Annotated in this window: 89 protein-coding genes, 3 tRNA genes and 3 pseudogenes (1 of these 95 running past the window's edge); 57 read left to right on the top strand and 38 right to left on the bottom strand. The window is 71.4% G+C overall.

Annotated features, from left to right (window positions below):
• Positions 1-43: 43 nt before the first annotated feature.
• Complete coding sequence (locus IG94_RS0121200; RefSeq protein ID WP_031039154.1) at positions 44-640, bottom strand: histidine phosphatase family protein; 597 nt, start codon at positions 638-640, stop codon at positions 44-46.
• A gap of 204 nt (positions 641-844) precedes the next feature.
• Between IG94_RS0121200 and IG94_RS0121195 the strand changes: the two genes are divergently transcribed.
• The 4 genes and pseudogenes from IG94_RS0121195 (at position 845) to IG94_RS38765 (ending at position 6067) form a co-directional block, all read left to right on the top strand.
• A complete protein-coding gene (locus IG94_RS0121195) occupies positions 845-1834 on the top strand; it encodes a phosphatase PAP2 family protein (RefSeq protein ID WP_031039151.1) in 990 nt (329 codons plus the stop codon).
• Complete coding sequence (locus tag IG94_RS0121190; protein WP_052410785.1) at positions 1731-3008, top strand: hypothetical protein; 1278 nt, start codon at positions 1731-1733, stop codon at positions 3006-3008. Before IG94_RS0121195 ends, IG94_RS0121190 begins: the two co-directional genes overlap by 104 nt.
• Entirely contained in the window at positions 2999-4663 is a 1665-nt protein-coding gene (locus IG94_RS0121185; RefSeq protein WP_031039147.1) for a hypothetical protein, read from the top strand. The genes IG94_RS0121190 and IG94_RS0121185 overlap by 10 nt, the downstream gene beginning before the upstream one ends.
• A pseudogene (locus tag IG94_RS38765) lies at positions 4660-6067 on the top strand (AAA domain-containing protein). Before IG94_RS0121185 ends, IG94_RS38765 begins: the two are co-directional and overlap by 4 nt.
• 238 nt (positions 6068-6305) lie before the next feature.
• Here IG94_RS38765 and IG94_RS0121175 read toward each other — a convergent pair.
• Positions 6306-6905: a TetR/AcrR family transcriptional regulator gene (locus IG94_RS0121175; RefSeq protein ID WP_031039145.1), complete on the bottom strand. Its 600-nt coding sequence runs from the start codon at positions 6903-6905 to the stop codon at positions 6306-6308.
• A gap of 116 nt (positions 6906-7021) precedes the next feature.
• Here IG94_RS0121175 and IG94_RS0121170 point away from each other — a divergent pair, with 116 nt between their 5' ends.
• Positions 7022-7876 carry an NAD(P)H-binding protein gene (locus IG94_RS0121170; RefSeq protein WP_031039143.1) on the top strand — a complete coding sequence of 285 codons (855 nt, stop codon included), beginning with the start codon at positions 7022-7024 and terminating at the stop codon, positions 7874-7876.
• A 161-nt stretch (positions 7877-8037) separates the two neighbouring features.
• Here the strand turns inward: IG94_RS0121170 and IG94_RS0121165 are convergent, their stop codons facing one another.
• The gene (locus tag IG94_RS0121165; protein WP_031039141.1) at positions 8038-9024 is read right to left on the bottom strand and encodes a helix-turn-helix transcriptional regulator; all 987 of its coding nucleotides are present in this window, start codon (positions 9022-9024) and stop codon (positions 8038-8040) included.
• A gap of 111 nt (positions 9025-9135) precedes the next feature.
• Here IG94_RS0121165 and IG94_RS0121160 point away from each other — a divergent pair, with 111 nt between their 5' ends.
• Positions 9136-9501 carry a VOC family protein gene (locus tag IG94_RS0121160; protein WP_031039138.1) on the top strand — a complete coding sequence of 122 codons (366 nt, stop codon included), beginning with the start codon at positions 9136-9138 and terminating at the stop codon, positions 9499-9501.
• Between the two features lie 14 nt (positions 9502-9515).
• Here the strand turns inward: IG94_RS0121160 and IG94_RS0121155 are convergent, their stop codons facing one another.
• Both IG94_RS0121155 and IG94_RS0121150 read right to left on the bottom strand, forming a co-directional pair.
• Entirely contained in the window at positions 9516-9995 is a 480-nt protein-coding gene (locus IG94_RS0121155; protein ID WP_031039136.1) for a flavodoxin family protein, read from the bottom strand.
• A gap of 232 nt (positions 9996-10227) precedes the next feature.
• Positions 10228-10782, bottom strand: a complete 555-nt coding sequence (locus IG94_RS0121150; RefSeq protein ID WP_031039134.1) for a cysteine hydrolase family protein — start codon at positions 10780-10782, stop codon at positions 10228-10230.
• 144 nt (positions 10783-10926) lie between these two features.
• On the opposite strand from IG94_RS0121150, the gene IG94_RS0121145 reads away from it, so the two are divergent.
• Positions 10927-11490: a dihydrofolate reductase family protein gene (locus IG94_RS0121145; protein ID WP_031039132.1), complete on the top strand. Its 564-nt coding sequence runs from the start codon at positions 10927-10929 to the stop codon at positions 11488-11490.
• 8 nt (positions 11491-11498) lie between these two features.
• Here IG94_RS0121145 and IG94_RS43605 read toward each other — a convergent pair.
• Positions 11499-11630 (bottom strand): annotated as a pseudogene (locus IG94_RS43605) (ATP-binding protein); the annotation flags it as partial.
• Here IG94_RS43605 and IG94_RS43600 point away from each other — a divergent pair.
• From IG94_RS43600 to IG94_RS0121125, 4 genes are all read left to right on the top strand, one after another.
• Positions 11599-11763, top strand: coding sequence for a Scr1 family TA system antitoxin-like transcriptional regulator (locus IG94_RS43600; RefSeq protein WP_372459465.1), 165 nt, complete (start codon positions 11599-11601; stop codon positions 11761-11763). The pseudogene IG94_RS43605 and the gene IG94_RS43600 sit on opposite strands and share 32 nt — an antisense overlap.
• Before the next feature lie 8 nt (positions 11764-11771).
• Positions 11772-11957, top strand: a complete 186-nt coding sequence (locus IG94_RS0121135) for a DUF397 domain-containing protein (RefSeq protein WP_031039127.1) — start codon at positions 11772-11774, stop codon at positions 11955-11957.
• An 11-nt stretch (positions 11958-11968) separates the two neighbouring features.
• On the top strand, positions 11969-12610 hold the full coding sequence (locus tag IG94_RS0121130; protein WP_031039124.1) for a nucleotidyltransferase domain-containing protein: 642 nt from the start codon (positions 11969-11971) through the stop codon (positions 12608-12610).
• A gap of 124 nt (positions 12611-12734) precedes the next feature.
• Complete coding sequence (locus IG94_RS0121125; protein WP_031039122.1) at positions 12735-13832, top strand: LLM class flavin-dependent oxidoreductase; 1098 nt, start codon at positions 12735-12737, stop codon at positions 13830-13832.
• On the opposite strand, the gene IG94_RS0121120 is transcribed toward IG94_RS0121125, so the two are convergent.
• Positions 13811-15790, bottom strand: coding sequence for a putative bifunctional diguanylate cyclase/phosphodiesterase (locus tag IG94_RS0121120; protein WP_031039120.1), 1980 nt, complete (start codon positions 15788-15790; stop codon positions 13811-13813). The genes IG94_RS0121125 and IG94_RS0121120 overlap by 22 nt on opposite strands.
• 331 nt (positions 15791-16121) lie before the next feature.
• Between IG94_RS0121120 and IG94_RS0121115 the strand changes: the two genes are divergently transcribed.
• Positions 16122-17453, top strand: coding sequence for a M6 family metalloprotease domain-containing protein (locus tag IG94_RS0121115; protein WP_031039118.1), 1332 nt, complete (start codon positions 16122-16124; stop codon positions 17451-17453).
• Between the two features lie 531 nt (positions 17454-17984).
• Here IG94_RS0121115 and IG94_RS0121110 read toward each other — a convergent pair.
• The 6 genes from IG94_RS0121110 to IG94_RS0121085 form a co-directional block, all read right to left on the bottom strand.
• A tRNA-Lys gene (locus IG94_RS0121110) sits at positions 17985-18058 on the bottom strand.
• A complete protein-coding gene (locus tag IG94_RS39965) occupies positions 18049-18657 on the bottom strand; it encodes a bifunctional DNA primase/polymerase (RefSeq protein WP_031039116.1) in 609 nt (202 codons plus the stop codon). The genes IG94_RS0121110 and IG94_RS39965 overlap by 10 nt, the downstream gene beginning before the upstream one ends.
• A gap of 124 nt (positions 18658-18781) precedes the next feature.
• Positions 18782-19129, bottom strand: a complete 348-nt coding sequence (locus tag IG94_RS0121100) for a hypothetical protein (RefSeq protein ID WP_031039113.1) — start codon at positions 19127-19129, stop codon at positions 18782-18784.
• Positions 19130-19308: 179 nt separating this feature from the next.
• Positions 19309-20853 carry a pectate lyase family protein gene (locus tag IG94_RS0121095; RefSeq protein WP_031039109.1) on the bottom strand — a complete coding sequence of 515 codons (1545 nt, stop codon included), beginning with the start codon at positions 20851-20853 and terminating at the stop codon, positions 19309-19311.
• 504 nt (positions 20854-21357) lie between these two features.
• Positions 21358-22089, bottom strand: a complete 732-nt coding sequence (locus IG94_RS0121090; RefSeq protein WP_031039106.1) for a maleate cis-trans isomerase family protein — start codon at positions 22087-22089, stop codon at positions 21358-21360.
• Positions 22086-22955 carry a maleate cis-trans isomerase family protein gene (locus IG94_RS0121085; RefSeq protein ID WP_031039103.1) on the bottom strand — a complete coding sequence of 290 codons (870 nt, stop codon included), beginning with the start codon at positions 22953-22955 and terminating at the stop codon, positions 22086-22088. Before IG94_RS0121085 ends, IG94_RS0121090 begins: the two co-directional genes overlap by 4 nt.
• 210 nt (positions 22956-23165) lie before the next feature.
• Between IG94_RS0121085 and IG94_RS0121080 the strand changes: the two genes are divergently transcribed.
• Both IG94_RS0121080 and IG94_RS0121075 read left to right on the top strand, forming a co-directional pair.
• Positions 23166-24113: a D-2-hydroxyacid dehydrogenase gene (locus IG94_RS0121080; protein ID WP_031039100.1), complete on the top strand. Its 948-nt coding sequence runs from the start codon at positions 23166-23168 to the stop codon at positions 24111-24113.
• Between the two features lie 214 nt (positions 24114-24327).
• The gene (locus tag IG94_RS0121075) at positions 24328-25719 is read left to right on the top strand and encodes an amidase (RefSeq protein WP_031039097.1); all 1392 of its coding nucleotides are present in this window, start codon (positions 24328-24330) and stop codon (positions 25717-25719) included.
• Positions 25720-25879: 160 nt separating this feature from the next.
• Here the strand turns inward: IG94_RS0121075 and IG94_RS0121070 are convergent, their stop codons facing one another.
• On the bottom strand, positions 25880-26374 hold the full coding sequence (locus IG94_RS0121070; protein WP_031039093.1) for a DUF3830 family protein: 495 nt from the start codon (positions 26372-26374) through the stop codon (positions 25880-25882).
• 117 nt (positions 26375-26491) lie between these two features.
• On the opposite strand from IG94_RS0121070, the gene ehuB reads away from it, so the two are divergent.
• From ehuB to IG94_RS0121040, 6 genes are all read left to right on the top strand, one after another.
• A complete protein-coding gene (gene ehuB / locus IG94_RS0121065; protein WP_078892375.1) occupies positions 26492-27421 on the top strand; it encodes an ectoine/hydroxyectoine ABC transporter substrate-binding protein EhuB in 930 nt (309 codons plus the stop codon).
• Positions 27418-28119 (top strand): ectoine/hydroxyectoine ABC transporter permease subunit EhuC, encoded by a 702-nt coding sequence (gene ehuC, locus IG94_RS0121060; RefSeq protein ID WP_031039086.1) that lies wholly within the window; start codon positions 27418-27420, stop codon positions 28117-28119. The genes ehuB and ehuC overlap by 4 nt, the downstream gene beginning before the upstream one ends.
• Positions 28116-28766, top strand: coding sequence for an ectoine/hydroxyectoine ABC transporter permease subunit EhuD (gene ehuD / locus IG94_RS0121055; protein ID WP_031039081.1), 651 nt, complete (start codon positions 28116-28118; stop codon positions 28764-28766). Before ehuC ends, ehuD begins: the two co-directional genes overlap by 4 nt.
• Positions 28756-29541: an ectoine/hydroxyectoine ABC transporter ATP-binding protein EhuA gene (gene ehuA, locus IG94_RS0121050; protein WP_031039077.1), complete on the top strand. Its 786-nt coding sequence runs from the start codon at positions 28756-28758 to the stop codon at positions 29539-29541. The genes ehuD and ehuA overlap by 11 nt, the downstream gene beginning before the upstream one ends.
• A 283-nt stretch (positions 29542-29824) precedes the next feature.
• On the top strand, positions 29825-30583 hold the full coding sequence (locus tag IG94_RS0121045; protein ID WP_031039075.1) for an IclR family transcriptional regulator: 759 nt from the start codon (positions 29825-29827) through the stop codon (positions 30581-30583).
• Positions 30584-30673: 90 nt separating this feature from the next.
• Positions 30674-30747 (top strand) — tRNA-Lys (locus IG94_RS0121040).
• Between the two features lie 96 nt (positions 30748-30843).
• On the opposite strand, the gene IG94_RS0121035 is transcribed toward IG94_RS0121040, so the two are convergent.
• From IG94_RS0121035 to IG94_RS0121025, 3 genes are all read right to left on the bottom strand, one after another.
• Positions 30844-31449 carry a lytic polysaccharide monooxygenase auxiliary activity family 9 protein gene (locus IG94_RS0121035; protein ID WP_031039070.1) on the bottom strand — a complete coding sequence of 202 codons (606 nt, stop codon included), beginning with the start codon at positions 31447-31449 and terminating at the stop codon, positions 30844-30846.
• A gap of 131 nt (positions 31450-31580) precedes the next feature.
• Positions 31581-32819 carry an SPFH domain-containing protein gene (locus tag IG94_RS0121030; RefSeq protein WP_224326385.1) on the bottom strand — a complete coding sequence of 413 codons (1239 nt, stop codon included), beginning with the start codon at positions 32817-32819 and terminating at the stop codon, positions 31581-31583.
• 59 nt (positions 32820-32878) lie between these two features.
• A complete protein-coding gene (locus IG94_RS0121025; RefSeq protein WP_031039064.1) occupies positions 32879-33952 on the bottom strand; it encodes a peptidoglycan-binding protein in 1074 nt (357 codons plus the stop codon).
• A 195-nt stretch (positions 33953-34147) separates the two neighbouring features.
• Between IG94_RS0121025 and IG94_RS0121020 the strand changes: the two genes are divergently transcribed.
• The 3 genes from IG94_RS0121020 to glxA all read left to right on the top strand — a co-directional run bounded on the left by IG94_RS0121020 (position 34148) and on the right by glxA (position 38485).
• Positions 34148-34221 (top strand) — tRNA-Lys (locus tag IG94_RS0121020).
• Between the two features lie 308 nt (positions 34222-34529).
• Complete coding sequence (locus IG94_RS0121015) at positions 34530-36551, top strand: glycosyltransferase family 2 protein (RefSeq protein ID WP_031039061.1); 2022 nt, start codon at positions 34530-34532, stop codon at positions 36549-36551.
• Complete coding sequence (gene glxA, locus IG94_RS0121010; protein ID WP_031039057.1) at positions 36548-38485, top strand: radical copper oxidase GlxA; 1938 nt, start codon at positions 36548-36550, stop codon at positions 38483-38485. The genes IG94_RS0121015 and glxA overlap by 4 nt, the downstream gene beginning before the upstream one ends.
• Before the next feature lie 22 nt (positions 38486-38507).
• Here the strand turns inward: glxA and IG94_RS0121005 are convergent, their stop codons facing one another.
• The 3 genes from IG94_RS0121005 to IG94_RS0120995 all read right to left on the bottom strand — a co-directional run bounded on the left by IG94_RS0121005 (position 38508) and on the right by IG94_RS0120995 (position 40937).
• Complete coding sequence (locus tag IG94_RS0121005; protein WP_031039054.1) at positions 38508-39539, bottom strand: glycoside hydrolase family 6 protein; 1032 nt, start codon at positions 39537-39539, stop codon at positions 38508-38510.
• 91 nt (positions 39540-39630) lie between these two features.
• Positions 39631-40362, bottom strand: coding sequence for a class F sortase (locus IG94_RS0121000; protein WP_078892374.1), 732 nt, complete (start codon positions 40360-40362; stop codon positions 39631-39633).
• Between the two features lie 2 nt (positions 40363-40364).
• On the bottom strand, positions 40365-40937 hold the full coding sequence (locus tag IG94_RS0120995) for a hypothetical protein (protein ID WP_031039049.1): 573 nt from the start codon (positions 40935-40937) through the stop codon (positions 40365-40367).
• 220 nt (positions 40938-41157) lie between these two features.
• On the opposite strand from IG94_RS0120995, the gene IG94_RS0120990 reads away from it, so the two are divergent.
• A complete protein-coding gene (locus IG94_RS0120990) occupies positions 41158-41937 on the top strand; it encodes an HAD-IIA family hydrolase (protein ID WP_031039047.1) in 780 nt (259 codons plus the stop codon).
• 65 nt (positions 41938-42002) lie between these two features.
• Here the strand turns inward: IG94_RS0120990 and IG94_RS40655 are convergent.
• Positions 42003-42461: pseudogene (locus tag IG94_RS40655) on the bottom strand (GntR family transcriptional regulator); the annotation flags it as partial.
• 111 nt (positions 42462-42572) lie between these two features.
• Here IG94_RS40655 and IG94_RS0120975 point away from each other — a divergent pair.
• The 3 genes from IG94_RS0120975 to IG94_RS0120965 all read left to right on the top strand — a co-directional run bounded on the left by IG94_RS0120975 (position 42573) and on the right by IG94_RS0120965 (position 45148).
• The gene (locus tag IG94_RS0120975; protein WP_031039042.1) at positions 42573-43655 is read left to right on the top strand and encodes a Gfo/Idh/MocA family oxidoreductase; all 1083 of its coding nucleotides are present in this window, start codon (positions 42573-42575) and stop codon (positions 43653-43655) included.
• Positions 43652-44128, top strand: a complete 477-nt coding sequence (locus IG94_RS0120970; RefSeq protein ID WP_031039039.1) for a heme-degrading domain-containing protein — start codon at positions 43652-43654, stop codon at positions 44126-44128. Before IG94_RS0120975 ends, IG94_RS0120970 begins: the two co-directional genes overlap by 4 nt.
• Positions 44129-44275: 147 nt before the next feature.
• A complete protein-coding gene (locus IG94_RS0120965; protein WP_031039036.1) occupies positions 44276-45148 on the top strand; it encodes an LLM class F420-dependent oxidoreductase in 873 nt (290 codons plus the stop codon).
• 122 nt (positions 45149-45270) lie between these two features.
• Here the strand turns inward: IG94_RS0120965 and IG94_RS0120960 are convergent, their stop codons facing one another.
• The gene (locus IG94_RS0120960) at positions 45271-46128 is read right to left on the bottom strand and encodes a fumarylacetoacetate hydrolase family protein (RefSeq protein ID WP_031039034.1); all 858 of its coding nucleotides are present in this window, start codon (positions 46126-46128) and stop codon (positions 45271-45273) included.
• A 250-nt stretch (positions 46129-46378) separates the two neighbouring features.
• On the opposite strand from IG94_RS0120960, the gene IG94_RS0120955 reads away from it, so the two are divergent.
• From IG94_RS0120955 to IG94_RS0120940, 4 genes are all read left to right on the top strand, one after another.
• Entirely contained in the window at positions 46379-47398 is a 1020-nt protein-coding gene (locus tag IG94_RS0120955) for an SEC-C domain-containing protein (protein WP_031039030.1), read from the top strand.
• Positions 47399-47576: 178 nt separating this feature from the next.
• The gene (locus IG94_RS0120950; RefSeq protein WP_031039027.1) at positions 47577-48032 is read left to right on the top strand and encodes an SRPBCC family protein; all 456 of its coding nucleotides are present in this window, start codon (positions 47577-47579) and stop codon (positions 48030-48032) included.
• Between the two features lie 68 nt (positions 48033-48100).
• Positions 48101-48679, top strand: coding sequence for a TetR/AcrR family transcriptional regulator (locus IG94_RS0120945; protein WP_031039022.1), 579 nt, complete (start codon positions 48101-48103; stop codon positions 48677-48679).
• Positions 48680-48762: 83 nt separating this feature from the next.
• Positions 48763-49557 (top strand): SDR family oxidoreductase, encoded by a 795-nt coding sequence (locus IG94_RS0120940; protein WP_052410784.1) that lies wholly within the window; start codon positions 48763-48765, stop codon positions 49555-49557.
• Between the two features lie 32 nt (positions 49558-49589).
• Here the strand turns inward: IG94_RS0120940 and IG94_RS0120935 are convergent, their stop codons facing one another.
• Positions 49590-49844 carry a hypothetical protein gene (locus tag IG94_RS0120935; protein WP_031039017.1) on the bottom strand — a complete coding sequence of 85 codons (255 nt, stop codon included), beginning with the start codon at positions 49842-49844 and terminating at the stop codon, positions 49590-49592.
• A gap of 169 nt (positions 49845-50013) precedes the next feature.
• On the opposite strand from IG94_RS0120935, the gene IG94_RS42610 reads away from it, so the two are divergent.
• From IG94_RS42610 to IG94_RS0120915, 5 genes are all read left to right on the top strand, one after another.
• Positions 50014-50154, top strand: coding sequence for a hypothetical protein (locus tag IG94_RS42610; protein ID WP_157852287.1), 141 nt, complete (start codon positions 50014-50016; stop codon positions 50152-50154).
• Complete coding sequence (locus IG94_RS43590) at positions 50151-50531, top strand: hypothetical protein (protein ID WP_224326387.1); 381 nt, start codon at positions 50151-50153, stop codon at positions 50529-50531. The genes IG94_RS42610 and IG94_RS43590 overlap by 4 nt, the downstream gene beginning before the upstream one ends.
• 57 nt (positions 50532-50588) lie before the next feature.
• Positions 50589-51455: a hypothetical protein gene (locus IG94_RS38760; RefSeq protein ID WP_224326389.1), complete on the top strand. Its 867-nt coding sequence runs from the start codon at positions 50589-50591 to the stop codon at positions 51453-51455.
• 136 nt (positions 51456-51591) lie between these two features.
• Positions 51592-52191 (top strand): hypothetical protein, encoded by a 600-nt coding sequence (locus IG94_RS0120920; RefSeq protein ID WP_031039015.1) that lies wholly within the window; start codon positions 51592-51594, stop codon positions 52189-52191.
• 289 nt (positions 52192-52480) lie between these two features.
• Positions 52481-53182, top strand: coding sequence for a hypothetical protein (locus IG94_RS0120915; RefSeq protein WP_031039012.1), 702 nt, complete (start codon positions 52481-52483; stop codon positions 53180-53182).
• Between the two features lie 41 nt (positions 53183-53223).
• On the opposite strand, the gene IG94_RS0120910 is transcribed toward IG94_RS0120915, so the two are convergent.
• A complete protein-coding gene (locus IG94_RS0120910; RefSeq protein ID WP_224326390.1) occupies positions 53224-53802 on the bottom strand; it encodes a hypothetical protein in 579 nt (192 codons plus the stop codon).
• A gap of 256 nt (positions 53803-54058) precedes the next feature.
• Here IG94_RS0120910 and IG94_RS40650 point away from each other — a divergent pair, with 256 nt between their 5' ends.
• Positions 54059-55408 (top strand): DNA cytosine methyltransferase, encoded by a 1350-nt coding sequence (locus tag IG94_RS40650; protein WP_078892373.1) that lies wholly within the window; start codon positions 54059-54061, stop codon positions 55406-55408.
• Here the strand turns inward: IG94_RS40650 and IG94_RS40645 are convergent.
• From IG94_RS40645 to IG94_RS0120890, 4 genes are read right to left on the bottom strand one after another with little or no spacing between them, the layout of a single operon-like run.
• A complete protein-coding gene (locus IG94_RS40645; protein ID WP_078892379.1) occupies positions 55334-55801 on the bottom strand; it encodes a very short patch repair endonuclease in 468 nt (155 codons plus the stop codon). The genes IG94_RS40650 and IG94_RS40645 overlap by 75 nt on opposite strands.
• Before the next feature lie 44 nt (positions 55802-55845).
• The gene (locus IG94_RS0120900) at positions 55846-57663 is read right to left on the bottom strand and encodes a DEAD/DEAH box helicase (protein ID WP_031039003.1); all 1818 of its coding nucleotides are present in this window, start codon (positions 57661-57663) and stop codon (positions 55846-55848) included.
• Positions 57660-59078, bottom strand: coding sequence for a hypothetical protein (locus tag IG94_RS0120895; protein ID WP_031039000.1), 1419 nt, complete (start codon positions 59076-59078; stop codon positions 57660-57662). The genes IG94_RS0120900 and IG94_RS0120895 overlap by 4 nt, the downstream gene beginning before the upstream one ends.
• 20 nt (positions 59079-59098) lie before the next feature.
• Positions 59099-59803, bottom strand: coding sequence for a hypothetical protein (locus tag IG94_RS0120890; protein ID WP_031038996.1), 705 nt, complete (start codon positions 59801-59803; stop codon positions 59099-59101).
• 317 nt (positions 59804-60120) lie between these two features.
• Between IG94_RS0120890 and IG94_RS42605 the strand changes: the two genes are divergently transcribed.
• Positions 60121-61086, top strand: a complete 966-nt coding sequence (locus IG94_RS42605) for a hypothetical protein (RefSeq protein ID WP_157852285.1) — start codon at positions 60121-60123, stop codon at positions 61084-61086.
• Between the two features lie 153 nt (positions 61087-61239).
• On the opposite strand, the gene IG94_RS0120880 is transcribed toward IG94_RS42605, so the two are convergent.
• Positions 61240-61872 carry an ATP-binding protein gene (locus IG94_RS0120880; RefSeq protein ID WP_043484176.1) on the bottom strand — a complete coding sequence of 211 codons (633 nt, stop codon included), beginning with the start codon at positions 61870-61872 and terminating at the stop codon, positions 61240-61242.
• A 217-nt stretch (positions 61873-62089) separates the two neighbouring features.
• Between IG94_RS0120880 and IG94_RS0120875 the strand changes: the two genes are divergently transcribed.
• The 3 genes from IG94_RS0120875 to IG94_RS0120870 are packed head-to-tail and all read left to right on the top strand — an operon-like array spanning position 62090 to position 63428.
• A complete protein-coding gene (locus tag IG94_RS0120875; RefSeq protein ID WP_031038987.1) occupies positions 62090-62935 on the top strand; it encodes a helix-turn-helix domain-containing protein in 846 nt (281 codons plus the stop codon).
• A complete protein-coding gene (locus tag IG94_RS40640) occupies positions 62936-63151 on the top strand; it encodes a DUF397 domain-containing protein (protein ID WP_078892372.1) in 216 nt (71 codons plus the stop codon).
• Between the two features lie 25 nt (positions 63152-63176).
• Positions 63177-63428: a DUF6247 family protein gene (locus IG94_RS0120870; protein WP_031038984.1), complete on the top strand. Its 252-nt coding sequence runs from the start codon at positions 63177-63179 to the stop codon at positions 63426-63428.
• A gap of 28 nt (positions 63429-63456) precedes the next feature.
• On the opposite strand, the gene IG94_RS0120865 is transcribed toward IG94_RS0120870, so the two are convergent.
• Both IG94_RS0120865 and IG94_RS0120860 read right to left on the bottom strand, forming a co-directional pair.
• Entirely contained in the window at positions 63457-63831 is a 375-nt protein-coding gene (locus tag IG94_RS0120865) for a TIR domain-containing protein (protein WP_169752379.1), read from the bottom strand.
• 177 nt (positions 63832-64008) lie between these two features.
• Positions 64009-64584 carry a TetR/AcrR family transcriptional regulator gene (locus tag IG94_RS0120860; protein WP_043484173.1) on the bottom strand — a complete coding sequence of 192 codons (576 nt, stop codon included), beginning with the start codon at positions 64582-64584 and terminating at the stop codon, positions 64009-64011.
• A gap of 63 nt (positions 64585-64647) precedes the next feature.
• On the opposite strand from IG94_RS0120860, the gene IG94_RS0120855 reads away from it, so the two are divergent.
• Together IG94_RS0120855 and IG94_RS0120850 are read left to right on the top strand one after the other, a co-directional pair.
• Positions 64648-65619, top strand: coding sequence for an SDR family NAD(P)-dependent oxidoreductase (locus IG94_RS0120855; RefSeq protein ID WP_031038974.1), 972 nt, complete (start codon positions 64648-64650; stop codon positions 65617-65619).
• A gap of 356 nt (positions 65620-65975) precedes the next feature.
• Positions 65976-67013, top strand: coding sequence for an inositol polyphosphate kinase family protein (locus IG94_RS0120850; protein WP_031038971.1), 1038 nt, complete (start codon positions 65976-65978; stop codon positions 67011-67013).
• A gap of 351 nt (positions 67014-67364) precedes the next feature.
• Here IG94_RS0120850 and IG94_RS0120845 read toward each other — a convergent pair whose 3' ends face one another.
• The gene (locus tag IG94_RS0120845) at positions 67365-67964 is read right to left on the bottom strand and encodes a TetR/AcrR family transcriptional regulator (RefSeq protein ID WP_031038968.1); all 600 of its coding nucleotides are present in this window, start codon (positions 67962-67964) and stop codon (positions 67365-67367) included.
• 62 nt (positions 67965-68026) lie between these two features.
• Here IG94_RS0120845 and IG94_RS0120840 point away from each other — a divergent pair, with 62 nt between their 5' ends.
• From IG94_RS0120840 to IG94_RS0120830, 3 genes are all read left to right on the top strand, one after another.
• The gene (locus IG94_RS0120840; protein WP_248783082.1) at positions 68027-69124 is read left to right on the top strand and encodes a zinc-binding dehydrogenase; all 1098 of its coding nucleotides are present in this window, start codon (positions 68027-68029) and stop codon (positions 69122-69124) included.
• A complete protein-coding gene (locus IG94_RS0120835) occupies positions 69121-69723 on the top strand; it encodes an NADPH-dependent F420 reductase (protein WP_031038962.1) in 603 nt (200 codons plus the stop codon). The genes IG94_RS0120840 and IG94_RS0120835 overlap by 4 nt, the downstream gene beginning before the upstream one ends.
• 104 nt (positions 69724-69827) lie before the next feature.
• Positions 69828-70940 carry an alkene reductase gene (locus IG94_RS0120830; protein WP_031038960.1) on the top strand — a complete coding sequence of 371 codons (1113 nt, stop codon included), beginning with the start codon at positions 69828-69830 and terminating at the stop codon, positions 70938-70940.
• Here IG94_RS0120830 and IG94_RS0120825 read toward each other — a convergent pair.
• Entirely contained in the window at positions 70929-71897 is a 969-nt protein-coding gene (locus tag IG94_RS0120825; protein WP_031038958.1) for a helix-turn-helix transcriptional regulator, read from the bottom strand. The two genes, IG94_RS0120830 and IG94_RS0120825, sit on opposite strands and share 12 nt — an antisense overlap.
• A gap of 186 nt (positions 71898-72083) precedes the next feature.
• Here IG94_RS0120825 and IG94_RS0120820 point away from each other — a divergent pair, with 186 nt between their 5' ends.
• Positions 72084-72776, top strand: a complete 693-nt coding sequence (locus IG94_RS0120820; protein ID WP_031038953.1) for an SDR family oxidoreductase — start codon at positions 72084-72086, stop codon at positions 72774-72776.
• A gap of 443 nt (positions 72777-73219) precedes the next feature.
• Here the strand turns inward: IG94_RS0120820 and IG94_RS0120810 are convergent, their stop codons facing one another.
• A complete protein-coding gene (locus tag IG94_RS0120810) occupies positions 73220-74032 on the bottom strand; it encodes a CPBP family intramembrane glutamic endopeptidase (RefSeq protein WP_031038949.1) in 813 nt (270 codons plus the stop codon).
• Between the two features lie 100 nt (positions 74033-74132).
• Positions 74133-74783: a dihydrofolate reductase family protein gene (locus IG94_RS0120805; RefSeq protein ID WP_031038947.1), complete on the bottom strand. Its 651-nt coding sequence runs from the start codon at positions 74781-74783 to the stop codon at positions 74133-74135.
• Between the two features lie 178 nt (positions 74784-74961).
• Between IG94_RS0120805 and IG94_RS0120800 the strand changes: the two genes are divergently transcribed.
• A complete protein-coding gene (locus IG94_RS0120800; protein WP_031038944.1) occupies positions 74962-75174 on the top strand; it encodes a hypothetical protein in 213 nt (70 codons plus the stop codon).
• Positions 75175-75279: 105 nt separating this feature from the next.
• Here IG94_RS0120800 and IG94_RS0120795 read toward each other — a convergent pair whose 3' ends face one another.
• Positions 75280-76344, bottom strand: coding sequence for a WxL protein peptidoglycan domain-containing protein (locus tag IG94_RS0120795; RefSeq protein WP_031038942.1), 1065 nt, complete (start codon positions 76342-76344; stop codon positions 75280-75282).
• 92 nt (positions 76345-76436) lie between these two features.
• Positions 76437-78410 carry a purple acid phosphatase family protein gene (locus IG94_RS0120790; protein ID WP_031038939.1) on the bottom strand — a complete coding sequence of 658 codons (1974 nt, stop codon included), beginning with the start codon at positions 78408-78410 and terminating at the stop codon, positions 76437-76439.
• A gap of 309 nt (positions 78411-78719) precedes the next feature.
• Here IG94_RS0120790 and IG94_RS0120785 point away from each other — a divergent pair, with 309 nt between their 5' ends.
• Complete coding sequence (locus IG94_RS0120785; protein ID WP_031038936.1) at positions 78720-79394, top strand: type 1 periplasmic-binding domain-containing protein; 675 nt, start codon at positions 78720-78722, stop codon at positions 79392-79394.
• A 221-nt stretch (positions 79395-79615) separates the two neighbouring features.
• Positions 79616-81214 (top strand): hypothetical protein, encoded by a 1599-nt coding sequence (locus tag IG94_RS0120780; RefSeq protein WP_031038933.1) that lies wholly within the window; start codon positions 79616-79618, stop codon positions 81212-81214.
• A 43-nt stretch (positions 81215-81257) separates the two neighbouring features.
• On the opposite strand, the gene IG94_RS0120775 is transcribed toward IG94_RS0120780, so the two are convergent.
• Positions 81258-82139 (bottom strand): NmrA family NAD(P)-binding protein, encoded by an 882-nt coding sequence (locus tag IG94_RS0120775; protein WP_031038930.1) that lies wholly within the window; start codon positions 82137-82139, stop codon positions 81258-81260.
• Positions 82140-82275: 136 nt separating this feature from the next.
• Here IG94_RS0120775 and IG94_RS0120770 point away from each other — a divergent pair, with 136 nt between their 5' ends.
• The 7 genes from IG94_RS0120770 to IG94_RS0120740 form a co-directional block, all read left to right on the top strand.
• Complete coding sequence (locus tag IG94_RS0120770) at positions 82276-82968, top strand: TetR/AcrR family transcriptional regulator (protein WP_031038927.1); 693 nt, start codon at positions 82276-82278, stop codon at positions 82966-82968.
• A gap of 551 nt (positions 82969-83519) precedes the next feature.
• On the top strand, positions 83520-85277 hold the full coding sequence (locus IG94_RS0120765; protein WP_031038924.1) for an ATP-binding protein: 1758 nt from the start codon (positions 83520-83522) through the stop codon (positions 85275-85277).
• A gap of 2 nt (positions 85278-85279) precedes the next feature.
• The gene (locus IG94_RS0120760) at positions 85280-85702 is read left to right on the top strand and encodes a roadblock/LC7 domain-containing protein (protein ID WP_031038921.1); all 423 of its coding nucleotides are present in this window, start codon (positions 85280-85282) and stop codon (positions 85700-85702) included.
• Positions 85699-86052, top strand: coding sequence for a DUF742 domain-containing protein (locus IG94_RS0120755; RefSeq protein WP_031038918.1), 354 nt, complete (start codon positions 85699-85701; stop codon positions 86050-86052). Before IG94_RS0120760 ends, IG94_RS0120755 begins: the two co-directional genes overlap by 4 nt.
• The gene (locus IG94_RS0120750) at positions 86030-86659 is read left to right on the top strand and encodes a GTP-binding protein (protein WP_031038914.1); all 630 of its coding nucleotides are present in this window, start codon (positions 86030-86032) and stop codon (positions 86657-86659) included. Before IG94_RS0120755 ends, IG94_RS0120750 begins: the two co-directional genes overlap by 23 nt.
• Complete coding sequence (locus IG94_RS0120745; protein ID WP_031038910.1) at positions 86656-87888, top strand: cytochrome P450; 1233 nt, start codon at positions 86656-86658, stop codon at positions 87886-87888. The genes IG94_RS0120750 and IG94_RS0120745 overlap by 4 nt, the downstream gene beginning before the upstream one ends.
• 116 nt (positions 87889-88004) lie before the next feature.
• Positions 88005-89098: the 5' portion of a cytochrome P450 family protein gene (locus IG94_RS0120740; protein WP_078892370.1), read on the top strand. 202 nt of this gene lie beyond the right edge of the window; the window shows 1094 of its 1296 coding nt (coding positions 1-1094); its start codon is at positions 88005-88007; its stop codon lies off the right edge, out of view.

Below are 89098 nucleotides of genomic sequence, written 5' to 3'. Positions count from 1 at the left end.
CCCGGGGCACCCCGAAACCCGCCCCCGCCAGGGCACCGCCCCGTCACCCCACCAGATGCCCCACATCGTTCCAGCTCTCCACCGCCGGCTCCCCGTACGCCCACCCCAGCACGGACAGCGACGTCGGGTTCAGCCGGATCCGCGCCCCGAACGACACCGGCAGCCCCAGCCACCGCGCCCCGATCGCCCGCAGAATGTGCCCGTGGGCGAAGACGAGCACGTCCCGCTCCGCCTCCCGCGCCCACGCGACCACCTCGTCCGCGCGCGCGGTGACGTCCGCCACGCCCTCCCCCTCCGGCACACCGTCCCGCCAGATCAGCCACCCGGGCCGGACGGCCTGGATCTGGTCCGGCGTCATGCCCTCGTACGCCCCGTAGTCCCACTCCATCAGCGTGTCCCACGCGCGGGCGCGCTCGCCGAAGCCCGCCAGCTCGCAGGTCTCGGCGGCCCGCACCAGCGGGCTGGTCCGCACCTCGACGCCGTCGAGGCCGTCCAGCGGCGCGCGGTGCAGCCGCTCGCCGAGCAGCTTGGCGCCGCGCCGGCCCTCCTCCAGGAGCGGTACGTCGGTCCTGCCGGTGTGTCTGCCGGACAGCGACCACTCCGTCTGTCCGTGCCGGGCCAGCAGGATGCGCGGTGCCATGAAGAGGCCTTTCCGGGAGATATGTCTGAGGGGACGCCTCCATCATTCCGTACCGTCCGTGCGGGCAACCCGGGGGGCGCGGCCGGCGTCTATCCGGTCCGAGGGCGCTTCGCGGAGCGGAGGCGGGGAGGCCGTAGAGTGGCTCGCCCGTGTCCGTACAGGCGCGCGAGTCAACGAGCAACGAGAAGGGGGAGGGCGATCGGATTGCCGCACACCGAGACACCGGGCACCGAGGCGGCCCCGAAGACTCGGCTGCGCTGGTGGACCGAGCTGCCGCTCATCCTCCTCGTGTACGCCTGCTACTCCGCCGGGCGGCTGCTGGTGCGGGGCGACGTCTCCGACGCGGTCGACCACGGCCTGGCCATCCTGGACATCGAGAAGGCCCTCTTCCTCAACGCCGAGCACCCGCTCAACCGCCTGTTCACCAGCGAGCCCTGGATCGGCGTGCCGGCGGACTTCTGGTACGCGTCGCTGCACTACCTGGTCACCCCGGCTCTCCTGATCTGGATCTTCCGCTCCCGCGCGGTGCACTACCGGGCCGCCCGGACCTGGCTGATGACGTCCACGTTCATCGGCCTCATCGGCTTCACGCTCCTGCCGACCTGCCCGCCCCGGCTGCTGGACGCCGGTCACGGCTTCGTCGACACGATGGCCCAGTACAGCTCGTATGGCTGGTGGGGCGGCGAGGCGAGCGCGCCGCGCGGCATGGGCGGGATGACCAACCAGTACGCGGCGATGCCGAGCCTGCACGTGGGCTGGGCACTGTGGTGCGGGGTGATGCTGTGGCGGTACGGCGGCACGCGCACGACGAAGGTGGCCGCCGTCGTCTACCCGCTGGTCACCACGATCGTGGTGATGGGCACGGCCAACCACTACTTCCTCGACGCGGTCGCCGGAGCCGCCGTGATGGGCGCCGGGCTGCTGCTGACGCCGTACGTGATGCGGGTCGCGGACCGGGCCCGGGCGCGGCTCGTGGCCCGTTTCGCACCGGCCGCCGGTGCCGCCCCGGCCACCGTCGCCACCGCTGCCACGTCCGCCCCGGGCGGCGCGGGTTCCCCGATTGTCAGTGGCAGATGCCAGACTTCCACGGGTGAGCGATTCCCACGGCAGCGAGAGCAGCGGTTCGGTCCAGGAGACGAGCCGGACCCCGCCCCCTCGGACGCGGGGGACGAGACTCCGGCACCGGCTCGCTGAGCTGCGCGGTCCCGACGTACCGGCCAAGGCGCTGGACGCCCGCGCCCTGGCCGCCCTCGCCGCCAACCCCGGCTGCCGCCGCCGCGCGATCCTCGACGGCGCCGGGGTGGACAAGGCGGCGCTCGCGTCCGCGCTGGGCTCGCCGTCGGCCTTCGGGCAGTCGCAGTTCGCCCTCGTACGGGGCAACGCCTTCGAGGCACGGGTCAAGGCGGACGGCGGTGCCGAGCTGCTGCGGCTGGTGCACGAGAAGCTGGACCGGGGTGCCGAGCCGCCCGCCGACGCCCGGGTGCCCGACCTGTCCGCGACCGGCCCCGAGGGCCGCACGGCCCGGACGGCGCTGGCCCTGCGCGAGGCCGCCGGCGCCCCCGGCACCTGGACGCTGCTCGACCATCCGATGCTCGCCCTGGACGTCGCCGGTTCCCCCGCCTTCCTGGAACCGGACGCCGTGGTGGTGCATCCGGACGGCAGCTGGACGGTCGTCGAGATCAAGTCCTTCCCGATGCTGGACGGTTCCGCCGACGCGGCGAAGGTCGGTGCCGCCGCGCGGCAGGCCGCGGTCTACGTGCTGGCCCTGGAGCGGGTGGCCGCCCGCCTTGACCCCGCCCCGCGCGTGCGCCACCGGGTTCTGCTCGTCTGCCCGAAGGACTTCTCCAACCTGCCGACCGCGTCCGCCGTCGACGTGCGCAAGCAGCGCGCGGTCACCGACCGCCAGCTGGCCCGGCTGACCCGCGTCGAGGACATCGCCGACGCGCTCCCGGAGGGCGTCTGCTTCTCGCCGGGACTGCCGGCTGAGGAGCTGACGGCGGCGGTCGAGGCGGTCCCGGCGACGTACGCGCCGGAGTGCCTGTCCGCCTGCGAGCTGGCCTTCCACTGCCGCGCCCGGTCCCTGGCGGACGGGGCCGTGACCAGCCTGGGCCGCCCGGTCCGGGCGGAGCTGGGCGGGCTGTCGACGGTCGAGGACGTACTGGCCGCGGCCCGTGGGGAGTACGGCGACCCGGACGACCCGGCGGTGGCCGCGCTCCGCAGGGCGGCCCGCCTGCGCACGGAGGCCATGGCCACGACGGGCGCCGGGACCACCCTCGCCGGAACCGCCGAAGGGGCCCGTACCGGTGCCGCCGAAGGGGCCCGTACCGGTGCCACCGGAGTCAGCGAGGTGCGGCCCGGATGTCGCTGATCACCACGCTCGCCCGCCTGGAGGCCGTCCGCTCGGGACATGCCCAGCCCGCCGCCACCGTCCGGCACCGGCACCTGTCCGACCGCCCGCTGGTCTTCGTGCCGCTGATCACCGCCGGTGAGGCCGGTGCGCCGCTCGGCGCGCTGGTGGGCACCGACCGCGACGCGCCGCACCTGCTGGCCGTGCCGCAGCCCCGCGACCGCGATCTGCGCTTCGCGTTCCTGGCCGAGCTGGCCGGCATCGTGCTGCCGCACGTCGAGGCGTACGCCGACAGCGTCGAGGCCGCCGAGCGCAGCGAGACCGACCCGGAGACGGGCAAGCGGGTCAAGGTCGAGGTCGACCTGTGCGCGGACGCCGCGCAGCTGGTCGTGCCGAGCCGTGCCGGCATCGACTTCGTCCGGCTGCTGGGCCGCTCCATGCGCTTTCGGCGTACGGCGGAACAGGACCCGGAGACGCCGCATCCCGCGCCCCCGCGGGTGCCGCTGCTCGGCCGCTGGCTGACCCATTACGGCGAGCGGGCCCGGGTCCCCGGCTCGTCCCTCCTCCTGGCCATGACCGACCTGCTGGGCCGCCACTGGGCGAGCGGGCAGTCCACGCTGGAGGACCAGCACCTGGGCGCCCTGCTGGCGTGGATCGCCCCGGACGGCGGGCATGGGGACGAGGGGTACCGGGACGACGGTCCGGGCGGCGGGGCGCCGACCGGCGCGCAGGCCGCGCGCCGCGCGGAGCTGGCCCGCGACGCCGCCGGCCAGCTGCTCTGCCCGCCCGCGGGCCCGGCGACCGACCCGGCCTTCGACAACAAGCTGCTCGCTCCCGCCATCGAGCGCTACGACCGGGCCCGCACCGCGCTGGCCGCCGCCGAGGACGGCCTGGAGGCCGACGACCGGCTCGGCGCGCTCACCGCCGCCGAGCGGGAGATCCGCGCCCTGGTCGAGAGCCGCACGCGCCCCACCTGGGACGCGGTGTGGCGGGGCCTGGACCTGCTGCGCGCACTGCCCGCCGGGGCGCATGTCGACGAGCGCTGGACCCGCGACCGCTGGTCGTTCACCTCGCACCGCGACCGCATCCTGGCGGGCGAGCCCCCGCAGCCGCGCCGCGACGACGCGGTGACGGCGGCGAACAAGCTGGCGACGCGCGAGCGCGAGCAGGCCCGCCTGGAGGCGCAGGAGGCGCTGGACGATCCGCTGGTGATGGCCGGGCGGCGGCTGTCCGGGGAGGCGTTCGCCGGTGAGGTGGTCGACGTGGTGATGGCGTACAGCGAGAGCAGGCGCCCCAGCCCCCGCCCGCTGGTCACCGTCCGCACGGACGACCGCCCGCACCTGGCCGAGCGCGCGAAGGTCTACCGCGCGCTGAACGGCAAACCGCAGACGGCCGAGTACGTCGGCCCGGCGCTCTCGTCCCCGGACGGCGACCCCGACGACGGAACAGTGCTCCTGCGGATCACGGACAAGATGGGCCGCGGCAAGGAGCCGGAGCCCGGGTCGGTGCCGGAGAAGGGCGATCTGCTCTGCTTCACCCTCTTCGAGCACGAGCAGCGGGGCGGCGCGAAGCTGCCCGACCCGGAGCAGACGCCGTGGACGCACGGCGGCCCGCCCGGTGAGACGGCCGCCGCGGCGGAGGCCGCCGACGCGCAGACCGAGGAGGACGTCCTGTGACCGCCGAGACCGTCGCCGCGACCGACGCACCCGCTGCCCCGGCGCCGGCGACCTTCGACCCGGGTGCCGAGGCGGCCCGCGCCACCGCTGCGATCCTCCACGACACGCTGCACGGCACGGAGCGCGGCGTCGTCGTGGACTCCCCGCCCGGCGCCGGGAAGTCCACGCTCGTGGTGCGGGCGGCACTGGAGCTGGCGGAGGCAGGCCGGCCCCTGATGGTGGTCGCGCAGACCAACGCCCAGGTGGACGACCTGGTCCTGCGCCTGGCCGAGAAGAACCCGGACCTCCCGGTGGGCCGCCTGCACAGCAGCGACACGGACCCGTACGACAAGGCGCTCGACGCGCTGGCGAACGTACGCAAGTCGGCGAAGGCCGGCGATCTCGCCGCGCAGACGGTGGTGCTGTCCACGGCGGCGAAGTGGGCGCACGTGAGGGTGGACGAGCCGTGGCGGCACGCGATCGTCGACGAGGCGTACCAGATGCGCTCGGACTCGCTCCTCGCGGTCGCCGGGCTCTTCGAGCGCGCGCTGTTCGTGGGCGACCCGGGCCAGCTGGACCCGTTCGCGACGGTGGGCGGCGAGCAGTGGGCGGGCCTGGCCTACGACCCGTCGTCCTCCGCCGTGACGACCCTCCTCGCCCACAACCCCGACCTCCCCCAGCACCGCCTCCCGGTCTCCTGGCGTCTCCCGGCGTCGGCGGCGCGCCTGGTCTCGGACGCGTTCTATCCGTACACGCCGTTCCGCAGCGGCACGGACCACGGCGACCGGGCCCTGGCCTTCGCGGCGCCGTCGGACGGCTCGGGCCCCGACCAGGTGCTCGACGAGGCCGCTGCCTCGGGCTGGGGCCTGCTGGAGCTGCCCGCCCGGCACACCCCGCGCACCGACCCGGAGGCGGTGGGGGCGGTGGCGGCGGTGGTCCGGCGCCTCCTGGACCGCGAGGGCACGACCACCTCCGAACGCTCGCCGTCCCCCACTCCCCTGACCGCCGCCCGCATCGCCGTCGGCACGGCCCACCGCGACCAGGCGGCGGCGGTCCGCGCGGCGCTGGCCGACCTCGGCGTGAGCGACGTGACGGTGGACACGGCGAACCGGCTCCAGGGCCGGGAGTACGACGTCACGGTCGTCCTCCACCCGCTCTCCGGCCGCCCCGACGCCACCGCCTTCCACCTGGAGACCGGCCGCCTGTGCGTCCTCGCCTCCCGGCACCGCCACGCGTGCATCGTGGTCTGCCGCGAGGGGGTGGACGCCCTCCTGGACGACTACCCGTCCACGGAACCGGTCCAGCTGGGGGACGGAGTCCGGCACGCCGCCGCAGGCGGCCAATGAGCACAGCCCGGACGGCTGGGAGGCCAACCACGCGGTACTGGCGCACCTCGCGGAGCACCGGGTGGCCTGGCACCCCTGACCGACCCCACCGCCGCCCGCCCGGAGGGCCCCGACTGCCACGCCCCCACCCGCCGGACGGAGTCCGGCACGCCGCCGCAGGCGGCCAATGAGCACAGCCCGGACGGCTGGGAGGCCAACCACGCGGTACTGGCACATCTCGCGGAGCACCGGGTGGCCTGGCACCCCTGACATAGCACCGCGTCACCTGGCAGCCCTGACCGACCCCCGGCGTCCACCCGGGCAGCCACGGCGGGCCGTCAGGGAGTCTCCTGCGCCCGCATGCCGTCGAGCAGGTAGGCGGTGCGGCGGTCGTACTCCTCCCGCCGCGGGCGGGTCCCGTGTTTGAGGACGAGCGCGCTGTCGTGGAGCAGCGCGTGGAGGTCCTCGGCCGTGAACTCCGGCCGCAGCGCGCCGGAGGCCCGGCCCGCTGCGACGAGTTCCTCGTTGGCCTCGCCCCCGACCCGGCAGATCTCCATGAGGGTCTGCGCGTCGGGGTAGGTCTGCAGCATGGTGTCGACGGTGGCCGGCTGACGGTACTGCAGGTCGCGGATCGCGGTGACGTAGTACGCCAGCCGTTCCCATACGTCGTCGACGGCGCGGGTGCGGTCGATGATGGCGTGGATCTCCGTGGCGACGACCTCGGAGATGACGGCCTCGATGAGTCCGATCCGGCCGCCGAACCGGTTGAAGATCGTGGCCTTGCTCACCCCCGCCGCCCTGGCGACCTCCTCCAGCGGCACGGACAGGCCGCGGCCCTGGAAGGCGCCGATCGCAGCCCTGCGGATCTGCTCGGCATTGCGTTTGGCGTCGGCGCGCAGCCGAGGCTCCGCGGACGCCGCTCCGGCTGTACCGGCCATCATCCAGCTCCCTCTCACGCTGTCGCCCTTTAACTTGACTAGCAGGGTCACTTTACCTACGGTCACAGTCGAGAGCGAAACTGACCCATGTGGTCAACTTACGGAAAGGCCATGCCATGATCGTCGTCACCGGCGCCACCGGCGGGCTCGGCGGTGCCACCGTCGAGCACCTCCTCACCCGCGTGCCCGCCGACCGGATCGCCGTCAGCGTCCGCGACCCCGCGAAGGCGCGCCATCTCGCCGACCGTGGTGTCCGGGTACGGCAGGGCTCCTACGAGGAGCCGGCCGCGCTGCGCGAGTCGTTCGCCGACGCCGAGCAGGTGCTGGTGGTGTCCGGCAACGACCCGGCTGCCGACATGGTCGGCCTGCACCGCAACGCCGTAGAGGCCGCCGTCGGGGCCGGCGCCCGGCGGATCGTGTACACCAGCCAGCAGGGCGCCGTCCCGGGCAACCCGTACCTGCCGTCGGAGTTCCACATCGCCACCGAAGCGATCCTCGCCGCGTCCGGGACCGCCTGGACCGCACTGCGCAACGGCGCCTACGGCCCCCTCGACCAGGTGCTCGGCCACTGGCGGCCGACGGGTGAGATCGTCCAGCCCGAGGACGGCCCCGTACCGTACACCGATCGCGACGACATCGCGGAGGCCACCGCCGCCCTCCTCACCGGTGACCGAGCCATCGACGGCCCCGTCACCCTCGCCGCGCCGGACGCCGTCACCTTCGACGACCTCGCCAAGATCGCCTCCGACCTCACCGGCCGTACCGTCAGGCGGGTCGTCGTGGACGACGAGCAGTGGGTCGCCGACCAGGTCGCGAGCGGCGTCCCGGAGCCGACGGCCCGGCTCCTCCTCTCCTGGCACCAGGCCGGCCGCGCCGGCTACTTCGCGCAGACCGGCCCCCTGCTGGCCGAACTCCTCGGCCGCGAACCCCGCAGCGCCGCCGCCCGGCTCGCGGCCCAGGTCGCCGCCTGAGGCGCCGAGCCGCCGGGCGCGCCCAGGCGCCGCCCCCGGCTCCGAAACGCCGTCGGGGGCGACGGCCCCCGCCGTGCCTCCCGCGACCCGGTAGGAACGCACGCATGGAACAGCCCAACAAGGCCACGGCCTGCTCCGCACTCACTCGATCGCATGACCCGTCACTCGGCGGCTCCGTCGCCACGGGCCGAGTGCGTACGGGCGATCCCGGCCGCCAGCCGCCGGACCAGCCGGCGGGCCGCCTCCGGTCCGACGACCTCGATGTGATCGCCGAACTGCAGCAACTGCCGTACCCCGTCGAGTTGGCCGTACGACACGGTGATTTCGACACGCCCGTCGTCCTCCCGGCCGCCCGCCGTCCTGAGCCGGGCGCCCAGGATCCGCCGGGCGAGGTCGAGACTGCCCGCGTCAAGACGCGCCGTGACCACGACTCGCTCGGCGCCCTCCAGTTCCTCGCCCAGCTCCCGTGCCGTACCGGCGAGGTCGGCGCCGGGCCGCAGCCGCCGGTCTGCGTCGAGCACGGACCAGTGCTGCAGCCGGGCGAGCGCGAACATGCGGGGCCGCCCGTCGCGGTCGGCCACGAGGTACCACCGCCCGCCCCGCTGCACCAGCCCGTACGGATCGACCACGGCCTCCTGCCCGCCCGCGGCACCACTGCGCCGATAGCCGATCCGCAGCCGCCTCCCCGTCCGCAGGTCCCGGACCAGAGCCGCGACGTCGGGCAGGGGCGCGTCGTCCTCGAACCAGGGCCGGTTGTCGATCGCGACCACGTCGGCCAGTGCCAGCCGCGCATCGTCCCGGACGGGCGACGGCCGCCTGCGCGGCGTGAGCTTGCGCAACGCCGACCGGGCGGCGGCCTCGCCGCCGAGCTGCCGGGCGCGGTCGAGGTCGAGCCCGACCGCGCGCAGCAGATCCGCCTCGCCGGTCGTCAGCTTCGACAGGTCGGCCTGGTCACCGGGGAGCAGGCTGATGCCGCCGTACTTACCGCGCTCGGTGAAGACGGGAATGCCCGCGTCGACAAGTGCCCGCACATCGCGCAGCACCGTCCGCGTCGACACTCCCAACTCCCGGGCCAGTTCCTCCCCAGTGGTCCGCCGACGCGCCTGCAGAGCCGCGAGTAGCTCGATCAACCGCTGCGGCCGACTCATACGACAGCTTCCTCACCAGAACCGGACAACCGATGTCAGGTTCTCACGCAAGGCTGGCACTCGAGCCGGAACCAACCGGCCCACCCGTCCCTCGGAAGGACCGATGCCCCCATGTCCGCACCCAACCTCTTCCTCGTCTACGTCACCGACGTCGAGCGCGCCACCGCCTTCTACTCCGACCTGTTCGACATCGAACCGGTCGTGACCACCCCGCGCTACGTCCCCTTCGAAGTCGCCCCCGGCGTGCTCTTCGCTCTCTGGAGCGGCCGGGCGGACCGGCTCGCCCCGGACACACCACGCACCTCGGAGGTCGGTCTGATGGTCCCGGGCCCCTCGGCGGCCGTCGACGAGCGCTACGAGGCGTGGACTGCCAAGGGCGTCACCGTGGTCGAGGAACCGCACGACGAGGTCTTCGGCCGCACCTTCGTCGTCGCGGACCCGGACGGCAACCTGATCCGGGTCTCACCGGTCGACTAGTACTGCTAGTACTGCTAGTACTGCGACGGCGCTTGCGCCCGCAGCCGCCCGGCGTAGGCACGCGCTGCCGACAGGTCGGCTCCGTCCGGGCGGTTCTTGTGGATCCCGCCCACCAGCCGGAACGGCCCCCAGGTGTCGAAGGCCCGGCACGAGAAGCTCCCAGCCACCGAGTACCCCCTGCCGTCCAGGAGCCGCACCAGGGGACGGGTGAAGTGCACCGCCCCGAACTCCGGCAGGCCGCTCGTCGCGAACACGAACGCCCGGCTGCCCCGGCCCTGGCCCGCGGGCAGGGCCTCGGCGAAGCCGGTCAGGCCGCGGTGGAGCCTGCCGTAGAAGACGCCCGAGCCGAATCCCACCAGATCGGCGGCGGCAAGATCCTCCCGGTCGGCCTCCCCGGGGGCCACGACCCGCGCGCCCAGCTCCTCGGCCATGGCATCGGCGACACGGCGCGTATTGCCGTGCGCCACGGAGGCGCACACGATAACGGTCCTCATCCTGACGGTCCCTTCTCCCGGCCGGGCGCGCCCGGCCGGCGCGCCCGGTGACCACTGTGGTCACACAGCGAGGACCGAGCAGCATCGCCCGATGTGACACCCCGCACCGGAGTCAGGCCCGCGTGGCCGGCCCCCTCCCCCCAGCTCCAACCATTACCGCTCCAAGTTCACCCGCCCACAACCACACCGCCGACCAACCTGGCCACCAGCCACCGGGGGGACCGTTGCAGTACTAGGGGGCGAAGTTCACCGCCTCCGTGGTGACCGTCTCCGCGCGGCGCCCGGGCGCACCCTGCCATCGCCAGTAGAGGTTGGTGTGCGCGACGACCTGCGCCGGCGCCGGTGCGCCGAACTGCGTCAGGTCCTCCGTCGTGTGCGCGTCGCCGACGAGCGTCACGTCGTACCCGCGCACGAAGGCACCGTGCAGGGTCGAGCGGACGCACATGTCGGTCTGCGCGCCGGTCACGACCACCCGGCCCACCCCGCGCTCGGCGAGCACGTCTTCCAGCGCGGTGTCCTCGAAGGAGTCGCCGTAGCTCTTGTGCACGAGCGGTTCGTCATCCCGGCGGACCAGCTCGGGCACGTACTGCCAGGCCTCGGTCTCGGGTACGAGTTCGTCGTCCGCGTGCTGCACCCAGACCACGGGCACGTCCGCCGCCCGGGCCTTCCCGACGAGGGTGTCGATGTTCGCGATCACGCCGTCGCGGTCGTGGGCGCCCGCGAGCACGCCGTTCTGTACGTCGATGACGAGCAGTGCGGTACGGGGCCGGTCGGGGAGGGTCGTCATGGCGGGCTCTCTTCCTCTTCGCGGAGTCGCGGAGTGCTGGAACCGATCTCGCCGTCACCGTAGACGGACCCACTGACATCGACGCGGGCGCTGCGCCGGCCGTCCGGCGGCCGTACGGTCGAACCGACACCGGGAGGTCCTGTGATGCGCAAGGTGATCTACTCCATGAACGTCTCCCTCGACGGCTACATCGTCGGGCCGGACGGCACGTTCGACTGGTCGGAGCCGGACGAGGAGGTCTTCCGCCACTTCACCGACGAGCTGCGGCAGACGGACGTCCACCTGATGGGACGGCGGCTGTACGAGACGATGCTGTACTGGGAGACGGCGGACCAGGACCCGTCGCTGGACGAGCCGGGTCGTGAGTGGACCGCGCTGTGGAAGGCGCTCCCGAAGGTGGTGTTCTCCACGACCCTGTCGGCGGTCGAGGGCAACGCCCGTCTCGCCTCGGGCGGCCTGGCAGCGGAGATCGAGCGGTTGCGGGCGGAGCCCGGCGGGGGCGAGATCGCGATCGGCGGCGCGACGCTCGCCGCGGAGGCCGCCGCGTCGGACCTGATCGACGAGTACCGCGCCATGGTCCTCCCGGTACTGGTCGGCGGCGGCGTCCCGTTCTTTCCCCGGCACGAGCGCCGGGTCGACCTGGAACTCGTCGAGACCCGCACCTTCGGCTCGAACGTCGTCCACCTCCGCCACCGCGTACTGCGCTGACCGGCCCCTCAGGCCGTCCGGCTCGCGGGGTCCGGGGCGGCGGCGCCCAGCTCGCACCAGATGTACTTCCCGCGGTTCCCTTCCCTCACCAGCGGCTGCCACCCCCACGTGTCGGCACAGGCCCGGACCAGCGACGCCCCGCACGGCACGGTCTTCCTCGATTCCGCGGCTCAACTGACCCACTTCCGAAGGCCCTTTCGTAGGGTGAGGGACCAGTCGCTCTCTCCGGAGGCGTCTCGCGACCTCATCCACGAGCTGGCCAAGGAGCTGTGAGGGAAACCATGTCCACCCCCATTCAGTGGCGGAAGTCCTCCTACTCCGGCAGCGGCGACGGCAACGCCTGCGTGGAGGCCGCCCTCGACCGCCCCCACATAGCCGTCCGCGACTCCAAGATCCCCAGCCGCGCCGTCCTCACCTTCCCCGCCCCCGCGTTCGCCGCCCTCCTCAGAGCCCTTCAGGCCTTGTGACGGGCCGCTCGATGACCGATTCCCTGCCGCCCGGCGGCGCCGTACCCGGCTCGGCGGAACTGGTTGCCCGGTGGGCCGACGCCTGGTCGCCGGAGCAGGTGGCGGAGCGGCTGGCCGGGGTCGGGGCGCCCTGGTGCGTCGTGGCGGGGTGGGCGCTGGACCTGTTCCGCGGCGGGCGGTCGCGGGCGCACGGTGACCTGGAGATCTCGGTGCCCGCGGCGGCGTTCGCGGAGATCCGGGACCGCTTCCCCGAGTACGCGTGCGACGCGGTGGGCTCGGGGCGGGTCTGGGCGGACGCGGATGCCGAGGCGCTCGGGGCCACGCACCAGACCTGGTTCCGGGATCCGGCGAGCGGACAGTTCCTGTTCGACGTCTTCCGCGAGCCGCACGAGGGCGGGACGTGGATCTTCCGGCGGGACGCGGGCCTGCGGCTGCCGTACGACGCGGTCGTCGAACGGACCGCGGACGGCATCCCCTATCTGGCGCCGGAGCTGGTACTGCTGTTCAAGGCCGAGGGGACCCGGCCCAAGGACCAGGCCGACTTCGACGGGGTCCTGCCGCTGCTGGGCCGCGACCGGCGCGACGCCCTCCGCGGGTGGCTGGAGCGCACGCGGCCCGGGCATCCGTGGTCGGCGCGGCTGGCGCGGCCCTGACGCGGTCGCGCCCGCGTCCCGCACGGGAATAACCGGAGGCCCCCTCCTGTTAGCTCGCGCAGCGACCCGTGTACGTCTATGACCCGTACAGGTCGATCAGTCGATCATCAGGAGGCACCCCACCATGGCCGCAGACGCCGCAGAGGAGATCCGGGGCACCGCCCACGGCACCGCTCCCGTACCCCTCTCCGTGCTGGACCTGGTGACCGTCGGGGCCGGCCGGACCGCCACCGAGGCACTGCGGACCGGCGTGGACATCGCCCGGCTCGCCGAGGCGCGCGGGTTCCACCGGTACTGGGTCGCCGAGCACCACTCCATGCCCGGCGTCGCCTCTTCCTCGCCCGCGGTGATCCTGGCCCACCTGGCGGCCCACACCGAGCGCGTCCGGCTCGGGTCCGGCGGCGTCATGCTGCCGAACCACGCGCCGCTCGTGATCGCGGAGCAGTTCGGGACGCTGGAGGCCCTGGCGCCGGGGCGGGTCGACCTGGGGCTGGGCCGCGCCCCCGGCACCGACGGGGCCACCGCCGCCGCGCTGCGCCGCACCGACCGCCTGAACGAGGGCGCCGACGACTTCCCCCAGCAGCTCGCCGAGCTGATCCGGTTCCTGGACGACGACTTCCCGGACGGGCACCCGTACAGCCGTATCCACGCCGTGCCGGGTCCCGTGCAGGGCACCTCGCCCGGCGGCGTCCAGTCCACGCACCGGCCGCCGGTGTGGCTGCTCGGGTCCTCCGGGTTCAGCGCGCGCCTCGCCGGCACGCTCGGGCTGCCCTTCGCCTTCGCGCACCACTTCTCCGCGCAGAACACGGTGCCGGCGCTGGAGCTGTACCGGGACTCCTTCCGGCCCTCCGCCGTCCTCGACGCGCCGTACGCCCTCATCGGCGTCTCCGCGCTCGCGACCGACGACGAGAAGGAGGCCCGCCGGCAGGTGCTCGCCGCCGCGCTGAACATGGTGCGGCTGCGCACCGGGCGCCCCGGGCTCGTACCGGCGCCCGAGGAGGCCGAGGCGTACGACTTCAGCCCGATGGAGGAGGAGTTCGTCCAGTCCTGGAACGCCAACGTCATCCACGGCACCGCCGACGAGGTGCGGACCGGCCTCGACGACCTGCAGAAGCACACCGGCGCCGACGAGCTGATGATCACCGCCAACGCCCACGGCGGCGACGTGCGCCTGCGCTCCTACGAGCTGATCGCCGACGCCTACGGCTTGCCGACGGCCTGAATCCCGGCCCCGCCCGGACCGGCGGGGCCGAGCAGCGCGGAGATGCGGTCCGGCGCCACCGGCCGGGAGTACAGCCAGCCCTGGCCGGTGTCGCAGCCGATGCGGCGCAACCGGGTCGCCTGGTCGGGGGTCTCCACGCACTCGGCGGTGACGCTCAGCCCGAGGCGGTGGGCGAGCTGCACCATCGCCTCGACGATGACCTCGTCGGCCGGGTTGGCCAGGGACGACGCCCCCTTCACGTCGTCCGCCCCCGGGGTGACCGCGTCGTACTGGAAGCCCCTGACGAACGCGCCGTCGAGTTTCAGGACCGAGACCGGCAGCCGGCTGAGGTAGGCCAGGTTCGAGTAGCCGGTGCCGAAGTCGTCGATGGCGATGTGGACGCCCATGTCGCTGAGCGCCCTGAGGACTTCCAGCGGGCGGCCCGCCGAGCCCATGACCGCCGACTCGGTCAGCTCCAGCTGGAGCAGGTGCGGGGCGAGGCCGGTCTCCTCCAGGGTGCGGGCCACGTCCGCCACCAGGTCGGAGTCCCAGACCTGGCGGACGGCGACGTTGACGCTGACGAAGATCGGCGGCTCGTCCGGGTGGGCCTGCTGCCAGCGGCGGGCCTGCGTGCAGGCCGTGCGCAGGATCCAGCGGCCGAGTGGAACGATCGAGCCGTCCTCCTCCGCCAGTGCGATGAACCGATTCGGCGCCAGTAGGCCGAACTGAGGATGATTCCAGCGGATGAGCGCCTCGACGCCCCGCACCCGGCCGTCCTCCATGCCGACCAGCGGCTGGTACTCCAGCGCGAACTCGCCCCGCTCGATGGCGGGCCGCAGCGTGGCCGCGAGGGCCTGGCGGGTCATGCGGGTGGCGTTGCGCTCGGGGTCGAAGAGCGTCCAGCGGGCGCGGCCGTCGGCCTTGGCCCAGTACAGGGTGGTGTCGGCGGCCTGCATCAGGGCGGTGGGCGTGGTGTCGGCGGTGTGGCGCTCGACGACGCCGACCGAGGCGGTGACCGACAGGCGGCGGTCGAGGAGCTCGAAGGGCGGCTGGAGCGCGGTCAGGACCGCCTGCGCCAGGTCGGCGAGCTGGTCGGTGCCCGTGGAGTCCTCCACGAGGAGGGCGAACTCGTCGCCGCCGAGCCGGGCCACCAGCGGGACGCCGGACCGGGGGCCGGCGGCCTCCTCCGCGCACCGTGTCAGCCGTTCGGCGACGGCGGCGAGGAGCCGGTCGCCGACGCGGTGGCCGTGGGTGTCGTTGACGGCCTTGAAGCCGTCCAGGTCCAGGTAGCACAGGCCGATCCGGCCGGTGCCGCCGTGCTCGTACGACTCCGCCTCCAGGGCGCCCGTCAGGCGTTCGAAGAACAGGGCGCGGTTGGGCAGCCGGGTCACCGGGTCGTGCATCTGCAGGTGGCGCAGCCGGGCCTGGAGCTCGCGCCGGGCGCTGACGTCGGTGACCGAGAGCAGCAGGCCGCCGCCGTCCCCGGAGTCGTCCAGCGGTTCGACCGTCACCTGCGCCCAGAGGGAGTGCCCGTCGGCCCGCTTGAGCCGGCGGGTGCAGCGCAGCCGGGGCTGCCGGCCGCGCAGCACCTCGCGGTAGGCGTGCCAGGTACCGGCGTCGGAGGCGAGGTCCACGAGGTCGGCCGCCGCACAGCCGGCCAGCGTGTCGGGGCCCGCGCCGAGCAGGGTGCCGAGGCTGCCGTTGGCGCTGACGACCAGGCCCTCGGCGTCGACGACGGCCATGGCGAGGGGGGCGGTGGCGAACGCCGAGCGGTAGGCCGCGACGCCCGCACCCGCGGCGCCCGCGCTCCTGTCCGCACCCGTGTGGGCCGCACCGGTACCGGTGCGGGTCGCGCCCGTACCCGGGTACGACGTGCCCGGCGGGTCCGTCGCACGAGGAGGCAGGCTTCCGTCACTCTCTGTGATGGCCGACCGGCCGAGGTCTGCCGCGGGCGCCGGCCCTTCGGAGGTTCCGCTCACCGCTCGCTCCCGCAGTGCCTCGATCTCTGTTCGTGCTCTGTTCGTGCAGGAAAGTGTGCCGATCATAGAGGCTGACACCGGGGCCTTCCAGCCGCCTTTCCGTGTGGGGGACCGACCAACCCCACCGCCAGACCGTTTCCGCCCACACCTGGCCGGGTTCTTCACGCCTCCGACCAGTTGTGACAGCGGGTGAGTGCCTCCGGGCGGTCGGACAAGAGAACTCCCGCGGAATTTCGGGCGACTCACCCATCCGATGCAGGCGAACAGGGCGCAGTACGACAATCATGCACAAGCTGGGTGCGGTGTCCCGCCAACCGCCCCGGAGGTCGATGTGCCGCGCCAGCTTCCCCTGAGGCGACTCCCCCGGGAGGCCCTCGAGGCACTCGGCGCGGGCCGCGGGGCGGAGGGGAGGGCCACCCGGTCCCGGCTGCGCAGCACCGCGGCGGTGTGCACCACGATGTCGGCGCTCGCCGCGACCTCCCTGGTCACCGCCCCCTCGGTCGCCGAGCCGTTCTCCCCCCAGCCGTGCGCGCTGCAGCGCACCGACGCGCACCACTCCGAGGGTCTGGACACCTGGAACGCCACCTATCCGCGGCCCGCCCGCAGCCTGGACGCGGTGATGGTGTTCCTGTCCTTCCCCGACTCCCAGCCGCTGACGGCCCCGGCCGAACTCGCCGCCGACCACTTCCCCGCCACCGGGAGCTTCTTCCGGCGCGCCTCCTACGGCGCGTTCACGCTGCGCCCGCATCCGCTGCGGGACTGGATCCGGATGCCGAGCCCGTCGACGTCGTACGCCATAAGGCGGGACTGGAGTCCCGAGCACCGGGCCGCCTATCTGCGCGACGCGCTCCGCGCGGCCGACCGGCACGTCGACTTCTCGCGGTACGACGTCGTCTACTTCGTCGCGGACCCGGACGCGCCCGGCGTCGACTCCGACGCCACGAAGGTCGTCAACCTGAACACCCCGATGCGGGCCGACGGCACCGACATCCGGCGGGTCGTGACCGTCTTCGAGAACCATCCGCCGGACCGGCTGGTCCTGGCCCACGAGACGGGCCACGTCTTCGACCTGCCCGACCTGTACCACCGGCCCCTCGACGGCGAGGGCGACTGGGACACGCACGTCGGGGACTGGGACCTGATGGGCAGCCAGTTCGGACTCGCCCCCGACCTCTTCGGCTGGCACAAGTGGAAGCTGGGCTGGCTGGAGCCCCGGCAGGTGACGTGCGTACGGGGCAGCGGGCCGACCCGGCTGACGCTGGAGCCGCTGGCGGCGGGGCCGGGCGTGGAGGTGGCCGACGCCGCCGGGGCGCCGGCCTTCGGCCTCGGGCGGGGGACGAAACTGGCCGTGGTGCGCACGGGCGCCGACAGCGTGCTCGCCTTCGAGGTACGGACACCGGTCGGCAACGACGCCTCCGCGTGCCGGGCCGGGGTGCTGGTGTACCGGGTGCACGGCGGGGCGGATTCCGGGGGCGGGCCGATCGAGGTGATCGACGCCCACCCGGACACCGAGGCCTGCTGGGCGGACTCCGTCTACCCGCCGCTCGCCGACGCCCCGGTGGCCCTGGGCGAGAGCTTCACGGTGCCGGGCGACGGCGTACGCGTGACGGTCGAGGGCCGCACGGAGTCGGGCGCGTGGACCGTCCAGATCACCCCCGGCTGATCCGGCCCGTCTCCGGGCCAGTCCTCAGTACCCCGGTACGCCCTCAAGTCCACCGCGCCGAGCCGGCCACTTCTGGACCGACGGCGCCCCACCTCGGGGGCCGCGGGTGGCGAAGCCCCCGCACCGCGCGGCGAAGCCGCGCAAAAACAACGATGGCGAGACCGGTTCGCGCATTCCGCGAACACGCCTCCCCATCGCCATCACGCGCCGCCACGGACTCGGGCACCCGACGCCAGAAAGCGACGGCGCCCGACACCCGGGGGGCCGCGGGTGGCGAAGCCCCCGCACCGCGCGGCGAAGCCGCGCAAAAACAACGATGGCGAGACCGGTTCGCGCTCTCCGCGAACACGCCTCCCCATCGCCATCACGCGCCGCCACGGACCCGGCCACCCGACACCGGAAAGCGACGGCGCCCGCCACCCGGGGGGCCGCGGGTGGCGAAGCCCCCGCACCGCGCGGCGAAGCCGCGCAAAAACAACGATGGCGAGACCGGTTCGCGCTCTCCGCGAACATGCCTCGCCATCGCCATCGTGCGCCGCCAGGGACTCGAACCCCGGACCCGCTGATTAAGAGTCAGCTGCTCTAACCAACTGAGCTAGCGGCGCCTGGTGACGTCGTAGACCTTAGCACCCTGGTCGGCGGGAGGAAAAATCGAAATCCGCACCGCCGCGCGGGCCGCCCGGACCGCCGCCCAGAGCAGGATTTCCGGGCCCGGCAGCCACGGCTGGCGGGTGTCCGGGGCCACCAGCCAGCGCGAACCCGAGCGGACCGGGACGCCCGCCGGCGCCGGTACGGTCACCGCGTCCCCGGCGCCGTGGCACAGCAGCGGCGGCACCTCGCCCGTACGGCCGCTGTTCCGGCCGCGGGCGCTCCACTCCTCCCATTCGAGGAGCGACGGCAGCCGCTGGGCGGTGCCCGGCGCGGTGAAGAGCAGCATCCGGCCGCGGAACTCCGCCACCGGCCCCGACCCGGGCCCCTCCATCCACATCCGGTCCAGCATCCGGCGCCCGAAGATCGCGGGTGCGCTCACGACGTCGAAGGCGGAACCGCAGGGCAGCACGACCGGGGCCTCGGGACGCTCCTCCCAGAACGCGAGCGTGCTGCGCGGATACGCCCCCGCCGAGGCCAGCCAGGCGGCGCCGTCCGAGGTGACGTCCGAGGCGTGGGGCGTGACGTGCGGCGTGGCGTTGCGTGGACTGCTCATGTTGCATAGATCTACCCGGCGTGAGGGAACCACTCCGCTGGGTTGCGGGAAACCGGGACAGGAGGGCCGGGACAGGAGTATCTTGCCCACCCTTCTGGCATATGCGCCCGGTCTGATCGACCCCTCAGTCGGCCGGTTCGCCGCGCAGCAGGTCCCGGCCGAACTCCACCATCTTCTTGGCGTAGTCCTCGGTCCACTCGGCCCGTTCGGCGATGTCCGCCGCCGTGAGCCGGTCGAAGCGCCGCGGGTCGGCCAGCTGAGCCGCCGCGATCGCCTGGAACTCCATCGCCCGGTCCGCCGCCGCGCGGAAGGCGTGCGTCAGCTCGGTGGACCGTTCCAGCAGCGCCCGGGGGTCGTCGATCGACTCGAGGTCGAAGAAGTGCTCGGGGTCGGCGGCCGCCTCCGCCGGCTCGAAGAGCAGGGGCGCGGGGCATAGCCGCGGTTCGTTCCGACGCGGCGTGGGCTCCGCCATGTCTTCTCCTCCTCGTACGTACGACGGCCCTCCCCCGCCTGCACGGGGGCACTCCGTCGGAGTGGGCCACCGTCCATTGTCCCGCGCCCGCGCAAGAGGGCAGGGTGTGCCGGGCGTCGGACGACCCCGGCACACCCCGCCCCCGTCCCTCACGGTCGGGGACGGGACCAAGCGGCCAGCTAGCCGGCGTACGTCTCGAACTCGGCGATCCTCGGGGTGCCCGAGGCGCCGGTGATCTCGAAAGTGATCTTCTTCAGCGAGACCGCCTGGAAGCCGATCACCCCGACGCCGCTGCCGGAGGCCAGGACGGCACCGGAGTCGTGGTTGAGGACGAGGTAGGAGCCGATGGTGCCCGCGGAGCCCGCCGCCTCCCTGATGTTGATCTTCGAGACCGTGGTGGCGGAGGACCATTTCACGGAGACGGAGCCGGTCGTCCCGGCCGGCGACCAGTAGGTGCCCAGGTCGCCGTCGCGCACGTCGCCGTAGCTGGTGCCGCCGGCCTTGGAGGAGCCGTCGGAGCCGGCGCCGATGGAGAGGTTGGTCCCGGTCGGCGGGTCGGTCGGGTCCGGGTCCGTCGGGTCCGTCGGGTCGGTGGGGTCGGTCGGGTCCGGGTTCTGCGGGGTGCAGCTGCCGTCCGAGACCTTCAGCCCCTTGTTGGCGCCCGCGGTGGCGCTCACGACGTCCGGCACGCAGGAGGCGTCGTCCAGGGGGTAGGAGTACGGGATGGAGACCGAGGTGTTGGACTGCGGGTCCGGACCGGCCGGGTTGTTGTCCTCGCCGGGCTGCGACCAGGTCACGTTGTCGTAGATGTTGCCGCTGACCTGCCAGGACCCGGCCGCGTCGGTGTAGAAGGTGCCGAGGACGTCCTTGGAGTCCTCGAAGTAGTTGCTGTCGACCTTGGCCTTGGCGCCGGCCCGGGAGTTGATCCCGGACTTGCTGAGGCCCTTGTAGTGGTTGTTGTACATGTGGGCCGTGCCGCCGCGCAGCAGGGGTGCGCGGGAGTCGATGTTCTCGTACAGGTTGTGGTGGAAGGTGACGTAGCCGTTCGACACGTCGCTCTCGCTGGACCCGATCAGCCCGCCGCGGCCCGAGTTGCGCAGGGTGCTGTAGGACAGGGTGACGTACTGGGTGTTGGCCTTCATGTCGAAGAGGCCGTCGTAGCCCTCCGACTCGCCGCCCGAGGCCTCCAGGGTGGTGTGGTCGACCCAGACGTTGCGGACGTCGCTCTCCATGCCGATCGCGTCGCCGCCGTTGGAGGTGGGCGAGCCGGACTTCTTGACGTTCCGGACCGTCACGTTCTGGATGACGATGTTGCTGGCTTCCCGGATGTGGATGCCCAGCTGGTCGAAGACGGCGCCGTTGCCCACGCCGACGAGCGTGACGTTGCTGATCTGCTTGAGTTCGATCTTGTCGGCGGCGGTGTTGCAGCTGTCGCCGGACACCTTGCTGGTGTTGCCGTGGTTGATGGTGCCCTCGACCTCGATGGTGATCGGGGTGCTGCTGCTGGCGCGGCCGCACAGGGCCTGGTGGATCGCGGTACCGGTGGTGGCCCGGACCGTCTGCCCGCCCGCGCCGCCGGTCGTACCGCCGTTCTGGGTCGCGTAGCCGGTGGCGCCGCCGGCCGCTGCCGCCGCCTCGGGCATCGACAGCACCACGCCGGTCGCGGCCGCGAGGGCCAGCGTGCCGAGCGCCGCTTGGAGTCGCAGGGCGACTGGTCGTCTCATCCTCGGTGTCCCCTTCGCCTTCACATGCCGGAACAGGAACCATGTCGTGATCATGACAATACAGATCGGCAGGACATGACGGGAAAGCGCTTTCTCGCCGTGAGAATAGGGTTCACACTGGGAGCTGACAAGGGTTCAGGAGAACGTTGATACGTTCACGACAGTGGACACTCTCCACGAACATGAACAGTGGACGCGCGCGCCCGGCCGCTTGCCACCGGCGCGCCGGGCGGCCGATGCACACCTCCCGCGCTACCGGTGCACACCTCCCGCACGACCGATGTGCACCTCCGGCGCGACTGCGGTACGATCATCTTGCCTGATCACGGGGGCCCAACCCCCCGCGTCGGACAGTGCGTTGGTGGTCCAAGGAAAGACGCCTCACTTCCCGTGAGGAAATGCAGGTGCAAGGCCTGCCCAGCGCTCGACGAGAACCCCGGCCCCGCGAAGAGCGGGACCGGGGTTCTTCCGTTGCACAGGGCATCCGCGCCGGAGAAGGCAGGGTCAGGCCTGCACCACCGGCTCCCGGGTGAAGAGCGCGCCCAGCTCCGGTGCGTTGACCCGGCGGTCGGCCAGGCGCAGGCCCTCCCAGATGGTGACCTGGTTGGCGGTGAGGACCGGCTTGCCCAGCTCCTTCTCCAGGGCCGGGATGTGGGCCACCGTGTGCAGCGCCGTGTCCGGCAGGAGCACCGCCTGCGCGTCCGGGCGGTCGGCGGCGCGAGCCAGCGCCAGTACCTCCGCCTCGGTCCAGGTGCCGACCTCCGCGGCCGTGATGATGCCCGAGCTGACGACGTCGGTGACCTCGATGCCGGCGGCGCCGAGGAAGTCCGCGAAGAGCCGGGCCACGTCGTCCGGGTAGGTCGCCCCGACGGAGACCCGGCGCACCCCGATCTCCTTCGCCGCGTTGACGAAGGCGAAGGAGGTGGACGAGGCCGGCAGTCCCGCCGCCTGGGCCAGGGCGCGCACCTGTTCGTGGGCGCCGTCCCAGCCGTGCACGAAGCTGCCGCTGGTGCAGGCCCACACCACCGCGTCCGCACCGGCGAGCCGCAGCTCGGACACGCCGGCCGCGAGCCGCTGCGGCGAGCCCATCTCGAGCAGCGCGTCCACCCGGTGGGCGTCCTCGCCGATGTCCGTGTGCACCAGGTCCACCCGGATGTCGCTGCCCAGCAGCTGCTCGATGCGTGGATAGTCGTCCTCGCCGGAGTGACCCGGGTACAGGAATCCCAGCGCTGTCATGTCCACCCTTCCTGCTGCTGTTCCGTGTCGGGGCCGTCACCGACGCCCGGCATGTCCGCCACCGCGGGACCGAGCGGCCCCGCCACCGCCGGACCCACCGGGCCCGGCACCGTGGGGCCGATGCGCGCGGACGGATCGGTCAGCGCCTGGTACGGCCCCACCGCAGGGGTACCCAGTCGGCGCAGTGCCGCCCACATCGTCACTTGGTTGGCCGAGATCACCGGGATCCGCAGCTCGGCCTCCAGCTGCGGGATGACGTCGTAGGTGGGGAGGTTGGTGCAGGAGATGAACAGGGCGTCCGCCGCGCCCTCGACCGGCACCGCCCGGCGGGCCATGTCGGCGACGTCGCGGTACGGCACCTTCCAGATGTGCCGGGTCAGCCCCATGTAGGCGCAACCGGAGATCGTCACGCCGGCCTCGGCGACGTACGCCTCCAGCGCACGGGTCACGGAGACGGTGTACGGCGTCACCAGTGCGACCCGGCGTACGCCCAGCTCGGCCAGCGCGTCGAGGAGCGCGCCGGAGGTGGTCACGGACGGGACCGCGCCCGCCCAGGTCATGGCCTCGCACATGGCCCGCTCACCGGCGATGCCGCCCACGAAGCTGCCCGAGGTGCAGGCGTAGGCGACGACCTCGGGGGCGATGGCGTTGAGCGTGCGCACCGCCTCGCCGAGCGTTTCGTGCTCACTGACCATTCGGGCCAGGTCCAGACTGACCTCGACGGGGACGAAGGGCGTCCGCGTCATGTGCAGCGAGACCTCGTCGGGCACCCATCGCCACAGCTCGCGATCGAGTGCGAAGTCGAACGGGGCGACCACGCCGACCCCGCGTTGCGGAGCGGGTCCGCCGAGAAAGGAGATGTCCATGGCACGCACCGGCCTCACACTGAGGAACGAGAAGGCAACGCACCGTTACACACGGCCGTGTTGACGAAGGTAGGTTCTGGTGCGAGCGTGGTCAATCCGCCCGCGTCACCTCCAGGTCAACAGCCGGTTAACTTCCGCGTCAACTCCTGAAACGCCCCCTTTTTCCGCAGTTGCTCCCCCCGTTCCTCCCGCACGGAGACAGGCCTGCCGATGACCACGCCCACGCTCCTCGTCCTGGACGCCGAACCCCTCCCCCGGCTGGGCCGGCTCACCGGCCGGGCCCGCGTCGAGCACGCCGACGGGACGACGCTGGCCGACCGGCTGCCTGAGGCCGACGTGCTGCTCGTGTGGGACTTCGCCTCGCACGCGGTCCGCGAGGCGTGGCCCGGAAAGGGCCCCCGGCCGCGCTGGGTGCACACGGCGAGCGCCGGGGTGGACCACCTGATGTGCCCGGAGCTGGCCGACTCGGACACGGTGGTGACCAACGCGCGCGGTGTCTTCGACCGGCCGATCGCCGAGTACGTCGCCGCCCTCGTCCTGGCGATGGCCAAGGACCTGCCCCGGACGCTGCGCCTGCAGGGCGAGCGGACCTGGCGGCACCGCGAGTCGATGCGGGTGGCCGGGACCCGTGCCTGCGTGGTCGGCTCGGGGCCGATCGGGCGGGCGGTCGCGCAGACCCTGACGGCGCTCGGCATCACCACGGCGCTCGTCGGCCGCACCGCGCGCCCCGGCGTGCACGGACCGGAGGAGCTGGACCAGCTGCTCGCCGGGGCCGACTGGGTGGTCGCCGCGGCACCGCTCACCGACGACACCCGGGGCATGTTCGACGCCCGGCGGTTCGGTCTGATGCAGCCCTCCGCGCGGTTCGTGAACGTGGGGCGAGGGCAGCTGGTCGTCGAGGACGACCTCGTCGACGCGCTGACCGGGCACCGGATCGCGGGCGCCGCGCTGGACGTGCTGAACAGCGAACCGCTCGCGCCGGACAGTGACCTGTGGCGGGTGCCGGAGCTGATCGTCTCGCCGCACATGAGCGGGGACACCATCGGCTGGCGGGACGAACTGGGCGCGCAGTTCGTGGAGTTGTTCGAGAGCTGGGCGGCCGGCGGACCACTGGAGAACGTGGTCGACAAGAAGCGCGGCTACGTACCGGGCCACTGACCGGCCGCACGCCCGGCACCGACACCGACCCGGGCCGGGCGCACGGCACCGATACCGACCGGCCCGGGCCGCGCGCCCGGCGCCGACACCGACTCGGGCCGCACGGCCCCGACGCGCGCCCCACGGCCCCGGCACCGACGCGGGACCGTGCTCCGGCACCGGCGGGCCCGCGCACCCGGACACCGACGGACCAGAGATCGCGGGAGGGTGCTGCATGACCGACCTCACTGAGCTGACCGCTGTACAGCTCGTCGACGGCTACCGCAAGGGCGCATTCAGCCCAGTCGAAGCAACCCGGGCGGCACTGGCGCGCGCCGAGCGGATCCAGCCGGAGGTGAACGCCTTCGTCCGGCTGACCGGCGAGGAGGCGCTCGACCAGGCCGCGCGGGCCGAGGAGCGGTGGCGTCGCGGGGAGCCGGGCGGACTGCTGGACGGCGTACCGGTCACGGTCAAGGACATCCTGCTGACGCGCGGCCATCCCACCCTGCGCGGCTCCCGGGCCGTCTCGCCGGACGGCCCCTGGGAGGAGGACGCGCCGTCCGTCGCCCGGCTGCGCGAGCACGGCGCGGTCTTCGTCGGCAAGACGACGACGCCGGAGTACGGCTGGAAGGGCGTGACGGACTCGCCGCTCTCCGGCGTCACCCGCAACCCGCACGACCCGTCCCGTACCGCGGGCGGTTCCAGCGGGGGCGCGGCGGCGGCCGTGGCGCTCGGCGCGGGGCCGCTGGCGCTGGGCACGGACGGCGGGGGCAGCGTGCGCATCCCGGCGTCCTTCTGCGGAATCTTCGGCCTGAAACCGACGTACGGCCGGGTGCCGCTGTACCCCGCGAGCGCCTTCGGCACACTCGCGCACGTCGGCCCGATGACCCGGGACGCGGCGGACGCGGCGCTGATGCTGGACGTGATCGGTGCCCCGGACGCCCGCGACTGGTCGGCGCTCGGCCCGGCGCCCGGGTCCTACACCGAGGCCCTGTCGGGCGGGGTGCGCGGGCTGCGGGTGGCGTACTCGCCCACACTCGGCGGGCAGGTGGCGGTGCGCCCCGCGGTGGCCGGGGCGGTACGGCGGGCGGTGGAGCGGCTGGCGGAACTGGGCGCGTACGTGACGGAGACCGACCCCGACTTCACGGACCCGGTGGAGGCGTTCCACGCGCTGTGGTTCAGCGGGGCGGCGCGGGTGGTGCAGCACCTGCGGGCGGCGCAGCGGGAGCTGCTCGACCCCGGGCTGCGGGAGATCGTGGGGGCCGGGGCCCGGTACTCGGCGCTGCAGTACCTGGCCGCGGTGGACGCCCGGATGGAGCTGGGGCGGCGGATGGGGGTCTTCCACCAGGAGTACGACCTGCTGGTGACGCCGACGCTGCCGATCACGGCGTTCGAGGCGGGGGTGGAGGTGCCGAAGGGGGCGGGGTACCGGAGGTGGACGGGGTGGACGCCGTTCACGTATCCGTTCAATCTCACGCAGCAGCCGGCGGGGACGGTGCCTGTCGGGAGCGACGGGGACGGGTTGCCCGTCGGGCTCCAGATCGTCGCGGCCCGGCATCGGGATGATCTGGTGTTGCGGGCCGCGCATGCGTTGTACGGGGCAGGGGTGGCGTCGGCCGGGGCGTGACCGGCGCGGGTGAGGTGGGGGCGGTGTGCGTCCGCCGAGTAGTGCGCCGGGGTGGGGGCGGGGCGGGGGTGGGTCGCGCGGCCCGGCGCTTGCGGGGTGCCGCTGCGCCCACCCGTGCCGCCCCAGCGGCACGACTGCCCGCAGCGGCGGCCGGGCGGGGTTACGCCCTTCGGAAGCTGAGGGTTTCTCCCTCCGCACCCGTGCGCCACAGGTCGTTGCAGGCCTCGGCCATGACGGTGAGGCCCTCCGTGATCTGGCCCCAGACCGTGCCCGGGACCCAGCCGACGTCGGCGTTGAGGAGCAGGTTGTTGCGCTCGTAGAAGAGGGCGAGGTCGACGAGGGTGGTGCCGGGGCGGACCTCGCGGTCGTAGCCGTACGCCTTGGTGCCCAACTCGGCACCGGCGAAGGCGAAATAGCACAGGTCGCCCGGAATAGGCGTTACCGTCGGATTCTCCAGCGGTGGTTCGGATGCCGCGAAGGGCGGGAAGAGGGCGTAGATCTCGTTGCGCGCGTATTTGGCGTGATACACGTCGCCGCCGAGGGGGAGCGCGTCCCAGACGGCCGCGCAGGTGATCGGGGCCCGGTCGTCGAGCAGTTGGGCCGTGCAGGTGATTCCGCGCTTGACCAGCGAGACTTCGATGTAGCGATCAGCCATACCCTCCATGGCAGTGGTTCGGCGGCCCCCCGGTCAAGAGCGCCGTGCCGTGTCGGCCCAGGTCTCGGACTGAAAAAGATCGGCATAACCCGTGCCCCATCGGGTAGCTGCGCGCCCATGGCTCCACCACACAGAACCCCTACATTGGGGATATCCGACCATAGGCCCCACACAGCCGGGCCCACTCGCCGGTCGCTGCTCGCGGGGGTCGCGGCGCTCGGTGCACTGGGCGCGGCGGGCTGCTCGCGGGTGGCCACCGCCTCCGACGTGAAGGGGGGTGACCTGCTCGACCGGATCCGGGCCCAGGGTGTGGCCCGGCTCGGCATCGCGGGCGAGGTCCCCTTCGGGTACATCGACAAGAACGGCGAGCTGACCGGCGAGGCACCGGAGCTGGCGAAGGTCATCTTCAAGCGGCTCGGAGTGGACCGGGTGCAGCCGGTGCCGACGGAGTTCGGCTCCCTCGTGCCGGGGCTGGCGTCGCAGCAGTTCGACGTCGTGGCGGCCGGGATGTACATCAACGCCGACCGCTGCCAGCAGGTCATCTTCTCCGACCCGGACTACCAGATGCTCGACGCGTACATCGTGCGCAAGGGCAACCCGCTCGGGCTGCACAACTACCGGGACGTCGTCGAGAAGAAGGCCAAGTTCGCGACCGGCACCGGCTACGCCGAGATCGCCTACGCGGTGGAGCACGGGTACAAGGAGGACGAGATCCTGATCGTCCCCGACCAGGTGGCCGGCCTCAACGCCGTCGAGGCCGGGCGCGTGGACGTCTTCGCGGGCACGGCACTGACCGTCCGCGAAGTGGTGAAGAAGTCCAGCAAGGCCGAGGCGACCGAGCCCTTCGCACCGCTCGTCGGCGGCAAGCCCCATGTCGACGGCGGCGCCTTCGCCTTCCGCCCGGACGAGACCAACCTGCGGGACGCGTTCAACGTCGAGCTGCAGAAGCTCAAGAAGAGCGGCGAGCTGCTGCGCATCCTCAGGCCCTTCGGTTTCTCCGAGGAAGAGATGACGGATCTGACCGCGAAGGAGCTCTGCGGCGGATGACCTCGGGACTGTGGGAACTCGTACTCCAGGGCATCTGGGTCACGATCCAGCTGCTCTTCTTCAGCTCGCTCCTCGCGGCCGGCGTCTCCTTCGTGGTCGGCGTGGCACGCACCCACCGGCTGTGGATCGTCCGCTTCCTCGCGGGCCTCTACACCGAGGTGTTCCGCGGCACCTCCGCGCTGGTGATGATCTTCTGGGTCTTCTTCGTGCTGCCGCCGGCCTTCGGCTGGCAGCTGGTGCCGATGTGGGCGGGCACGCTGGCGCTGGGTCTGACCTACGGGGCGTACGGCTCCGAGATCGTGCGCGGCGCGCTCGCCGCGGTGGACCCGGCGCAGAAGGAGGGCGGCATCGCCCTCAGCTTCACGCCCTGGCAGCGGATGAAGCTGATCATGCTGCCGCAGGCCGTGCCGGAGATGATCCCGCCCTTCTCCAACCTGCTGATCGAGCTGCTCAAGGGCACCGCCCTGGTCTCGATCATGGGCATGGGCGACCTCGCGTTCAGCGGCAACCTGGTGCGCCTGGCGTTGCAGGAGAGCGCGGAGATCTACACGTACATCCTGCTGATCTACTTCGTGATCGCGTTCCTGCTCACGCGGGTGATGCGCGGCCTGGAGAAGAAGCTGAAGGCGGGCGTCGGCAAGGCCCCGCGGAAGAAGACGGCGGCCGTGCGCGTGCCTGAGGGAAGTGGTGTGTCGTGAACTGGGACTGGAGCGCGGTCTCCGACTTCATGCCGCACTTCTGGGACGGTCTGCTGGTCACCCTGCAGATCCTGGTCCTCGGCTCGCTGGTCTCCTTCGGCCTCGGCCTGGTGTGGGCGCTGCTGATGCGGGTGCCGAGCCGCTGGGTGACCTGGCCGGTCGGCGTGGTCACCGAGTTCATCCGGAACACGCCGCTGCTGGTGCAGCTGTTCTTCCTCTTCTACGTGCTGCCCGAGTGGAACATCACGTTCTCGGCGCTCACCACCGGTGTGGTCGCCATCGGCCTGCACTACTCGACGTACACGATGCAGGTCTACCGGGCCGGCATCGAGGGGGTGCCGGTCGGCCAGTGGGAGGCCGCGACGGCGCTGAACCTGCCGCTCGGGCGGACGTGGACGGCGGTCATCCTGCCGCAGGCGATCCGCAGGGTGGTGCCCGCCCTCGGCAACTACGTGATCTCCATGCTGAAGGACACGCCGCTGCTGATGGCGATCACGGTGCTGGAGATGCTCGGCGAGGCACGCCTGTTCTCGCAGCAGAACTTCCAGTTCACCGAGCCCCTGACGGTGATCGGTGTGGCCTTCATCATCATTTCCTACCTGGCCTCCCTTGCCCTGCGAGCCCTGGAGCGACGCCTTGTCCACTGAAACCCTTCCCAACCCCGAGAAGAGCCCGGAGCAGGGTGGCGGCGAGCTGATCCGGCTGGAGCAGGTCACCAAGCGGTTCGGGTCCAACACCGTGCTCGACAACCTCGACTTCGCCGTGGACGCCGGCAAGCACGTCACCCTGATCGGGCCGTCCGGCTCGGGCAAGACGACGATCCTGCGGCTGCTGATGACGCTGCTCAAGCCCGACGAGGGCACGATCACCGTGGACGGGCAGAAGCTCTTCCCGGCGACCGAGAAGGAGCGGCGGGAGGCGCGCAAGCAGATCGGGATGGTGTTCCAGCAGTTCAACCTGTTCCCGAACATGACGGTGCTGCGCAACATCACCGAGGCGCCGGTCACCGTGCTCGGCCTGTCCAAGGACGAGGCGGTGGAGCGCGCCAAGGGGCTGCTCGACATGGTCGGCCTCGCCGACAAGTGCGACGCGCATCCGGCCCAGCTCTCCGGCGGCCAGCAGCAGCGGGTGGCGATCGCCCGGGCGCTGGCGATGCGGCCCAAGGTGCTGCTCCTCGACGAGGTGACCTCGGCGCTCGACCCGGAGCTGGTCGCGGGCGTTCTGGACCTGCTGCGGGACATCGCGCGCACCACGGACATCACCATGCTCTGCGTGACCCACGAGATGAACTTCGCCCGGGACATCTCGGACCAGGTCCTGATGTTCGACTCGGGCCGGGTCATCGAGGCCGGTCCGCCGGAGAAGATCTTCAGCGAGCCGGAGCACGACCGGACGCGGGAGTTCCTCAGCGCGGTCCTGTAGTCCGATCCTGAGTCCGATCCTGTAGCGCGGGTCTCCGGACACCCGGTGTCACTGCCCCGATGCTCCGAGGTCGGAGCGTTGGGGCAGACCGCTGTCATATGCCAGAGGGTCAGCGGTGCAGCTGGCAGCCCCGGAACACCGAACCGGAATCCCGTCAACACCCCCTCGCGGAAGGCCGCTTGGCGGCTATCGTGAAAGGGATCCGACACGCAGATCCGCTGTCCGGAGCGGGGGCACAGGCAGGGACAGGGGCAGGGCCTACCGAGCGCAGCAGGAGACCACCGTGGCGCTGCAGCACAAGCCGACCGCGCCGCACCACTCGGCCCAGGACGCCCTGCGCGTCCTGGAGACGGTGGCGCGGCACACCTCCGGAGTGACCGGCACCGACCTCGCCCGCGACTCGGGCATCGCCCGGAAACGGCTCCTCCCCCTGCTGCGCATGCTGCGCCGCGAGGGATACGTCGAGCAGACCGCCGACGGGGCGTACGTCACCGGGGACGTCCTGGCCCGGCCGGGTTCGGCGCACGACCGCGAGGCCGCGCTGCGCGAGCGCCTCCAGCGCACCCTGGACCGGCTGCGCGACTCCGTGGGCGCCGCCGTCTACATCAGCCGGTACGTCGACGGCGAGGTCAGCGTCACCCAGTACGCCGACAGCCCGGCCGCGCCCAGGGTGAACGAGTGGGTGGACTTCCGGGTCTCGGCGCACGCCACCGCGGTCGGCAAGAGCCTGCTGACCCAGCTGGACCACGCCGGGCGCCGCGACCACCTGGCCCGGCACAAGATGGCCCGGCTGACCTCGCGCACGATCACGAGTGACCGCCTGCTGCTCTCCCGGCTGGAGTCCCAGCCGCCCACCGTGCCCGTGCTGGACCTCCAGGAGTACGCGGTGGGCACGGTCTGCGCGGCCGTCCCGCTCACCGCCGGCTCCGCCGCGGGCTGCCTGGCCCTGTCCCTCCCGGTGGAGCACGCGCACCGGCTGCGCGAGGCGGCGGAGGAGCTGAACCGGAACGCGGCGCCGGTCCTGCTGTCGCTGGCGATCTGAGCGGCGCCCCGGGCCGTGGTCGGGAGCACCCCCGCGGACCGGGTAGTATTTTCGTTGTCGCCGACCGCGGAAGCGGACGGCGGGAGTCATGCGCCGCTAGCTCAGTTGGTTAGAGCAGCTGACTCTTAATCAGCGGGTCCGGGGTTCGAGTCCCTGGCGGCGCACAGCGAAGAAGCCCCTCGCCCGGAGCGAGGGGCTTTTTTCGTGCCCGCGGTCTTCGTGCCCTGGTTCTTTGACGCCCGGGTTCTTTGGCGCCCGGCTCAGAACGTGACGTCGGAGCAGGCGTAGAACGCGTTGGCCGTGTCGGCGATCGTCCACACCGCGACGATCACGTGGTGCCCGCTCAGACCGGACGGCAGCGCGCCGCTGTGGGAGAGGGTCCCCGGCGGGCGCTGGTTGTTGTAGGGGACCGTCAGGAACGGCGTCAGGTTGAGGTCGGACCGGGCCAGGTTGTGGTTCTGGTTCCAGCCCGGCTTGGTCACGTAGTACTTGAAGTCCGTCGTGGCGTGGCTGACGGTGAACTGCCAGCGGAAGGTGTAGCTCTGCCCGCCGCTGACTCTGGTGGTCGGCCACGCACCGCCGCCCGGGGTCTTCGGGCTGTCGAGCTGGGCGAACCGGGTGTTGTTCCCCGAGCAGATCTGCCCGTCGGCCGCACCGCCGCCCGGGAAACCCTTGGGCCCCTCGACGCTCTGCGGCTCCCACTGGATGGATCCGCAGTTGCTGACACTGCCGTTCTGGCAGAGCTTCTGCCGGCTGACCGGCAGATCGGTGTAGCCGTGGCCGCTGGCGCCGCCGGAGGAGAGGACGAGGGCTCCGGTGGTCGCCATGCCGAGGGCGGCGGCGTAGATCTTGGTCCTGGTGCGCATGCTGCTGCTCCCTGTGACGTGTGGGGAAGGTCAGTGAGCCGTGCAGGTTGAGCGTGTAGGTCTAGACCAAGTGTCAGATTATTGCCGTCAATTGAACATGTCCATACCAAAAGCGGGACGGGCGGGAGCGCTCAGACCCCCGTCTCCCCGCGCCCCGCGCAGAACGCCACCGTCAGGTCCTTGACCAGCACCTTGCGCTCGTAGTCGTCCAGCTCGACCAGGCCGCGCACCGTCAGCCGGGTCACCGTGTCCTCCACCGAGTCCACGACCGAGGTGAGCACGCTGGCCCGCTGCGCGGCGTCCAGCGCGGCGATCCGGCGCCGGTGCATCGCGGCGGCCACCTCCGGGGCGTACTCCACCCGGACCGGCCGCACCGAGAACACCTCCAGGCCGACCGGCGCCGCGTCGGCCGCCACCAGGCGGGTCAGCGTGTCACCGGCCAGGTCGGCCGAGCTGCGGACGGTGCCGAGCGGCTCCACCGGGACCCGGGCCAGCGCCGCCTCGACGCACTCGCGCAGGTACGTCTCGTGGTCCTCGACGCCCAGCGTCGCCCGCGCGGTGTCCCGCACCCGCCACACCACCAGCATCACCGCCCTGAGCGCGACCCCGTTGCCGTCGGCCGCGGGCATCGGCTCGCTGCGCCAGTGCCGCAGCCGCACGTCGACCCGGCGGCGCAGCAGCAGCGGGTTGACCCACATCAGGCCGGTGCGCCGCACCGTCCCGCGGTAGCGGCCGAAGAGTCCGAGCACCCAGGCCCGTCCGGTCCGCCCCCGGGCAAGACCGCCGAACCCGAACAGCCCGAGCGCCCCCGCGCCCGCGTACGCCGCCCACTGCGCGGGCCCGAGCCCTGCGCCCGCGTGCACGGGCAGGCCCAGCGCCTGGGCCGTGAGCGGCGGCACGAGACCGGCCCACCAGGAGGTGAGGACGCAGCCGGCCGCTCCGCACAGTCCCGCCGCCGCCCCCGCGGCGCCGGGCAGCACCCGGGCCGGACGCTCCGTCAGCTCCGGGTCGAGCCGAGGCACCGGGCGCGGGCGTGCCGCGACCGGGCGCCGGGCGCGGGGCTGCTCGCCGGTGGCCTGCCGGCGGCCGACGACCGCGGGCCGCAGCGGCACCGGGGCCGGGTCGGGGTCGTCGCGGAAGAGCAGGTGGACGGGGATCTCGGTGGTGGCCTCGTTGTGGATGAGCCGCACGGCGGACCGGTGACCGGGCTCCGCCGCGGGCGCGGCACCGGCCGGCAGCCCCGCCGGCGCCCCCGCCTCCGCTCCGGCCGGCACCCCGGGCGGTGCCGCGGCCGGGACCATGACCGGTGCCGCGGCCGGGACCACCGTCGGTGCCACGGTCTCGGGGTTCGTCGAAGATGTCGTACTCATGCGTCCTCCAGCCTCCGCGCCAGACGCGCCGTGAACGGGTGGTCGTCTCGGGGCGGGCGTCAGGAGAAGAGCCGCCGCCAGGTCTCCGGGCCCGGGTAGCCGTCCGCCGCGCCGCCGCGCCAGCCCTGGGCGCGCTGGAACGCCTCGACGCCCCGCCGGTCCGCCTCGCCCCAGCGCGGCCCCGGCCCCTTGGTGTAGTGCGTGCCGAACCCCTTCCGCACGAGCTGCCTGCCGAGCCGCGTGACGTACGGGTTCTCCGCGCCCGGCCGGAACATCGCCCGCCCGGGATAGCCGGCGACCCCGTGCGAGGCGACTGTCTGCGAGGCGGGGCCGCCGGCGGCGGGGGACGCCGCCTTGCCGGCCGTGACGCCCGTGTAGCGGTACGGCAGGAACGCGGCCGAGTCGGTCCAGTAGGCGTAGGGCGTGTCGCGCTTCCGGGTGTGCGGCGGGGTCTGCTCGTACGCCGTGTAGACGGTGTGCGCCGCGTCCGTCCAGCCGCCGAAGATCACCACGTGGGAGCCCTTCTCGGGGTCGGACGCGTTGTGGAACAGGAGGATGTCGCCGGGCTGCAGCTCCTCCTTGGTGATCCGCTCGGCGAGGCCCGCCAGGCTCCCGGTCCACTCGTTGGCGGGCAGCTTCCACGCCATCGACACGAACCCCGAGCAGTCCTGCCGGTAGCCGTCGGACCAGTAGGAGGTGACGCTGTACGGCACCTTCGCGGCGACCCAGGTCTTCGCCCGCTCGACGATCTCCGTACGGGTGAGGGCGGCCGCCTTCGTACCGGCGGAGGGCGGCGCCGGCGGCGCGGCCTGCCCGTGCAGCGGCGCCCGCGGGCCCTGCGGGGTGCCGGGCCCGTCGGCGGCCGGAGCGCCCTGGGGCCCGGGGGCGTGCCGCTCGGCCCCGGGCCGCTCGGGGGCGTGGACGGCGGCCGGGACCGCGGCGGACGCACCCGCACCCGCACCCGCACCGAGCGCGGACGCGGCGGCGGTGGCCACGATCAGCGCGCGGTGCGCCGCCGGGTGGGCGAGCCCGCGCCCGGCCGGGGCGTGCGGCAGGACGCGGCGCCAGTGGCGGCACCCGGGGCAGTCGCAGTCGCCCGCCGGGTCGACGTCCTCGAACAGGGGGGTCTCCATGCTCTCCATGCGATTCCCCTCACACTCCCGCTGGGCAGGTCCGCGGCGGCACATCTCGGTACATGTCGGTCAGTGTGGCAACTGTCCCCCGGGCGCGCATGTTGACGGTCCGAATGATGTAACGGGTGCCGGTCGCCCCCTCGGCGGCGGTCCGGAGCACGCGCCGGGGTCGGGTAGAGTTGTCCGGGTCAGCAGGCGCCGCTAGCTCAGTTGGTTAGAGCAGCTGACTCTTAATCAGCGGGTCCGGGGTTCGAGTCCCTGGCGGCGCACCGACGGTCGAAGGCCCTCCGTATCACACGGGGGGCCTTCGGCGTGTCCGGATCCGGCCCGGTGCCGGGACGTCTTGCGATCATGCCGAACGCCGTAGAACCCTGGCCCGGTTGAAGGGGGGCCGGGTGCGGGCCGGAGGGTGCAGGGAGCATCATGCAACCGGGAGTCGCCGTTTCCATGTCTATATAAGGTGTGGATGCTGTGGTGACAGACACCCACCACTGTTACGTCTGTGATGGCCGAGGGGGGCCGGAGCCGGCGAAGTAAGCGACCAAACACGCATGATCCGCGTGTGGGGGGATGACTCATGACGTCGACGCCGACGGGCGCCGGGCAGGACCAGGACCCGTCCCAGACGACCCAGCTCAGGCTGCCCGGGCACCGGAACTGGAACACCGGTTCGTTCCGCCGGATAAAGAAGACCCTGCCGAAGTACGACTACGAGCACTACAGCCGGCTCGCGGGCCCCCTCACCCAGCCCGACCCCGGCAAGCCGTACAAGGTGCAGTACCGCTCGCTGATATCGCAGGAGCCCCACCGCTTCCGGGTCGCGCTGATGCTGGCCGCGGCCCCGCTCCTCTCGGTGGTGCTGCTGGTGTGGCTGCTGCAGCCCACGCACTGGACCGAGCGCGACTACGTGGCCTTCGACTGGCTGCCCGTGCTCGACATCGTGATGCTCGTCGCGATCGGCCTGATCGAGCTCTTCCGCTGCCTGAACGTGCTGTCGAACGCGCACGCCACCCTGGTCGCCCGCGACCCGGTCCCGGTGGTGCCCGAGAGCGGCACCCGGGTCGCCTTCCTCACCTCCTTCGTGCCCGGCAAGGAGCCGCTGGAGATGGTGACGAAGACCCTGGAGGCGGCGGTCAAGATCCGCCACCGCGGTCTGATGCACGTCTGGCTCCTCGACGAGGGCGACGACCCGGAGGTGAAGGAGGTCTGCGCGCGCCTCGGCGTGCACCACTTCTCCCGCAAGGGCGTCGCCAAGTGGAACCGGGAGAAGGGCCCGCACCGCGCCAAAACCAAGCACGGCAACTACAACGCCTGGCTGGACGCGCACGGCGACGACTACGACTACTTCGCCTCCGTCGACACCGACCACGTGCCGCTGCCCAACTACCTGGAGCGGATGCTCGGTTTCTTCCGCGACCCGGACGTCGGCTTCGTCATCGGCCCGCAGGTGTACGGCAACTACGACAACCCGATCACCAAGGCCGCCGAGTCGCAGCAGTTCCTCTTCCACGCCCTGATCCAGCGCGCGGGCAACCGCTACGGCGCCCCGATGTTCGTGGGCACGTCGAACGCGGTGCGCATCAGCGCGCTCAAGCAGATCGGCGGCCTGTACGACTCGATCACCGAGGACATGGCGACCGGCTTCGAGATCCACCGCGCCAAGAACCCGGCCACGGGCCGCAAGTGGCGCTCGGTCTACACCCCGGACGTGCTGGCGGTCGGCGAGGGCCCGAACGCCTGGACGGACTTCTTCACCCAGCAGATGCGCTGGTCGCGCGGGACGTACGAGACGATCCTCAAGCAGTACTGGAAGGGCTGGTACTCGCTGCCGCCGAGCAAGCTCTTCAACTACACGATGATGATCATCTTCTACCCGATGTCGGCCCTCAACTGGATCCTGGCGGCCATGAGTTGCTGCCTGTTCCTGGGCCTGGGCGCCTCCGGCGTGGACATCGACCCGGCGGTCTGGCTGATGCTCTACGGCAACGCCTCCGCGCTCCAGATCGGCCTGTACGTCTGGAACCGCCGCCACAACGTCTCCCCGCACGAGCCGGAGGGCTCCGGCGGCGTCGCCGGCATGATCATGTCGGCGCTGTCGGCGCCGCTGTACGCGAAGGCGCTCATCGACTCCGTACTGCGCCGCAAGAGCAAGTTCGTGGTGACCCCGAAGGGCGACTCGGCCAGCCCCGACACCCTGTTCGGGACCTTCCGGTACCACTGGTACTTCATCGCGATCTTCGGCGGCTCGATCGCCGCCGGCTATGTCTGGGGCCACTCGCACCCGGCGATGGTCATCTGGGCGACGTTCGCGCTGCTGATCACCGCGTCGCCCATGTTCGCCTGGCGGCACGAGCTGCGGAAGGCGAAGAAGCAACCGCCGGCCGTGGCGGCGGAGCCCGCCGACCGGGTCCCGCCGCAGCCGGCCGCGCCCGCGCAGCCGTACGCGCCGCACGGACGCCACCGGGCGCCCGCGTCACCGGCACCGCACGCGCCGCACGCGCCGCAGCAGAGGAAGCCCAGCTGGTCCGCCTCCCCCGACGGGGGCGACGACCAGACCATGCAGATCGCCCTTGGTGGACTTGGGGGACGTAAGGAATGAAAGACCGTGCCGGCCGCCGCCGCGCCCGTCGCCTCGCGATAGGTACGGTGGTGGTACTAGCGCTGGCCGGGATGAACGGGCCGTGGCTCTACCGCTTCGGGACCGGGAAATACCACCAGTACAAGATCAACCAGCCGGAGTACAAGGCCGCCAACGGCAAGTGGGAGGTCGTCGAGTTCCCCGAGAAGTACCGGCTGAACACCATCCACGCGGCGCTGCTGCGCACCGGCAAGGTGCTGCTGGTCGCCGGGTCGGGCAACAACCAGGACAACTCCGACGCCAAGCAGTACGACACCCGGATCTGGGACCCCGTCAAGGGGACGGTCAAGAAGGTGCCGACGCCGTCCGACCTGTTCTGCACCGGCCACACCCAGCTCGCCAACGGCAACCTGCTGATCGCGGGCGGCACCAAGCGGTACGAGAAGCTCAAGGGCGACGTCACCAAGGCCGGCGGCCTGATGGTCGTCCACAACGAGAACCCGGACAAGCCGATCACCCTGCCCGCGGGCACCCGGTTCACCGGCAAGGAGAACGGCAAGACCTTCGTCTCCAAGGACCCGGTCCTGGTGCCGCGCGCCGAGAAGGTCTTCGACCCGCAGACCGGCGAGTTCGTGCGCAACGACCCCGGCCTCGGGCGGATCTACGTCGAGGCGGAGAAGACCGGCGCCGAGTACGAGACCGGCACGCAGGACAACTACCGCGTCCAGGGCCTGTCGGGCGCCGACGCCCGCAACACCTACGGCATCGCACAGAAGCTCGCGCTCGACAAGAAGGACTTCCAGGGCATCCGGGACGCCTTCGAGTTCGACCCGGTCGCCGAGAAGTACATCAAGGTCGACCCGATGCACGAGGCCCGCTGGTACCCGACGCTCACCACCCTGGGCGACGGCAAGATCCTCAGCGTCTCCGGCCTCGACGACATCGGCCAGCTGGTGCCGGGCAAGAACGAGGTCTACGACCCCGAGACCAAGAAGTGGACCTACACCGACGAGGTCCGCCAGTTCCCGACGTACCCGGCGCTGTTCCTGATGCAGAACGGCAAGGTCTTCTACTCGGGCGCCAACGCGGGCTACGGGCCGGACGACGTGGGCCGCGACCCGGGCGTCTGGGACGTGGAGACCAACAAGTTCACCAAGGTCCCCGGCATGAGCGACAAGAACATGCTGGAGACGGCGAACACCGTGCTGCTGCCGCCGGCGCAGGACGAGAAGTTCATGGTGATCGGCGGCGGCGGGGTCGGCGAGTCCAAGCTGTCCAGCGAGAAGACCCGCATCGTCGACCTCAAGGCGGACGACCCGGAGTTCACCGACGGGCCGTCGCTGGAGAAGGGCACCCGCTATCCGCAGGCCTCGGTCCTGCCGGACGACAGCGTGCTGGTCTCCGGCGGCTCGGAGGACTACCGGGGCCGCGGCGACTCCAACATCCTCCAGGCCCGGCTCTACCACCCGGACACCAACGAGTTCGAGAGCGTCGCCGACCCGCTGGTCGGCCGCAACTACCACTCCGGTTCGATCCTGCTGCCCGACGGACGGCTGATGTTCTTCGGCTCCGACTCGCTCTACGCCGACAAGGCCAACACCAAGCCGGGCGAGTTCGAGCAGCGGATCGAGATCTACACGCCGCCGTACCTGTACCGCGACTCGCGGCCCGACCTGTCGGGCGGACCGCAGACCATCGCGCGCGGCGACTCGGGGACGTTCACGTCCCGGGCCGCCGGGTCGGTCAAGAAGGTGCGGCTGATCCGGCCGAGCGCGTCGACGCACGTCACCGACGTGGACCAGCGGTCCGTCGCGCTGGACTTCACGGCGGACGGCGACCGGTTGACGGTGACGGTGCCGGAGAACAAGAACCTGGTCCAGTCGGGCTGGTACATGATGTTCGTGACCGACGGCGAGGGGACGCCGAGCAAGGCGGAGTGGGTCCGGGTGCCGTAGCGCCCCCTCGCGGGCGGGTGAGTTACCCCTGCACCAGCTCCAGGGCGTACTCCGGGTACCACTCGCCCGCCTTCGGGCCGCCCTTGCACTCGCCGTCCGACTCCCCCGGGCGCTTGACCCACACGTAGGCGTCGACGAGCGGGTCCGCCGTCTTCGTCGTCGGGGTCTCGCCCAGGGCCCGCCCCGGAGGATTGCACCAGCGTTCGTCCGGGGCGCCCTGCGTGTAGGGGCCGTTGCCGTTGCGGCTGGTGTCGACGACGAAGGGCTTGCCGCCCACCTTGGCGGAGAGCTGCTTGCCGTAGGCGACGGAGTCGTCGGTGGTGTAGAAGTTCGAGACGTTGACCGCGAAGCCGTCGGCCTGTTCGACGCCGGCCCACTTCAGCGGCTCGAAGATCTGGTCGGGATGCCCCCAGCCCGCGTTGCCCGCGTCCAGGTAGACCTTGGTGTCCTTCAGCGCGGTGAGCTTGGCGATCGCGCCCTTGAGCAGGTCGTAGCGCTCCTCGTGGAACTCCTCCGGCGTGCAGCCGTCGACGAGGTGGAGCACCGCGTCCGGTTCCAGGACGACCGTGGCGGAGCGGTCGCCGATGCCCTTGGCGACGCTGTCGACGAAGGACCGGTAGGCGTTGCCGTCGGCGGCGCCGCCGCCCGAGTACTGGCCGCAGTCGCGGTGCGGGATGTTGTAGAGGACGAGCAGCGCGGTGCGCCCGGCCTTGTCGGCGGCCTCGGTGAAGCCGCGCGCCTGTTCCTCCGGGTTCTCCGGGCTGATCCACTCGCCGGTCGGCTGCTCGGCGATCCTGCGGATCCGCTCGGCCTGGTCGTCCTTGCCCGACTTGGCCAGGGACGCGACCTGCCGGGCCGCGCTGCCGTCGGGGTTGACCCAGAACGGGTCGCTCCCCTCGGGCTGCTGGGTGATCCCCGCGCCCGCGTCCCCTTCCTTGCCGTCCTCGCCCCCCGCCGAGGAGCAGCCCGCGAGCAGCAGCGCCGCCGCCCCCAGCACCGCCGCCGACGCCGCCCGCCTCCTGGACGAGCTCGCGGCCGCCCTGCTGCCGTACATCCGACCCCCCTGGGTGCCCTGTTCGAAGGCTCAATCGTGACATACGCCGATGACACCCACGCGGTTCCCGGACCGGAGGGCGGAAGGTGTGCTAGGAGCCGGTTCCGGTCAGGTACGCCGAGACGACGACGTTGGCCGTGTAGCTGTTCGTCGTGCGGTCGAAGGTGCCGCCGCAGGTGATCAGGCGGAGTTCGGCACGGCCCGTGTCGCGCGGCCCGTAGGCCTGCTGGGCGTCGAAGCCGTCGCGGGGGAGGACCTGGACGTCGTCGACGGTGAACTCCGCGGCCCGGGCGTCGTCGCGGGTCACGCGGACGGTCTCGCCGGGCTCCAGGGCGCTCAGCTCGTAGAAGACGGCGGGCCGGGTCTCGGTGTCGACGTGGCCCACCATGAGGGCGGTGCCGGCCGCTCCGGGCCGTACGCCGGCCGCGTACCAGCCGACGGTGCCGGGCTGGTCGAAGGGCGGCGGTTCGATGGCGCCGCCGTTGTCGAGGCCGCGCTCCACGACCGGCGCCGCGATGCCGAGCGCGGGCACCTCGAGGCGCTGCGGCAGGGCGTCGTCGAGCGGGGCGTGGGCGGGAGGCAGGGGGACGTCGGGGGGCCGGCCGGCCGCGGCCATGTCCCCGGTGGCCGGCCGGGACACGCCCTCGCCCGCGTCGGTGCCCTCGCGGCCCCACATCCAGAGCCCGAGGAGCAGCACCGCCCAGGCGATGCCGGTCACCAGGCGCCCACCGGGCAGGCCGCCGCGCCGGGGGCCCTCCCCCACGTCCCCTCCGTCTTCGGAGGCGTCCGGTACGGAGGCGTCCTGTACGTCCGGTGCGGGCATGGTCAGTCCGTCCCGCGGCTCCGGCTGCGGACACTGCGCAGCGCGACGGCGACGGCGGCGATACCGGCGAGGACCAGGCCGGTCACGGTGTGGGCCGCGCCGGGGGCCTCGGAGCGGGCCTGCTCCCCGTGCCCGGTGGCCGCGAGCGCCGCGGTGCCGCCGCCGCCCGCGTCGACGGGGGCGACCGGCGAGGCGTGCGCGGTCGGCCGGCCGGAGGCGCGGCGCTTCTCGTCGACGGTGATGGTCCCCTCGCGGGCCCGGTCGCCGCAGGTGACCTGCACGGCGTACGCGCCGGCCGTGACGGAGGAGCGGACCCGGCTGGAGCCGACGAGCGCGCCGTCCTCGGCGGCCAGGCTGAGCCGGACGTCCGACTCGAACGCCGCCGACACGGCCACGGCCGTCTTCTCCGTGCAGTGGGGCACGCGGAGCGTGACGTCGGTGCCGGGGGCGGGCGCGGCGGGCGACACGGACACCCCGCCGCCGTCCGAGCCGCCGTCCGCCGCGAGGGCGGCCGGTGCGCACAGGGCGGCGGCGAGCGCCGCTCCGGCGCAGAGAGTGACTTTCATTGAGCCCATCGTGTACCTCCAGTTGTCTGGAGGTTGCCCCGCCGGCCCCACTCCTGCATCCGGTACGGGGTCCGGCCTGCTCCGAACGGGTTACGCCCCGGGCCTGCGGGTTTCGGCGGCCGTCACGGGCCGTGCACCGGCCGCGGGGCGATCGGCACGGCGACCGGTGCGAACGTATGACTGCATAGCATGGAGCTTCCATGGTCCACGCACGGCAGGAGTCCGACCCATGACAGAGCGCAAGCCCATCGCATCGTGGCTCACCGACATGGACGGAGTCCTGATGCACGAGGGTGTCCCGGTTCCGGGTGCGGACGCCTTCATCAAGAAGCTGCGCGACTCGGGGCGGCCGTTCCTGGTCCTCACCAACAACTCGATCTACACGGCCCGGGACCTGCACGCCCGGCTGAACCGGATCGGCCTCGAAGTGCCGGTCGAGAACATCTGGACGTCGGCCCTGGCCACGGCGTCCTTCCTGGACACCCAGCACCCCGGCGGCACCGCCTACGTCATCGGGGAGGCCGGTCTGACGACGGCGCTGCACGACGCGGGCTACGTGATGACGGACGCCGACCCCGACTTCGTGATCCTGGGAGAGACCCGGACCTATTCGTTCGAGGCGCTGACCAAGGCCATCCGCCTGATCAACGACGGCGCCCGGTTCATCGCCACCAACCCGGACAACACCGGGCCCTCACCGGAGGGAGCGCTGCCCGCGACGGGTTCCGTGGCCGCGCTGATCACGAAGGCCACGGGAAAGGAGCCGTACTTCGTCGGCAAGCCGAACCCGCTGATGATGCGGACGGGTCTGAACGTCATCGGCGCGCACTCCGAGTCCAGCGCCATGATCGGCGACCGGATGGACACCGACGTACTGGCCGGGCTGGAGGCCGGGATGGAGACCTTCCTCGTCCTGACGGGGCTGACGACGCGCGCCGACATCGACCGCTACCCGTACCGTCCGACGAAGGTCGTGGACTCGATCGCGGACCTGGTGGACCTCGTCTGACCCGTGCCGTCCGGGGAGGCGGTCAGCTGCCCGTCGCCTCCTTCCAGTCGTCGACGTACGACGTGAGGTTCTCCTCGATGTCGTCCCAGTCGGGCTCGAAGACCTCGACGCCGTCCATCAGCCTGGTCAGCGCGATGGCGTCGGCGTCGGTCGTCGGGGCAGGGGAACCGGTCGAGGGTGACGAGGGCCCGCCCGGGGGTACGGCCCTGGCGCCGGACGCCCTCGGTGTAGCTGGCCAGGGAGAGCGGCTGGGCCAGCTTGGGCCCCGCGACCACGGTGCCGCGGCCCTGCCGGCGCAGCTTGCCCTCGAGGACGAGTTCGCGCAGGGCCTGCCGCACGGTCTCGCGGGCGACCTCGTACCGCTCGGCGAGGTCCCGCTCGGTGGGGATGGCGCTCCCCTCCCCCAGTTCGCCCACGAGGCGGTCGATGCGCGCCTTGACGGCGTAGTACTTCGGCACACGGCCGTGCTCCGGGATCCCGGAGCGGACGGGGGCGCCGGGTGCCTGGTCGTTCGGATAGTCCACGCAGGGATGGTCGCAGACGCAGGGATGGTCGCAGACGGGGCGGCGGGGTGAGGGGGCGGAGAGAGCGCCGGTCGCCGGGGCCGCCCCACCCGGTCTGCGAAAATAGGACGTATGACTGGTACTCCCTCCGATCGGCCCCCGCTGCGCGTCGGCCTCGTCGGCTACGGACTCGCGGGCTCCGTCTTCCACGCCCCCCTGATCGCCGCGGCCGAGGGCCTGGCCCTGGACACGGTCGTCACCTCGAACCCGGAGCGGCAGCAGCAGGCCCGCGCCGAGTTCCCGGACGTGCGGACCGTCGCGACCCCCGACGAGCTGTTCGACCGCGCGGCCGAGCTGGACCTCGTCGTCGTCGCGTCCCCGAACAAGACGCACGTGCCGCTCGCGACCAGGGCCCTCCGGGCCGGGCTGCCGGTCGTCGTGGACAAGCCGGTCGCGGGCACGGCGGCCGAGGCGCGCGAGCTGGCGGCGCTGGCCGAGGAGCGCGGTCTGCTGCTCTCCGTCTTCCAGAACCGCCGCTGGGACAACGACTTCCTGACCCTGCGGGGGCTCCTGGCCGAGGACGCGCTGGGCGACGTGTGGCGTTTCGAGTCCCGCTTCGAGCGGTGGCGCCCGAAGCCGAAGGGCGGCTGGCGCGAGTCCGGCGACCCGTCGGAGATCGGGGGCCTGCTGTACGACCTCGGCAGCCACGTCGTCGACCAGGCCCTGGTCCTCTTCGGCCCGGTCACGCAGGTGTACGCCGAGTCCGTGGTCCGGCGGGCGGGCGCGGAGGCGGACGACGACACGTTCCTCGCGCTCACGCACGCGAACGGCGTCCGCTCCCACCTCCACGTCTCCTCCACCGCCGCCCAGCTCGGGCCGCGCTTTAGGGTGCTGGGCTCGCGGGCCGGGTACGTCAAACACGGCCTGGACCCGCAGGAGGCGGCGCTGCGCGAGGGCAAGCGGCCCGGCGCCGGGTGGGGCGAGGAGGACCAGTCGCTCTGGGGCCGGGTCGGCTCCGGTGAGTCCCCGACGACCGGCGGCGGACGCGTCGAGGCGACCGTCGCGGGCGACTACCCCGCGTACTACGCGGCGGTGGCGCGGGCCCTGCGCGAGGGCGGCCCGAACCCGGTGGACGCCCGGGAGGCGGCCGCCGCACTGGACGTGCTGGAGGCGGCCCGGCGGTCCGCCCGCGACGGAGTGGTGGTGGCCCTGTGAGCACCGAGCCGACGACACCCACCGTGGCGGAGCTGGAGGAGCAGGAACGCCGCCTGGTCCTGCGCCGGTTCACCCACGACGACGCCTGGGCGCTGGGCTCCCTCCTGGTGGAGCTGGCCCGGGAGCGCGAGGCGCCGGTCGCCATCGACATCCACCGTGCCGGACAGCAGCTCTTCCACGCGGCCCTGCCCGGCTCGGCCCCCGACAACGACGCCTGGATCGCCCGCAAGCGCCGGGTGGTGGAGCGGTACGGCTCGGCGTCGTACCTGGTCGGCGCCCGGTTCCGGGCCAAGGGCACGACCTTCGAGGAGTCCTCGCGGCTCGACCCGGACACGTACGCGGCGCACGGCGGCTCCTTCCCGCTCACCGTCGCGGACGTCGGCGTGATCGGCGCGGTGACGGTGAGCGGGCTGCCGCAGCTGGAGGACCACCGGCTGGTGGTGGCGGCGCTGGAGCGGTTCCTGGGCGAGTAGGGGTCGAGCAGGGCCTGTCCGGCAGGCTCTCGCCGTCTTGACCCGTACGGCCGTCCGGGGCGTGGTCGGGGAATCCCCGGTGGGTACCCGTGGTTGGCAGGCACAGACTCAGGCTGATCACCAGGCTCACCGGAGGAACGGCAACCGATGAACGAGACGACGGCGTCCCTGAAGGAATCGATCGGGCGGTACGGCATCTGGAACGCCGCCCTGCGCGCGGAGGCCCCCGAGGGCGCCGCCGAACGCGCCGAGGCGGCGGCCGAGCTGGAGCAGCTCGGGTTCGGCGCCGTGTGGCTGGGCGGCAACAGCTCCGCCCGGCACGCCGCTCCGCTGATCGAGGCGACCTCGCGGCTCGTCGTCGGCACCAGCATCCAGAGCATCTGGGAGCACGGGGCGGCCGAGACCGCGGCGAGCTTCGCCGAGCTGGAGGTCTCCCACCCCGGCCGGTTCGTGCTGGGCCTCGGGGTGAGCCACGGTCCGGCGGTGAAGGGGTACCGCCGCCCGTACTCGACGATGGTCGCCCACCTCGACGACCTGGACCGGGCGGGCCTGCGGGCCGAGCACCGGGTGCTGGCCGCGCTCGGCCCGAAGATGCTGGACCTCTCCCGGGACCGGGCGGCGGGCGCGATCCCGTACCTCGTCACGCCGGAGCACACCGCGCAGGCCCGCGAGCGCCTCGGCGCCGACCCGCTGCTGGCCCCGGAGTTCAAGGTCGTCCTCGACACCGACCCGTCGCGCGCCAGGGCGACGGCCCGCGCGTACCTGGCCATGTACCTGCGGCTGCCGAACTACACGAACAACTTCCTCAAGCTCGGCTTCACCGACGCCGACGTGGCCGACGGCGGCAGCGACCGCCTGATCGACGCGGTCTTCGCCTGGGGCGACGACACCGCGATCCGCGCCCGCATCGACGCGTTCCTGGACGCGGGCGCCGACCACGTGGCCCTCCAGGTCGTCGAGGACGACATGACCCGCCTCCCGAGGGAGACCTGGCGCAGGCTCGCCGCACTGCTGGCGTGAGTGAAGCGCCCCGGAAGGGGCGCGGGGCTGTGACATGTGCGGCTCCGCCGCGCGGGCGCGACCAGCCACAACCGAGCGGCGGTCGGCAACCCACCGCAAACTCCCCGCGCCCCGGCGGAGCGCTACGCGCTGCGCAGCTCCTGCCGCTGCCGCCCCAGCCCGGCCACCTCCAGCTCGACCACGTCCCCCGCCCGCAGATAGGGCTTCGGCTCGGGCTGCCCCATGGCCACCCCCGCAGGCGTCCCGGTGTTCACGACGTCACCGGGGCGCAGCACCATGAACCGGCTGAGGTAGCGCACGACCTCCCCCACGGGGAAGATCTGCTCCGCCGTCGTCCCGTCCTGCCTCAGCTCGCCGTTGACCCACAGCCGCAGCGGCAGCCGCTGCGGGTCGGGCACCTCGTCGGCGGTGACCAGCCAGGGGCCCAGCGGGTTGAACGTCTCGCAGTTCTTGCCCTTGTCCCAGGTCCCGCCGCGCTCGTTCTGGAACTCCCGCTCGGACACGTCGTGCGCGACCGCGTACCCGGCGACGCAGGCGAGCCCCTCCTCGGCCGACTCCAGGTAGCGGGCCGTACGCCCGATGACGACGGCCAGCTCCACCTCCCAGTCGGTCTTCACGGACCCGCGCGGCACGAGCACGGTGTCGTGCGGCCCGACCACGGTGTCCGGCGCCTTGAAGAAGACGACGGGCTCGGCGGGCGGCTCGGCCCCGGTCTCGCGGGCGTGGTCGTGGTAGTTCAGCCCGATGCACACGATCTTGCCGATGCGGCCCACCGGCGGCCCGACGCGCAGCCCGCCCCCGTCCAGAACGGGCAGCTCACCGGCGCCGGCGGCGGACCGCACCCGGTCGAGCGCCGCCTCGTCGGCGAGCAGGTCCCCGTCGATGTCCGTGACGACGCCCGACAGGTCGCGCAGAGTCCCGTCGGCGTCGAGCAGCGCGGGTCGTTCCGACCCGGCCGTGCCGACTCGCAGCAGCTTCATGATCCCCAACTCCTCGTTCGCGGGAGGCCCGCCCGAAGAGGTGCGACCTGGATGCGGCAGTGCGCAGCCCTCGGAGGACTGTCCGATCGTCCAAGGCCGGGTTCCACTCCGCAAGACCCGGTTCACGTACTGGACCGCAGCCCGACCGCGGCCGGGAGCCGGCCGCCGGCCGCTCCGCGCGGGGCCGTCGTACGGCGGCCGACCTGCGGGTACCTCTCCTTCGTCACCCGTCGGCAGTACCGTGTCCCCCATGCGCCCCGACACGCCCGCCGAGAACGTCGACCACGCCGCCGAAGCGGCCCGCCTGGAACGGACCGCCGGCCTCTACCCCGAGGACGCCGAGGCCCTGCTCCTGCGCGCCGCGGCCCACTTGGAGCTGTCCGGCGACCGTCCGGCCGCGACCAGGCTCTACGACCGCCTGCTGTCCTCCGACACGCCCTCCGCGCCCCTCGACAACCCGTCCCTGGTCCGGGCCCTGAAGGCGTCCAACCTCTGGGAGTACGACCACGAGGCGGAGGCCAGGGCGATCATCGACGGCGTCCGCATGGCGGCGCCGCGCGATCCTGCGCCCTGGGTGATCGTGGCCGAGGCGCTGGAGTCCCACGACGAGCTGGAGGCGGCGCACGAGACGTTCACGGAGGGCGCCCGCCTGCTCGTGGCGGACGCGGCGCGGCCCCCGCAGCCGACCCACCCGCTGCTCTACGGCCGCCACCGCGTCCGCCGCATGCTGGGCCTGGAGCACGACGAGTGGGACGCCCTGGCCGACACCCTGCACTCGATGCCGGTCTCGCTGGACGAGCTGCACGACCCCAAGCGCGTGTGGTCGCTGGGTTCGGACGACCCGGCGGACCTGGAGGCGGAGATCTCCCGCCTGCGCGCCGAGTTGGGCGCCTACCGGCAGGCCCTGTCCCGCCCCTTCCCGGTGGCGATGCTCCACTGGCCGGCCGGCGAACTGGCCGAGCTGACCGAGGCGTACCCGTCCCTGTCCGCCGAGTACCCGTCCTACGACGACCACTTGGCGTCGATAGAGGCGGCCCTGCGCGAACTGGCCTCGTCCGGCACCCCGAACCTGGGCGTCGTCCCGGGCACGGTCCCGTCCTACGAGGCCTTCGCCGCGTCGGAGGGCGCGTCCCCGGCCGACCCGACGCTGCTCCCGCAGTACGCGACGACCCTCGCAGCCCGGGGACTCGCGGTGACGTGGCCGCCGCAGCCCGGGACCGCGTGCTGGTGCGGCTCGCAGCGGCCGTACGGCGAGTGCCACGGCGCCTGACGAACCGGCAGCCCGCCGACCGGTGAGACCCGGTGACCGGCGAGACCCAGTGATCGGTGAGACCCGGTGACCGGCGAGATCTGACGCCCAGTAACGTCTGAAGTGGCAAGATCCTCCGGGCCGTTGACGAGCACGCGAGGCGTCGGGCCGGAACAGCACCGCAGAGAGACAGGACGACATGAGCACCGAGCAGACCACCGAGGCCGGGAACGGCTACTCGTACACCCTGACCCGCACCTTAGACGCCACGCCGGCGCAGGTCTGGCAGGCCTGGACCACCCCCGACCAGTACGCCCAGTGGACCTACTCGGTCCCCGGCACCCTGGAGATGGACGTCCGCCCGGGCGGCACCTGGAAGGCCACGATGCGCTCCCCCGAGGGCGCGGAGTTCCCGTTGACCGGCTCCTACACCGAGGTCGTCGAGCACAGCGCCCTGACCCTCGGCATGGACGTGCCGGGCCGCCCGGAGCCGACGCTGCTGACCATAAAGCTGGCGGAGGAGGGCCCCGGCAACACCGTGATCACCCTCAGCCAGACGTCGGACACGGCGGAGGAGCGGGACAGCGCGGAGCAGGGCAGCACCATGCTGCTGGACAGCCTGACGAAGTTCCTGGCGGACAACGCGGGTTCCTGATCCCGATCGTCTCCTTCTCTCTCCTCCATTTCTTGACCTCGGGGTACATAACCGGTTAGTGTCGAGCCATGGCAAGACCGAAGGAGTTCGACCCGGAAATCGCCGTCGACCAGGCGATGGAGGTGTTCTGGCGCAAGGGATACGCCGCCACGACCCCCCAGGACCTGGTCGACGCACTCTCCATCGGCAAGGGCAGCCTCTACAACGCGTTCGGCAGCAAGCGGGAGCTCTTCCTGCGGGCGCTGCGCCGTTACCGGGACACCCAGACCGCCGCCCTGGTGGAGACCCTGGACCGCCCCGGCCCCGTCAAGGAGCGCGTCCGCGCCGCCCTGACGGCCATCGCCGAGATGGACCTGGCCGACCCGGACCACCGGGGCTGCCTGGCGATGAACTCCACGGCGGAACTGGCGAGGACCGACAAGGAGGTGGCCGACCTCTCCCGCCGCATGCTGGACATCACGGAGGACGCCTTCCGCACCCTGATCGCGGAGGGGCAGCGCACGGGCGAGATCTCACCGACCCGCGACCCGGCCGCCCTGGCCGCCCTCCTGGCGAACACGGTCGCGGGCATGCGCATCGTGGGCCGCGTCCCGGAAGCCCGGGACCGCCTCACCCACATCATCGACGCGACGATCAACTCGCTCTAACCTGACCGACCCGCCCACCCGAGCCTTCCCATACCCAAATTCTGTACCCAGAATTACAAAATAACGACCCGAAGGAGATCCCCATGCCCACCACCACCGCTACCACCGCCACCACCCCCGCCGCCCTCAAGCACCAGCCCAAGTACGAGGGGAAGAACGTCGTCATCACGGGAGGCAGCAGCGGCCTGGGCCTGGCCACCGCCCAACTGCTCGTCGACGAGGGCGCCCGCGTCCTGATCACCGGCCGCGACCGGGCCGCCCTGGACGCCGCCCGCGAACAACTCGGCCCGAACGCCGTCGCCGTACGCAGCGACGCGTCGTCGCTCCCCGAGATCGACGCCCTGGCCGACCGCGTGAAGGCCGAGTTCGGCACGGTCGACGCCCTGTTCGCGAACGCGGGCGTCAACGGCTTCGCCCCGTTCGAGGCGACGACCGAGGAACTCTTCGACCAGGTCCTGACGGTGAACGCCAAGGGCCCGTACTTCACGGTGCAGAAGCTCGCGCCGCTCCTGGCCGAGGGCAGCGGCGTGGTCCTCACGACGTCGGTCGCGAACGTCCTGGGCCTGCCCGCGCTCAGCGCCTACGCGGCCAGCAAGGCGGCGGTGCGCTCGATGACCCGCGGCCTGGCCCGCGAACTCCTGCCCCGCGGGATCCGCGTCAACGCGGTCAGCCCCGGCCCGATCGACTCGGGGATCCTGGAGAAGACGATGCCCGCGGACGTGGCCGCCCAGACCAAGGCCCAGATGGCCGCGGACAACCCCATGCTCCGTATGGGCACCCCCGCCGAGATCGCGAGGGCGGTCGCCTTCCTCGCCTTCGACGCCACCTTCACCACCGGCACGGAACTCGCGGTGGACGGCGGCGGCTCCCAGCTCTGACCGTCCGGCCGGCACCGGACCGCACAGCGCCGTCAGGGCTCTTCGGGGTCCAGCTCGAACGTGAAGTAGACGCTCAGCCAGTAGGGCTGGTCCTCATCGTCCATGTGGCTCCACGACACGTCCGCCAGACGCACGTCCTGCTCCCTGAGCCACTCATGGGCCTTCCTGAAGGCGTCCGCGGCGGTCACCGCCGGAAACAGCTTCCTGGCTATGGGGTGCACCCCTGTCTCGGCATCCGAATCGTCGAAACCCTGAGGAACGTCCAGCGAGTAGTTCGGATCGAGCATGGAACACCCCTTTCCGATCGGCCCATGACCACGAGCCGACAGACGGTCATCACGAGCACGGCATCCGGTAAGACCACCGCAGCCCCCGGAAGGGTTGCTTCAGCCGACTTTCACCGGCCCACCGGCGACAGACGCGATAGCCTTCCTCCCGACTGTGGACGGCGATGACGTGAGCAACGTGGGGGCAGCCGTGGAGCGGCGCGAAGTTCGCGGACACGACGACGGACCCGCCTCCGAGTACGACGACCACGGGGCGGAGTCCGCACCACCCTTCTCGCCGGCACCCGACCCCGCCGAGTACGACCGGTGACGGCCGGCGGCACCCCTCCGCTGCTCGACGACGTCACGGGAGCCCGCCAGGAGCTGACCGTCGTCCTGCCCGCCCGGCTGCGCCGTACTCCCACCTGGCCGGAGGGTCCCTTCCCGTTCGAGCTCGGCATCCGTCGTACCGACACCCGGACCCGCGCCACCTACTTCGCCCCGGCCTCGGCCCGCGCCCTCTACGGCGCCCCCGGGCGGCCCTGCCGCTGGCATCAGCCACTGGACGTCAAGCACGAGGGGGTACGTCTGCTGGGGGTGGAGCTGCTCCGGGCGGCCACCGCCCGCGACCCCGAACACGCCTTGGCCGTAATGCACTTCACCGTCGAGACACCGATACTCCCGGTGCTGCGCACCCTGGCCGCCTGAGACCCGGCCACCGCCGGCGAGTCGCTGCCCGGACTCACCGGCCCGTTCGACCCGGCGGTGCTCCTGGCCGGTGTCGCCGACGTCCAGGACCCGACCGCGCCCTTCGCCCTCGCCCGCCCGTACACGATCGCGTTCCTCAGCCCGACCGAACGGCACACCCCCGCCCTCCGCGAGGGCCCCGAGGGCCGGCTGCCCGCCACCGCCGACCACTGGCTGTGGCAGCTGGCTTCCCGTTCCAACCCGCAGGACTTCCCGCTCGCCCCGGAGACGGCCGCGGACCACGTCCGGGACGCCGTACGCATCTCCGCCGACTGGAGCGCGCTGGTCCTGCGGCAGGGCGCCGCCTTCCTCGGCCACCGGCCCGACAGCGGCGACGGCGACTTCTACGGCTTCGGCGCGCTGCACTCCCGCACCATCTACCTCGACGCTCTTCTCCTGGGCGCCCTCCAGCGCGACCACATCGACGAACTCACCGACGAGCTGTCGGAGGTGTTCACCTCACCCCGCCGCCTGGCAGGCCGCGTCGCCGCCCTCGAACGCAGCATCGCGCTCTTCCGCAGCGGCTACTGGCGCCAGCACCTCACGGCCCACGGCCCCGCGAACGAGCTGCTCCTCGCCTTCCAGAACCAGCACCGCCTCCCGGCCCGCTTCAGCGAGATCCTCGCCGAGGCCGCCGACTACAGCCGCCTGGTCCAGACCCAGGAGAGCCAGCAGATCAGCGGCGCCCTCGGCGTCCTGACCGTCCTCGGCCTCCCCCTGGGTACGGCCCTGGGCATCCTCCAGGTCCTGGGCGACGACTCCCTGCCCCACCTCCTCGTAGCCCTGGCCCTGTCGGTGGCGGCCACGGCGGGGGTACTGACGACGCGGTACGGGCGGTTGGTGCTGTCGTCGTTGCGGGGCGGGAAGGGCGGCAGCGCGCGATAGCGTGCCGCCGGCAGCCAGTTCCTCTGTTACGGCATGCGGACAAACGCGGGTGAACCCGCGCCGGCCGGAGCGCCCTCTTCCAGGGCGCAACGAACAACACACGGCCGCGATCTCGACAACCCGCAGGAGGTTCCCCATGACCACTCGCCGTACCGTACGTTTCGCCGGCCTGGCCGCCCTCACCGCCGCCGCGGCCTTCTCCCTGACCGCGTTCCAGGGCGGGAGCACCGACGCCTCCGCCAGCCCGGCATCCAAGGATGCCGTCTCCATCTCCCACTCCACCGACGCCGGTGGTGCGGGCGGCGCGAAGATCCGGGCGGGAGCAACGGCCGCCACGGAGACCCTGGCCGACGGAAGCACCGCCAGGATCAGCAAGCTCGGCGACCTGCACTACACCGCCGAGATCGTCAGCGACGGCTCGGTGGTGGCCACGCTCGAAGCGGACCAGCACGACGCCGGGCTCGACGCCAACGGCATGTACGTCGTCCTCGGTGTCGACGGCGAGATCCACTCCTGGATGGGCGGCGAGCACTACGGCCCGGGCACCTACGAGCTCGAGGGCGGCTGGACGGCCGAGGTCACGAAGCTCGGCGAGCAGCACTACCGCGCGGACATCCTCGACGGCGAGGGCGCGGTGGTCGCCACGCTGGACGCCGACGAGCAGGACGCCGGCCTCGACGCCAACGACTCGTACATCGTGCTCAGCACCCGCGGGGTGATCAGCTCCCACGTGTAGGCACCGGCCCGGCTGTGGCGCCGGAACGTCCGGCTGCCGCCGCATCCTCCCCACCGCACACTCGTGAACGGCGCCGTCATCGGTACGGCGCCGCACTCACGATCACGAGTGGGGCACTGTTCACCTCGCGCCCAGCGTGCAAGGTCCGGAGCGCCAGCCGGATCACAGCCGCTGTCCGTGCCGCCCTGGCTCTCAAGCTCGCCACCCGATCAAGATGGGAAGGGCCCTGCGCCGATGGCTGGCCGGCACGGTAACGGTCGCTCTCAGCATGCTCATAAACTTGCATGCGATGACGACGCGGATAGTGGGGGATCAGGTGTTCAATCCGTGGACCCGCACGACCAAGAACGCACCGTACGCGGTCCCCGAGGACCTGCCGCACTTGCAGGCCTTCGCTGACACTCAAGCCCGCCCCTCGCAAGCGCCGTACCGACTCAACCTGGCACTCCCGCCGGAACCGTTCACCGGCCTTCACGACGCGCCTCTGGTCATACTGCTGGCCAACCCAGCCATCAGCGACGCAGACCCGGCCGCCTACGCCCGGCCCGGCGCAACCGAGCGAACCCTGCAACACATCGCGAACGCCGGTGGGACCCCGAACCACTTCCTGACGCACCCCGACAAGGACCATCCAGGACTCCGGTGGTGGTCCCGGACCCTGAAGGGCCTGACGAAGCAGGGTCACAGTCACGAGGAACTCGCCCGGCAAATCCTTGCCGTGCAGTTCCACGGCTACCATTCGCAATCGTGGCAGCCGATCCCGTACACCCTGCCCTCCCAGTCCTTCGCCTTCTACCTGGTGCGCCGCGCTATGTCCCGTGACGCGGTGATCGTCCTCGGGCGCATCGCGGCCACCTGGAAGATCGCCGTGCCGGGGCTGGCGTCGTATCCGAATGTGGTGACGCCGAAACAGAACCGGAGCGTGCAGATCAGCCGGGGCAACTTCAGCTCTGAGGACTTCGAGCGGATCGGGCAAGCCCTCAAGAGCTGAGCACGCGCGGCGATGAGAGGCGCGCCCAGCGGGAGGGGCGGTCAGAGGTTGGCACGCGCTTCGGCCAGCTTTACGTCCGCCGCCCGCATCTCGCCGCATGCCTGCGGGTGCCTCTGATCCATCTCCTCAAGCCGTACCGGCGACTTGGACAGAGCCGTGGTCGCCTTGAGGTCCAGTTCGGCGTCGAACCTGTACGGCTTTTGCGAACCGTTTGGCGCCGGTCGCGGCGACGACTTCACATGCGCCATCGCCGCGATCTTCCCTTCGACCCCGCCGAAGTAGATCCACAGCCGGTCGCCGTCCCTCATTCGCTTCAGCGGCTTCCCGAGCCACCACTCGGTAGGACCGGAGTCTTCGCGCGCCAGCCTCGCGACCCGCGCTGGGGTGGAGGGGCCGTTCCCCATCGTGTCGCGCTCCGGGTCCAGGCAGTACAGCCAGTCCCGGGGGCTGACTAGCTGATAAACGGCGCGTCCGCCTCGGTTCGGAATCTTTTCCAGCACCTCCTGCTCGGTCAGCGTCCGCAGTAGTGCACGGGCCCGCTTGTCATCGGTCTCCCAGCCGTAGCTGTTCAAGGTGGTGATGACGCGGGCCGGGTCCCACTCTCCGTCCTCGCCGGTCACCCGGTTCTCCAGCACCCCCACCTGGGTCCGCCGTGTCTGATCGGCGCCCTGAGCCTGGCCGAGGCCATGAAGACCGCCAGAGCCCAGGCGTGCGTCCCTCTCGGACACGTGTGAGTAGCGGGAGGTGCCAGCCTCGCGTTCACTCGCCTCGCGGCTGGTGCCTCAGTGCTTCAACAAAAGTGCGAGACTCTTGATGTCGAGGGGCTCGTACGTGATCATCGCCTCTCCCTGAACGACCACCTCTAGGAGGAGCGGCATGCCCCGCAGCGGCCAGAGGCGACCGCGGTTCGCCTCGCCCTTGACCTCGATCGAGATCTGCGCAGGCGCTGGGGGGCAAGCCGTCGGACTCCACAACGCCGGTTTCGATCACCGCGCGCTCGTGGAGTGGGACTCACACGCCGTGGCCACGTTGCGGGCCAATGTAGGCAGTTGGCCAGGCTGGAACCAGCATAAAGCTGATGAAATCCGCCCTATGGATGTAAAAGATTTCCTGACATCGGAAGTAAGAAAAAACCTGGACCTTAAGCCGGGGAAGCTTGACCTGCTCGCCGGTGGCGTACCATGCCCGCCCTTCTCTTTGGCGGGACATCGTCTCGGCCCAGACGATGAACGCGACCTCTTTCCTGCAGCACTTGACATCATCGCTGCTCTCCAGCCAAAAGCAGTGATGATTGAGAATGTCAGGGGAATTCTCGAACCGCCGGAAGTCTTTATCGATTACAGGAATTCCATCCTGGACAGACTCCGCGACCTCGGGTACGTAGTGCCTAATATCAACAAAAACCAGTCGGCAATTGCTCAAGATGCAGTCATGCGGAAGGTCTGGCGACGACTAGACGCGAAACACTTCGGGGTGCCACAACTACGGCCGCGCGCCATACTGGTTGCCATTCACAGTTCTGCAATGCGGCCGGGGAGTGCGGGATTCCAGTGGCCCACTGGGATCAAGGGAGCCGAGGTCACCACTTTCGAGAAGCTTGAGAACAGCATGCTCGAACGCTGCAAGGCGTATTGGGATAGGAATGTGAATGGCGAGGCGGCCAGGCCCGGCGAGCCGTCCGGCAGGACAGTCTTCGAGGACTGGAAGAGGCGGATCACGCGGGCCGCTGTTGCGGGCAAGACTGTCGCCCCAACTCTTGTAGGCGGTTCCAGGAAGCATGGTGGGGCTGACTTGGGGCCCACTCGCGCCAAGAACGCCTGGGCGGAACTCGGAGTCAACGGGCTGGGTATCGCGAATGACCCTGAGCGCTGTGACCCAGAGCGCGACCTCTTTCGCCCTGCCGGACCGATGCTCACTGTCGCTCAAGCAGCAGCTATCCAGGGATTCCCTGAAGAATGGAAATTCCAGGGAAAAAAGACGGCCCGTTACCGTCAGGTAGGAAATGCCTTCCCGCCGCCGGTAGCCGAGGCCGTAGGGCGCGCTATCGCTGCGGTCTTGCTTCCTGAATACGGCGAAGCTCTCACCAATGATTACGAGATGGAGCCAGCAGGATCGAGTCAGGTCAGCGAAACTCCGCAGCAGTTGGAAATGTCAGTTGCCGCGACTCGTTCTGCCCGAACGTCTAGCCAGGACCGCCAAGGCGATTTTGTCGGCACAGGCGTCTGACGGCTCGTGCTCCCAGAAGCGGAGCACGAGCCAGCCGGCTTCCCGCAGCCTTTCGTCGGTGTCTCGGTCCCTGTTGACATTGCGAACGACTTTTTCCGACCAGTAACCGGAATTTGTCTTCGGCGGAACGTAATGCGCAGGGCAGCCATGCCAGTAGCAGCCGTCGATGAACACTGCGACCTTCGCCGGACGGAAGACCAGGTCTGCCGTCCGGCGAAGATCAGGAAGGGGACGGGCAGCTACCCGATACCGCAGCCCTGAGGCATGCACGAGCCGCCTGATCAGAACCTCTGGTTTCGTGTCACGGCTACGGATCGCCTGCATGTTGCGACGTCGCGCTGCGGAGGAAGCCCAGGAACCTTCCGGGGCCTCCCATTCGGCTTCGGGGGACACACCGCAGAGGGTAGCCCCGCCGGCCCCGCAGCACACAGCCAGATCTATCGCCCTCCCATGTGACTCAGCAGCGCCTCCACGTCACCTGGTGCAAGACCAGCCGCCACCGAAGGCTCCTCCTCAAGGTCGGCGAGCTGCTGCACGGTGGGGTCGTCCAGGATGCGCCCCATGAACTCCAGCTTCCGTTCCAGACTCGCGGCCACGACCTCGTCGACGGAGTTCCGCACCGCCAAGACCGTCACTCGGGTCTCAGTGCCGGGCGCGAGCCCGAGACGGTGGATGCGGTCCAGACTCTGAAGGAACCGCCCCGCCATGAAGTCGCGGTCCACGTAGACAGCGTCATGGCAAACATGGTGCAGGCTGATTCCCTCGCCCAGCGTGGCCGGGTTCGAGATGAGCACCATGCACCCGGGATCTTCCCTGAACCGGCGGATCTGCTCCTCGCGATCAGGTGTACCACCGTAAACGACGGCCGGACTGTACTTCTCCAGCATCTGTTGCAGCGTGGTGAGGCTCCTGACAAAAGTCGTCCAGACCAGCGTCTTCCGCCCCTGGGCAGCGTTCTCGGCGATGATCGCCACTGCTTCCTTGTACTTGGGCGAAAGCTCGTAGTCGGGAAGGTCCTGCATGAGCGAGTACAGCGAGCTTCCCTCGGGGATCTCCATCGGCGGCAGCTGATACGCAAGTGGTTCGTAACGGCTGCCCCCGTCCCGGAGCAGGGCGGGACTCGTGGCAGCCATGAGGAGGCGGAGTGCCGTCTTCCCAAGACGACTCAGGTCCTCGCGCGCGGCACCGCTGCCCTCGCCGCTCACAATCGCCGTGTAAATCTCGTCATGCAACGGCGGCATGTCAACGAAGCGCAGACCCAACTTTACTGGCGGCAAGCCGAGTTCATGTTTCGTTGTGCGAGTGAACAGCGGCCGAAGAACCGTGCTTGCGTGCGCGAGGTCGCCTCCAGCAACCGCCTGGACTACGGTGCGCTGGCCGTGACCGGGCCAGACGAAACCCAGAAGGTTCTCCAAGTCCCGTGATCCGTTCGGAGCCGGCGTACCGGTCAGGATCAGCCGGCGCGCCGCCAGAGGTCCGAGCGCCATACAGGCTGCCCCGTAGGTCCCCCGGGCACCCAGTTTCATCCGGTGCGCCTCGTCCAGAATGATCATGGAGGGACCCGACTTGAGCCATCCAGCAAGCATGGACAGTGACCGGTCGAGCCGCTCGTAGTTCACCACCAGCACCTCAGCCCACTGATCCAGCGACCCGTCCAGGACGTTGATGCGCAGCGGATGGGCAAGGCACTCGGCGGTCTCATAACGCCATGACTCGTAGGCGGACTTAGGGCACACGACCAGCAGGCGTCTCACCCGGCCGGCTGCCTTCTGAGCGGCGTACACGGCAAGTGCGACGCGGGTCTTTCCGGCACCGGGCACGCTGAAGTTGGCGCCGTGCTGGAGCGACAGAAGCTTCGCGATGTCCCGGCGCTGAAACTCGCTGAGTTCGCCCTTCCAGGTATCGCCGAGAAGCAAGGGCACATCTTCGGAGGCGACTTCGCCACCCGTCTGTCGCCCAGCGAGCCGCTGCTGCACAGTGTGGGCATCCTGGACCACTCCGGATACCAGGTCTCGAAGGTCGTCCGCCCACTCCACGCCCGTGGGATCTGACCATGTACCGAGCAGGCCGAGATCTGCGAGCAACTCGTCCAGGGAGACTGAGGCGCTCAGCGGGCCAAGTTGGCCTCCAGTACGGAAGCGGGCGGCCAGCTGGACGAGTTCCTGCTGGAACGATTCCGTGGTGCGCAGCACGACCCGGGTCCGGGTGGCGTCGAATCCAAGACGCAGCGACTTCTCGCTGACGGGGTGGGTCACTGGGAGCCCTCCGCCGCGACCGCTTCCAGCAACCAGGCCACACCGTCTCCCGGTTGCGGCAGTCCGCGGCCGGCCTGCTGCGCGAGCTTGAGCAGACTGCCCCGCAGCTTGACCACAGCGTCGTCGAACGCCTCCTCGTCCAGGCTGCGCGAGGTCCGTGCCTGCACCAGGTCGTTCACGCACTGGTCGATGCTGGCGCTGGCTTCCGCAAGCCGGGCCGGGGCCAGCTGCTTGCGCTTACGCAGCCGAGCGCTGCGTCCCGCCGCCTCGATCGCCTCGTCAAACGCCTTCTCCGTACTGTCCAGGAAACCCTGCGCGGCGGCCTTACGCTCGTCACCGAGGTCAGAGCCGCCGCTCCTCACCGCGGCAGCTGTACGGAGGATCTCGTCGTTCATCGCCCGGGCCTCGGCGACGGCGGAGGAAGCAGCGGGCACCTCCAAACCCAGACCGGGGATGGACACCGTCTGCGGCTGCACAGCCGTCGTACCACCCATGGGCAGCTGTCGCTCGAACCCCGCCTTCAGAAAGTCCTCGTTGATGTGCCGGACGTCCGTCTTGGAGAAGTCGAGCAGGATCGCGGCCAGACGCAGCTCCTTCAGGACCTCAGCCTGGTCCCGGTCCACCGTTTCCAACTTCACGTACAGACGGTGCAGCTCTTTGAGCCGCTCCTGCGCGCCCTCCCAGTCCACCAGACGCAGTCCACGGCCGCCGCCGGTGCGGCTGCGTTCGTTCAGCTCGCGGATCGTGCTGAGGATCCACCGCTCCTGGTGATAGGTGCGCACCTGGATGCGGAAGTCCTTGGCGATCTGCTCCGGCGTCCGACCCAGCGCCGCCTGCTCCTCCATGGCGATGAGGCGGTTGATGTAAGAGTAGTCACGCCGGTGGTCCTTGCGAAGCTGCAGAGACAGCTCGACAGCGTTGATGTCGGCCCAGGTGAACGACGCCGGCAGCACGCCGACGCGCATCGACTGCGCGCCGAGTTCGCGCAGCGCGGCGGCCCGGGTGTTGCCGTTGACCAACACCCCGTGCCGGGTCACCAGTCCGGGATCGTTCTGCTTGAACTGGTCAAGGCTGTCCTTCAGGGCATCGAAGTTCTTGTCACGCAAGTCCGTGTTCTCAGGGTCCGCCTTGAGCAGGAACCCGAGGTAGTCCTGGCTCTCCGCGCTCCAAGGGTCCTTGTCCAACGCCTCGTCCCGCTCGGCGTCGTGGCTGCGCTGAGCCCGGACCCGGTGAGTGCTGGGGTTGTAGAAGAGGCTGTTGAGCGGCAAGTCGATCACTTCGACATGCGCCTGCTGGCCGTTCCAGTCGACGCTCACGGTCTCCCGGGTACCGCCAGACGTCTGGACTTCCTCGACCTTCTTGCTGATCAGCTCGCTGAATTCGGCCGCCCGCGGCGGAGCCGGAAACTCACGCATCTTCGTTTTCCCGTCCTGTCTCAGTCGTCCGTACCGGCAAGCGCGTCGGCCACAGCTTCGCGGGAGTCCTCCGGCAAGGTCCGGAACATGCCCCACAACACCTCCAGCGAGCTGTACGTGCGCTGGTCGTTGTTCACCCAACTGCTCAGCACGCTCCGCTCAAGGGGAGCCAGCGCATCAATCCGGGAGAGCACCTCCGCCAAGTGAACGTCCCGGTCCACAGTGCCTCGCAGGCACCGCTGGCACTCGGTCACCAACTGGTGGGTGACGCGGCCGTCCACCAGTGTTACCTGCCGTCGGGCGACGTTGAGCACCGCCTGTGCCACACCGTCGTCATACGCCTCGCCGGCCGCGATGCCACACGTACGGCACAGATACCCGTCGGCCTGCAACACCTTCGCGCGCTGGGCGTTGGTGATGCTCGCCTTGTGACTCGGCCCCTTCGCCTGGCCCGGAACCCAGACATCCTTGCCTCGCGTAACGAACCGACGCTCCTGCGGAAGCAGCTCGGGGTCCTCGCGCGCCGTCGAAATCTCCCACCCGTAGTCCCGCAGACCGCGCATACGACGGTCGATCTGCGCGACATCCGGGAATGCCTCACGCAGCTTGGCCACGGTGAAGATCTTGCCCTCCCCGACAACCTGGACCAGCCAGAGGGCAGCACGCGCCATGCTGCCCAGCTTGTGCTTTCCGACACTCGTCTCCTGCCAAGACGGCAACGTCATGACTGTTGGGTCCCCTCCCATAGAACACGATGGATTCAGCCGGTCTGACACACAGCGCACTGATGGCATGAACGCGCCATTCGCGAGAACGACGCCTTTCCCGCCACCCCCCATGCCACTGGCGGCTGACTCCTATGAATCGTGGCACATCGAAACAGCTTTGAACCCTCTCGATGCAACTTGCGCGCCAACTGGCAAGGGAAGAAGCAAAAAGCGCCAGGCGAAGCCCCCTTGCCCTCCGGCACAATGACGAATACCAGTCAACGACTGGCGGCACACAGGGTCGCTTCAACCGAATATGCGAAGGTTTGTCCGTCATGGCAGCACACAGCACCGGTCGCCGCCCGTTCACGTGGACGGAAAAGAAATTCCACGAGGATGTCCTGCCGTACAAGCGGCAACTAGCGACGGCACTACAAGAGGTTTGCCGTCATCTCGTCGTCAAGACCCCAGAGGGGCTGACGCTGACCCATCCGACACAGGCTCAAGCCGCCGCATACCTGCACGTCAGCGAGACGACACTGACCCGATACCTCTACGGCCAGCGCGTCCCCCCGAAAGAAGGGGCCATCGCCGTCTTCGACAGAGCCTGCAGAGACGCAGGAGGAAGCCAGAACGTCGCCGTTACGAGGGAACGGCTTCTGGAGCTGCGCACGAGAGCCGAGCAGGAACGATGCGCCAACTGCTCACGGCATAGCGATGCGGTACGTGCTGCCACTCACAAACTCCGGGAGCTGCAGGAGGCAAACGACCAGCTCGAACGATCGGCGGCAGAACAGGCTCAGGAACTTGGAGAACTCCGCCAGCATGCCGCCGCCCTACGACAGGAGGCCCGGCGGGAGAAGACTGCCGAGCCGGTCCCAGCAAGCGAAGCCGGCCCGCAAACGGTCCGGGGCGCGTCGCGACCCGCAACTCTGTTGCCGGTCCCCCCTCACCAGGCCGACCGGCAACACGTCAAAAACGGAGCCTCGCCCACACGCAACGTCGGCCGCCGTGCCGAGGAGCTACTTCACGGCGGCCGGCCGGACAGCACTCTCGCACTGCTGCGGCATACGGCAGAGGCGTACACCCCCTCAGAGGTGGCCTTGCTGGTGGCGCTGCTGCGCGCCCAGGGGCAACACGAACTGACCGACAACCTCGTGCACATCTACGCGCGCGACCGCGACGATCAGGACGTGGTGCGTACTGCACTAGTACTGCACGAGCAACAGGCCGTCGCGGACGCGGAGGCACTGCTGCGTACAGCCGCCTCCCACCCGGGACCAGCAGTTTCACGGGGCTAAGTAGCTTGTTTCTCCCGGTACTTGGGAGTGCAGCAACATCAGAGCAAAGCCTCAAGCACGCATGCCGAGGAACTCACGGCAAGGCTCTGCCGGTGAAGATTCACACCACCCCAGCATCCGGTCGGCACACTCAGAACCGACCCGTCGGAGCCCTCAGGCGGCCACATCCTCCTCAGCCTCGTAGTGCATCTGCGCCCGGTCCAGAACATCCTCCGGATCCAGCCCGCACGCAGTCGTCCAGTGCAGCAAGTCCGCGATCAACTCGACCGCAGATGCCTTGAGTGCGGTGTCACGCAGCCGGCCTTCCACAACCACGCCGCACAGAGTGCGGTAGTCCTCCAGCACTGCCGCGGCTCGCTCCATCCGTCGACACGCCCGCTCGGACCCAAGTGCGATCTCACACCACACCGACTTGCCGACTACCGTCAACACCGTGCCCCAGTCCACCGTCACGGCTGCGAGCATGTGGAGCCCGCGGCCACACTCGTCGTCACAGTGGGCCGCTGACAGAGAGGGCACTGCGTGGCTCTTGTCGTGAACCTCGACACGCAGCCGCTCACCTTCCCACTCCAAGACCAGCGTGGCGACCACGCCCTCCCCCACGTGCTTGATGACGTTCGTCGCTAGTTCCGTGACGACCAACTCGGTTTCCTCCACGACGTGGGGCACACCCCAGCGCACCAGCTGGGCCGCCGCGGCTTGCCGCAGCAACCGAATCTCCGCTGGCACTGCCCTGAAGGGCAGAACGGATCGATGGCGGTGTCTCCCACTTCCGGCCCCTGGCATGCGAACTCCTCTCTTCTGAGCCACGCCCATGCCGCGGATTCCGTGCTCATCCGATTGCACTGCGTAGCGATCCTTGGGAGAGAATGACATAGAGAAGTCTCGCTATGTAACTTCTCACCGACATCTATCGGGTGAACCCCATGGTGACCGCCAGTCGCACTGCCTAGCCTGTTCACGCCCTGAGCGGTTGCCCAGGGTCTTCACGCAGAGGAGATCCATGTCCGTCAGGACCACCACCCGCCGCCGTCAACTGGGCGCGACTTTGCGCAAGTTGCGTGCTCACACCGGAATGACGCTGGAGGAAGCCGGACGGCTGGTCGGTGTCTCGAAGGCGACGGTCAGCCGGTACGAGACACAGGCCGGCCCGGTGAAGTGGATCGTCGTCGACGCCCTGTGCCGCGAGTACGGAGCATCTGACGCGGAGCGGGAAGCCGTCGTCAGCCTGGCCAAGGACGCCAAGCAGCAGGGCTGGTGGAGTTCGTTCGCCGACGCCATCCCCGAGAGCATGAACCTGTTGCTCACGCTGGAGGACGAGGCTATGCGGGAGGACCACTTCTCCTGCGTCTACGTCCCTGGCCTGCTCCAGACCCGTGCGTACAGCGCTGCCTTGCAGAGGGCGAACGAGATCCCCCTGGAGCCGGCCGAGATCGAGCAGCTGGTGGACATCCGCATGAAGAGGCAGGAAGTCCTTGCTCGGCCGAGGCCCTTCAGGCTGTGGGCCATCCTCGACGAGTCCGTGATCCGACGCGTCGTAGGCTCCCGAGAGATCATGAAGGAGCAGCTGGGGCGGCTGCTCGAAGTCAACGAGTCGCCCCACATCACGCTTCAGGTGCTGCCGTTCTCGAACGGAGCCCACGGCGCCGCGCTCGGCAGCTTCGTGATCATTGGTGGTACGGAACCAGCTCTGGATGTCGTCTATGTCGACTTCCACACCGGCTCTCTCTTCCTTGAGAAGGACGAGGAGCTGGAGCGATACAGACTTGCGTTCGAGTACCTCCGCGCACAAGCGTTGGACATGGAGGCTTCCTCCGCCATGATCCACCGCGCACGCAAGGAGCTGTAGATGTCCGCACGTCCTACCGCCACTTACCAACTTGCTTGGTTCAAGTCGTCTTACAGCGGCGCCAACACGACCGAGTGCGTGGAGTGCGCGTACCTGCCACATGTCGCTTTGATACGCGACTCCAAGTACAGCAGCGGGCCCACTCTCAGCGTGGAACCACAGGCATGGCTACGGTTCGTCGGCTCAGTGCGCCATACCACGCAAGGGCGGCCTTAAGACCAGCGCGACCTCGCCGTTGCCCTTGAGAACCATCGGCGACATAAGAGCCGCCCTTCTCGCCGGTCACGGGTTCCCCGGTGACAGGGACGCCTTCGAGACCGACCTGCAGCGGGCGCTGGAGGCTTCCTCGGAGACCGACCTCACGGCGGTGGCCGCGGTGGTCGTCGACTATCGAGGGCGAATCCGCCTCTGCCAGGACCCCGACTTCGACATCGGGGTCCAAGAGGGCATCGACCTCACGATGCGCCTGAAGCGAGAGGCCCGGGCCGAGTGAGCGATGTCGTCGCCGTCGCGGCGGCCGGTCAGGCGTCCGGGGCGACTTCGGGGTGCGTGAACCGCACGGGCTTGCCCAGCGACCGGGCGTAGGCGATCTCGGCTCGGGTGCTGTCTCCGACGTAGCCGCCGACTACGAGCACTTCGTCGGCGAGCAGGATCTTCGCCCGGTGCAGGTCGCCGAGTCGGGCCTTCAGCGCCTCCGCTTCAACGGGATCGGGCCGGAGTCCGTGCGGTGACTTCATGTTCCAGCCCGGTTTGACGACGATCTTCCCGGCTTCGGTCTCCCGCAGATCGGCCTCGTTCATCTCCGCCACGAAGCGGATGGAGCCGCAGATCACGACGATACGCGGGAGGCGCAGCCGCTGCTTCGCCTCGGTGAGCTGCTGCTCGGGGGTGAGCATGTGCGGGTCCGACACTGGTTCCTCCGGTGGTGTGGTCCAAGGGTCCCGCCCGTCCGCCTGGCGCAGCGTTGCCGGTTGAGTTGGGACGCACCCCGGGGCGGTGCCGGTGACGGTGCCGGCCGGGCAGTAGCCCCGGCTGCCCGGGCGGGCTCCCTCCCTCGACTTTCGCACGGGGCGTCAGCGCACCAGGAGATCGACGGCGACCTTCAGTCGTTCGAGGTAGAACTCCCGTGACACGGCCTGGTGTTTGAGGCCGATCGAGGTGCTGATCAGGGTCTGGGCGACACGGGGGGCCGTCTCTGGTCCCGACTCGGCGGTGATCGCTTCTGTGATCAGTTCCTCGAAACGTCGCGGCGTGGTCTCCGCGATCTCCCCGAGGAGGCCGGGGTTGTCCTCGATGACCGTCGCGATGTCGCGCGCCAGCGGGCCGATGTAGCGGCCCGCCCACTGGTCGAACGCTTCGACGAGGCGTTCCGGGAGGGGCCGGCCGGGGGCGGCCAGGACGCGTTCGACCGCCGCGATGTCCCGCTCCAGCGCCTGGGTGGCCGCGGCACGGAACAGCGTCTCCTTCGAGGAGAAGAGGAAGTAGAGCCCGGGCCGGGAGATGTGCGCCGCCCGCGCCACCTCCTCCATCGAGGTCTTCCGGTAACCGAAGCGGGCGAACGTGACCATGGCGGAGTCCAGAACCATGGTCCGTCGGTCGGGGTCGGCGGCTGTCGGCGGTGGGCGGCCGGGGACATCGGGACTGCTCATGAAGCGAGCTTACGATCGGGAGTCGCACTATACAAATTAAGTCTAGTGCGTATAGTCGTCGTCATGGACGCTCGCGAACCCGTCTCCACGCCCTTCAACGCCTCCAGTACCGCGGCCGAGGTCGTGCGGGGTGTCGACCTCACCGGCGTCCGCGCGATCGTGACGGGCGCCTCTTCCGGAATCGGCGTCGAGACGGCTCGCGTGCTGGCCGGCGCCGGGGCGGAGGTGACGCTCGCCGTCCGCGACACGAGCGCGGGCGACGGCGTCGCCGAGGCGATCGCGAGGTCGACCGGCGGGATACGGCCCCGGGTGGCCCGGCTCGACCTCGCCGACAGGGCCACCGTCACGCGCTTCGCCGGCGCGTGGGGCGGCCCGCTCCACCTGCTGATCAACAACGCGGGCGTGGTCACCGGTGGCCTCGAACGGACGCGTGAGGGATGGGAGTTGCAGTTCACGACGAACCATCTCGGCCACTTCGCGCTCGCCACCGGCCTTCATGGCGCCCTCGCCCTGGGCGCGGCCGACCGCGACGGAGCACGGATCGTCTCGGTCAGTTCGACGGCGCACATGCGGTCCGGCATCGACTTCGACGACCTCCACTTCGAGCGTCGCGGCTACGACCCGCAGCTCGCCTACGCCCAGTCGAAGACGGCGAACTCCCTCTTCGCCGTGGAGGCGACCCGCCTCTGGGCGTCCGACGGCATCGTGGCCAACGCGGTGAACCCCGGCGGTGTCGCGACGGGACTGCAGCGGAACTTCACCGCGCGGCAGAAGGAGTCGCTCGACGCGGCCGAAGCCGCCGGAGTGTTCACGTACAAGACGGTCGAGCAGGGCGCGGCCACCAGCATCGTCGCGGCCACCGCGCCGGAGTTCGCGCACTCCGGAGGCCACTACCTCGACGACGCACGCGAGGCCTACACCGTGCCGAACGACGCCGACCTCGCGCAGCACCCGCACGGGGTCAAGGAGTGGGCACTCGATCCCGCCACCGCCGAGCACCTCTGGACGGTCTCGGCCGACCTGCTCCGCACCTGACGTCTCGCGGGCGGCGCCAGTCCGGGGCCCGGTCCCTGTCAGTTTCGGTGCATCGGTCTCCGACCCGGTGGAGGTGGGTTTCGGGCTGGGCCCGTGCGACACCGGCCGTCCGGGGGTCGGCCCAGACCTGGTTCGACGACGCAGGGCGCGGCCGGCGGGCTCATTCGTCGACCTCGTGCCTCGTGAAGAGGGCCGACCGACGGCTGCTCAGAAGGTGCCGCGCCCCCCGCGACGACCCGGGGCTCGGACCTACTGCCCGCACTCGTGCCCCCGCGTACCTTCACAGCATCGCCGTGTTCGAACTCTGCTTGCACCGAGCCCAGTGAGGTCGCGTCGAACCCCGAGGAGTGTCAGCAGTGCACCACCGCAAAGACCGGACCAGGACCGAGGATCTGGAGCGTGAGCGGAGGGCGGCACGCGGCGGCGCCACGGCGACGCGTCAGCCGGCCGATGCCGGGTCGCTCCCGGCGTTGACCGCTTCGCTGCAGAACACCGCGGGCAACGCCGCGATGTCACAGGTGGTCGACACGGCTCGGCAGGGAGGGGCCTCCACGGTTCCCGGCGCCATCCAGCGCGCCGTACACCCCGGCGCGAACGCGGCGCCCGTCCAACGGGCGGAGGAGAAGGCGACGGGCGGCCACGGCGGTATCAAGAAACGGGCCGATGGCCGCATCCTGGAGAAGCCCACGAACGAGGTGGAGCGGAACTTCTACGCGGACATGCGCGCCGGCAAGCATCCCGCGCTGGAGGGTGCGGTCCCGGGCTCGCACACCGCCGACGCGGTCAAGGGCATGGACAGCGCAGCGGGCGGCAGCGACGACACCCACATCTACATCGACAACCTGACACAGGGGATGACGAAGCCGAAGCTGCTCGACATCAAGGTGGGTGAAAGCACGTCGAGCAAGCAGGAGTTGCTGCTCACCATGGATAAGGCAGACGCCGTGAAGAAGAAGGCGAAACTGAAGCTCGCCGATGTGATGACGGGATCGAAGGCCAACGACTATCGCGTGGTCGGCGGCACGGACCTGGGAGACAGTCGCCTCAAGAACGGCATGTTGTCCAAGCACAACATAAGGAAGTTCTCGAACGACGCGAGCGTCTACGACGAACTGCTGCCCCAACTGGCTCAGGTCAGGCAGGCCGCCAAAAGTTCCGGCCTCGCTTTCATCGCCGCGAGCGTGCTCATCGCGGTGGACCAGGAGCCGGCGGACGGAAGTCAGGCGGCCACGGCCAAGCTCAACCTCATCGACTTCGCCCACACCTTTGACACCAGCACCATGAGCGAAGAGCAGACGGAGAAGTACCGGGAGCGCTTCGACAAGGGAATGAAGTCACTGATCGAGGATGTCGAGGCGGCTGCCGCCAAGGCAAGGAAGAAGGAAGCGGCCTGACGGATCACGCCCCGCCCCCTCGGCAAGCCCCTCCCCCGACGTGCGCGGAAGGAGCCCCGGCGGCGGGCGGCGCGCAGCCCTTGCCCTGCCAGGCCTGGTGGCCCTCCTTGTCGCGATGGCGGCGATGCCCAGGGCGGCGATCTGGTCGGCCCAGGACCAAAGGCATGGATTACCGACGTTGATCCCTGGCGCGGATCCCTGGTGGGCGTCTTCGGCATGGCTCACGATCGTCGACTCCGGGCGGAAGCGTCGGCAGGGCGGTGCCGGCCGCGTCGGGTGGGCCCCCGGGCGGGGGTGACATTGCCGGCGGGCGGCCGGTCGTAGACCCCCGGAGCGGTGGTCCGGGGCCGGTCAGTCCAGGGCGTGGGCGTGGCACGTCCGCAGGATCTCGTCGGACAGTTCGGGCTGGACGTGGCGCACGGCGCGGGCGAGGGCCATCGCCCCCACGAGTCGGCTGAGCAGCAGCACCGCGCGGTCCCGCGCCTCCTGCGGGGTGATCTCCCCTTCGTGCTCGCGGGCGAACTCCCCGGCGAAGCCAGCGAGATAGCCCTCCACGCCGGTCGCGTAGGCGCCCTGGATCGAGTCGCTGTGCCGTCCGGCGTCGGTGACCAGGGAGGCGGAGGGGCAGCCGCCGTCCGCGGCGTCGCGGTGGGCGGCCGAGAGATAGTCGTCCACCACTCGCTTCAGTGGCGGGCCGGCGGCATCGTCGCCCTCGTCGACGGCCTGGTCCAGGACGCCCAGAGAAGCTGCGAACGAGGCGCCGCACGCCTCGGCGGCCAGCTCGTCCTTCGACGCGAAGTGGTTGTAGAAGCCGCCGTGGGTCAGGCCCGCCTCCTTCATCAGTTCGGCGATCCCTACGGCGTCGACGCCCTGCGAGCGGAACATGCGCCCTGCCGCCTCGACGATGTTCTGCCGGTTCCTGGCCTTGTCTTCCCTGGTGATCCGCGGCATGGCCGCCTCCCCACGTCGGCAGTGTTTGACGTTTTCGATGTTACCTCTCATTATTATTTTTAATGACGCTCATCATCAAAGAGGGAGTGGGGGCGCCCATGCGCACCGTGGAGCACACGCGGCAAGGAGAGGCCGCGCAGGTACTGACGCTGAGGGAGGAGCCCCGCCGGCCGGCTCCGGGCCCCGGTCCCGGTCCCGGTCCCGGGGAGGTTCTGGTCCGCCTGCTGGTCCGGCCCGTCCACCCGGGAGACCTGGTCGGCGTGGAGGGCATGCCCGGGCAGCCGGAACAGGAGTCGGAGCAGCAGTCGGAGGCCCGGGTTCCGGGAGTGGAGGGGATGGGCGTCGTCGAGAGCGTCGGAACGGACGTCCACGCTCCGCGTCCGGGGCAGCGGGTGGCGGTCTTCCCGGCGCCGGGGACGTGGAGCGACTTCGTCGTGGTCCCGGCCGCGCTGGCGGTGCCGGTGCCCGACGGCGTCAGCGACGAGACCGCGGCACTGATGCTGGTCAACCCGCTGACGCTGCGCATGCTGTACCGCGCGCTGGAGGACGCCCTGCGCGGGCGGAAGGGTCCCGTACTGCAGACCGCCGCCGGCTCGTCCGTCGGCAGGCTGGTCAGCGCGGCCGCGGACCGCCACGGCCTGGAGCTGATCAACCTCGTGCGCAGCACCTCCGGCGCCGAGAAGGTGCGGACGCTGCACCCCTCCCAGCCCGTGATCGCGACCTGCGACGACGACTGGCAGGGGCAGGTCCGCCGGCACGCCGGTGAGCGGGGCGTTCAGGTGGTCCTCGACAGCGTCGGCGGTGCCATGACCCTGGAGCTGTCCGGACTGCTCGCCGACGGCGGCACCCTGGTCTCCTACGGACAACTCGGCTCCGGTACGACGCCGTTGGAGGCGCTGCCCCTCGTCGCGCGGGGGCTGACCGTACGGGGCGTGTCGATCCTGCACTGGATGAGCCGCACCGCCGAGGAGCGGGCCCAGGACGTCGCCTTCGCCCAGGACCTGGCGCGGAGCACGCCGGACCTGCTCCAGGTCGCCGGCAGCTACGATCTCGCCGACTTCAAGGCGGCCGTCGAGCACGCCCGCCGCCCGGGCAAGAGCGGAACCGTCCTGCTCACCACCCCGTTGACTGCCGACTCGGGTCAGGGGGCCGCCCGATGAGGATCGGAACGCTCGGAGCCGGAGCGATCGCCCAGGCCGTCGCCCGGCACGCCGTCCGGCACGGCCACGAGGTCGTACTCAGCAACAGCCGGGGGCCCGCATCCCTCGCCCCGCTGGTCGAGGACCTCGGCCCGCTCGCGTCGGCCGCGAGCCCCGCGGAGGCCGCCGCCGCGGACCTCGTCGTACTCGCCGTCCGCTGGACGCAGATCCCCGACGCCGTGGCCGGGCTCCCCCGCCTGGACGGAACCGTCGTCGTCGACGCCACCAACCAGTTCGCCTCGCTTCCCCCGGACCCGGTGATCGCCGACCTCGGCGACCTCACCGGAAGCGAGTACGTGGCCTCCCTGCTTCCCGGCGCCCGCGTGGTCAAGGCGTTCAACGCGCTCTTCGTGCAGTACATCGCACCCGACCCCCGCCACGCGGCCGGGCGGCAGGTGCTGTTCCTGGCCGGCGACGACGCCGACGCCAAGCGCACCGTGCGGGACCTGACCTCGGAGTTCGGCTTCGCCCCCGTAGACCTCGGAACGCTGCGCGAGGGGGGACGCCTCATCCAGCTCGGCGGCCCCCTGTCCGCCCTCCACGCCCTCAAGCAGGACTGACCCCACCCGCCCGCTCGTGCGTGCTCCTCGGGTCAGCGGGGAGCGCCTTCCGCCACGGACGTCACGAACGTCCTGACATCCCGAACACCAGGAAAGAGACCCCCATGTCCGACCAGACCCCGGCACCCGACACCCAGCCCCTCCTGCGGCCCGTCCGACTGGGCGCGCTCGAACTGCCCAACCGCGTCGTCATGGCTCCCATGACGCGCGCCCGGGCCGACAACGAGGGACTGGTCCCCACCTCCCTGCACGCCACCTACTACGCGCAGCGCGCCGGCGCCGGCCTGATCGTCAGCGAAGGCACCTGGGTCAGCACGGACGCGATCGGCTTCATCCACGTCCCCGGCATCTACTCGGACGCCCAGACCGCCGGCTGGGCCGAGGTCACCGAGGCCGTGCACTCCGCGGGAGGCAGGATCGTCTCGCAGATCGGCCACGTCGGCGCCGTCTCCCACCCGGATCTCCAGGGCGGCAGGCTCCCCGCCGGCCCCTCGGCGATCAATCCCCAGGAGATGTCCTTCACGCCCGACGGCCCGAAGGACTCGGTCACGCCGCGCGCCCTGAGCGGCGCCGAGATCGCCGCCACGATCGGCACCTACCGGCGGGCAGCCGCCAACGCCCTGCGCGCCGGATTCGACGGCCTGGAGATCCACGCGCAGGCGTCCCATCTCGTGGCCCAGTTCCTCAACCCCCGCCTCAACCGGCGCACGGACGCCTACGGCGGCAGCAGCGAGAAGCGGGCCCAGTTCCTCCTCGACGTCGTGGACGCCGTCAGCGACGTGTGGGGCGGCGACCGCGTCGCCGTCAAACTCTCCCCCTACTGGAACAGCGGGCCCGCCTTCGCCGCGGACGCCGAGGCACTCGCCGACTACGACCAGCTCCTGAAGAAGCTCGGCGACAGCGGCCTGGCCTACCTCCACCTCCTCGGCCCGGAGCCCGGCACGGGCACCGACGACACCCTCACCGCGTTCACCCGCTACCGCGCCCACTACAGCGGCTCCGTCGTCGCCAACCTCGGCTTCACGCAGGCGAGCGCCAACGAGCTGCTCGAACGGGGACTGGCCGACGCGGTGTCCTTCGGCGCCCCCTTCATCGCCAACCCGGACCTCGTCGACCGCTTCACCCACGGCCACCCGCTCGCCACCGGCGACCGCGACACGTACTACGGGGGCGGCGTGGAGGGCTACACGGACTATCCCGCGGCCTCACGTGGGTGAGGTCCGCGGCGCGGTCCAGCTGGCGAGGAGTTTGAGGCGGTCCTCCGAGGGGGTGCCCGGCTCGGCCGTGTAGATGATCAGGTCGTGGACGGCCCGTTGCGGCAGGGGCAGGTTCAGGTGGCGGAAGGTCATCTCCAGTCGGCCGACTTCGGGGTGGTCCAGCCGCTTGGTGCCTTCGTGCCGGATGCATACGTCGTGACTGGCCCACATGGTGCGGAAGTCGGGGCTGAGTGTGGACAGTTCGCCGACCAGCTCACGCAGGGCCCGGTCGTGCGGTTCGCGTCCGGCTTCGGCGCGCAGCACGGCGACCGTGGCCCTCGCGCCCTCCTCCCAGTCGGCGAAGAAGTCGCGGGAGCCGGGGTCGAGGAAGAAGTAGCGGGCGAAGTTGGCGCAGCCCCGGTCACCGGTGGTGTCGCTGTCGAACATCGGTGAATACAGGGCCCTGCACAGCGCGTTGCTCGCGACGATGTCCAGACGGCCGCTGCGTACGAAGGCGGGGGCCATGGTCATGGCGTCCACCATCCACTGCACGGGGGACGGGATCTTGACGTCCTTGCGGCGGGGCGGGCTGCGGCGGGCGGGGCGGGCCGCTCGGGCCAGGTCGAGCAGGTAGGTGCGCTCGTCCTCGTCGAGGAGCAGGGCCCGCGCGACCGCTTCCAGCACGTCCTCGGAGACGCCGCCGATGTGGCCCTTCTCCAGCCGTGTGTACCACTCGGTGCTCACGCCGGCGAGGGTCGCGACCTCCTCGCGCCGCAGCCCGGGAACCCGTCGGCGCCGGCCGGCGGGCAGTCCGACCCGCTCCGGGGTGATCCTGGCGCGTCGGCTGATGAGGAAGTCGCGGATCTCCGAGCGGTTGGCCGAACGGTCGTCCGTGCCGTCGTCCGTGCCGTCGTCCGGGCGGTTGTCCGAGCGGTTGTCCGTGTGACTCCCGGTGTGGTTTCCGGGCGGGGGTGCCATTCGTCCACGGTACCCATGGTCCGAGCGGTAGGGAGGTCGCGTTTGTACCCCCCATAAACCCGACCTTGCCCGCCTTCGACGGCGCCGGTTTCGTGGGGTCGGCGGACTCGAACGGCACTCCTTCGTCGCGGGCCGCCGTCCTCCTCCATCCACCCCCGTCCACGCCTCGGGAGCATGACCATGACCATGACCAGCAAGACCGTACTGATCACCGGCGCGACCAGCGGTATCGGCGCCCACACCGCGCGGTTGCTCCTCGACCACGGCCACCGCGTGGCCGTCACCGGCCGCGACGAGGGCAGGCTGAAGGCGTTCCTCGACGAGGCCGGCCATCCCGACCGGCTCCTTGGCCTGGTCGCGGACGCGGCGGACTGGCAGGCCACCGAGTCGGCCGTGACCCGCACCGTGGACCGCTTCGGCGCTCTCGACGCGGCGGTGGCCAACGCCGGATTTATGTCCGGCGGCTCCGTCGGGGACGGCGACCCGGCGCTGTGGTCGCCCATGGTCCTCACCAACGTCCTCGGCCCCGCCCTGCTGGCCCACGCCGCCCTGCCCCACCTGGAGGCCACCGGCGGACGACTGCTGCTGATCGGCAGCGTCGCCGGGCTGAGGAACTCCCCCGGCAACCTCTACTCGGCCACCAAGTGGGCGACCACCGGACTCGCCGAGAACCTGCGCCTGCACGCCACGACCCGCGGCGTCGGCGTCACGCTTGTCAACCCCGGCATGATCGACACCCCGTTCTGGCAGGGCGCCGGCGTTCCCTCCTTCGCCCTGCCTCCCCAGCCCGTCGCCGAGGCCGTCCGCTTCGCCCTCGACCAACCGGCAGGCGTCGACCTCAACACCCTGACCGTCCGGCCCCTGGGCCAGCCCGCCTGACCGCGCCGGCCGTCACGTGACGCCGCCCCCTCGGAGAACACCCACGCCGGGACCGGTCCCGGCCGGCTCCTGGTGCACTGAGCCTCCGACCAAGTGGAGGTCCAAGTGGCTCTGTTTCGGAGGAAGAGGCGCTCCTCGCCGGCGGTGTCCTCTGCGGGGCAGGCCCGTCACCAGCCGTGGTTCGATCACGGGCTGGCCAACGGTGAGACGGTCACGTGCGGCCGCTGCGCCGGAGAACTCGGGGTCAGGCTCCAGTCCCAGTCGTCCGTGACGGTCAGCCATGACGGCGCACTCGACGGCATCGCCCTGATCTGCACCGAATGCGGCCGGTTGATCTGCAGGGACTGCGCCCTCGCGGCCAGCGACAACCCCTACCTGCCGAAGTGCCATCACTGCGGAGGGGGCGTGACGATCCCGATGTCGCGTTGAGCGGACGGCCCGCGTCACGTGCGGGCCACGAGGGTTCGCCGGTACGACCGGAAGGCGTACGCGACGACGGCGGCCAGGACCGCGGCGGCGACGCCCAGTGTGGCTCCGTCGAAGCCGGCCGCCGCGTTCTCGTCCGAACCGTCGGCCGTGATGTTCGGCAGGAAGTTCCACACCGTGTGGAACGCGCAGGTGCGCCAGATACCGCCGTCGGCGAGGGCCCAGAGCGCCAGGGCGCAGCCCAGCATGAACGTCATGACGACGTACGCGGCGGGGGCGTCGGGGTTCGCCAGGTGCGCGCACGCGAAGAGCAGGGAGCTGCCCAGCACGCCGACCGCGGCGCCCCGGCTCGCCGTCATCCTCGGCAGGAGGAAGCCGCGGAAGAGCACCTCTTCGGTGGACGCCTGCACCGTGAACGCGAGGAGGAGCAGCACGACGGTGCCCGGGGCGGGAGAGGCGCCCTGGTCGTTGCCCTCCGCGTCGCTCAGGGCGCTGGTGCCGGCGTTGAGCACCAGGAGCGCGACGACGGCCGCACCGGCGCCCAGTGCTGCTTTCCGGGCGGCCCCGGCTCCCGCGAAGCCCAGGGACGAGAAAGGGCGCCGCTCCCGCACGGTGGTCCATACGCCGATGAGGGCAAGCGTCGGGACGAAGGCGGCGAAACACTGGACCACCAGCCCGGCGTGCGAGGCGGGGTCCACGCCGGACCGGTTGACGGCCAGCCGGCCGATGCCCTGCCCGACGGCAAGGCAGACGGCCGCCACCAGGACGGCCGGCAGGGGCCCCGCGGTCCCTGCCGTGTCCTCGTCCGTACGCGCACGCAAACCGGCCATCGGGCACCCCTCCGGATCGATGCACAGTGCAGGGAATCCTCGTAGGACTTGAGGCTGCCCGCAGCGCCTGCTGCTCCACACCGGTGAGGGGCGGGACCGGTCACCTTCTCCAGAAGAGGTGGTGGGTCACTCCGCTCGGGCTGGGTACGACGTCCAGGTGGAAGCGGTCGAGCAGCTCGTCCGGGGACTCCCAGAGCCGTACTCCGGACCCGAGCTTCACCGGCGAGACGGCCACGTGCAGGGTGTCGACGAGGTCGGCGTCGAGGAACTCCCGGATGACCGAGACCCCGCCGCCGAGTCGGACGTCCTTGCCCTGCGCCGCTCCCCGCGCCTGCTCCAGGACGGTGGCCGGGTCGCCGTCGACGAAGTGGAACGTGGTGTCGGAGAGCGTGAACGAGGGACGCGGGTGGTGGGTCATGACGAACACCGGCGTGTGGAAGGGGGGCTCGTCACCCCACCAGCCCTGCCACGCGTGGTCCTGCCAGGGCCCGCGCTGCGGGCCGAACTTGTTGCGGCCCATGATCTCGGCGCCGATGTTGTGTGCGAAGTCCCGCGTGAAGTAGTCGTCGAGACCGCGGCTGCCCCCGGCGGCGGTGCGGTTGGGCCAGCTCGCCGTGGCGCCGGCCCAGCGGAACAGCTCCCCGGGATCGACATGGCCGAACGGCCTTTCGAGGCTCTGTTCGTCACCGGCTCCGGCACCGATCCCGTCGCTGGAGACGGTGAAGTTCTGGACTCTCAGTAGCTGAGCCACGTGCTCCTCCTGTGCTGTGGACAACGGTGGTGAGACCTGCCGGGCGGGGAGAACTCATCGCTGCCCGGTCGTCGGACCGTCGCTGCCGAGTACAGGGCGCCGGCACCACCACACTTCTTTCACGCCCTCCTCCCTCCCGCGACATGCGGATGCGCCGCAGCGGGCGGATGCTGGAGTCATGGCCAGGCGTCCTGTAGTGGTGGGCCGGCCGTCGCCGGGCGGCGGTCGGCGGGTCCGTGCGGACGGCGAGATCCTGGGCCTCGCGCACGGCCTGGGGGACGTCGCCGAGTTTCTCCGGCGGGCCGGTCTCGAGGACGTCGACGTGGAGACGTCCGAGCTGATCGAGTGGCGGGGCGGCGGCCCCGAGGTCTGGTCGGTCCGGAGCCGGTGAGCGGGCGGCGGAGGCCGTCCCGAGCCACGACCGCCGGCCGGGCGGTGCCCTGGAGCCCCGGCGCCCGCTCCGCAGAACCCCGGCGCCCCCTCTCGGCCGGTCCCGTCAGGCCGATTGGTCCTCCCGGTCGCGCAGGGCCTGCACGACGGCCTCCTGTACGCGGGCGTCCTCGCGGGTCCTGCGGCGGGCGCGGTTGCGGCGGACCAGGAGGTACGCGGTCACGGCGGCGGCCGCGACGAGGGCGAGCAGCAGCAGGAGCGGCCAGGGCACCGCCCAGCCGGAGACCGTGGCGTGGACCGGTTCCAGGGAGGTGGCCGAACCGGCGGCGCCGGTGACGGCGGGGGTGACCGTCGCCTCGGTGGTGAGGCGGAAGGCCGGGGTGACGCCGTGCACCGGTACCCGCACCTGCCACTTCTCTCCGGGGAGCAGTTCCGGCGGCGCGGCGATCTTTCCGGCGTCGGTGGACGTCCAGCCGAAGGGGCCGGTGAGGGTGACGTCCTGGGTGCCGGACAGGAGTGCGTTGCCGGTGTTGTGGAGGGTGTAGGTGACGGTGGCGTCGCCCCGGCCGAACGGGTTGGCGGTGCCGTGGTAGTCGACGTGCAGGTCCTCGACGGCGAGCGTGGGCTTCAGGGCACCGCTCACGCGCAGCTGGACACGGATGCCGAGGCGGCGGTCGACGGCGATGCCCTCGGTGTCGCCGGGCTGCCGCAGGGAGGTCAGGATGCCGCCGACGTAGTCGCCGGGGGTGGCGTTGTCGGGGACCCGGACGGTGAAGGGGATCTCGGCGGTCCTGCCGGGGGCGATCTTCACGGTGCCGCGGCCGGGCTTCAGCCAGGTGCCGACGCCGGTGGACTTCTCGCCGCGGGTGAGCAGGTCGAGTTGGCCCTTCTCGGTGGTGTAGCCGTCGGCGGCGTAGACCGCGAGGGTCAGGTCGGTCTTGCCGCGGTTGGCGACGACCATGGCGTCCTCGACCTCGCCGCCCGGGTTGACGCCGTGGCGGAAGCTGGAGCGGTCCTCGCCGTAGGAGTTGGACGCCGTCCGCACGGTCCAGGTGACGTCGCCGTCGGCCGCGCGGGCGGGGGCGGGGGTGAGAACCGCGAACAACAAGGCCGCCAGCAGGGCCGGCAGCACGGTCGTGGCCAGGGTGCGGTGGGGTGCGGGGGTGTGCATCTCGGGGGTTCTCCTGGCTCGGGGTTCTCCTGGAGGGGGCGGGGCGGACGGCCGGGCGGGCCGGGTCCGCCCCGCCGGGGGACGGGAGTCGGTCAGCTGCTCAGCGCGGTGATCGTGAGGGTCGCGCGGTAACCGCCCTTGCCGACGGTGTCCGGGATCTTCAGATCCAGACCGGCGCCCAGCTTGGCCTTGCCGCGGGCGTGGCCCTGCTCGGCGGAGCCCAGGCCGCGGGAGACGGCCAGGCCCTTGCCCTCGTCGTCGTAGCCGGAGGCCACGGACGAGCCCGCCTTGGCACCGGCGCCCGGGTCGAGGACGTACGGGGACCAGCCCAGGTAGGAGCCCGAGAAGGTCTTCCGGGCGTCCTTGAAGTCGCTCACGTTGGCCGACACCGACCACGGGGAGAGCGAGCGGCGGGTGTCGGAGACGACGATCGGGTTGATCTTGCCGGTGGCGGTGAAGTGGTCGCCGCCGACCTCCTTGGCGGTGCCCAGGTCGACCAGCCCGTTGTAGCCGTCGATGGTCCAGCCGAACTCGCCCGGCGCCGGCTCGGGCACGTCGACCTGGAGCTGCTGGCCGTCACCGTGGTGCGGGTGAATGGTGAACTTGTCGACGACCGAGCCGACCGGCTGCTTCTCGCTGGTGTTGTTGCACCAACTGCCGTTCTCGACGGAGGCGTTGGGCGCCGCGCAGGTGCCGCTGCGGAGGTTCTCCACGACGACCTTGTCGCTCTTGACCTGGACCTTCATGTAGGAGCGGACGTGCTCCTGGTTCTGGACCGAGTTGTACCAGTAGCGGTCCGGGTCGCTCGGGTCCGCGCCGTTGCCGGAGCCGCTGGTGCCGCTGTCGTCGGGCTTCGTGATGTCGTAGTACTTCGAGCCGGAGGCCGAGTTGGCGGTGACGTAGAGGACGCCGCCGGGGCCCGGGTAGATGTCGCCCTGGCCGGGCTGCTCGGCCGGGTTCGCCCGCTCGCCGTCCTTGATCTCGTAGCTGCGCGAGTAGCTGTGGTCGTGGCCCTGGAGGACCATGTCGACGCCCATCTTGGAGATGGTGGCGGGCAGGTCGGCCCGACGCGCCTTGTTGTCCTTGTCCTTGGCGTGCGAGGCGGGCGAATAGATCGAGTGGTGGAAGACGAGCACCTTCCACTTCGCCTCGTCGCCGTGCTGGTTGACTACGTCGGTGATGTACTTGGCGTGCGCCGCGTCACCGCCGCCGCCCTGCGAGGTGGCGTAGCTGTTGCTGTTGATGTCGATGAACAGCACATCCTTGTAGATGTACCAGTAGTTGCCGCCGGAGGTGTTGGAGTCCGGGTCGCCGTTGGCGTAGTACTCGGCCGACCGGTCCGTGTTCGGCATGGCGAAGTGCTGCTCGTACGCCTTGCTGCCGACGTCGTGGTTGCCGATGGTGGCGGCGACCGGGTACTGGCGGAGCTGGTCGGGGGCGAGGAAGCCGTCCCACTGGCTCTCGTTGCCGGCGCTCTCGACCTGGTCGCCCGCGGAGACGAGGAGTTCGGCGTCCGGGTTCGCCCGGTAGGCGACGTCGAGGGTGTCCTTCCAGCCGGCGGTGTCCTTGGCGACGTTGCCGGAGGAGCCGATCTGCGGGTCGCCGAAGAAGAGGAAGTCGTAGTCGCCTTCGAAGTCCTGCGTCCTGAAGGAGTACGTGGGCGACCAGTTGCCCTCGCTGCCGACCCGGTAGGAGTACCCGGTGTTCTCCTTCAGGCCGGTGATGGTGGCGTTGCGGTGGTGGCCACCGCCCGCCGTGTTGGCGGCGCCCAGCGCGTCGAAGACGGCCGCGTCGGCGGGGAAGGCGCCGCCGGTCAGCCGGGCGGTGGGGGTCACCTGGATCTTCTGCGCGGTGTCGGCGGAGGAGTACCAGCTGACGGTGCGCTGGGTCTCGTCGGCACCGACGCCGAGGACGACGCCGGTCAGGGTGGCGGAGTCGGCCGCGGCCACGGGGGCGGCGAGTGCGCCGCCCAGGGACACGGTCAGACCGAGGACGGCCGCGGTGGCACCGGTGGCCATGCGACGACGCACGGACCGGTCGGCCCGTGCTGAGGATATGGATCTCATGAAGTGTCGTTTCTTCCGTCTTCCGTGCACTTGTGTGCGTGCTGTGGAGATCGTCAAGCTCTCCGGGAGAGATGAAGGCCGGGCGAACGCGGCCCGGGGCATGGTTGAACTTCGGACCTTCTCCCGGCCATCGGCAGGTATCGCCCGCCCGCGGTGAACCGGAGGGGGCCGGTCGGCGAACCGTGTACGAACATGTGGGCGCCCGGGGGCCCTGCGTTGGAGATGCGCGGGGGCGGCGGCGCAGGATGAGGAACGCCGGGGCACCGTGCCCCCGTTCCGCTTCCACCACCCCTTAGGAGGGACGATCCCTTGCGCCGCCCGTACCTGGCCGCCGCCGCGCTGACCGCGGCCGCCGCCGCTCTGCTCACCGGGTGCGGCTCGGGTGACGACGGGTCACCGTCGCGCCCGGCCCCTTCCGCCGTGGGCCGGCTGGGGGCGGGGTTCGTCGCCCCGGGAACGACCCCCGCGCCGGAGTCGACCGTCACACCGCAGCCGGGTTCCTGGGACGGCGTACGGCCCTCCGACGGCTACCGGGTGACCCTGGTGACGGCGGGCGACGGGCAGCCCGTCCGGACGGTGGTGGAGGCGGTCCGGGAGTGGGCCGAGGAGCAGGACGTCGGCCTGGAGACCGTGACCGCGGCCGGCGACTCCGACCTCATACCGGCCGTCACGCGTGCCATGGACACGGAGGCCGACCTGATCGTCAGCGCGGGCGACGACCTCGTCGACCCGCTCGTCAACGTCACCCCGAACCATCTCGACCAGCAGTTCCTGGTCGTCGGCGCGGAGCTGGCCGAACCGACGGAGAACGTCACGGCCGTCGACTGGACCGGCGCCTCCTTCCGCGGCGAGGGCCTCGGCACCCCCACGACGTACGACGCCGCGTCCTTCACCCCGGCCCGCTGCGCGGCGGCGGTACGGGCGGGGACGGCGGCGGTGCTGTCGGGCCGGACCGGGATCGTGGTGTGGATGGACGACTTCTAGAGACGACTTCCAGGGGCGACTTCCAGGGGCGACTTCCAGCGACGGCCTCCGGGACTGTCCGGCGCGGCCTCGCGCAAGGGCCCGCCCCGAGCGGCCTCGCGCGAGAGCCCGCCCCGACGTGTTCCGTCGTGTCCGCCGGAAGTTTGCCTGCCGCCCCCCTTCTGTTGATCACGCCTGGCTACCTTCGCCTCGCCCGGTCCGGCAGCAGGAGAGGTATGTCCATGAGCGCCCCTGTCCACCGCACCCCCGAACGCCCATCCGTCGCCGCCCTGACGTCGGCGCGGGAGCGCCGGGAGGGGAGCCGGACCGGGAGCCCGTCCGGGACCGGGACCTCGGCGCAGCAGGCCCTCCTCGGGCTCCAGTCCAGCGCCGGCAACCAGGCGGCGACCGCGGCGGTGCAACGCGCCCGGCGCGAGGACAAGGGGAAGGCGCCGGAGAACGGCGGCGCGTCCGCGGAGGCGAAGAAGAAGTCGAAGAAGAACTACCGCGACCGGATCTCCGGGCTCCTCGACAGGCTGAAGAAGAACCTGGACACCGTCGACACCTGGGTCAAGGGCGTCCAGACCCCCGGCAACGCGGGCATGTCCCAACAGGCCAGCGCGACCGCCGACACGGGCCTCAAGGACTCCGCCGCCATCTCCGGGACCTCCGCCGGAGCGATGAACCTCGTCACGGAGGTCCCCGGCACCGCGGTCAACGCCTTCGACTGGCACAAGTCCAGAAAAGCCGCCAAAGCGAGCCCGACCGGGGTCAAGCACCACACGAACGACCGGAGGGCCAACGTCAAGGGAGCCGACACGGTCGTCGGTGCCGCGAGTTCGGCGAACTACACCGCCGCTATCGCCAAGGAGGTGACCAAGGTCCAGCATGCGGCGGACGCCGCCATGGCGGCCGAGGCCAGCGGTGTCACCAGCACCGTTGTCGGCACGGCGAAGGGTGTCCGCTCGGCGTTCCGCATCGGCGGAGCGATCAGCAAGTTGAAGAAGGTGAAGGAACTGGGCGACCCCGAGGCCGTCCACGCGGCGTCGCTGACCGAGTTGGAGGAGCTGCGGATCGAGGCCAACTGGGCCGCGGCGCGTGCCTACGCCAACCTGGACTCGTACTGGAACGAGGACAACCCCGGCGGGCTGCTCGGTGCCGCCGACGCCCTCGGCGGGACCGCGGAGGCGATGAGCGTCGCCCATGAGGTCGCGGAGACCCTCGACCAGGCGCAGAAGAACGTGCAGAGACTGGACACGGCGCAGAAGTTCGTGAAGCAGAAGCAGATCAACAAGATCGGCAAGGAGGCGGCCGGCGGCGCGCTGAGCGAGCCGCTCAAGGCCGGAGCGGGCGCCGTGACGATAGCGAACGCCGTGATGGTGGGCGCCGGGCTGGCGAGCAACCCGGTCGGATGGGGCCTCGCCGGGGCCGGCGGCGGCCTGATCCTCGGCGTCACCCTGTACAAGGCACTGCGCGCCGTCACGAAGCGCTATGAAGAGGCCCACCACCCCGACCGCTGGGCGCTGGAGGGTGAGAACCCGGAGGCCAAGTCCCGCAGCGAATCGCTGGGGCACGCCTTGAAGTTCTGGCAGAAGGTGTCGAAGGGCGAGCGACGGTTCATCGCACACGAGATCTACTCCCTGGCGGCCGGCCCCGACATCCCCGGGAGCAGCAGGAACACGAGGGACATGCGGCAGTCCGGCATGTCCCTCCTCATCGCCATGAAGGCGGGGCCCGAGCAGCACAAGATGGACGAGGCGGCGTGGGTGGCGAGCCTCAACGACCCCGCGCAGAAGGAGGCCTGGATCAAGGAGATCATGGAGCAGGCGGCCTCGGGCTGACCGGCCGGGCGCCGGCCCGCCCCAGGGCGCCCGCCCGGCGTGATCAGCCGGCGGACGTCCGTTCGCGCAGCGCGTCCCGCAGGACGTCGCGCAGGCCGGCCGGCTCGCGGCCCAGCAGTTCGGCCAGCGCCGGGTCGGCCGCGGCGAATTCCCCCGCGCGGGCGGCGGCGAAGATGCCCAGGACCTGGTCGGCGGCGACCGCGGGGACGCCGTGGTCCACCAACTGGTCCCGGAAGGCGGCGTCGGGCGCGAGGGCCCTGGTGAAGGTGCGGCCGGTCAGCTCAGCGGCGGTCTCCGCGATGTCGTCGAAACTGAGCGCCCGCGACGCGGTGAGGGGCGGGGTGGGACCCTCGAAGCGGCCCTCGTCCGCCAGGACGGCGGCGGTCGCCTCGGCGAGGTCGGCGTGGGCGGTCCAGGCGACCGGCCCGTCCGCCGGGAGCACGATCTCGCCGGTGGTCAGGGCCCGGTCGAGGAAGTTCACCGCGCTGGCGGCGTAGAAGCCGTTGCGCAGCGAGGTGTAGGGGACTCCGCTGCCGCGCAGTATCTCCTCGGTGGCCGCGTGGTCGCGGCACGCCTGGAAGTGCGACGCCTCGGCGGCTCCCATCTGGCTGGTGTAGAGGATGCGGCGGGCCCCCGCCGCGACGGCCGCCCCGATCGCGGTGCGGTGCAGGTCGACGCACTCCTCGCCCATCCTGTCCGCGGAGACGACGAGGACCTGCGAGGCGCCCTCGAAGGCGTGGGCGAGGCTCGCGGGGTCCGTGTAGCTGCCGCGCCGCACCCGTACGCCCTGGTCGGCGAAGGCCCGAGCCTGCGGCTTCAGGGGGTCGCGGACGCTGACGCCGACCTGGGCGGCCGGTACGCGGGGGAGCAGGTGCTCGACGATCTGGCGTCCCAGCTGTCCGGTGGCTCCGGTCACGATGATCATATTTCGCTCCTGTACTCAAGGGTCTACTTGTCTGCCCGGCTGCCGATCCGGGCGCCCCCCTGCTGTTTCCAGTGGAATCATTTTCACGATAACACTGATAATTCCGATGAGCACAGAACCGCGATATCGTCGATACATGCCATCTCGTTCCGACCAGACCCGGCAGCGGGTCGTCGAGGCCGCCATCGGTCTGCTGACGCGCGGAGGGCGCGACGCGGTCACCACGCGCGCGGTCGCCGAGGCGGCGGGGCTGCAGCCGCCGGCCATCTACCGGCTGTTCGGCGACAAGGACGGGCTGCTCGACGCGGTGGCCGAGCACGGGTTCACGGCCTTCCTCGCCTCCAAGCGCATCGACCCCGACCCGCCGGACCCCATCGCGGACCTGCGGGCCGGCTGGGACGTCGCGGTCGAGTTCGGTCTGGCCAATCCCGCGCTGTACACACTGATGTACGCCGAGCCCACCCGGGCCGAGTCGGCCGCCTTCCGGACCGGCATGGGGGTGCTGATGGGCCGGATCCGGCGCCTGGCCGCCGGCGGCTGGCTCCGCGTGGACGAGGAACTCGCGGCCCAGATCATCCACGCCACGGCCCGCGGTGCGGTGCTCACGTGGCTGTCCCTGCCCGAAGAGCGGCGCGATCCGGCCCTGTTGACCACCCTGCGGGAGTCCATGGTCGCCGCCGTCACCGTCGATCAGCCGGCCGTACGCGGCTCCGGCCCGGCGGGCGCGGCTCGCGCCCTGCGCGCCGCCCTCCCCGAGCAGACGCTGCTCAGCGAGGCGGAACAGCGCCTGCTGACGGAGTGGCTGGGACGTCTGGCCACCGACGACTGATCACACAGACGGTCGTTCCTCGCACCCGCGATCGGCTCCGCCGCTGCCGCGTCACCCTTGGGGCGCTGCGGCTACCAGGCTGCCACCCGGAGGGCCAACCTCGTTTTCGGCCATAGGGCTTCTGCCCCCATCCGGGTATTTTTCGCGCCATTCCGCTTGCGCTTCCTGCTCATGGTCACGAGGCTGACACGACGAGTGAGCACAAGCGGTATGGTCCGTTGCCGTACGCCGAACGCCGGTCGTGGATACGGGAGTTCGGAGCAGCTCGGGACGCGCGGTCCCGGGTCGCTTCGAGTCCGCGTCGTCGTCACCCCTGCTCGCACAGGCCCTCGCGTGTCTTGGAGTTCCATGTCGTGCGCCCTCACCGTCTTCCGCGTCGCCGGCTCCCCGGCACCTGGTGGCCCCCGTAGGGGGCGTCGTTCCGCTCCGGCCTGCTGAGCGCCCGGCCGTCGCCGGGCCGGGCGGCGCCCGCCCTTCGGGCCGCCCCGCTTCGGCCGCCTCCCCCACACCGACGCCTTGAGAACCGACGGCTGTAGATCCGTGAGGACCTGATGACTGAACTGATTCTGACCGTCACCGCGTTGTTCGCGGTGGCCGCGGTCGGGGCCGCCTGGCGATTCAGGCGCACGGGCGAACAGGCCCGGCGCCGTGCCGACCAGTTGCGCGAGCACGCCGACCGCCTCACCCTGCAACTCGTCGCGGCCGAGCAGTGCGTGGGGCACCTGTCCGCCACCGTGGTCCCGGCGGCGGCGAAGGGCGGGCAGAGCGGCACGGGCCCGGACGGCGGGCTGATGGTGCCGGCGGCGCTCGACGGGACACCGCTGGCCGAGCGGCTGCGGGCGGTACCCGGCGCGGTGGCCTCGGCGGTGGAGGCCGTACGGATCCAGGAGCGGGCCGCCGCCGACCGGATCGCGGCGAACACCGCCGACCGGGTGCGCCAGGACGCCGAGCAGCAGATCACGCAGCTGCGGCAGGACACCGAACGGCAGATCGAGCAGGTGCGGCAGGAGTCGGTCGGCGTGGCCAGGGCCGCCGTGCGCGGCTTCGCCAACAACGTCGTGGCACGGGCGGCGAGACTCGGCCGGACCGTCAGCCAGGGCGTACGGCGGCACATCTCCGACGAGGCGTACGCGACGCTGGTGGAGATCGACCACCTCGCGCAGCAGATGCTGCTCACCTCGTCGGGCTACGCCGTCCTCGCAGGGGACAAGCTGTCCAGGCGGTGGCCCGCCACCACGCTGACCGACATCGTGCGCGCGGCCATGGGCCGGATCGAGGGGTACGAGCGGATCAAGCACCCCGAGATGGGTGCCGTGGTCGTCGAGGGGCGGGCGGTGGAGGGCGTCGTGCACGCGGTCGCCGTACTGCTGGACAACGCGCTGCGATACTCGCCGCCCGCCGCCAGTGTCCACGTCTCGCTCGAACAGGGGCACCACGCCTGCTTCCTGATCCTCGACGACGCCGGGCTGCGGATGGACGACGAGCGGCTGCTGTGGGCCAGCGACGTGATGTCCGGCGAGCAGCGCGACGACATCACCCGGCTCGGCGCCCACCCCCAGACCGGGCTGCGCGTGGCGTCCCTGCTGGCCGAGAGCTACGGCTTCCGCGTCGAGCTGACCGCGCCGAACATCTACCAGGGAACCCGGGCCATGGTCGTCCTGCCGAAGAACCTGCTCGTCGGCCCGACGGCCGCCCACCCCGTCGTCCAGCCGGCCGACCGGCCCGCCGTCCCGGCCGCCGCCCAGCCCGGGGCCGCCTCCGCCGCACCGTCCGCCGCCGTGCCGGGCGGCGCCCCGTCCGGCCTCGTGCCCGCCCCGGCGGCACCGGTCGACGAGCCCGTGTCACCGGCGTTCGCGCCCGCACCGGCGGCGGAGCCCCCGAAGGCCCTCGCCGCCGGGCCGCGGACCGCCGGCCCCGCACCGGCGGCCGCACCCGGATCGGGACGGGAGCAGGAATCGGTGCACGAGCGCCCGGAGGTCCGGCAGGACCCGGCGCACGAGCGGCCGGAACACGAGCGGGACCACGGGCACGGGTCCGCCCACGAGCCGGTCGTCCCTTCCGGAGGGGCGTCCGGCCCCGCGGCCACCACCGCCAGCGGTCTCACCGTCCGCCGGCGCTCCCCCGCCCCCGCCCCCGCGCGCCGACCCGCCGCGCCCGACGCCACCGAGCCCGGACGGCCCGCCGTCGCCGCGGCCTGGGCGGCGGGGACGCGGCGCGGCCGGCAGGGGGAGACCACCGGGCCCGCCGGCACCGACGCCGGCGCCACGCACACCGCCGGCCGCGACGCCGCCCACGACGAAGGACACTGACCGTGCAAGACACACACACCAACAGCCTCGGCTGGCTGCTCGACCAGGAACTCGGCACCGTCGAGGGCGTCCGCTACGCCGTGCTGATGAGCAGCGACGGCCTGCTGAAGGCCCGTACCGAGACGATCGGCCAGGACGACGGGGAGAAGTTCGCCGCGCTGACGGCGGCCCTGCGGGCGGCCGGCAAGGCCTGGGACGAGTTCACCGGCGGGGCCGGGATGAGACAGCTGCTCATCGAGTCGGTCGGCTGCATCGGCCTGACCACCACCGCGGCGAAGAACACCATGCTGTCGGTGTGCACCACCGGACCGGACGCCGACGTCGGTCTGATCTCCCACCACATGGTGCGGCTCGCCACCCGGGTCGGGCACGAACTGGCCACGGAGGAGCGCGTCCCGGTCACGGACGGCGGCTCACCGGTATGAGCGGGCCGCGGCGCGATCCCGACATGATCCGGCCCTACGTCCGTACTCAGGGCCGGATCCGCGCGCACGACGACGTGCGCCTGGAGAGCGTGGTCATCGCCGCGACCGGCCCCACGGACACCCTCGCCCCGGACGCCCGCCGGGTGATGCGGCTCTTCGCCGGCGCGGACGGCGGCCTGGCCGTCGCCGACATCGCGGCGGCGCTGGAGCTGCCGCCCTCGACGGTGCGCATCCTCGTCTCCGCGCTGATGGACTCCGGCCACCTCGCCAGTCCCGCCCCCGCGGCCGAGGACCAGCCCGACTTCGACCTGCTCCAGGAGGTACTCCGTGGACTGCGCTCCATGGTCTGACCTGCCCGAACCGTCCGTCACCTACGTCCCGGCCACGGTGACCCGGTCGGCCAAGATCGTGGTCGCGGGCGGCTTCGGCGTCGGCAAGACGACCCTGATCGGCAGCGTCTCGGAGGTACGGCCGCTGCGCATGGAGGAGCCGATCACGCAGGCCAGCGCCGGCGTCGACGACCTGCGCCGGGCCCCGCACAAGACGACGACCACCGTGGCGATGGACTTCGGCCGCATCCACATGGCCGGCGGCCGGATCGCCCTGTACCTGTTCGGGCTGCCGGGGCAGTCCCGGTTCCAGCCGCTGTGGGAGGACCTGGCCGAGGGCGCCCTCGGCTGCCTCGTCCTGGCCGACACCCGCGACCTCGACGCCTCCCACGACGCCCTCGGCCTGCTGGACGGCGCGGACATCCCGTACGCCGTCGCCATCAACGCCTTCGCCGAAGCCCCGGTATACCCCGAGGAAGAGCTGCGCGAGGCGCTCGCCCTCGACGCCGACGCCCCCCTGACGGTCTGCGACGCCCGCGACCGCACCTCCTCCCTGCACGCCCTGATCACGCTCACGGAGTACCTCTCCGAGCACCGCTCAGCCGCCCTGATGGAGTCCCGCCGATGACGTTGCCCTCCGCCGAGTCCGCGCCGACCGCTCCGCCGGGCCGGATCGCCCTGTACGCCCCGGAGTTCGCCGCCGACCCGCACACCGCCTACCGGCGCATGCGGCTCGCCCACGGTCCCCTGGTCCCCGTCGACCTCGCACCGGGCGTCCCGGCGACCCTGGTGATCGGCTACTACCAGGCCCGCCGCATCCTCAACGACCCGCTGCACTTCCCGGCCGACCCGCGCGCCTGGGAGAAGCTGATCCCGGCGACGTGCCCGGTGCGGCCGATGATGGAGTGGCGACCCAACGCGCTGCGCTCGGGCGGCGCCGAGCACGCCCGCTACCGCGGCGCGAACGTGCACGCCCTCGACCGGGTCGACCAGCACGCACTGCGCGCCCTGGTCGAGAAGGTCGCCGACGGCGCCATCGACGGGTTCCGCGCCGCCGGCTCGGCCGACCTGCTCACGCAGTACTCCTTCCCCATCGCCTTCAGCGTGCTGAGCGCGCTGCTCGGCTGCCCGGACGAGATCGGGCAGCGCATCGCCGACGGCATGGCGAAGATCTTCGACACCACCAACGCCGGCGAGGGCAACCGGATCCTCTCCCAGGCCGTGTCCGACCTCGTGGCCCTGCGCCGGCTCCATCCCGGCGACGACATCACGTCCCGGCTGGCCCTGCACCCCGCCGACCTGACCGACGAGGAGATGGGCCAGCAGCTCGTCACGCTCTACGGCGCCGGGATCGAGCCGCTGACCAACCTGATCAGCAACACCGTCCTGAAGATCCTCACCGACGAGGAGTTCTCGGCGGACCTGCACGCCGGTCTGTCCACGGTGCGCGACGCGCTCGACGCGGTCCTCTACACCGACCCGCCGATGATGAACTACTGCATCTCCTACCCGCCGTACCCCGTCGACGTGGAGGGCGTGCTGCTGCCGGCCGACCAGCCGGTGGTGATCTCCATGTCGGCCGCGAACAACGACCCCGCGCTCACGGAGGGCATGCCCACGGGCAGCCACGCCGGCAACCGCGCCCACCTGGCCTGGAGCACCGGCCCGCACACCTGTCCGGCCCGCTCGCACGCCTATCTCATCGCGGAGACCGCGGTCACCCACCTGCTGGACGCGCTGCCCCAGACCGAACTGGCCCGCCCGCTCGCCGAACTCGCCTGGCGCCCCGGGCCGTTCCACCGGGCCCTGGAGTCGCTGCCCGTCACGTTCCCCGTCGCCCACGAGGACGCGTACTGAGCCGCACGGCCGGTTGAGCCGCACAGCCGGAAACCGCACGTCACGTCGCAGCACACGCAGCAGCACCACGCAGCAGCACCCGTCCCAGCACCACGTCGCACAACAAGGAGCCAGGCATGACGACGCAGCAGTCCGTCCTCGTCCTCGACCCTTCCGGCGCCGGTCACCACGCCGAGCACCGCGCGCTGCGGGAGGGCGGCGCGGCCACCCGCGTGGACGTCCTCGGTGTGCAGGCCTGGTCGGTCAGCGATCCCGCGCTCCTCAAACAGCTCCTCACCAGTCCCGACGTCTCCAAGGACGGACGGGCGCACTGGCCGGCCTTCGGCGAGGTCGTCGCGACCTGGCCGCTGGCCCTGTGGGTGGCGGTGGAGAACATGTTCACCGCGTACGGGGCGAACCACCGCAAGCTGCGCCGGCTGGTGGCCCCCGCCTTCAGTGCCCGGCGGATAGTGGCGATACAGCCGGCCGTCGAGGAGATCGTGACCCGGCTCGTCGACCGCATCGCGGACCTCCCCGCGGGCGAGACGGTCGACCTGCGGCAGGAGCTGGCCTACCCGCTGCCGATCGCGGTGATCGGCCACCTCATGGGCGTGCCCGAGGAGCGGCGCGAGCGCTTCCGGGCCCTGGTCGACGGCGTCTTCGACACCACGCTGAGCCAGGCCGAGGCGCAGACCAACACCGCCCGCCTGTACGAGGTCCTGGACCAGCTCATCGCCGCCAAGCGCGAGAGCCCCGGCGACGACATGACGTCCCTGCTCATCACCGCCCGCGACGACGAGGAGGACGGGGCCGGCCTCTCCCCCGAGGAACTGCGCGACACCCTGCTGCTGATGATCAGCGCCGGGTACGAGACGACCGTCAACGTCATCGACCAGGCCGTGCACACCCTGCTGACCCGCCCCGACCAGCTGGCCCTGGTGCGCAAGGGCGAGGCCGACTGGGACGACGTGGTCGAGGAGACGCTGCGCCACGAACCGGCGGTCAAGCACCTGCCGCTGCGGTACGCCGTCACGGACATCCCGCTGCCCGACGGGCGCACCATCGCCCGCGGGGAGGCCATCCTCGCCTCGTACGCCGCGGCCAACCGCCACCCGGACTGGCACGAGGACGCCGACACCTTCGACGCGACGCGCACGGTCAAGGAGCACCTGGCGTTCGGCCACGGCGTCCACTTCTGCCTGGGCGCCCCGCTGGCCCGCATGGAGGTCGT

This window comes from Streptomyces olivaceus (genome assembly GCF_000721235.1).
GTDB classification, from domain to species: Bacteria; Actinomycetota; Actinomycetes; order Streptomycetales; family Streptomycetaceae; genus Streptomyces; species Streptomyces olivaceus.
This window is presented reverse-complemented; position numbering and strand designations above follow the sequence as displayed.

Coding starts and splice junctions, on each gene's coding strand:
- IG94_RS0120880 (WP_043484176.1), bottom strand. CDS start 61,872: ATGCCAGGGGCCGGAAGTGGGAGACACCGCCATCGATCCGTTCTGCCC.
- IG94_RS0121085 (WP_031039103.1), bottom strand. CDS start 22,955: ATGGACATCTCCTTTCTCGGCGGACCCGCTCCGCAACGCGGGGTCGGC.
- IG94_RS40640 (WP_078892372.1), top strand. CDS start 62,936: ATGTCCGCACGTCCTACCGCCACTTACCAACTTGCTTGGTTCAAGTCG.
- IG94_RS0120825 (WP_031038958.1), bottom strand. CDS start 71,897: ATGGCACCCCCGCCCGGAAACCACACCGGGAGTCACACGGACAACCGC.
- IG94_RS0120860 (WP_043484173.1), bottom strand. CDS start 64,584: ATGAGCAGTCCCGATGTCCCCGGCCGCCCACCGCCGACAGCCGCCGAC.
- IG94_RS0120795 (WP_031038942.1), bottom strand. CDS start 76,344: ATGCACACCCCCGCACCCCACCGCACCCTGGCCACGACCGTGCTGCCG.
- IG94_RS0121155 (WP_031039136.1), bottom strand. CDS start 9,995: ATGAGGACCGTTATCGTGTGCGCCTCCGTGGCGCACGGCAATACGCGC.
- IG94_RS0120955 (WP_031039030.1), top strand. CDS start 46,379: ATGCGCCCCGACACGCCCGCCGAGAACGTCGACCACGCCGCCGAAGCG.
- IG94_RS0121090 (WP_031039106.1), bottom strand. CDS start 22,089: ATGACAGCGCTGGGATTCCTGTACCCGGGTCACTCCGGCGAGGACGAC.
- IG94_RS0121160 (WP_031039138.1), top strand. CDS start 9,136: ATGTCCGCACCCAACCTCTTCCTCGTCTACGTCACCGACGTCGAGCGC.
- IG94_RS0121200 (WP_031039154.1), bottom strand. CDS start 640: ATGGCACCGCGCATCCTGCTGGCCCGGCACGGACAGACGGAGTGGTCG.
- IG94_RS0120810 (WP_031038949.1), bottom strand. CDS start 74,032: ATGGCCGGTTTGCGTGCGCGTACGGACGAGGACACGGCAGGGACCGCG.
- glxA (WP_031039057.1), top strand. CDS start 36,548: ATGAAAGACCGTGCCGGCCGCCGCCGCGCCCGTCGCCTCGCGATAGGT.
- IG94_RS0121025 (WP_031039064.1), bottom strand. CDS start 33,952: ATGGAGACCCCCCTGTTCGAGGACGTCGACCCGGCGGGCGACTGCGAC.
- IG94_RS0121005 (WP_031039054.1), bottom strand. CDS start 39,539: ATGTACGGCAGCAGGGCGGCCGCGAGCTCGTCCAGGAGGCGGGCGGCG.
- ehuC (WP_031039086.1), top strand. CDS start 27,418: ATGACCTCGGGACTGTGGGAACTCGTACTCCAGGGCATCTGGGTCACG.
- IG94_RS0121150 (WP_031039134.1), bottom strand. CDS start 10,782: ATGACGACCCTCCCCGACCGGCCCCGTACCGCACTGCTCGTCATCGAC.
- IG94_RS0120950 (WP_031039027.1), top strand. CDS start 47,577: ATGAGCACCGAGCAGACCACCGAGGCCGGGAACGGCTACTCGTACACC.
- IG94_RS0121095 (WP_031039109.1), bottom strand. CDS start 20,853: ATGAGACGACCAGTCGCCCTGCGACTCCAAGCGGCGCTCGGCACGCTG.
- IG94_RS0120920 (WP_031039015.1), top strand. CDS start 51,592: ATGACCACTCGCCGTACCGTACGTTTCGCCGGCCTGGCCGCCCTCACC.
- IG94_RS0120800 (WP_031038944.1), top strand. CDS start 74,962: ATGGCCAGGCGTCCTGTAGTGGTGGGCCGGCCGTCGCCGGGCGGCGGT.
- IG94_RS0121125 (WP_031039122.1), top strand. CDS start 12,735: ATGGCCGCAGACGCCGCAGAGGAGATCCGGGGCACCGCCCACGGCACC.
- IG94_RS0120845 (WP_031038968.1), bottom strand. CDS start 67,964: ATGCCGCGGATCACCAGGGAAGACAAGGCCAGGAACCGGCAGAACATC.
- IG94_RS0120770 (WP_031038927.1), top strand. CDS start 82,276: ATGCCATCTCGTTCCGACCAGACCCGGCAGCGGGTCGTCGAGGCCGCC.
- IG94_RS0121175 (WP_031039145.1), bottom strand. CDS start 6,905: ATGGCCGGTACAGCCGGAGCGGCGTCCGCGGAGCCTCGGCTGCGCGCC.
- IG94_RS0120895 (WP_031039000.1), bottom strand. CDS start 59,078: ATGCGTGAGTTTCCGGCTCCGCCGCGGGCGGCCGAATTCAGCGAGCTG.
- IG94_RS0121170 (WP_031039143.1), top strand. CDS start 7,022: ATGATCGTCGTCACCGGCGCCACCGGCGGGCTCGGCGGTGCCACCGTC.
- IG94_RS0121080 (WP_031039100.1), top strand. CDS start 23,166: ATGACCACGCCCACGCTCCTCGTCCTGGACGCCGAACCCCTCCCCCGG.
- IG94_RS0120840 (WP_248783082.1), top strand. CDS start 68,027: ATGACGCTCATCATCAAAGAGGGAGTGGGGGCGCCCATGCGCACCGTG.
- ehuB (WP_078892375.1), top strand. CDS start 26,492: ATGGCTCCACCACACAGAACCCCTACATTGGGGATATCCGACCATAGG.
- IG94_RS42605 (WP_157852285.1), top strand. CDS start 60,121: ATGGCAGCACACAGCACCGGTCGCCGCCCGTTCACGTGGACGGAAAAG.
- IG94_RS0120940 (WP_052410784.1), top strand. CDS start 48,763: ATGCCCACCACCACCGCTACCACCGCCACCACCCCCGCCGCCCTCAAG.
- IG94_RS0120775 (WP_031038930.1), bottom strand. CDS start 82,139: ATGATCATCGTGACCGGAGCCACCGGACAGCTGGGACGCCAGATCGTC.
- IG94_RS0121130 (WP_031039124.1), top strand. CDS start 11,969: ATGACCGATTCCCTGCCGCCCGGCGGCGCCGTACCCGGCTCGGCGGAA.
- IG94_RS0120780 (WP_031038933.1), top strand. CDS start 79,616: ATGAGCGCCCCTGTCCACCGCACCCCCGAACGCCCATCCGTCGCCGCC.
- IG94_RS0120935 (WP_031039017.1), bottom strand. CDS start 49,844: ATGCTCGATCCGAACTACTCGCTGGACGTTCCTCAGGGTTTCGACGAT.
- IG94_RS0120960 (WP_031039034.1), bottom strand. CDS start 46,128: ATGAAGCTGCTGCGAGTCGGCACGGCCGGGTCGGAACGACCCGCGCTG.
- IG94_RS0121030 (WP_224326385.1), bottom strand. CDS start 32,819: ATGAGTACGACATCTTCGACGAACCCCGAGACCGTGGCACCGACGGTG.
- IG94_RS0121135 (WP_031039127.1), top strand. CDS start 11,772: ATGTCCACCCCCATTCAGTGGCGGAAGTCCTCCTACTCCGGCAGCGGC.
- IG94_RS0121015 (WP_031039061.1), top strand. CDS start 34,530: ATGACGTCGACGCCGACGGGCGCCGGGCAGGACCAGGACCCGTCCCAG.
- IG94_RS0120890 (WP_031038996.1), bottom strand. CDS start 59,803: ATGACGTTGCCGTCTTGGCAGGAGACGAGTGTCGGAAAGCACAAGCTG.
- IG94_RS0121165 (WP_031039141.1), bottom strand. CDS start 9,024: ATGAGTCGGCCGCAGCGGTTGATCGAGCTACTCGCGGCTCTGCAGGCG.
- IG94_RS0120875 (WP_031038987.1), top strand. CDS start 62,090: ATGTCCGTCAGGACCACCACCCGCCGCCGTCAACTGGGCGCGACTTTG.
- IG94_RS0120830 (WP_031038960.1), top strand. CDS start 69,828: ATGTCCGACCAGACCCCGGCACCCGACACCCAGCCCCTCCTGCGGCCC.
- IG94_RS0120835 (WP_031038962.1), top strand. CDS start 69,121: ATGAGGATCGGAACGCTCGGAGCCGGAGCGATCGCCCAGGCCGTCGCC.
- IG94_RS0121075 (WP_031039097.1), top strand. CDS start 24,328: ATGACCGACCTCACTGAGCTGACCGCTGTACAGCTCGTCGACGGCTAC.
- IG94_RS39965 (WP_031039116.1), bottom strand. CDS start 18,657: ATGAGCAGTCCACGCAACGCCACGCCGCACGTCACGCCCCACGCCTCG.
- IG94_RS0121000 (WP_078892374.1), bottom strand. CDS start 40,362: ATGCCCGCACCGGACGTACAGGACGCCTCCGTACCGGACGCCTCCGAA.
- IG94_RS0121100 (WP_031039113.1), bottom strand. CDS start 19,129: ATGGCGGAGCCCACGCCGCGTCGGAACGAACCGCGGCTATGCCCCGCG.
- IG94_RS0120945 (WP_031039022.1), top strand. CDS start 48,101: ATGGCAAGACCGAAGGAGTTCGACCCGGAAATCGCCGTCGACCAGGCG.
- IG94_RS0120990 (WP_031039047.1), top strand. CDS start 41,158: ATGACAGAGCGCAAGCCCATCGCATCGTGGCTCACCGACATGGACGGA.
- IG94_RS0120855 (WP_031038974.1), top strand. CDS start 64,648: ATGGACGCTCGCGAACCCGTCTCCACGCCCTTCAACGCCTCCAGTACC.
- IG94_RS0120790 (WP_031038939.1), bottom strand. CDS start 78,410: ATGAGATCCATATCCTCAGCACGGGCCGACCGGTCCGTGCGTCGTCGC.
- IG94_RS40650 (WP_078892373.1), top strand. CDS start 54,059: ATGCCCCGCAGCGGCCAGAGGCGACCGCGGTTCGCCTCGCCCTTGACC.
- IG94_RS0121145 (WP_031039132.1), top strand. CDS start 10,927: ATGCGCAAGGTGATCTACTCCATGAACGTCTCCCTCGACGGCTACATC.
- IG94_RS0120865 (WP_169752379.1), bottom strand. CDS start 63,831: ATGCTCACCCCCGAGCAGCAGCTCACCGAGGCGAAGCAGCGGCTGCGC.
- IG94_RS0120755 (WP_031038918.1), top strand. CDS start 85,699: ATGAGCGGGCCGCGGCGCGATCCCGACATGATCCGGCCCTACGTCCGT.
- IG94_RS0121070 (WP_031039093.1), bottom strand. CDS start 26,374: ATGGCTGATCGCTACATCGAAGTCTCGCTGGTCAAGCGCGGAATCACC.
- IG94_RS0120995 (WP_031039049.1), bottom strand. CDS start 40,937: ATGGGCTCAATGAAAGTCACTCTCTGCGCCGGAGCGGCGCTCGCCGCC.
- IG94_RS0120765 (WP_031038924.1), top strand. CDS start 83,520: ATGACTGAACTGATTCTGACCGTCACCGCGTTGTTCGCGGTGGCCGCG.
- IG94_RS0120745 (WP_031038910.1), top strand. CDS start 86,656: ATGACGTTGCCCTCCGCCGAGTCCGCGCCGACCGCTCCGCCGGGCCGG.
- IG94_RS0120965 (WP_031039036.1), top strand. CDS start 44,276: ATGAACGAGACGACGGCGTCCCTGAAGGAATCGATCGGGCGGTACGGC.
- IG94_RS0120915 (WP_031039012.1), top strand. CDS start 52,481: ATGACGACGCGGATAGTGGGGGATCAGGTGTTCAATCCGTGGACCCGC.
- IG94_RS0121185 (WP_031039147.1), top strand. CDS start 2,999: ATGTCGCTGATCACCACGCTCGCCCGCCTGGAGGCCGTCCGCTCGGGA.
- IG94_RS0121035 (WP_031039070.1), bottom strand. CDS start 31,449: ATGCGCACCAGGACCAAGATCTACGCCGCCGCCCTCGGCATGGCGACC.
- IG94_RS0120975 (WP_031039042.1), top strand. CDS start 42,573: ATGACTGGTACTCCCTCCGATCGGCCCCCGCTGCGCGTCGGCCTCGTC.
- IG94_RS0120820 (WP_031038953.1), top strand. CDS start 72,084: ATGACCAGCAAGACCGTACTGATCACCGGCGCGACCAGCGGTATCGGC.